The sequence below is a fragment of the Streptomyces sp. NPDC059567 genome (assembly GCF_042735655.1).
Taxonomy (GTDB): domain Bacteria; phylum Actinomycetota; class Actinomycetes; order Streptomycetales; family Streptomycetaceae; genus Streptomyces.
Genome location: NZ_JBHWBS010000003.1, coordinates 62193 through 177535 on the forward strand (window position 1 = coordinate 62193; position 115343 = coordinate 177535).

General features: G+C 69.6%; 97 protein-coding genes and 2 tRNA genes (1 of these 99 only partly in view). 55 read left to right on the forward strand and 44 right to left on the reverse strand.

Annotation, left to right across the window (positions count from 1 at the left end; all coding sequences use genetic code 11):
- Positions 1–611: 611 nt before the first annotated feature.
- From ACFVZW_RS02780 to ACFVZW_RS02805, 6 genes are all read left to right on the forward strand, one after another.
- A complete protein-coding gene (locus ACFVZW_RS02780) occupies positions 612–1778 on the forward strand; it encodes an ATP-binding protein (protein WP_384515742.1) in 1167 nt (388 codons plus the stop codon).
- Positions 1775–2176: a roadblock/LC7 domain-containing protein gene (locus tag ACFVZW_RS02785; protein ID WP_329113631.1), complete on the forward strand. Its 402-nt coding sequence runs from the start codon at positions 1775–1777 to the stop codon at positions 2174–2176. The genes ACFVZW_RS02780 and ACFVZW_RS02785 overlap by 4 nt, the downstream gene beginning before the upstream one ends.
- The gene (locus ACFVZW_RS02790) at positions 2173–2550 is read left to right on the forward strand and encodes a DUF742 domain-containing protein (protein ID WP_383551731.1); all 378 of its coding nucleotides are present in this window, start codon (positions 2173–2175) and stop codon (positions 2548–2550) included. Before ACFVZW_RS02785 ends, ACFVZW_RS02790 begins: the two co-directional genes overlap by 4 nt.
- Positions 2525–3118: an ATP/GTP-binding protein gene (locus ACFVZW_RS02795; RefSeq protein ID WP_329113627.1), complete on the forward strand. Its 594-nt coding sequence runs from the start codon at positions 2525–2527 to the stop codon at positions 3116–3118. The genes ACFVZW_RS02790 and ACFVZW_RS02795 overlap by 26 nt, the downstream gene beginning before the upstream one ends.
- A gap of 9 nt (positions 3119–3127) precedes the next feature.
- Entirely contained in the window at positions 3128–4471 is a 1344-nt protein-coding gene (locus ACFVZW_RS02800) for a cytochrome P450 (RefSeq protein WP_384515746.1), read from the forward strand.
- Between the two features lie 221 nt (positions 4472–4692).
- Positions 4693–5844, forward strand: a complete 1152-nt coding sequence (locus ACFVZW_RS02805) for a tryptophan dimethylallyltransferase family protein (RefSeq protein ID WP_384515749.1) — start codon at positions 4693–4695, stop codon at positions 5842–5844.
- 85 nt (positions 5845–5929) lie between these two features.
- On the opposite strand, the gene ACFVZW_RS02810 is transcribed toward ACFVZW_RS02805, so the two are convergent.
- Positions 5930–7261, reverse strand: coding sequence for a flavin-containing monooxygenase (locus ACFVZW_RS02810; protein ID WP_384515753.1), 1332 nt, complete (start codon positions 7259–7261; stop codon positions 5930–5932).
- Positions 7262–7880: 619 nt separating this feature from the next.
- On the opposite strand from ACFVZW_RS02810, the gene ACFVZW_RS02815 reads away from it, so the two are divergent.
- From ACFVZW_RS02815 to ACFVZW_RS02835, 5 genes are read left to right on the forward strand one after another with little or no spacing between them, the layout of a single operon-like run.
- Positions 7881–9788: an ATP-binding protein gene (locus ACFVZW_RS02815; RefSeq protein ID WP_384515756.1), complete on the forward strand. Its 1908-nt coding sequence runs from the start codon at positions 7881–7883 to the stop codon at positions 9786–9788.
- 7 nt (positions 9789–9795) lie between these two features.
- Positions 9796–10230, forward strand: coding sequence for a roadblock/LC7 domain-containing protein (locus ACFVZW_RS02820; RefSeq protein ID WP_383551742.1), 435 nt, complete (start codon positions 9796–9798; stop codon positions 10228–10230).
- A gap of 2 nt (positions 10231–10232) precedes the next feature.
- Entirely contained in the window at positions 10233–10604 is a 372-nt protein-coding gene (locus ACFVZW_RS02825) for a DUF742 domain-containing protein (protein ID WP_383551839.1), read from the forward strand.
- Positions 10582–11205 (forward strand): ATP/GTP-binding protein, encoded by a 624-nt coding sequence (locus tag ACFVZW_RS02830; RefSeq protein WP_384515760.1) that lies wholly within the window; start codon positions 10582–10584, stop codon positions 11203–11205. The genes ACFVZW_RS02825 and ACFVZW_RS02830 overlap by 23 nt, the downstream gene beginning before the upstream one ends.
- A complete protein-coding gene (locus ACFVZW_RS02835; RefSeq protein WP_383551746.1) occupies positions 11202–11771 on the forward strand; it encodes a GAF domain-containing protein in 570 nt (189 codons plus the stop codon). The genes ACFVZW_RS02830 and ACFVZW_RS02835 overlap by 4 nt, the downstream gene beginning before the upstream one ends.
- 79 nt (positions 11772–11850) lie before the next feature.
- Here ACFVZW_RS02835 and ACFVZW_RS02840 read toward each other — a convergent pair whose 3' ends face one another.
- Positions 11851–13050 carry an acyl-CoA dehydrogenase family protein gene (locus tag ACFVZW_RS02840; protein ID WP_384515763.1) on the reverse strand — a complete coding sequence of 400 codons (1200 nt, stop codon included), beginning with the start codon at positions 13048–13050 and terminating at the stop codon, positions 11851–11853.
- A 538-nt stretch (positions 13051–13588) separates the two neighbouring features.
- On the opposite strand from ACFVZW_RS02840, the gene ACFVZW_RS02845 reads away from it, so the two are divergent.
- Positions 13589–13960 carry an MmcQ/YjbR family DNA-binding protein gene (locus ACFVZW_RS02845; RefSeq protein WP_384515766.1) on the forward strand — a complete coding sequence of 124 codons (372 nt, stop codon included), beginning with the start codon at positions 13589–13591 and terminating at the stop codon, positions 13958–13960.
- 31 nt (positions 13961–13991) lie between these two features.
- On the opposite strand, the gene ACFVZW_RS02850 is transcribed toward ACFVZW_RS02845, so the two are convergent.
- Together ACFVZW_RS02850 and ACFVZW_RS02855 are read right to left on the reverse strand one after the other, a co-directional pair.
- Entirely contained in the window at positions 13992–14885 is an 894-nt protein-coding gene (locus ACFVZW_RS02850; protein ID WP_384515769.1) for a transketolase family protein, read from the reverse strand.
- A gap of 22 nt (positions 14886–14907) precedes the next feature.
- Complete coding sequence (locus tag ACFVZW_RS02855; RefSeq protein ID WP_384515772.1) at positions 14908–15594, reverse strand: transketolase; 687 nt, start codon at positions 15592–15594, stop codon at positions 14908–14910.
- A 127-nt stretch (positions 15595–15721) separates the two neighbouring features.
- Here ACFVZW_RS02855 and ACFVZW_RS02860 point away from each other — a divergent pair.
- Positions 15722–15795 (forward strand) — tRNA-Pro (locus ACFVZW_RS02860).
- Positions 15796–15915: 120 nt separating this feature from the next.
- On the opposite strand, the gene ACFVZW_RS02865 is transcribed toward ACFVZW_RS02860, so the two are convergent.
- The 7 genes from ACFVZW_RS02865 to ACFVZW_RS02895 form a co-directional block, all read right to left on the reverse strand.
- Positions 15916–16176 carry a tyrosine-type recombinase/integrase gene (locus ACFVZW_RS02865; protein WP_384515775.1) on the reverse strand — a complete coding sequence of 87 codons (261 nt, stop codon included), beginning with the start codon at positions 16174–16176 and terminating at the stop codon, positions 15916–15918.
- Between the two features lie 627 nt (positions 16177–16803).
- Positions 16804–17082 carry a ParA family protein gene (locus ACFVZW_RS02870; RefSeq protein ID WP_384515777.1) on the reverse strand — a complete coding sequence of 93 codons (279 nt, stop codon included), beginning with the start codon at positions 17080–17082 and terminating at the stop codon, positions 16804–16806.
- A gap of 216 nt (positions 17083–17298) precedes the next feature.
- The gene (locus ACFVZW_RS02875; protein ID WP_384515780.1) at positions 17299–18201 is read right to left on the reverse strand and encodes a JmjC domain-containing protein; all 903 of its coding nucleotides are present in this window, start codon (positions 18199–18201) and stop codon (positions 17299–17301) included.
- Positions 18202–18216: 15 nt separating this feature from the next.
- Positions 18217–18522 (reverse strand): hypothetical protein, encoded by a 306-nt coding sequence (locus ACFVZW_RS02880; RefSeq protein ID WP_384515783.1) that lies wholly within the window; start codon positions 18520–18522, stop codon positions 18217–18219.
- A 263-nt stretch (positions 18523–18785) separates the two neighbouring features.
- On the reverse strand, positions 18786–19028 hold the full coding sequence (locus ACFVZW_RS02885) for a DUF397 domain-containing protein (protein ID WP_384515786.1): 243 nt from the start codon (positions 19026–19028) through the stop codon (positions 18786–18788).
- 167 nt (positions 19029–19195) lie between these two features.
- Positions 19196–19462: a hypothetical protein gene (locus ACFVZW_RS02890; protein ID WP_384515788.1), complete on the reverse strand. Its 267-nt coding sequence runs from the start codon at positions 19460–19462 to the stop codon at positions 19196–19198.
- Entirely contained in the window at positions 19462–19647 is a 186-nt protein-coding gene (locus tag ACFVZW_RS02895; RefSeq protein ID WP_384515791.1) for a hypothetical protein, read from the reverse strand. Before ACFVZW_RS02895 ends, ACFVZW_RS02890 begins: the two co-directional genes overlap by 1 nt.
- Positions 19648–19899: 252 nt before the next feature.
- On the opposite strand from ACFVZW_RS02895, the gene ACFVZW_RS02900 reads away from it, so the two are divergent.
- Genes ACFVZW_RS02900 through ACFVZW_RS02915 form a run of 4 tightly spaced genes read left to right on the forward strand, consistent with a single transcriptional unit; the run spans position 19900 to position 21855 of the window.
- Positions 19900–20319: a hypothetical protein gene (locus tag ACFVZW_RS02900; protein WP_384515794.1), complete on the forward strand. Its 420-nt coding sequence runs from the start codon at positions 19900–19902 to the stop codon at positions 20317–20319.
- Positions 20279–20800, forward strand: a complete 522-nt coding sequence (locus tag ACFVZW_RS02905) for a DUF6879 family protein (protein WP_384515797.1) — start codon at positions 20279–20281, stop codon at positions 20798–20800. The genes ACFVZW_RS02900 and ACFVZW_RS02905 overlap by 41 nt, the downstream gene beginning before the upstream one ends.
- Before the next feature lie 7 nt (positions 20801–20807).
- On the forward strand, positions 20808–21668 hold the full coding sequence (locus ACFVZW_RS02910; protein ID WP_384515800.1) for a helix-turn-helix domain-containing protein: 861 nt from the start codon (positions 20808–20810) through the stop codon (positions 21666–21668).
- On the forward strand, positions 21661–21855 hold the full coding sequence (locus ACFVZW_RS02915) for a DUF397 domain-containing protein (protein ID WP_384515802.1): 195 nt from the start codon (positions 21661–21663) through the stop codon (positions 21853–21855). The genes ACFVZW_RS02910 and ACFVZW_RS02915 overlap by 8 nt, the downstream gene beginning before the upstream one ends.
- Before the next feature lie 918 nt (positions 21856–22773).
- On the opposite strand, the gene ACFVZW_RS02920 is transcribed toward ACFVZW_RS02915, so the two are convergent.
- The 5 genes from ACFVZW_RS02920 to ACFVZW_RS02940 form a co-directional block, all read right to left on the reverse strand.
- Entirely contained in the window at positions 22774–24276 is a 1503-nt protein-coding gene (locus tag ACFVZW_RS02920) for a type IV secretory system conjugative DNA transfer family protein (protein ID WP_384515804.1), read from the reverse strand.
- Complete coding sequence (locus ACFVZW_RS02925; protein ID WP_384515807.1) at positions 24273–25313, reverse strand: replication-relaxation family protein; 1041 nt, start codon at positions 25311–25313, stop codon at positions 24273–24275. Before ACFVZW_RS02925 ends, ACFVZW_RS02920 begins: the two co-directional genes overlap by 4 nt.
- Before the next feature lie 138 nt (positions 25314–25451).
- On the reverse strand, positions 25452–26393 hold the full coding sequence (locus ACFVZW_RS02930) for a hypothetical protein (protein ID WP_384515810.1): 942 nt from the start codon (positions 26391–26393) through the stop codon (positions 25452–25454).
- Complete coding sequence (locus tag ACFVZW_RS02935) at positions 26371–27306, reverse strand: type IV secretion system DNA-binding domain-containing protein (protein ID WP_384515813.1); 936 nt, start codon at positions 27304–27306, stop codon at positions 26371–26373. Before ACFVZW_RS02935 ends, ACFVZW_RS02930 begins: the two co-directional genes overlap by 23 nt.
- Positions 27296–27541 (reverse strand): hypothetical protein, encoded by a 246-nt coding sequence (locus ACFVZW_RS02940; RefSeq protein WP_384515815.1) that lies wholly within the window; start codon positions 27539–27541, stop codon positions 27296–27298. Before ACFVZW_RS02940 ends, ACFVZW_RS02935 begins: the two co-directional genes overlap by 11 nt.
- A 557-nt stretch (positions 27542–28098) precedes the next feature.
- On the opposite strand from ACFVZW_RS02940, the gene ACFVZW_RS02945 reads away from it, so the two are divergent.
- Complete coding sequence (locus ACFVZW_RS02945) at positions 28099–29658, forward strand: hypothetical protein (RefSeq protein ID WP_384515819.1); 1560 nt, start codon at positions 28099–28101, stop codon at positions 29656–29658.
- Positions 29659–29792: 134 nt separating this feature from the next.
- Here ACFVZW_RS02945 and ACFVZW_RS02950 read toward each other — a convergent pair whose 3' ends face one another.
- Complete coding sequence (locus tag ACFVZW_RS02950; protein WP_384515822.1) at positions 29793–30749, reverse strand: single-stranded DNA-binding protein; 957 nt, start codon at positions 30747–30749, stop codon at positions 29793–29795.
- Between the two features lie 420 nt (positions 30750–31169).
- On the opposite strand from ACFVZW_RS02950, the gene ACFVZW_RS02955 reads away from it, so the two are divergent.
- Entirely contained in the window at positions 31170–31916 is a 747-nt protein-coding gene (locus ACFVZW_RS02955; RefSeq protein WP_384515824.1) for a GAF domain-containing protein, read from the forward strand.
- 368 nt (positions 31917–32284) lie between these two features.
- Here the strand turns inward: ACFVZW_RS02955 and ACFVZW_RS02960 are convergent, their stop codons facing one another.
- Positions 32285–33226: a restriction endonuclease gene (locus ACFVZW_RS02960; RefSeq protein WP_384515827.1), complete on the reverse strand. Its 942-nt coding sequence runs from the start codon at positions 33224–33226 to the stop codon at positions 32285–32287.
- Positions 33227–33745: 519 nt separating this feature from the next.
- On the opposite strand from ACFVZW_RS02960, the gene ACFVZW_RS02965 reads away from it, so the two are divergent.
- On the forward strand, positions 33746–34546 hold the full coding sequence (locus tag ACFVZW_RS02965; protein WP_384515830.1) for a TSUP family transporter: 801 nt from the start codon (positions 33746–33748) through the stop codon (positions 34544–34546).
- Positions 34547–34659: 113 nt separating this feature from the next.
- Here the strand turns inward: ACFVZW_RS02965 and ACFVZW_RS02970 are convergent, their stop codons facing one another.
- Positions 34660–35160: an RrF2 family transcriptional regulator gene (locus tag ACFVZW_RS02970; protein ID WP_384515832.1), complete on the reverse strand. Its 501-nt coding sequence runs from the start codon at positions 35158–35160 to the stop codon at positions 34660–34662.
- 109 nt (positions 35161–35269) lie between these two features.
- Between ACFVZW_RS02970 and ACFVZW_RS02975 the strand changes: the two genes are divergently transcribed.
- From ACFVZW_RS02975 to ACFVZW_RS03015, 9 genes are all read left to right on the forward strand, one after another.
- Positions 35270–36016 carry an SDR family oxidoreductase gene (locus ACFVZW_RS02975; RefSeq protein ID WP_384515835.1) on the forward strand — a complete coding sequence of 249 codons (747 nt, stop codon included), beginning with the start codon at positions 35270–35272 and terminating at the stop codon, positions 36014–36016.
- Between the two features lie 203 nt (positions 36017–36219).
- Positions 36220–37440, forward strand: a complete 1221-nt coding sequence (locus ACFVZW_RS02980; RefSeq protein ID WP_384515837.1) for a saccharopine dehydrogenase family protein — start codon at positions 36220–36222, stop codon at positions 37438–37440.
- Between the two features lie 97 nt (positions 37441–37537).
- Positions 37538–39046: an APC family permease gene (locus tag ACFVZW_RS02985; protein WP_384515840.1), complete on the forward strand. Its 1509-nt coding sequence runs from the start codon at positions 37538–37540 to the stop codon at positions 39044–39046.
- A gap of 1 nt (position 39047) precedes the next feature.
- Positions 39048–39464, forward strand: coding sequence for a universal stress protein (locus tag ACFVZW_RS02990; protein WP_384515842.1), 417 nt, complete (start codon positions 39048–39050; stop codon positions 39462–39464).
- Between the two features lie 257 nt (positions 39465–39721).
- A complete protein-coding gene (locus tag ACFVZW_RS02995) occupies positions 39722–41131 on the forward strand; it encodes a family 2B encapsulin nanocompartment shell protein (RefSeq protein WP_384515845.1) in 1410 nt (469 codons plus the stop codon).
- A 100-nt stretch (positions 41132–41231) separates the two neighbouring features.
- The gene (locus tag ACFVZW_RS03000; RefSeq protein WP_384515848.1) at positions 41232–42515 is read left to right on the forward strand and encodes a family 2 encapsulin nanocompartment cargo protein terpene cyclase; all 1284 of its coding nucleotides are present in this window, start codon (positions 41232–41234) and stop codon (positions 42513–42515) included.
- A gap of 14 nt (positions 42516–42529) precedes the next feature.
- Complete coding sequence (locus ACFVZW_RS03005) at positions 42530–43414, forward strand: geranyl diphosphate 2-C-methyltransferase (RefSeq protein WP_384515851.1); 885 nt, start codon at positions 42530–42532, stop codon at positions 43412–43414.
- A 172-nt stretch (positions 43415–43586) separates the two neighbouring features.
- Positions 43587–44909: a cytochrome P450 gene (locus ACFVZW_RS03010; RefSeq protein WP_384515854.1), complete on the forward strand. Its 1323-nt coding sequence runs from the start codon at positions 43587–43589 to the stop codon at positions 44907–44909.
- Between the two features lie 79 nt (positions 44910–44988).
- A complete protein-coding gene (locus ACFVZW_RS03015; RefSeq protein WP_384515857.1) occupies positions 44989–46809 on the forward strand; it encodes an ABC transporter ATP-binding protein in 1821 nt (606 codons plus the stop codon).
- A 24-nt stretch (positions 46810–46833) separates the two neighbouring features.
- On the opposite strand, the gene ACFVZW_RS03020 is transcribed toward ACFVZW_RS03015, so the two are convergent.
- The 4 genes from ACFVZW_RS03020 to ACFVZW_RS03035 all read right to left on the reverse strand — a co-directional run bounded on the left by ACFVZW_RS03020 (position 46834) and on the right by ACFVZW_RS03035 (position 55439).
- Positions 46834–47640: a hypothetical protein gene (locus ACFVZW_RS03020; protein WP_384515861.1), complete on the reverse strand. Its 807-nt coding sequence runs from the start codon at positions 47638–47640 to the stop codon at positions 46834–46836.
- 199 nt (positions 47641–47839) lie between these two features.
- Complete coding sequence (locus ACFVZW_RS03025; protein ID WP_384515864.1) at positions 47840–48901, reverse strand: trypsin-like serine peptidase; 1062 nt, start codon at positions 48899–48901, stop codon at positions 47840–47842.
- A gap of 53 nt (positions 48902–48954) precedes the next feature.
- Positions 48955–54411: a trypsin-like peptidase domain-containing protein gene (locus ACFVZW_RS03030; RefSeq protein WP_384515867.1), complete on the reverse strand. Its 5457-nt coding sequence runs from the start codon at positions 54409–54411 to the stop codon at positions 48955–48957.
- Positions 54412–54542: 131 nt separating this feature from the next.
- On the reverse strand, positions 54543–55439 hold the full coding sequence (locus tag ACFVZW_RS03035; protein ID WP_384515869.1) for a DNA/RNA non-specific endonuclease: 897 nt from the start codon (positions 55437–55439) through the stop codon (positions 54543–54545).
- A gap of 105 nt (positions 55440–55544) precedes the next feature.
- Between ACFVZW_RS03035 and ACFVZW_RS03040 the strand changes: the two genes are divergently transcribed.
- A complete protein-coding gene (locus ACFVZW_RS03040) occupies positions 55545–56357 on the forward strand; it encodes a caspase domain-containing protein (RefSeq protein WP_384515872.1) in 813 nt (270 codons plus the stop codon).
- Positions 56358–56379: 22 nt separating this feature from the next.
- On the opposite strand, the gene ACFVZW_RS03045 is transcribed toward ACFVZW_RS03040, so the two are convergent.
- Both ACFVZW_RS03045 and ACFVZW_RS03050 read right to left on the reverse strand, forming a co-directional pair.
- Positions 56380–59388 carry a LuxR C-terminal-related transcriptional regulator gene (locus ACFVZW_RS03045; protein WP_384515875.1) on the reverse strand — a complete coding sequence of 1003 codons (3009 nt, stop codon included), beginning with the start codon at positions 59386–59388 and terminating at the stop codon, positions 56380–56382.
- Positions 59389–59592: 204 nt separating this feature from the next.
- On the reverse strand, positions 59593–61290 hold the full coding sequence (locus ACFVZW_RS03050) for a S8 family serine peptidase (RefSeq protein WP_384516033.1): 1698 nt from the start codon (positions 61288–61290) through the stop codon (positions 59593–59595).
- Between the two features lie 740 nt (positions 61291–62030).
- Between ACFVZW_RS03050 and ACFVZW_RS03055 the strand changes: the two genes are divergently transcribed.
- Positions 62031–62633 (forward strand): hypothetical protein, encoded by a 603-nt coding sequence (locus tag ACFVZW_RS03055; protein WP_384515877.1) that lies wholly within the window; start codon positions 62031–62033, stop codon positions 62631–62633.
- Between the two features lie 32 nt (positions 62634–62665).
- On the opposite strand, the gene ACFVZW_RS03060 is transcribed toward ACFVZW_RS03055, so the two are convergent.
- From ACFVZW_RS03060 to ACFVZW_RS03075, 4 genes are all read right to left on the reverse strand, one after another.
- Positions 62666–63532: a GNAT family N-acetyltransferase gene (locus tag ACFVZW_RS03060; protein WP_384515879.1), complete on the reverse strand. Its 867-nt coding sequence runs from the start codon at positions 63530–63532 to the stop codon at positions 62666–62668.
- Positions 63533–64052: 520 nt separating this feature from the next.
- Positions 64053–64946, reverse strand: coding sequence for a hypothetical protein (locus ACFVZW_RS03065; RefSeq protein ID WP_384515882.1), 894 nt, complete (start codon positions 64944–64946; stop codon positions 64053–64055).
- On the reverse strand, positions 64943–65950 hold the full coding sequence (locus tag ACFVZW_RS03070; protein WP_384515884.1) for an SPFH domain-containing protein: 1008 nt from the start codon (positions 65948–65950) through the stop codon (positions 64943–64945). Before ACFVZW_RS03070 ends, ACFVZW_RS03065 begins: the two co-directional genes overlap by 4 nt.
- 52 nt (positions 65951–66002) lie before the next feature.
- Positions 66003–66674, reverse strand: coding sequence for a MerR family transcriptional regulator (locus ACFVZW_RS03075; RefSeq protein WP_384515887.1), 672 nt, complete (start codon positions 66672–66674; stop codon positions 66003–66005).
- 100 nt (positions 66675–66774) lie between these two features.
- Here ACFVZW_RS03075 and ACFVZW_RS03080 point away from each other — a divergent pair, with 100 nt between their 5' ends.
- Positions 66775–67392 (forward strand): DUF4188 domain-containing protein, encoded by a 618-nt coding sequence (locus tag ACFVZW_RS03080; protein WP_384515890.1) that lies wholly within the window; start codon positions 66775–66777, stop codon positions 67390–67392.
- 7 nt (positions 67393–67399) lie between these two features.
- On the opposite strand, the gene ACFVZW_RS03085 is transcribed toward ACFVZW_RS03080, so the two are convergent.
- Both ACFVZW_RS03085 and ACFVZW_RS03090 read right to left on the reverse strand, forming a co-directional pair.
- Positions 67400–68551, reverse strand: a complete 1152-nt coding sequence (locus ACFVZW_RS03085; RefSeq protein ID WP_384515893.1) for a DMT family transporter — start codon at positions 68549–68551, stop codon at positions 67400–67402.
- The gene (locus tag ACFVZW_RS03090) at positions 68548–69453 is read right to left on the reverse strand and encodes a phosphatase PAP2 family protein (RefSeq protein WP_384515895.1); all 906 of its coding nucleotides are present in this window, start codon (positions 69451–69453) and stop codon (positions 68548–68550) included. The genes ACFVZW_RS03085 and ACFVZW_RS03090 overlap by 4 nt, the downstream gene beginning before the upstream one ends.
- Before the next feature lie 148 nt (positions 69454–69601).
- On the opposite strand from ACFVZW_RS03090, the gene ACFVZW_RS03095 reads away from it, so the two are divergent.
- From ACFVZW_RS03095 to ACFVZW_RS03105, 3 genes are all read left to right on the forward strand, one after another.
- The gene (locus tag ACFVZW_RS03095; protein ID WP_384515898.1) at positions 69602–70216 is read left to right on the forward strand and encodes a TetR/AcrR family transcriptional regulator; all 615 of its coding nucleotides are present in this window, start codon (positions 69602–69604) and stop codon (positions 70214–70216) included.
- 29 nt (positions 70217–70245) lie between these two features.
- A complete protein-coding gene (locus tag ACFVZW_RS03100; RefSeq protein WP_384515901.1) occupies positions 70246–70620 on the forward strand; it encodes a DUF488 domain-containing protein in 375 nt (124 codons plus the stop codon).
- Positions 70621–70693: 73 nt separating this feature from the next.
- Entirely contained in the window at positions 70694–71938 is a 1245-nt protein-coding gene (locus ACFVZW_RS03105; RefSeq protein WP_384515904.1) for a cytochrome P450, read from the forward strand.
- Positions 71939–71953: 15 nt separating this feature from the next.
- Here the strand turns inward: ACFVZW_RS03105 and ACFVZW_RS03110 are convergent, their stop codons facing one another.
- Positions 71954–72424, reverse strand: a complete 471-nt coding sequence (locus ACFVZW_RS03110; RefSeq protein ID WP_384515907.1) for a DUF309 domain-containing protein — start codon at positions 72422–72424, stop codon at positions 71954–71956.
- Between the two features lie 141 nt (positions 72425–72565).
- Between ACFVZW_RS03110 and ACFVZW_RS03115 the strand changes: the two genes are divergently transcribed.
- A tRNA-Pro gene (locus ACFVZW_RS03115) sits at positions 72566–72639 on the forward strand.
- 313 nt (positions 72640–72952) lie between these two features.
- On the opposite strand, the gene ACFVZW_RS03120 is transcribed toward ACFVZW_RS03115, so the two are convergent.
- Entirely contained in the window at positions 72953–75529 is a 2577-nt protein-coding gene (locus ACFVZW_RS03120; RefSeq protein WP_384515910.1) for a SpoIIE family protein phosphatase, read from the reverse strand.
- A 1156-nt stretch (positions 75530–76685) separates the two neighbouring features.
- On the opposite strand from ACFVZW_RS03120, the gene ACFVZW_RS03125 reads away from it, so the two are divergent.
- On the forward strand, positions 76686–78404 hold the full coding sequence (locus ACFVZW_RS03125) for a SpoIIE family protein phosphatase (RefSeq protein ID WP_384515913.1): 1719 nt from the start codon (positions 76686–76688) through the stop codon (positions 78402–78404).
- A 25-nt stretch (positions 78405–78429) separates the two neighbouring features.
- Here the strand turns inward: ACFVZW_RS03125 and ACFVZW_RS03130 are convergent, their stop codons facing one another.
- Entirely contained in the window at positions 78430–79929 is a 1500-nt protein-coding gene (locus ACFVZW_RS03130; RefSeq protein ID WP_384515916.1) for a carboxylesterase/lipase family protein, read from the reverse strand.
- Between the two features lie 108 nt (positions 79930–80037).
- Between ACFVZW_RS03130 and ACFVZW_RS03135 the strand changes: the two genes are divergently transcribed.
- The 11 genes from ACFVZW_RS03135 to ACFVZW_RS03185 all read left to right on the forward strand — a co-directional run bounded on the left by ACFVZW_RS03135 (position 80038) and on the right by ACFVZW_RS03185 (position 93318).
- Positions 80038–80886, forward strand: a complete 849-nt coding sequence (locus ACFVZW_RS03135; RefSeq protein WP_384515919.1) for an MBL fold metallo-hydrolase — start codon at positions 80038–80040, stop codon at positions 80884–80886.
- Between the two features lie 3 nt (positions 80887–80889).
- Positions 80890–81783, forward strand: a complete 894-nt coding sequence (locus ACFVZW_RS03140) for a LysR family transcriptional regulator (RefSeq protein ID WP_384515922.1) — start codon at positions 80890–80892, stop codon at positions 81781–81783.
- 57 nt (positions 81784–81840) lie between these two features.
- On the forward strand, positions 81841–82896 hold the full coding sequence (locus ACFVZW_RS03145; protein WP_384515924.1) for a tartrate dehydrogenase: 1056 nt from the start codon (positions 81841–81843) through the stop codon (positions 82894–82896).
- An 808-nt stretch (positions 82897–83704) separates the two neighbouring features.
- Positions 83705–85327, forward strand: coding sequence for an AMP-binding protein (locus ACFVZW_RS03150; protein ID WP_384515927.1), 1623 nt, complete (start codon positions 83705–83707; stop codon positions 85325–85327).
- 22 nt (positions 85328–85349) lie between these two features.
- The gene (locus ACFVZW_RS03155) at positions 85350–85847 is read left to right on the forward strand and encodes an acyl-CoA thioesterase (protein WP_384515930.1); all 498 of its coding nucleotides are present in this window, start codon (positions 85350–85352) and stop codon (positions 85845–85847) included.
- 103 nt (positions 85848–85950) lie between these two features.
- Positions 85951–88353 (forward strand): bifunctional salicylyl-CoA 5-hydroxylase/oxidoreductase, encoded by a 2403-nt coding sequence (locus ACFVZW_RS03160; RefSeq protein ID WP_384515933.1) that lies wholly within the window; start codon positions 85951–85953, stop codon positions 88351–88353.
- Between the two features lie 12 nt (positions 88354–88365).
- The gene (locus ACFVZW_RS03165) at positions 88366–89391 is read left to right on the forward strand and encodes a carbon-nitrogen hydrolase family protein (protein WP_384515936.1); all 1026 of its coding nucleotides are present in this window, start codon (positions 88366–88368) and stop codon (positions 89389–89391) included.
- Positions 89388–90500, forward strand: a complete 1113-nt coding sequence (locus ACFVZW_RS03170) for a cupin domain-containing protein (RefSeq protein ID WP_384515939.1) — start codon at positions 89388–89390, stop codon at positions 90498–90500. The genes ACFVZW_RS03165 and ACFVZW_RS03170 overlap by 4 nt, the downstream gene beginning before the upstream one ends.
- A gap of 186 nt (positions 90501–90686) precedes the next feature.
- Positions 90687–91592 (forward strand): fumarylacetoacetate hydrolase family protein, encoded by a 906-nt coding sequence (locus ACFVZW_RS03175; protein WP_384515942.1) that lies wholly within the window; start codon positions 90687–90689, stop codon positions 91590–91592.
- Positions 91593–91664: 72 nt separating this feature from the next.
- A complete protein-coding gene (locus ACFVZW_RS03180) occupies positions 91665–92372 on the forward strand; it encodes an Asp/Glu racemase (protein ID WP_384516035.1) in 708 nt (235 codons plus the stop codon).
- A gap of 112 nt (positions 92373–92484) precedes the next feature.
- Positions 92485–93318: a PaaX family transcriptional regulator C-terminal domain-containing protein gene (locus tag ACFVZW_RS03185; protein WP_384515945.1), complete on the forward strand. Its 834-nt coding sequence runs from the start codon at positions 92485–92487 to the stop codon at positions 93316–93318.
- Between the two features lie 111 nt (positions 93319–93429).
- Here ACFVZW_RS03185 and ACFVZW_RS03190 read toward each other — a convergent pair whose 3' ends face one another.
- From ACFVZW_RS03190 to ACFVZW_RS03200, 3 genes are all read right to left on the reverse strand, one after another.
- Positions 93430–95010, reverse strand: a complete 1581-nt coding sequence (locus ACFVZW_RS03190) for a carboxylesterase/lipase family protein (RefSeq protein ID WP_384515948.1) — start codon at positions 95008–95010, stop codon at positions 93430–93432.
- 13 nt (positions 95011–95023) lie between these two features.
- Positions 95024–95299, reverse strand: a complete 276-nt coding sequence (locus ACFVZW_RS03195; RefSeq protein ID WP_384515951.1) for a hypothetical protein — start codon at positions 95297–95299, stop codon at positions 95024–95026.
- A 555-nt stretch (positions 95300–95854) separates the two neighbouring features.
- A complete protein-coding gene (locus tag ACFVZW_RS03200; protein ID WP_384515954.1) occupies positions 95855–97477 on the reverse strand; it encodes a carboxylesterase/lipase family protein in 1623 nt (540 codons plus the stop codon).
- A 408-nt stretch (positions 97478–97885) separates the two neighbouring features.
- Between ACFVZW_RS03200 and ACFVZW_RS03205 the strand changes: the two genes are divergently transcribed.
- From ACFVZW_RS03205 to ACFVZW_RS03230, 6 genes are read left to right on the forward strand one after another with little or no spacing between them, the layout of a single operon-like run.
- Positions 97886–98944, forward strand: coding sequence for an ABC transporter substrate-binding protein (locus ACFVZW_RS03205; RefSeq protein WP_384515957.1), 1059 nt, complete (start codon positions 97886–97888; stop codon positions 98942–98944).
- A 1-nt stretch (position 98945) separates the two neighbouring features.
- Positions 98946–99824, forward strand: a complete 879-nt coding sequence (locus ACFVZW_RS03210; RefSeq protein WP_384515960.1) for a branched-chain amino acid ABC transporter permease — start codon at positions 98946–98948, stop codon at positions 99822–99824.
- Complete coding sequence (locus tag ACFVZW_RS03215; RefSeq protein ID WP_384515963.1) at positions 99821–100816, forward strand: branched-chain amino acid ABC transporter permease; 996 nt, start codon at positions 99821–99823, stop codon at positions 100814–100816. The genes ACFVZW_RS03210 and ACFVZW_RS03215 overlap by 4 nt, the downstream gene beginning before the upstream one ends.
- A complete protein-coding gene (locus ACFVZW_RS03220) occupies positions 100813–101574 on the forward strand; it encodes an ABC transporter ATP-binding protein (RefSeq protein ID WP_384515966.1) in 762 nt (253 codons plus the stop codon). Before ACFVZW_RS03215 ends, ACFVZW_RS03220 begins: the two co-directional genes overlap by 4 nt.
- Entirely contained in the window at positions 101571–102278 is a 708-nt protein-coding gene (locus tag ACFVZW_RS03225; RefSeq protein WP_384515969.1) for an ABC transporter ATP-binding protein, read from the forward strand. Before ACFVZW_RS03220 ends, ACFVZW_RS03225 begins: the two co-directional genes overlap by 4 nt.
- Positions 102279–102321: 43 nt before the next feature.
- Positions 102322–102738 (forward strand): VOC family protein, encoded by a 417-nt coding sequence (locus tag ACFVZW_RS03230; protein WP_384515972.1) that lies wholly within the window; start codon positions 102322–102324, stop codon positions 102736–102738.
- Positions 102739–102947: 209 nt separating this feature from the next.
- Here the strand turns inward: ACFVZW_RS03230 and ACFVZW_RS03235 are convergent, their stop codons facing one another.
- From ACFVZW_RS03235 to ACFVZW_RS03250, 4 genes are read right to left on the reverse strand one after another with little or no spacing between them, the layout of a single operon-like run.
- On the reverse strand, positions 102948–103709 hold the full coding sequence (locus ACFVZW_RS03235; RefSeq protein WP_384515975.1) for a hypothetical protein: 762 nt from the start codon (positions 103707–103709) through the stop codon (positions 102948–102950).
- Entirely contained in the window at positions 103702–108330 is a 4629-nt protein-coding gene (locus ACFVZW_RS03240; RefSeq protein ID WP_384515978.1) for a putative T7SS-secreted protein, read from the reverse strand. The genes ACFVZW_RS03235 and ACFVZW_RS03240 overlap by 8 nt, the downstream gene beginning before the upstream one ends.
- Positions 108330–108887: a hypothetical protein gene (locus ACFVZW_RS03245; protein WP_384515981.1), complete on the reverse strand. Its 558-nt coding sequence runs from the start codon at positions 108885–108887 to the stop codon at positions 108330–108332. Before ACFVZW_RS03245 ends, ACFVZW_RS03240 begins: the two co-directional genes overlap by 1 nt.
- A complete protein-coding gene (locus ACFVZW_RS03250; protein ID WP_384515984.1) occupies positions 108887–109282 on the reverse strand; it encodes an SseB family protein in 396 nt (131 codons plus the stop codon). Before ACFVZW_RS03250 ends, ACFVZW_RS03245 begins: the two co-directional genes overlap by 1 nt.
- A 483-nt stretch (positions 109283–109765) precedes the next feature.
- On the opposite strand from ACFVZW_RS03250, the gene ACFVZW_RS03255 reads away from it, so the two are divergent.
- Positions 109766–110314, forward strand: coding sequence for an SMI1/KNR4 family protein (locus tag ACFVZW_RS03255; protein WP_384515987.1), 549 nt, complete (start codon positions 109766–109768; stop codon positions 110312–110314).
- 170 nt (positions 110315–110484) lie between these two features.
- Here ACFVZW_RS03255 and ACFVZW_RS03260 read toward each other — a convergent pair whose 3' ends face one another.
- From ACFVZW_RS03260 to ACFVZW_RS03270, 3 genes are all read right to left on the reverse strand, one after another.
- The gene (locus tag ACFVZW_RS03260) at positions 110485–112917 is read right to left on the reverse strand and encodes a SpoIIE family protein phosphatase (RefSeq protein ID WP_384515990.1); all 2433 of its coding nucleotides are present in this window, start codon (positions 112915–112917) and stop codon (positions 110485–110487) included.
- Positions 112914–115028 carry a SpoIIE family protein phosphatase gene (locus ACFVZW_RS03265; protein ID WP_384515993.1) on the reverse strand — a complete coding sequence of 705 codons (2115 nt, stop codon included), beginning with the start codon at positions 115026–115028 and terminating at the stop codon, positions 112914–112916. Before ACFVZW_RS03265 ends, ACFVZW_RS03260 begins: the two co-directional genes overlap by 4 nt.
- Positions 115029–115217: 189 nt before the next feature.
- Positions 115218–115343, reverse strand: partial view of an aldo/keto reductase gene (locus ACFVZW_RS03270; protein ID WP_384515995.1) — the 3' end only. 783 nt of this gene lie beyond the right edge of the window; only the last 126 of its 909 coding nucleotides appear in the window; its start codon lies beyond the right edge, outside the window — the gene reads right to left on this strand; its stop codon occupies positions 115218–115220.

The following is a 115343-nucleotide window of genomic DNA, read 5'->3' on the forward strand; positions in this document are numbered from 1 at the left end:
CCACCCCCCAACCCCGGCCCGGGGCCGGGGCCCGTCCCACCCCCCCGCGCGGCCCCCCCGCCCCCGCGGCCGGGGCGGCGCGCCCCCCCCCCGGCCCGAACGACATCCGACCAGCCCCATCGGCCCGGAGCACCGTCGACCGGCCCGGGCCGTCTCGACCGGCCTGCCCGGACCGACCGTCGGCCGTCCCGGCCGGTTCCGCGAGCGGCGGTCACCCCCACCTCGCCGACCAGATCCCCACCAAGGGACACGAAGCACCCCGTACGCACCTCGCCGCACGACGGCAGTTCCCAGCCGTCTCGTACGACTTCGTGAACTCTCCGCGAGGCCCGCCCCGCTCGGCCGTGAACTCTCCGAGCCGTCCTGCCTGCGCGTTCCGCTTACGGCTGCCGAAAGCGTTCAATGCCCACCGGGTACCCCCCTGTTGACGATCGGTCACCTGTTCGTTGCCCGGTGATACGATCATCGCGCTTGCGGGGCGGGGGATGGACGAAGACGACATCTCCGACCGCGGTGGCCATCCGCGCAATGACCGGCACGGACGGGTCCCGCCGGTCCACCCGCATTGACGGAATTCAGCAGCTGGCCGTCAGTCGCCTGAAGAGAGTCTTATGACGCATTACGCACAGAACCCAGTGCTCTGGGTCCTTCTCGTCGCCGTCATCGGCGCAGTTGCCGTCATTGTCCGCCAGCGCAGGGGGACAAGGGCTCTGCGGGGTGAGATCGAAGAGATCAAGGCCCATTACACCGAGCTGGAGAGCAGCTTCTCGAAATCCGTCGAGGTCGAGAAGGAGCGAGCCCAGGACGCGACGAAGTCGGTCCTCAAGTCCGCGATGCGGACGCTGCAGGGCCTTGCCGCCGAGCAGCAGTCGGTCATCTCCGGACTGCAGAACAAGTACGGCGAGTCCGTGATTCTCCAGGACCTCCTGGAGATCGACCACACGAACTCGCAGTTCGGCCGGCGCGCCCAGTCCATCGCGGTGCTGTGCGACGGCTGGCTGGGGCGACAGCGTGACGTCGCCTCGGTCTACGACGTGGTCCGCAGCGCCCAGGGCAGGATCCGCCACTTCCGGCGCGTGGAGATCCTGTCGCAGGTCGACTTCGCGATCACCAGTCGCTCCGTCGAACCGGTGGCGCTGGCTCTCGCCGAGCTCCTCGACAACGCCACCAGCTACTCCAGCCCGGACACCGTGGTCGAGATCAACATCCGCACCGTGCCCAAGGGCATCTGCATCGTCGTCGACGACGCCGGTGTCGGTATGAACGACGAGGAGCGGGCCAAGGCCACGAAACTCCTTCTGAGCGAGCGCGTCTCCGGCGTCTCGGGGCTCGGCAGCCCCCCGCAGTTCGGCTTCGCGGTGATCGGCGTGCTCTGCGAGCGCTTCGGCTTCGAGGTGTCCGTGGACTCCAGCTCTCCGTACGGAGGCGTCCGCGCCGTTCTCCTCCTGCCGCACGAGCTGCTCACCAACATGCCGGAGAAGAAGGCCCCGGCGCCGGCCGGCCCCGCGGTCTCCACGGCGGACCCGGGCGGCCCCGAAGCCGCCGTGGCCGGCGTCTCGACCGCCGACGGCCTGCCGAAGCGCCGCCGCAAGCGGCCGATGGCCATCGTACCGGGCAGCACGACCGCACCCGCGGCGACGCGCTCCGGTGCCGAGACCGCAGCGATCATGGGGGCCTTCCAGCGAGGCACGCAATCCGGCCGGGCCACCCGCCCGGACTCCGCGGATCGAACCAGCAGCACACGTGATGCGAGCAGCGAAGGGCATGAGATCTCGTGAACGACGATCTGTCATGGATGCTTGACAGCGCCTTGGAGATACCCGGGGCGTTGCACGCGGTCCTCGTCTCCGCCGACGGTCTGCTGATGGCCCGGACGAAGGACTTCGACAAGGACAACGCGGACACCGTCGCCGCCGCGATGAGCGGGGTGCAGTCCCTCAGCCGCTCGCTCGGGTTCTTCGTCGACGGCGGCCAGTTGCGCTGGCGTCAGACGCTGGTCGAGTTCGACGGGGGCTGGGTCTTCCTGATCTCCGCGGGAGAGGGCGCGTATCTCGGCGTCTCGGCCTCGCCGGACGTCGACATGCAGGACATCACCTTCCGGATGCAGCAGCTCGTCGGCCAGTTGGGCAAAGCCCTGACGACGCCGCCGCGCGAGAACCTCGGCGTCCGGTCATGAGCGGCTTCGGAGAGCTGGAGCCCGAGGCCGCGGAATTAGTGCGTCCGTATGTCATCACCAAGGGACGCGGGCTGCCCGACGAGGAGCAGCTGTCCCTGATCACCCTGGTCACCGCGGCCGGTGACGAGCAGCAGCGTCCGACGCGGCTGTCCCCCGAGGAGCAGGGCCTGTTGGACCTGTGCACCGCCGGCTATCTCTCGGTCGCCGAGATCGCGGGGCACACGCGGCTCCCCATGGGTGTGGTGAAGATCCTTCTCTCCGCGCTCACCGAGGGCGGCTACCTCATCACCCGCCCGCCCGTGCAGCGTGCCGCGCTCGCGGACCGAGACATCCTCGAGGAGGTGCTGAATGGACTACGCACCAAGTTTGGGTGAGCAGGCGTACGTCCGTGGCGGGGCGACGCAGATCGCCGTGAAGATCCTCGTCGTCGGTCACTTCGCCGTCGGCAAGACCACCTTCATCGGTGCGATCTCGGAGATCCCTCCGCTGTCCACCGAGGAGACGATGACGCGCGCGGGCGAGTCGTTCGACGACCTCAAGGGCGTCCGGAGCAAGACCACCACCACGGTGGCCATGGACTTCGGCCGACTGACCATCAGCGACCGTGTCGTGCTGTATCTGTTCGGAACGCCGGGCCAGCAGCGCTTCGTGCAGATGTGGGAGGACATGGCGCGCGGTGCGCTCGGAGCGCTGGTGCTGGTCGACCCCGAGCGGCTGGCGGACTCCTTCGCCGTGATCGACCTGATCGAGCAGTACGGCCTCGACTACGCGATCGCAGTCAACCGTTTCGACGGCACGGCGGATCGAGAGGTGAGGGCGCTGCGCGAGGCGCTCGACCTGCTCGACGACACCCCGGTCGTCACCTGCGACGCGCGCGACGAGCAGTCGTCCGCCGACGCGCTGATCACACTCGTCCGGCATCTGCTGGACCGCGCTCACTAGGAAGCAGACATGGACGCTCAACCCACGGCCGCCCCCGTCCCCCCGCCCGGGTGCCCCGCCCACAGCGTCGGCGGCCGGGTGCCGCTGCACGGGCCGGAGTTCGCGGCCGATCCGCAGGCGTACTACACCTACCTGCGTCACTTCGGCCCGACCGCACCCGTGGAGCTCGCTCCGGGGGTGGAGGCCACGCTCGTCACCGACTACGCGACGGCGTTGCAGCTGCTGCAGGACTCCGGCTCCTTCCGCAAGGACGCGCGCCGCTGGCGGGACCTCGCCGAGGGCCGGATCAGCCCGGACAGCCCGGTCGTCCCGGTGCTCGCGTACCGGCCCAACTGCATGTTCAGCGACGGCGCCGAACACCTGCGGCTGCGGCAGGCCGTCACGGACAGCATGGCCCGCGTCGACTCGCGCCGGCTGAGCCGGAGCACCGAACAGGTCTCCAACTTCCTCATCTCGCAGTTCGGTACGCGGGGATCCGCCGATCTCCTCGGTGACTACGCCAAGCAGCTGCCGCTGTTCGTGTTCAACGAACTCTTCGGCTGCCCCGCCGACATCGGCGACCGGGTACAGTTCGGCATCGCCGGCATGTTCGATGGCGTCAACGCCGACAAGGCGGTCGAGGTGCTCTTCGGCGCCGTCGGCGAACTGGTGGCGCTCAAGCGGGCCAGGCCGGGCGACGACGTCACCTCGTGGATGATGCAGCATCAGGCGGCGCTGACGGACGAGGAGATGGTCCATCAGCTCGCTCTGCTGCTGGTGGCGGGCAACGAACCCCTGCGCAATCTCATCGGCAACACCCTGCACCGGCTCCTCACCCATGACGCGTACGCCCACAAGGGCGGTCTGATCGACGAGGCGATCGACGACACGCTGTGGGAGAACCCGCCCATGCAGAACCTCGCGCCGCACTATCCCGCGCACGACATGGAGTTCGCCGGGCAGAAGCTGAGCGCGGGCGAACTCGTCCTGGTCAGCTTCGCGGCCGCCAACACCGGGCCCGCGCTGCGGGAGGCGCGTCAGGCCGGCAGCAACCGGGCCCATCTGGCCTGGAGCGCGGGCCCGCATGCCTGCCCGTCGAAGGAGCCCGCCCGGCAGATCACGGTGACCGCCATCGAGAACCTGCTGAACCAGCTCCCCGACGTCGAACTCGCCGTCCCGGAGGACAGCCTCGTCTGGCGCCCCGGTCCCTTCAACCGGGGCCTTGCCACCCTGCCCGCCCGATTCACCCCGGCCGAGACCTTCCGCGGTCCCGTCCCCGAGGCGCCCACGCGCCCCGAAGCGCCGGCCGCGGCGGGCGCCAAGCGCGAACGCGGGGGAAAGTGGAGCCAGTTCCTTAACTGGCTCACCAAGTGACTCACGTCATTCCGGTCGCCTCATCCGTCACGGCATGAACCTTCCGCCTCAGGGGTAGTGAGCATCGCGCTATCCGACCTGTTTACGAGGCAAGGAGTGTCGTGGACCACATAGCCGCCGACGCCGATCTGATGCAGTACCCCACCGAGTTGGGCCCCCTCGATACCCGCCACTCCAGGCGGGTATCTTCTTGGGCGCTCCGGCCCGGGGCGGACGGGTCGGTGGCCGCCTCCCCGCCCGGCGGCCCGAACCCGCCCGGCGGGGAGACACTCGGCGACCACGCGGCGAGACAGGTGCTGCGGCTGTGCGAGGCCGCGGGGTTGAACGGGGCCGACTCCGCGGAGTACGCACGGACGCTGCTCACGGTCCTGGGGCCCGTCGCCGAGCGGTCGCTGGCCCTGCCGGCCCCCGACGACTCCTTCCTCTCCGACGACCACACGCCGGTGGAGTACTCGCTCGCCTTCGTGCCCGACGCGGACCCGACCCTGCGGGTGCTGCTCGAACCGGGATGCGGCGCCGACAGCCTCGCGGAGAACGGGCGTACGGGACTGCGGGTCGTCCGCGACATGGCGCGGCGCTGGGGATTCGACACCAAGCGCCTGGACGAGCTGGAGGACCTGTTCTTCCCGCCGAACCCCCAGGGCCCGCTGGCGCTCTGGTGCGCGCTGGAGCTCGTGCCCGGCGGAATCCCCCGGATGAAGATCTATCTGAACCCGGCGGCGTCCGGACAGGAACGTTCCGCCGACACGGTACGGGAGGCCCTGCGCCGGCTCGGTCACCGGAAGGCCTTCAGGGCGCTGCCCGAGGGCGATCGCCATCTGTTCTTCGCCCTGGACCTGGGTGACTGGGAAGAACCCCGGGTGAAGGTCTACCTCGCGCACCACGACCTGTCGGCGCCGGAGGCGGCCGGCCTGTCCCGCGTGGACGGCGGCCCCGGGCGGCCGGAGCTCACGGGCTTCTTCCGCATGGCGGCCGGACAGGACACCGGCATCGAGGGTGCGGACGGCCGGGACGCGCGGCTGGACCGCAGACCCGTCCAGTCCTGCCACGCCTTCACCGAGACGGCGACCGGCCGCCCGAGCGGCTTCACCCTCTACATCCCGGTCCGCGACTACGCCCGGCACGACGGCGAGGCCCTCGACCGGGCGGTGGCCGTGCTCGGCCGCCACGGCATCGACCCCGCCTCGCTCCTGCGCTCACTGTCCGCCGTGACCTCCCGGCGGCTGAGGGACGGTGTGGGGCTCATCGCCTACCTGGGACTCGCCCACCAGCAAGGCCGACCGCCGCGGGTGACCGCCTACATCTCCTCGGAGGCATACGCGGTCAGGCCCCCGGTCGCCGCACCGTCCCGACAGGTCGAGTCCGTCCACTGACGGGCACCGGCACGCGCCGACACGGGGCCGGTGAAGCCTCCCGAGGGTCCGCCACCGGGAGCTTCACCCACCCTGATCGCGGACCTCACGCGTCCTGCAGCTCCCGCAGTTCGCGCAGATAGGGGCCGACGTCCACCTGGATGGAAGCGCCCTCGGTCCGCCCGTAGCGCTCCTCTATACCGCTCAGGTACGCGCTGATCTCCTCGCGCATGACCTCCGCGGACGGCAGGGTGACATCACCGTCGACGATCCGCGCCACCCACCGCGACTGCGCCTCCACGAGGCGGGTGATGGAGCCCACGGGACGGATCAGGCCGACGAAGTACAGGCCGGGCCGGTCGGGGGCGACGACCCGCTTGTACAGCTCGACCGCCCCCTGCTCGGGATCCGCCGGACATCCGGCGGGCAGGAAGGGGAAGGCCATACGGAAGCCGGTGCAGTAGACGATCGCGTCCGCCTCCACCGTGGTTCCGTCGGTGAAGGTCACCGTGTCGCCGTCCAGGGATTCGATGGCGGGCCTCGGGACCACCCCGCCGTGCCGTATTCGGCTGAGAATCTCGTCCGAGATGGTCACGGCCGAGGAGAAGACGGGGTGGTCGGGCTCGGGCAGGCCGTAGTCCGACAGCCTGCCCCGCGCCACGAACAGGGCCTGCTCGACGAAGCGCCGCCGCTCGTCGAACGACATGTCGTTGAACCACGGTGCGTCGGCGATCAGGTCCACGGACATGCCGAAGAGCTGCTTGGGCACGATGTGCAGCCCCCGGCGGACGGAGAGCACGGTCCGCGCGGCATGCCGGGAGAGGTCCGCGGCGATGTCCACGCCGGACGCCCCCATGCCCACGACGACCACGCGCTGCCCGGCGAAGTCGCTGCCGTCGCCGTAGTCCATCGAATGGAGAATCGTTCCGGCGAAGGAGCCGGAGCCGGGAGGAAGCGAATCCGGCAGCGCCGCCTCCGTGTTGTGGCCCGAGGCGACGATCACCTGCTCGAAGCGCCGTTCCTTCATCTCTCCGCGCGCGTCGCGGCTGACGACCGTCCAGACGCCGTCTGCCTCCTGCTCCACGGAGAGCACCTCCGTACGTAGTTCGACCCGGGGCAGCAGGCCCGCCCACTCGGCGAAGGACCGGAGATAGGCGGCGACGTCGCTGTGGCTGGGATAGAGCGGCAGCTCGGACGGCATCGGGAAGTCGGCGTAACCGGTCAGCTGCTTGGCGCTGTTCAGATGGAGAGACCGATAGGCCGGACCCCGCTCGCCGGCCCCCGGCTGGCGCCAGATCCCTCCGACGTCCGGTGACTTCTCCAGACAGACGAAGTCGACTCCCCTGACCGAGAGCGCATGCGCCGTCGCCAGCCCCGACAGACCCGCACCGATGACGCACACGGTCGCGGCAGTGGCATCGGCATGTGACCCGCCCAAGGAACCCTCCACAGAACACCATCCGTCCATGCACCGGGCGTTGACCGCGACGGATGTCGCGGCTGTCTCCGTGCGGGAGCCCGGGGCGACACACGATACCGATCACCCTTCGGCCGGCGGCCGTCCCGTCCCCGCAGATGGGTGAGGTGGTTCCGGTCGTACGGACAGTCACGCCGACGACCACGCCGTCCGCGCGAACGGAACGGACGCGAAAGCGAATTCGAGGGACGCGAAGGTGGCCGAAAAGCGGTCCACGGAATCCTGCCCGGGCATGCCTGGGGCCGCGCGCACTCCCCGCCGCGATGTCCCGTCCGCCGATTCCGGTCAAGGGTCCTTTCCGCCGAGTTCCGCGGCGTGTACGCGCCTGAACCCTCTTCCGTTCCGCCGATTCCGGCGGCTCTGTCGGGTTCCGGCCATACGTTCTCGGCCGGTCGTGCGAAGGGTGATACCAGAGTGCCGTGCTCTACGGGTAAGTTTGCCAACTGCGCACCGCACATGAACGGTTGACGACTACAGTGTGTGCTTGGTGATCATCGGTAGGCTCATCACATCCACGTCGAACACACCCCCGTAGTGACAGAGAAGTACGCCGATTCCTGGGCACGTACCAAGGACACTCATGTCTCAACTTCGCGCACCCGCCGCGCGGTCCGAACGCCGTGAGGGCGGGCGGCACGGCCGGTCTGGCGCCCGTTCCGCTCCCGGCGCGGGGGCTCCCAACCCCGCGCAGAATTCCGTGCCGCCTCCGCCGGAGGCCCGTATACGCTCGCAACTCCTGCGCACCTCCGTGCTCCCGGCCGTCGCCGTGGCACTCGGTGGCGCCGCAGCCGTCATCTTCACCATCCGCTCCACCGGAGCCGCCCCCACCGCCGGCCTCTGGGCCGCTCTGACGGGCGCCGCCGCCCTCACGGTCGCCTCCCTGACCGCGGCCGCGCTCGGCGCCGACCGGGCGGCCAAGTCCGTGCTCGACCGCTGCAACGCCCTGCGCCGCTCCAGCGCCCGCGGCCAGAGCGAGCTGCGCGCGGTCGTCGAGCAGCTGCGCCGCGGTGACGGCCCCCCGGCCCGCCCGGCCACCCCGCCGGCCGTGGGCTCCGGCGACGAGTTCGACCTGCTCGCCCAGGAGCTGACCCGCTCCCACGAGGCCGCCGTGGCCGCCGTGGTGCAGGCGTCCCGGCTCTCCAGCAGCGTCGGCAACGAGCAGAAGGTCGAGGTCTTCGTCAACCTCGCCCGTCGCCTGCAGTCCCTCGTCCACCGCGAGATCCAGCTCCTGGACGAGCTGGAGAACGAGGTCGAGGACCCCGAACTGCTCAAGGGCCTGTTCCACGTCGACCACCTGGCGACCCGCATCCGCCGCCACGCGGAGAACCTCGCCGTGCTCGGTGGCGCCATCTCCCGCCGTCAGTGGTCGAATCCGGTCACCATGACCGAGGTGCTGCGCTCCTCCATCGCCGAGGTCGAGCAGTACCCGCGCGTGAAGCTCGTCCCGCCGATCGACGGTACGCTCCGGGGCCATGCCGTGGCCGACGTCATCCACCTGCTCGCCGAACTGGTCGAGAACGCGACGTTGTTCTCCGCCCCGCACACCACGGTGCTGCTGCGGGCCCAGTACGTCACGGCCGGCCTCGCCATCGAGGTCGAGGACCGCGGCCTGGGCATGCCGGTCACCGAGCAGAACAAGATGAACGCCCTGCTCGCCGACCCGGACCAGGTCAACGTCGCGCATCTGCTCCAGGACGGCCGCATCGGCCTCTTCGTGGTCTCCGCGCTCGCCCGCCGCCACGGCATCGCGGTACGCCTCCAGACCAACATCTACGGTGGGATCCAGGCCGTCCTCGTGCTGCCGCAGGGCCTCCTCGGCGCCGACCCGGAGGGGCTCGCACGGACCGAGAACCAGCCGGGAGCCGTGCCCGCGGGCCGGCCCTCCCACACGCCGCAGATGCCTCAGCCGACCCCGGCCCCGTCGGTCCACGCGGCCCCCGCCGCCCCGGCCCCGACCGGGACGCACGGCAACGGGACGCCCGCACCGGCACCCGTACACCCGCAGACGCCCGCACCCGTATACCCGCAGACGCCCGCTCCCGTCCACGCGTCCGCGCACACCCCCGTACGGCCGCCGGCCCAAACGCCGGAGCCCGCGGCCGAACCCCCGCACCGGCCGCTGACGTACACCACCTCCGCACCGGCGATCCCGCTCCAGCAGCCCAACGCGGGAGCGCCCGCCCCGGTCGCACCCACGCACGACGGAGCTCCCCTCCCCGTACGGGGAGATCACGCCGGGCGTGCCAACCCGGGCACGATCACCCCGGCCCCGCGCGCGGAAGCGCCCGGCCGACCTCTCCTCCCCAAGCGGCGCGCGCAGGAGCACATCGTCCCGCAGCTGCGCGACGAGCCCGCCGCCCGCGCGCCCGAGGAGCACGCCTTGCACGACCCGGGTCTGATGGCCGCCTTCCAGCGCGGCATCGGACTCGCCGAATCCCAGCCCCCAGCCCATGAATCGCTGCGTCCCGGTGACGCGCACAAGGAGTAGATGCACCATGGCGAGCAATGTGCCGAACGGCCATTCCTCGGATCTCGACTGGCTGCTGAGCGGTCTGGTCCAGCGGGTCCCGTACACCCGCAACGCGGTACTGCTCTCCTCCGACGGCCTGGTGAAGTCGGTGCACGGCCTCGACACCGACGCCGCCGACCACATGGCCGCGCTGGCCTCCGGGCTGTACTCGCTCGGCCGCAGTGCCGGCGCCCGGTTCGGCGACGGCGGCGAGGTGCGGCAGGTGGTCGTCGAGCTCGACTCCACCCTGCTGTTCGTCACCACCGCCGGCTCCGGCACGTGTCTGGCGGTCCTCGCCGGGCGTGAGGCGGACGCCGCCGTGCTGGGCTACGAGATGGCGATGCTGGTCAAGAGCGTACGGCCGTATCTGGTCACCCCCGCCAGACAGGCGGCGGGCGCGGCGCGCACCGTGGGGCAGTGAGCGTGACGTCCCCCCAGGAGGGGCCCTGGCTCGATGACGCGGCAGGCAGGCTGATCCGCCCGTACACCGTGATCGGCGGCCGGACCCAGCCCACCACCGCGCTCGACCTCCTCTCCATGGTGATGGCGACGGGCACCACACCACAGGCCCACATGGGGCCCGAGCACAGCCTGGCCCTCGGGCTCTGCGACGGCCCCACCTCGGTGGCGGAGATCGCGGCGCACTTACGGCTCCCCGCGGTCGTCACCAAGGTTCTGCTCTCCGATCTCGTGGACTGCGGGGCGCTGACCGCCCGGGCGCCCCGCTTCCACGCCAACCCAACCGACCGTTCCTTGCTGGAGGCAGTGCTCGATGGCCTACGACAACGGCTCTGAGCGCCACGAGAGTTTCGCGACCGACCCGTTCCCCACCGCGCTCAAGATCCTGGTGGCGGGTGGCTTCGGCGTGGGCAAGACCACCTTCGTGGGCGCGGTCAGCGAGATCGAACCGCTGAGTACCGAAGAGCTGCTGACCCAGGTCAGCGCGGCGACCGACAGCCTGGAGGGCGTGGAGTCCAAGACCACGACCACGGTCGCGATGGACTTCGGGCGCATCACTCTCGACGACCGGAACGTGCTGTACCTGTTCGGCACTCCGGGCCAGGAGCGCTTCTGGTTCATGTGGGACGAGCTCTCCGAGGGCGCGCTCGGAGCGGTCGTCCTCGCCGACACCCGACGCCTGCAGGACTGCTTCTCCGCCGTCGACTTCTTCGAACGGCGCGGCATCGGATTCGTCGTGGCGGTCAACGAGTTCGACGGCGCGTACCGGTACGAGCCGGACGAGGTGCGGGCGGCGCTCGACCTCAAGCCCGAGGTGCCGGTCGTGCTCTGCGACGCCCGGATCTCCAGCGCCGGCATCCGCACCCTCCTCACCCTCGTCCAGCATCTGCTCACCACCATCCCGGCACCCGTGCCGAGCTACGGAGCACCGTCATGACCTACGACCCGACCGGTCATCTGCTGCTGACCCCCGTCGACCGGGAGGCGCCCGCACGTGTGCGGCGCCTGCGCGAACTGGGCCTGGGGGAGCGGCCGGAGCCGGCGTTCGACGAGTTCGCCCACCGGCTCGCGGACGTGACCGGTGCTCCGTACTCGATGGTCAACTTCATCGACGAGAACCGTCAGTTCTTCGCCGGACTGCACACCCCGGCCGGCACCCACTCGGGCAGCGACCTGGGCGCGGCGGCCGCCGGCGGCGACGTCGGCAGGTACATGGCCCGTGACCACGGCTACTGCCCGCACGTGGTGGTGCGCCGCAAGGCGCTCGTCCTGGAGGACGTCTGCGACTACCCGCGGTTCGCGGGGAACCCGGTGGTGGACGAGATCGGCATCCGCTCCTACATGGGCGCGCCGCTGATCGACCGTACGGGCATAGCGCTGGGCACGATCTGCGTCGTCGACACCGACGTCCGACCGTGGGGCCGGGCCGGTCTGGAGACGATCAAGACGCTGGCGGCGGAGCTGGTGGAGCAGATCCACCGCCGCGAGGACGGGCTGATCTGACCCGCTCCTCGGAGGACACCCGCGTGCGCCCCGGGACGGCTTCGCCGCCGTGCCGGGGCGCACTTCCGTACGTACGCGCTCAGGCGTGTACGGGTTCCAGCCTGACCAGGTCCGAGAGCCGCTCGGACCAACTGCCCTTGTCCTGGCCGAGTGCGACCTCGGCCAGCCGCAGGAGCTGGATGTCGGAGGTGCCCGCGGGGGCGAAGATGTGGTGCGCGTCGCGAAGGTAGCGCTCGATCGGACGATCGGTGAAGAGACCGGCGGCCGCGTGGATCTCCATCGCGTCGCGCCCGGAGTCGATCGCCGACTCCACGTTGACCAGCTTCGCGTTCATCAACTCGGCGTCGCAGGACAGCCCCTGGTCGAGGAGATGCACCGCGTGGTACGCGGCGAGCCGGGCCGTCATCAGCCGGGACTGCATCTGACCCAGCTTCAGCTTCACCGTGGGCAGGTGGTGCAGCGGCTTGCCGTAGCGGATGCGCTCCGCGCAGAACCGGGTCGTCTCCTCCAGGATCGCCTGGTGGATGCCGAGGGAGACGGCCGTGAGGTTGGCCCGGCCGTACAGCACGCTCGACGAGTACGCGACGGACAGGCCGTCGCCCTCGTCGCCGAGCCTGCTGGAGGCCGGGACCCGGCAGTCCTCGAAGACGAGCTCGCCGAAGCTGAAGCCGTGCAGCCCCATGGCCGGTTGCTGGGGGCCGAGCCGGAAGCCCGGGCGGTCGGACTCGACGAGGAAGGCCGTGAGCCCCTTCGAACCGGGCCCGGTCCGGACCACCACACCGTGCAGATCGCCGACATGGCTGTTTCCGACGAACACCTTGCTGCCGTTGAGGACGTAGTCGTCGCCGTCGCGGACCGCGCTCGCGGTCATGCCGAGGACATGCCCGCCCGACTCGGGTTCGGTGACCGCGATGGTCGGCAGGCACTCGCCAGCGGCGATGGCGGGGAGCCAGGTCTTCCGCTGCTCGTCGCTGCCGAAGTGGAGGATCTTCGCGGTGCCCAGCTGGGAGGCCTGAACCATGGCGCCCATCGCGCCGCTGATTCGGGAGAGTTCCTCGATGATGATGGTTTTGGCCAGGTGACCGGCGCCCATTCCGCCGTACTCCCGGCCGATTGTGGCGCCGAGCCAGCCCTGCTCGCAGATCAGCCGGGACAATTCGTGGTGCACCGACCGGGACTCTTCCATCTCGGCTATTCGGGGCCGGACCTCACTCTCCGCGAAGTGCCGGACCGTTTCCCTGAGCTGATGATGAAGTCGACTGCTGAAGTAGCTGTCCATACGAGTACCTCCCCTGCGAAACGCCTGCTCGCTCGGTTGTTCGAGCAGGTGGTGCATCGGCGGTGGCCCCGTCCCGAACAGGCCGACACTCCATGGTGTTGATCTTTCTTGGGCGGATCAATATCGCCACGGAATTTGTCTGAAACCGGAGTTGTTGACGGTTGAATCTGTCTGTGTTTCGTGGAGACTTGGCCTGTTCGGGCGGTCCTCCGCGACCTTCGCCGTGGGCATCTTTCTGCCACATGCCAAAGGCAAAGAATCGCAGGGCATATGGCATCGAGAGGTACCGGGCCGCCTCATACGCCACCTCTTCACCACAGTGGCGGAATGCCGGAAGAATCCCCGAGTCCGGACGGAAGCGGAATCGCGGGGCGGGGCGTGATCGACCCCGTGTGGCGGGGCGGTATCCGGTCGTTCGGGTGTGCGTGGAGGCGTGGGAGCGCGTGACGAGGAGTGACCGGCGCGCGCTCCGGCGCGTGTGCCCCACAGCGGCACCGACAAGGAGGTCGGTGTCAGTGGCGGGTCGTACGGTCGACGTATGGCCACTGCCGACGACGTACGCAGAATCGCGCTCGCGCTGCCCGGGGCGGTGGAGAAGCTCGCCTGGGGTATGCCCACCTTCCGCGCGGGACCGGGCGGCAAGATCTTCGCCTCGCTGGACGACGACGACCAGGTGATCGGCGTGAAATGCCCCAAGGAGGAGCGGGAGGAACTCATCGCGTCCGAGCCCGCCAAGTTCTTCATCCGGGAGGGCCATGACGACGGCTACGCCTGGGTGCGTGTCCGGATCGGCGCCCTTGACGACGAGGAGGAGCTGCACGCGATCCTCGCCGACTCCTGGCGCCAGGCGGCCCCGCGCAGACTCCTGCAGCAGTACCCGGAGGTGGGGGTACCGCCCGAGGAGAGCTGAGCCGCCGGCGATGCGTCGCGGGCCTCGGGGCTCACCCGCCGAGGAAGGACGCGACGCGGCCGCGCAGTCCGGCCGGGTCGAGGCCCTGTCCTGCCAGGTGCTCGTCGATGCTGCCGTACTTGCGCAGCTCCCGCCGGGAGACCCCGAGGCCGAGGACGCGGTGGGGGAGCGCGGCGAGGGCGTCGTTGGCGGTCGCCGTCGACGTGCCGGCGAGGTAGGGCTCGACCAGGACGACGTCCGGGCGGGCGCGGTCGGCGGCCCGGCGCAGGGCCTCGGCGTCGAAGGGGCGGATCGTGGAGGCGTAGAGGACGGTCACGTCGAGGCCCTCGGTGGCGGCCAGGACGTTGTCCAGCATGGGTCCGACCGCGACGACGACCCCGTCCCGCCCCTCGCGGACGGTGTCGAAGCCGGAGGAGACGGGGCGGGGTGAGGCGTTGGACTGGAGCGAGAGCCGGACGTAGACGAGATCGTCGGCCGCGACGGCCTGTCGCAGCAGCGTCTCCGCCTCATCGGGGTGACCGGGGACATGGACCGTCCAGCCGTCGAGGGTGTCGAGCAGCGCCACGTCGCCGGGCGACATATGCGTGAATCCGCCGGCGGGCCAGTCGTACGACGCCCCGGCGCTGACCAGGATCCCGCTCACCCCCTGGTGCCCGAAGTCCAGCTTCAGCTGCTCGAAGGGGCGCTCGACCAGGAAGCTCGCGAAGGTGTGCATGATCGGGCGCATCCCGGTGAGGGCGAGCCCGCCGCCCGCGCCGATCAGCAGCTGCTCGCGGATACCGACATTGATCACCCGGTCGGGGTGGCGCCGCTCGTCCTGCTGGAATCCGTCCCGGCTGATCTCGGCGAGGACCAGCGCGAGGCGGGGATCCTCGTCGAGCAGACGGCCGGTGGTCGCGATGAAGCGGTCTCGCATGGTGTCCATGGGGGGGTCTCCTTGAGGGGGATCAGGCGTTCTTGGGCTCGACGCGGGCGACGACGGCCCGCGGCCGGCCCGGGTGCGGAGCGGTGAAGGCGGCGTACAGCGCGTCGTGATCGCGTCCGTCGACGGTCTCGGCGGACCATCCGGCGGCCTCGAAGCGGGAGGCGATCCCACCGCGCCAGCCGTAGGTCGCGGAGCTGTTGTCGATGACGAGCGTGTGCAGCCGCTCGAGACCGGCGGGCCCCGCGTAGGCGATGGCCTCGTGATTGCTGCCCTCGTCGAGCTCGGCGTCCCCGATGAGCACCCACACCCGCGGTTGGGCGAGCCCCTGCGCGCGCAGCCCGAGCGCGGTCCCGACGGCGATCGGCAGCCCGTGCCCCAGGGACCCGCTGCCGATCTCGGCGCCGGGCACGAGCGTCCGGTCGGGGTGGTGCCCGAGCGGTGAGTCGTACGCCCCGAAGCCGGTGAGCAGCTCCTCGGGGAAGAAGCCCTTGGCGGCGAGGACGGCGTAGTACGCCATGGGCCCGTGCCCCTTCGACAGCAGGAACCGGTCGCGCCCCGGCTCCGCGACGGTCTCGGGCGACACCTGGAGCACCCGGTCGTACAGCACCCAGAGGGCGTCGAGGGTGGAGGTGGCGGCGGGGGAGTGCTTCTCGTCGCCGGTCATCAGCGCCATGAGGACGTGGAGCCGGTCGATGTCGGTGATCGTCATGCCACTCACCGTGCAACCTCAAGCGAGGTCGAGGTCAAGCGCACAAAGCGGTTCGTGACCACCCGGGTAAGTGCGGTATTGTTCTCATGCGCGTTCGGCCGGGGGAAACCCCAGGTCAGACGGGCACCGGGACGTGGCGCAGCTTGGTAGCGCACTTGACTGGGGGTCAAGGGGTCGCAGGTTCAAATCCTGTCGTCCCGACGAGAGGTTCGCCTCGTAGTCGCAGATCAGAGCCCTGCCTCACTTCGGTGAGGCAGGGCTCTTGTTCGTTCTCTGGGGCGGTCGTATCACATTTCGTCACAGACGCAGTGGATCTTTTGCTCAGCCGGCGAGCAGCTCCCCGAGCTTGTCCGAACCGGCCTTGAGGCTCTGCGGGTCGGGGTGAACGTAGACCCGCTTGGTGAAGGATAGGTCGCTGTGTCCGGCCCACGCGGAGACGACGGTATCGGGGACGCCGTTGTTGGCCATCCACGAGAGACACGCGTGACGGGCGTCGTAGAGACGCACCTTCCGCACGCCGGCCTGCGCCATCAGCCTGTGGGCCTCGCGACGCAGCTTGTCCGTCTTGAACGGTCGACCCATTGAACGGTCGACCCAGCTCGTCGACGACCACGTAGCCACTGCCTTCATACGCTTCCCCCACGGCAAGCCTCTCCGCAGCCTGGCGGGCGTGGAAGGTCACAAGCGCCGCTTGCAGTGGCTTGGGCAGCGGGAGAACCCTCCTACCGTTTCGAGTCTTGGGGTCCTTCTCAACGACCTTGTTGCGCGACCCTTTCGGCAGGCTCCGGTCGTAGACGATGGTGCGGGTGTTCCCTACCGCGATGGTGCCAGCTCCCGTCAGGTCGACATCCTCCTTCCAGCGGGTGCCACACACCTCGGCAGGACGCTCAGCAATAAGGGTCAGAAGCATCACGCCAAACAGGCGGTCGCTCTTGGTGGCCTCGATAAATGCCTTGACTTCCGTCTCGTCCCAAGGCCTGCGCTTCGCATCCGCCTGCGCCGCTTTTCGCACTGCGTCGTGGGAGACGCGGACATGCTCGGCGACATTGCGGACGACCCAGCCACGACGCACCGCAAGGGTGAGTGCCGAGCGCAGCCGGCCAAGGGTGAGCCGCACTGAGCGAAGGCCAAGACCAGTCCCCGGCTTTCCGCCGCGCTGGCGCCCGCGGGTCAGCATCCAGTCAACAAATTCCTCAACGTCCTCCTCGGTCAGCACCTGAAGCCGTTGCGTTCCAAAATGGTCGCGAATACCGTCTGTTGCTTGGAGATCTGTGGGTAGTTGTGGAGTAGCACCTTGCTGCTGTTGGCCTGGGAGTCGATATCGATAAGGAGAACCCGCTTGCCTTTTCGTGCGAGCCCTGCGGCCAGCGAGATGGTAGATGATGTCTTTCCGACACCTCCTTTCTGGGATGCGATTGAGATAACCATAGTTAAGTTAAATCCATCGAAATCCCAAGCGGGTTGTTTCGATGCATTTCTTAGTTCCATACCAGAATAAACAATCTGGTATGAACATGTCAATATGCAATAAATGGGACGTGCCTATCGGAACTCAGCACTCGGCGAACGCGAGCAATGGCCCGATGAGCGGGTGTGGCCGTAGACGCCGTTGGGTCGCAGCCGGCCAGGGCACGTTCTGACGCACTGAGCCCCCTCGGCGGTGACCGAGGGGGCTCCTCTCAACGCTTCATCCGCTCAGTGAGGTCAGGTCGAGTACTCCAGCTCCGTCAGTGCCGCCTCGTGCACGCCCACCGCCACCTCAGACAAGTCGAGCCCCTGGAGATGCCGGATCAGCGCTACACGCGCCTCGGCGAGCTGCTGGCCCAGCCCGACCCCGCTCAACTGGCCGGGGCGCAGGATGCGACGGAAGTCAGGGTTGTCGATCGCGCTGGCCACCAGCTTCTCGGCCAGCCACAGGGGAGTGCGCTCGCGGATCGCGAATGTCAGGTGAATGCTGTGCTCGTCGGAGTCCAGGACATGAGGGTTGTGGACCCACCCGCGAGGTAGCAGGAGGGACTGCCCGGCCTTGAGGTCCACCTCCACATCCGGTCCCGCTGCTTCCCACGTCGGGATGTAGTCCTCTCTCCAGACCCTCCAGCTCTCGTTGTACTCGCGCATGGGGGCCTCGACCGGAGGGCGCCAGAGCTGCCACCGCTTCGTGCCCGAGATCTGGACGATCACGGCCATCTGCTGATCCCAGTGGTGGCGGAGCCCCTGGTGCCCCGGAGGAGTCAGGAAGGCGTGGATGTAGTTCGAGTAGCCCGTCTCCGTCTGGATGTCCTGGGAGATCTGAGCCAGGGCCGGGATGACTCGCTGAAGGTTCCCGAGGCGAATGGTGTGGCCGCTCTCGTAGAGCCGGGCGAGTTTCGCGCGGTCGGTCCGTCCGTCCGTCGTGTATGCCTTCTGACTCATCGAGGGGTTGGGGGCCTGGACGACCGCGATCTCGTCAGCGGGGACACACCCCCTGTAGACGTACCCCCGGATGGTCTCTGCGGTGACTGTCTCGTCGAGCGCCGCCATGCCGCGCTCGAACACACGCGGCTCGTCGGGCCACGTGAGCATCAGTTCGGTTACACCGTCCTCAGGCAATAACAGGCGCAGCGACATGGCTCGTCCTTCGGCTCAGGAGGGAGGGAGCGGGCAGGGGATGTCCGGGTGAAAGTGGTTCGGGCAGCACACAACGGAGAGCGACACCATGGTCTGCGAGCGGGTGTAGTGCACCCAGCTCACATCGACGCCGCGAGGGAGGACATCCGCGGCGTACTCCAACTTCTGATCCAAGGTGCGGTAGGCAACCTTGTCGTCCTCGCGCTCGAAGGGCGGGCTCTCCTGGTAGCGCTTCGTCAGCCATGCCAGGGCAACGTCCACGTTGGTCCAGGTGCAGTCCACCGCGCTCTGGTTGTGCTTGAGAAGCCAGTGGCCAGTCATCAGAGGCGGCAGGTTGGAGGTCAGGAACTCATTCGCAGCATCCTGGTACCGAGCCTTCTCCTCCTCCTTGGCCTCAGGCGGAGGGGGATCCGGGTATGGAGGCCGGCGGTTGCCCTCCCGCGCGTAGTCGACAGGCTTACCCGCCCATGCGTACCCATGCCAATGGCCGTGCCAGCTCAAGGGGTGCCTTTCCTACAATTTGACGTGGGGCCGCCCCCAATTCGGATGGGGGCGGCCCTCCTTGCGGAGAAGACGAACCGCGTCTAGCTGAGGGAGAGGCCCCTCATCTTGGCGTAGCCGAGGACGAAGTCGTCCACCTCGGCGGTCGTGGCACGCAACTCGTGGCCGGCGCCCTCGGGCTTGGTGTCCCGAAGGACGAAACCGTCCGCGACGCCGGGGATGGCCGCCAGGTCGATGCAGGACTCGTGCTCGCCGCCGAGGTTCCCGCCGCAGAAGTTCTGGAACGTGGCCCCCTCGATCGGGACCGTGTAGAGGTTCTGAGCCATGAAGTGAAACTCCTTCGTGCGTCAGATGTTCGGAGAATCGGTCTCCGGGCCGTATTGCCCTGATGACCCGCCCCCGGACGGTCTTGCCGGACATCACCGGGAACGGGACCTTGCCCGACCCGGCAGGCAGAACGGGGGAGCTGCGTTGCCGGGCCGGTGTCTTTGGGTTACGCGCTGGGGCGGCTGTAGACCATCTCGCCGAGGACAGGGGTGTACTCGATCTTGCGGAACACCAGCAGGGGGCCGCAGACAGTGATGGGCTCCCGATCCCGGAAGTGAAGGGCCTTATGGGCCGTCCCACCCGACATGCTGGTGATCTCGAAGAACACGCCATCGAAGCCGACCATGTCGCCGATCTTGATCTGGCCGGGGCTGACCACATGGCCCTGCGTGCCGAGCGGTCCGCGGGGCGTCCTCTTCTTTTGCTGAGACATCAGCACGCCTGCTTCGTGGCGTTGTAGAGGGCGTGCTCGTCCTCTGTGGCGTGGGTCCGCGCCCAACGGGCGAACTCGTACGCGTCCCCGGACCGCATAGCGACGGAGACCGTGCCGTACCCGTCGATGACCTCGCCGGTGTCGACCTCCGCCGGGATGCGCATAAGGGCCAGGGCCTCGCGCACCTCGGGGCACCGCGTTGCTCGCGACGATCTGCGCCGTCTCGATGGGGGTTCTGCTGGTCGTCGCCGTCATGGGTGACCCCTAGTCATTCGTCGATGCCGTCGCTTGAGTTCGAGAGGAACGTAGAGCGGCGTCGGACCAACCTCCAAGAAGATTGCGCGAGTTTGCAGCAAGTCGTTTGACGGGCCCGAACACCGGGTCGACTATCGGTGTGTCGCGCAAACTGATGCAAGGCAGCAGACAGGAGAACGACCATGAAGCTACGGTTCCTTGGTAAGAACTCCAACATCGGGGACTGCCCCACGCTCTACGCAACCGACCGGGACACGTACCTCGTGCAGGGGTGGAAGATCTTCGCGAACGACCTGCTCATGCAGCTCGACATCCCTGAGGGACAAACGGCTGTGGAGGTGCCGACGGAGCTGTTCGAACACCTGACGGCGGACGGCTTGCCGGCCGGGGAGATCCGGCGCTTGGAGGACCCGATCATGATCCTCACGCCTGGCGGTACGTTCATCGTCCAGGGGACGGAGGTCACTGACGCGGAGGCCCTGTCCCAGATGGAGATTCCGGACTACGAGACCGTGGTCGAGGTACCCAAGGCCGCGATCACCGCCCTACGGGAGGAACCGCATGGAGCTGATCTCCAGCGCCGAACGCAACCGGCTCTTTGAGAGCTTCGAGAGCGATGCCTTCCACCTGGAGCTGAGGGACGACTACTCCGTCCCAGACGAGGATGGCCCGTACGCGAGCTGGCTCCGCGGTGAGCAGGTGGACAACTCCTACATGGAACCGTGGCTCGCCATGGTGAGGCAGGTGACCGGGGCGGGGAAGACCGTACGTCGAGTGCGCGTCGTAACCGAGCCGCACAGTCCCTACATCCAGTGGGAGTACGCCACCACGCCGGTCAACGTGGAGGCCGGCGAGCAGATCCGCTGGATCTCCAGAGCCGCATTGCCTAGCCATACCCTTCCGGTCGGAGGCAACGACTGGTGGCTCTTCGACGACAAGATCCTTGCCGTGGGCCACTTCGACAAGGACGGCCGAGTCCTGGGGTCGGAACTGATCAGCGACCCGTCGACTGTGGCGCAGTGCGCCTCCATCCGGGACGTTCTCTGGGGCGCTGCCACCCCGCACAGCGAGTACAAGCCCTGACAGACCGGTGAGCAATCAAGCACAAGAGGTACGCGAAGCACTTGGTGCCCGGCTGCGTGCGTTCCGGAAGGACGCCGGATTCACGAGCGGCCGGGCACTGGCCTACGCACTCGGCTGGCCGGAGTCGAAGATCTCTCGGCTTGAGCACGGAAAGCAGAACGCCAGCGAGCAGGACATCAAGGACTGGTGCGACAAGACCGGCCAGCAAGAGCACATCCCAGACCTGATCGCCACCGTTCGACACATCGACGAGCTATGGCTGGACTGGCGGCGACAACTCAAGACAGGAGCAGAGGCCCGACAGAAGAAGGCCCTGCCTGTCTATGACAGGACGAGAGTCTTCCGGATCTGGCAGCCCAACATGATCTGGGGCACGTTCCAGACGGCCGACTATGCCGCGGCCGTGTTCGACCAGGCCGTCAGCTTCTATGAGTTCCCCAACGACTCCGAGGCCGCGGTCGCGAGGAGGTTGGAGCGCCAGCGGTACCTCTACGAGGGGAATCGGGTCTACAACGTCCTGCTCGGCGAGCAAGCCCTGTACTCCAACGTCGGGGGAGGAGAGGTGATGCGGTCCCAACTCGACCGTCTGACGGCGTTGATGGGCCTGGCGCGGGTGAGTCTGGGCATCGTTCCCAAGGCCGCATCCACAAGTGTCTGGCTTGGTCACTCGTTCTCGATGTTCGACAACAGGCTCGTTTTGGTGGAGACGTTCTCTGCCGAGATGTCAGTGACCCAACCTCGGGAAATCGATCTCTACACGAAAGCATTCGCCCTGTTGAAGCAATCCGCCGTGTATGGCGAGACAGCCAGGGCGCTCATAAGGTCTGCCCACGCACACTTTGATCACTCAGAGGGAAAACATGGCTGACAAGCCGAATTGGCGCACGAGTTCCTATACTGGTACGGAAAATTGCGTCGAAGTCGCGGATAACGACCCTGCCGTGGTCCAAGTCCGGGATTCAAAGGCCAAAGGCCGAGGAGGATTGGAACTCCGGCCGGCTGCCTGGGCTGTGTTCGTGGAGTACAGCAAGGGAACCAACCTCACCAAACTCTGAATTCCGTCCCGTCCTGGCTAGGATGAACAGGCGGGCAAAGTCGAAAGTAGGCCGGACGCCCACGGGTGAAGAACCTGGCCTCCGCGAGCCAGCATTGCCGCTTGAGAGTTTGGCCGGTGGCCTGCATCGGGTTGGGAGCAGGGAGACCACACACTTGTGAAATCGGGCAGCACCGCAGCTGCCTCAAGAGCCCGATCAGGTCTCCCTGCTTTGGGGCCCCGACGCGGGGGAGGTGGGTAAAAGCTCAAGACCAGCTATGGGACCGACTCTTGCTCGCCACCGAAAACTGCCAAAGTTCCTCTTTCCAATGTTCCGTCAAGGCTGAGTAGATTCACTACGGGACGAGTGGCAAGCAATATCAACTCCCAAAGCCTCAAAACCCCGTCGAGGAACAATTCTTCTACGACATGGTCTGATGGCACAGGTTCCAGCTATGGGTTCCTTTCTTCCTTCTGGCGAATGATGTCCCGGCCCGTCCACCGCCTCAAGGCCAAGCCGACTTCGTCGGTCCTACGGAGCCTTGACCCTCCGGCCACGCCGGAAGAGCCGCCAATTAAGGAAGAGAAAGGGAAAGATTGGTCAGAGGGTGTTACTCCAGGGGAGGCAGGTTGAGCTGCTTCTCGACACGGGCGATGCGCTTGTGTGCGATGTCATTCAGCCCGAGCACTGCGTCAAAGATACCCTTGTGCTGTTCTTCGGACGTCTCGGCAAGTGCGTCGATCTTCGCTGCTAGTAGCCGCTGGCCTTTTTGAAGGTCTGCAACCTTACTTTCGATGCCTCCGACCTGAGTCTCGATACTTACAAGTCGTCGCTCAATAGGGGACAAGAGGCCGCGCAGTTGATTGAGTTGTTCTTCGGTAAACGTATACTCTATTTATAGCAAATTGCCCGAATTGAATCAACGGGCAAAATGGCGGCCTACTTCGAGCTCCTCGGCCTCGTTGGAGAGCGGTAGAGCGTGGTCCCGGTAGTACGTCTTGGGGCCTTGCGCCGTCGGATGAGGGTTGCTGTGTTGGCCTCGGCCGGGGTGGTGGGCGCGAGAGATACCTCGGCACTGGGCGGCTCGAAGTAGTGGTCGAGGTAGTACTGCTCGACCTCGGCCAGGGCCCGCGGCGGCTCCGTGAGGTTGGGGAGAGCAGGCGTTTTGACCTTGCGTACGTCGTCGTTTGGCAGTCTCACGAATGCTTCTCCCACACGGAGCTGCTGGATGGACTGCACCTGGCGCTCCCACTGCTCGGCAAGGGGGTAGTAGGTGGGATGCGTTCGGTCTTCGGCGGCCTCGTCGGTGACGATGTGCTTGACGGCGTCAGGATCAACAGTCCCGAAGAGTCGTGCTGAGTGCTCGGCATCAGGCCTTCCGGCTTTGAGCACGACCTCCATACCGACGTTTTGCAGGGCGCCCTTGAGTCGGTCTGATGCCTGGCTCCAGTTCTGGTGGGCCATGACGCAGAACAGGTTGTACTTGCGGGTCTCCGAGAGCATGCGGGTCAGGCTCTCCTCGCTCTGGGCCATGAACTGGGAGAACTCGTCCAGCATCAGAAAGTGCGGGGCACGGCCTGGCCCTGCGGCCCGGACGTTGGCGCGGCTGAGTGCCGCTGTCTCCATGCCAACGGTGAGCAGGCACCCGAAGAGCCGGCGGGCGTCGGGTGAGGCAACGGCCAGGTTGACGATCAACGAGGTGCCCGAGTCGATAAGGGCTCGAAAGTCCAGGACGTTGCGCTTGTGTCCAAGGGCGTAGCGCAGGATGGGGGAGAGGGTCAGCAGGTCCGCCCTGTTCAGCGTTGACTCCTTCATCCGCGGAGCATCGCGTCCCCATTGGTCCATGCGTAGTTTGAAGAAGCGGATCACCTGAGGGTCGCGTACTCGTCGAGCCAGCAACTCGTCGCGGAAGGACTTGTCTGTCAGCAGGTCTGAGAGCCGGGTGAGGGGGAGTCCTGCTTCCCGGAGCGCAACGACAGAGTGCTTGAGGATGTTCTCGAAGGTCGGTGCACCGTGTGCGAGCTCCGGCCACGCCCGCCTGGCGGCCTCGGCGACGTGCTCGGCCATGGCGTGGTCATCGTAGGGCTGGGCGAGGAAGTTGAAGGGCAAGAAGCGGTTGTCCACTGCCGCGGCCGGTACGTCCAGGTAGATGAGCCGTGATCGCTGCTCGGCGGTGACGAGCGCGCCGGCCTGGACGAGATGCGCCAGAACCAACTGCGCCAGGTCACCATGAGGATCGATGAGAGTGACAGGCTGGCCGGCCAGGTAGAGCGAGAGGAAGAGCGAAGCGAGGAAGTAGCTCTTGCCCGAGCCGGTTTTGCCGAGCACGTGCATGTGGACGCGGGCATCGCTTAGCGGCAAGTAGAGCGTCCGCGGGATGAACCAGCTTCGGTAGGTGCCAAGTGGGATGCGTGGTTGTGGGTGGGCGAGAAAGAAGGTCATTCAGGTTCCCGCTCCGCCTCCTCTTCATCGTCCATGAGCGCCCACGTGAGGGTGGGCGGGCTCGATGGACCCTCCGGTTGCTGTGACACCCCGGCGGCAGACGTCTCTGGTTCAAGTGCTTCAGACAGAGGAAGGTCGATCAGGCTCACAGGGTTGGTCGCGCCAGCCGGGTACCAACGGAGGCCGAAGAACCACTCGAAGAGATCGGTCGCAACGGGGGAGGCGTCGGTGAAGAGGAAGATGTCGGCAAGTTCCGGCCTGTCGATCTCCGTTAGCTCATCAATCGTCCAAGTGCCCAGCTGATTGCGACGACTCGTCGTGGGGGCGGCAACGGCCACCGTGAGGTTGTCGCTGTCAAAAGCCTCGCGGTAGGGCCCCTCTGCCCAGGCCGCGAGGGAGGCGACCTTGCGACGCCATTGCTTCTGCCCCTCGGTACCGCGGTCGAGCTCCAGGGCGATTGAAACCGGGTCTCCTTCGACGGCGGTGAGCTGGAACCACGCATCCGGGATCACTGCCATGAGAGGTGCTTCCGGTCGGCCAGCCGGTTGCACCCGGATGCTGCTTCGCTTGAGCTGGCGCTCGTTGAGCAGCCGGGGCATGGATACAGGGAACTTGCGGCAGAGTCGTTCTGCGGCAACCAAGACATCAACCGCCGCAAGGGTGTGCTCCATGAAGGGGTTGTCCTCAGCCTTTGCCCGCTCTTCTGAGGGGCGGTAGTAGGTGCTGGCAAGCGCGTCACCGCGACCCGAAACGAAGCGGCGTCCCTTGTCAGCGAGCGTGAAGACGTGGGGAGCCGAACCGACACGTGGCGTCGGCAGCTCCCGAAGCCGGAGCAGGTAACCGGCCTCGACCAATCTGCGGAGACGCCGTTGCACGTAGCGATTTTCGTCGCGAGCCTGCGGGTACAGCAGCCGGCCAACCTGGGCGGCGGTCATGTACTGAAACCGGTTGATGGCCCGCAGGATCTCGTCGTCCGCAGCCCCGATGCGAAGCGGGCCACGGGGGGTGGCACTTGGGACAGTGGGGGATTCCTTCATTGCGTCACTTTGCCAAACGGGCGTGAGAACTCGAACTGAAACGCCGTAAGACTCGCGTAAGAGAAGCGGCTTACTTCCTGGGCGACCTACGCCCAATGGGCGGTGATTTGGCCTTACCGCCAGTTTGCGGTGGGGCTTTCACCTCTTCTCGCCGGGGTGGTGGATCACCGGGTGCTCCCGCCGACATGGGCTGTTGCGAATCTGTTCGTCCACGGCAGACCTGGGAGAGCAGTAGTCGTAGTGAGTTTGCCGCAGGAGGCCTTCTTCTCGCTCCTGGGCTTCATCCTGGTCCACTGCTTGCGGAAGGGGATAGGTCTCTATGTGGTAAGCCTGAGAGCCTGACTTAGCAAATGCGCTCCGGGGAGGAAGGGAAGGGAGTTGGGTTGCGACGCTGCGCCCACCGACCGACCGGTACTCAACAAGAGGGTCCGCAATCAGAGCAGTAAGCACAGCAGACAGATCGGAATCGAGTTGAGCTTTGATTCCTTCGGAATCTTCCGGATGGAAGTAGCGAGGTACCTCGAGCACGGCATCGACAACGGCAACACGCTTGCTGTCGCTAGCTCTACCGTCTCGTTGCGCTTCATAGAGAAGTTCGTTGAGCTGTGAGAGTGCTGACCGGGCTTGTTCGGGATTGAATGGGTGATGGCCCCAACCAAAATCCAGGGATGGGCGATAGCCGGAGTCCTGCATACGGCTGGCTTGTATAAGTGGATCAACATGGCGAAGTGCGAACTTCTTGACGGCCTCAACAGGGTGGCGTTCAAGCGCCTCGGCGACATCGGCCACAAGGTTGTCACGTGCCCAGGTCATCTCAAGCTGGGCATAGAGCGGAGCCACCTCGACGGCGTCATACGGCGTTGTGTGGAACGACACCACAGTCCGAGCGGTCAGAACACCGCGCCGGTTTGATTCAAGTCCTGGAAGGTCCAGTTGATTGGTGTACTGATGGGCCAGGGCAAGCTTAGCCCCGTATTTACGCCCGCCGACGAAGAGTTTAACGAAATCACTCGTGACGAAATTCTGGAACTCGTCGACGATGAGCGTATAACTGTCCCTATGATCCCTTCGGGCGGTCATCAAAGGTTGATGCGTAGACCAAAGAGAAAAGTGCGACACCGGCGAGGCTTGCGGCCTCGCCGATCACGTCGGCAGCAACGGGGAGCTTTATAAGCAAGCTTCTGCGCTGCCGGATGAGTCGGCCAAAATCAAGGGGTGGGCCAGGGTTGCACAGCAGACGTCGGAGCAGGTCGTCAGAGAGAAGCCTGGTCACGCGGTTAAGAAACGGTTCGGTCTGAAATGCGTGGTCGCGAGGCGACAGGGAGGGAAGGCCATGCGTCCAGAACGCGCGCGCTTCCGCATCCTGCACGTTGGCTAGTGCCTTGCTTACGGCTTGAGGACTACGGAACCAGTCGGGAACGTCGGCCAGGGTGCAACCTGGGTTGTAGGTGAGAGTGGTTGTAGCGAAGCGAAGCATCTTCTCGACGTATTGGCCGGACTCGATCTCAGGCCAGATCCGGCGGAAAACACGAAGCACGCGGCCGCGGGTTCGCGCGCGTGCAGTTTCGTCACTGGGGTCTGTGCAGTGAAAGATGTTCAGGCGAAACGGAAAGTGTCTCGCATCGCTCAGGTCGAGAAGGTAGGTATCCCTGAGCCGGCTCTCCGGCATCCGGGCAATGATGTTGTCGACCAGCTCGCCATGCGGGTCCAGGACGATGACACTGTCGTGCTGTGCCATGCGCTGGTACACAAGTTGTTCCAGCAGGGACGACTTTCCGGCACCCTGGGTGCCAAGCAGATAGGTGCCCGAGCACAGTTCCTCGGCTGTGACGGTCACGGGCTGCCCGGTTGAGATATCCCGCCCTAGGACGATCGTGGCGGAAGTAGTCTCAGCCAACTCTCGTTCCCAGGCTTCGCGTTGGGCCTGCTCCTGGGCGTACGCCTCGGCGCGGTCTTGCTCGTCCTGCCAGAGCCGCAGCCACTCATTGCTCATCCGAGGATTCCGCCTTGATCTGCTCCACCATCCAGCCGCTGGGGTAGTAGATCTCGTCACACACCCAACAACGCACACGCGCGTACTCGACGCGCTCGCCCGTCTCGTCGTCAAGCCCCATGACACTCCATCGTCCCCACTCGGGGACGGCGCCGTGCTTGGTGATCTTGACGCTACGGTCATCCCTGGCGAAGCTCCGACCGCAGCCAATGGCACAGGGAATCTGATCTGTCATGACCAGCCCCTCTCGTCGGAGGCTCTCGTTCGACCATGACACGAACGTACCGGCGAGGCGAGTTGGGAAGAGACTCGCGTAGACGAAGCGAGTCGTTCTCTTGAGATCACGAGTATCTCATCGGGTTTCGAGCCCTGCTTCGAGCCTTTCGGATCCTTCTATCTCGCTTTTCATCCTTATTCGACCAAAGCTTGTCAGCTTCATGCGATCGCCGGATGAATTCCTTCTGTTTCATGCGCTTTCGCCCATTCCCGCGAGTCACCCTCTCTTTTCTCAGCGCATTGTGCGCCTCTTGGAATGGGGTGAGTTCCTCGGGGAATAGTTTACTCTTTATGAGCTTGAAGTAGTTTTCACTTTTTTCCATACGGCAATCAGAATTAAATATCAAATCGATCAAGAATGTCAAGGGGGGAAATAGGTACCGAGCCTACCGGGACCGTCCGCCAGGTCACACGCAGTTCACCACCCGTGCGGCGCAACCGCAGGTGCGCTTTACGTCCTGGGAGGTAACCATTTTGATGTCCGCACACTCGCCACCCGTACGGAAGGTGCGTTCAATGTATCCGTCAGAGCGGCTTGACCTGGCAGCTGTGACCCTTTTGAGTGACCTTCCAGCGTGGCGACTGCGTGCCGTTGAGCGGATCCGTCTTTCAAGTGCTCTGTGGTCGGAACGGGACAGGGAAATCCACGTCCGGCCGCTTATGTCTGCCTTGGCTGAGCGTAAGGTTCTCAAAGGGCGTACAAAGCAGGTGAGAGCCCTTAAGTCTACGCTCAAGGCCCCTCCTGCATGGAACGTGTCCGGAGAAGGCGATAGCGCCACATTGATCTTGCCCATCACTGACATGCCGAGAATCCCGCTACTTGATCTGCATATCACCGTAGCGGGCCAGGATGTTTATCGAATTCCTCTGGATGAGAGTGCACGCATTCAAGCCAAGTATCTCAGTTATCTGGCACGTTGCGCCAAGCTAACCAACCGCATGCATCAACTGAGCCCCAGCCTTATCGATCTCTTGACCGCTATCTTCTATTTCCCATCCGACCCCTTTGAGGAAATCGCTAAGGACCGCGACCGCGCTGATGCCCAGTACGATTACCTGATGGAAAGGCGAGAGGACTTTCCTTTTGAGGGTATGGATGATGCCTACCCTCAATGGAAACTGATTGCTGACAAGATTAGCGCCCTCGCTACTCGCTACGTGCTACCGGATTACGTCAGTAGCTCAGAGCACCCATTGATCGCTCTTCCCTACTTCTGTCGAGAGCTCAAGATTCGGTCAGAAAAGCGATACGGTGCTCTCAAGCTAGAGGTCGTCACGGGCTTGCTGGATGAGCTCTATTCCCTTCTAGAGAAGGCAAGTGATCCGCCGGCAGGCGCCTCACGTGAGGAGGAAGGTGCGCTTGATAGATTCGCATCAACGTACTTCGGCTATGGCCTTCGATGGATGGCCTTCGCGAGGTGTACCGTTCCTCTGAACGAGCCCTTTACGATTACTGTGAGACAGAAGCGCGCTGTCTACTTCTCCAAAACGCGCGATGTACGTCCCCCTATCAAAAGTTTCCTAGACAAGACCGCCTGGACGACCATTTCTTTCGCGGATGCGGAAACAAATCATGTCAGTATCCGGGTGTCCGATCCGGCTGTTCGTTTGTTGACTAATCCAGAAGTGGAGGACGAGAAAGGTGTCTCTCTTGCAGGGGAGCGTATTGATGAGGAGGCGAAGACCTTTGAGCTCTACTTGAGACAGAGTTCAACCAGGGGTCGGAAAGAGCGGATCCTGATTGGGACACACCTGCGGTTGACCAGGCTGCATTCGAGCATGCTTTGGCTTGCAATCTTGATTACAGGTTTTGGTCTAGGGTTGCTGGCTTGGCGCGGAGTCGTTGAATTTAGAACTCCGAGCACTTCGGGAAGAACTCATGGACTCTCGGCAAAGGATGCTGCCGTTATCCTGGTTCCAGCGACATTCGCGGCATCTCTCCTGCTTTCCCGTGATTCATCGACGCTAAGCGCTAGGATCAAGCAAGCTCGGCAGGCTGTGCTTACTGTGGAACTGTTTCTTCTCCTAGCAATGGCGTTCTTCTTGTTTCTGCTTCACTACATCAGGCCTGAGTGAATCTAGATACCTGACTCCGCAGGGGGACCGGCGGGTTCATTCATGGGTTTCCATAGTGCGCAGAGACCCGGCGTTTCTTGGGAGAAATATCTAGAGGTACTTTACGTACGTCTATTGCCAACCCGAAGGCTTCCTCAATGGCGTTTGACCGCGACTGAGTAGATCTCCTGCGCCGTCTTGGTCGTGCCGTCTCTGCCCTGGTACTCCCGGTCGTGGAGGTAGCCCACGACCTCGATCTCGTTGCCCTTGACCAACTCACCAGCCTCCATGCGCTTCTTGAGCGCGGCTGCGCGATCGTTGAAGGCCAGGACGTCGTGCCACTTGGTCGTGCCGTCGTCGAGGTGGACGGCCAGGGGGAACTTGGCGACGAGCTTGCCTGTGGCGGTTTCGCGAACGGTCGGGGTGCGTCCGAGCCGGCCAACGAGCTTGACTCGCTGGCGGTCAGCCTCCACCGCGGTCTCGGGCTTCGTTGTCTGATCCCCGGCGCTGCTCTCGGCACTCTCCTGCGAGGGCACCGCCGATCCCTGTGGTTGGGCCGGCTGCGTGTGGTCATTGCGTGAGGAGTCCAGTGCAGCACTGACAACCTCGGTCATGGGGCGAACATCCGGGAAGGCGCCGGGCGTGCGGACGGGCTTCTCAGGAGGCTTGGGTGCCTTGGCTTCAGCGTAGGGTTCGGGCTCCGCGGCCGGCGTCTCAACAGCCTCGCGGCTTGTGACAACCTGCTTCGGGCTCTCGACCGGAACGTCGGTGGAGCCGTCCTGGCCTGCTTCCACCTGGTAGCCGAAGGTCATGCCGCCGTCGGGATGCAGGGCTACTACGGAGTGCTCAAGCTCAGAGTCCTTCCGAAGGACGATGTCCTCGTCCTCGACTCTGGGGAGCACGCCACCGAACAGCTCGATTCGAGCGCCCTTGGTAGTGATGCGGGAGACGCCGCTCTCAGGGAAGGCGTCCAGGCTGAGAAAGGTGCTGTCGCTTGTGACCTGGAAGTGCTGGCCATCGCCGTAGGCGGGATCGGTCACCTCTTGAGCCTTGGTGCCGAGCGCTTTCGCGACCGCCGCTTCGTCAAATGCCTGTCGTCCTCGTTCTTTCATATGAGGACGGATTATAAGCGGCAGGGACAACAAGAGATGTAAGCCAGGTTACAAACTGCGGCGGCCCTTGAGATATAGAACTGCCTTGCGTAACAGAGACGCAGTGGGCTTCTTCTCGGGTTTGTGGTCATTGAGAGGCCGGCCTTCACCGCCGACGCTATAGAAGAGAACCAATGATTCCTCGGTATGAGTCGGTGAGGTGAGGTCCTTACCTATTTCGGTCTCCGGGGAGTTGTCGCCGGATGGGTGTTGAGTTTCAGCATTGGGCATACAATTTACATATAGCACTACTGCGCTATTCTTGTCAATCGGCAACCCGTATCGGCGTGGAATGGTGCCTGGTGGCTCATCGTGAGACTCAATTGAGCAATGACTTGGTGGCAACCCTCTACCTGGGAGCGGTGGCAGAAGCTAACAGCCTTGGCGGCTGCATTGGCTGGAGCCGCCTACCTCCTTCAGATCCTGGCTGGCTACCAAGATTGGCCCAAGTGGCTCCTAGTGGTTATCGCGCTGCTTGGAGCTTTGGCGGCGGGCCTTGCGGTGTATATCCCATTGCGCGAGCAGCGATATCAAGAGCGCGAGAATGGGCGGCTACGAGATACCATGGAAGAACGAGTCCGTGAGGGGGTGCATCAGAGCCTTGGTGACGTTGTATTGCCAATGGCTCGCTACGTGCACTTGCTCAGTGGATACTCGCCCGCCGTGCGAACGGCCCGTGAAGAAGTGCTCAAGGTTAAGGCAGTAAACGCGGCAAAGGAGGGGGCTTATGAGATTCGAGACGTGCGGGCTTCCTTCTACGACTTCAAGGCGCTCCTGTTGACGTGCGAAGACAACCACTCGGCGGGTTCGACGCCTCCGGAGGATCTCACCTCCAGGACAGATCACGGAAAGCACATCATTCAGGCGGCCAAGCAGGGACGCGAAGTACTGGAGCAAGACGTAAGCAAGAGCACGGTTTCATGGCCCCAGGTACGCAGCTTCGAGACCATCGCAGTGCATCCAGTTCACGTCGGCAGCGAACTGTTCGGGGTGTTGGCGTTGGACGCTCCAAGCCCTGGCGCGCTCAACGAACGGCACATGCGACTGCTGTCGCTGCTGGGCAAGATGCTGAGTGCAGGCATTGCGCTGTGTCGTGATGGTTCGGCCGCGTCCTCTTCGACCCCATGAACGGATGTACCAGGGGGCCTCGTGGCCCAAATACCCACCGGCCGGTGTACTACACGCGCAGCGCCCACTGGGGTATGCCCGGGATGACCAAGCGAGCCGATTAGTGGCCATGCCGCCACGAACCCTGAGACCTTGATCGACAATCTGGTCTGTCGCAAGACTATGGTTGTTCCCAGCCCGTACCAGAATGGAGTGTGCGGGATAGGCCCTGGTGCCCCCGCTCTGCGGGGACGCAGTACGACCGGGGCCGCCCTGCCCCGGGTGGCCCGTGTGGTCATCCGGGGCGTACCGCCTGAGCGGGCATGTAGATCTGTGAGGCCAGCGCTTCGGGCTCTACCTCGATCAGCGGCCCATCGCCCGGCTAGCACTCACTCTGAACCGGAAAAGATCTCGGACACCGGCAAGTAGCAGTGCCCCGTCTGGCTGGCATGGCCCTTCTTGCGGTCCAGCAGGTCGTCCAGTCTGATGCGCTGGTCGAGGACGGCCATGAAGTCGCTGCCGTCCATCGTGATGAAGGGCGTGCTGTAGCTGTAGACCGCCAGGGCATCCGAGCTGTAGCCGCTCATGCTGACGTAAAGCCCGAGAGTGTTCTTACCCTTGCGCTCGATGTTGGCCTTGAACACGTCGAGCTCTCGGCGTCCGATGGCCTCCTTCCACCACTTCGCTTCGAGTACGTAGTGGTCCGTGTTGAAGGAGAAGGCGCCGTCGACCTGCTCGTGGTCAAGGCTGTAGGACGCCCGCGGCTCTAGGTCGTACAGCGCAAACAGCTCGTTGATGAAGCCCTCGAATGCGGTGCCTCGCTTGTGTGGGTCGCCGGCCGAGTGCATCACGAGGAAGCGCTGCTTCAACTCCTCATGGGCTTGGGCGAACGCCCGCCCGTCCTGAGCTTTCTTGGCGGCTTCGGTGATGACGACGGCATGAGCCTCGTGCTCCTGGATGACCTCCTGATGCTTGGTCGTCCAGCGACACAACTCCGCCACAGCTGCTACGGCCTTCGCGGTCATGTCGTCAGCGTCGACCTGATTCTTCAGGTTCGGGAAGCTCTCCATGGCGGAGATGTCGAGCATCAGGGCGATGGTCAGATCGAGATAGCGAGCCTCGTTGGCTCGCAAGAGGTTGACCACCTGGCCGGACACTTCACGCTTGGTGGCCCCGAAGTCGACTCGTACCAACAGCTCGCTGTGGTCCTGCAACATGCCTCGGAGGTAGAGCTCAAACGGCTTCTTGTTCCAGAAGATCAGCGTCAGGGCCTCAACGAGAGCCAGGTACGCGCTTGGGTTGATCGTCTTCTTACGAGCACCGGTCTGCATCTGTCCCCCTCCTGCTGGCCACCACTTACGGTCACCGACCAGTAACGGTAGCGCGAGGCAGGCTGATGATCTGCACCTAAGACAGATTCGGGCCGCCAGTCCGCGATGCCGCTAGACGGCGTGCAAATCAACTAGGCGGGCGCAACCCGCCGATCGATCAAGTAGCCGACTCGCGGGCACGCCGGGCTTCCTTGAAGCTCAGGTGCCCTCGTGGGGCACACCAGTACCGCGCCGTGGCGTGTCACCGATTTGTCACGCACCCCGGCTCACGCTCCCGGATACAGGGCCCTGACCTGGATGTTTGCCCGACTGTGTGGACTGGACGGACGGACAGGACTGGGCGTCGGCTTCTGGGGGTCAAGGGGTCGCAGGTTCAAATCCTGTCGTCCCGACTTTTTTGAAGTCGCAGATCAAGGGGCCGTTTCAGAGCAATCTGAAACGGCCCCTTGATCGTTTTTGGCATGCTCTCCGGTGAGGCCGCGGCTCCGGGCGGCCGAAGGTGATGGGGGTGGGAGTTCGGTGGAGTGGGAGCTGGGGGCTGCCGGCCTCGTGGTGGGGATGCTGATCGCCGTGGTGACAGCGCCGGTGGGCGTGTCCGGGGCGGTGTTCCTGCTTCCGGTGCAGCTGAGCGTGTTCGCCGTGCCCAATCCGGCCGTCACGCCGACGAATCTGCTCTACAACATCGTGGCCGGGCCCGGCGCCCTTCTGCGCTACCGCCGCGACGGCGCGCTGCGAGGGCCGCTGATACGCCTGTTGGTGCTGGGCACCCTTCCCGGTGTTGTCGTCGGCGCGGTCGTACGCGTCTTCGTCCTGCCCGGTCCGCACGTCTTCCGGCTGCTGGTCGCCGCCCTGATGCTGCCCCTGGGCCTCTGGCTCGTCTTCCGCGCCATCCGCCCCGGGGTTCCCCGAGCGGGGCGACGCAGTCCCACACCGCGGACGATCACCGGTATGGCGCTCGCCGTCGGGGTGGTGGGAGGGGTCTACGGCATCGGGGGAGGCTCGATCCTGGGCCCCGTTCTCGTCGGCCGCGGGCTCCCGGTCGCCAAGGTCGCCCCCGCCGCACTCGCCTCCACCTTCGCCACCTCCCTCGTCGGCGCCTCCACCTTCGCCCTCCTCTCCCTGACCCGGATCGGCAGCATCGCCCCCGACTGGTTCCTCGGCTTGGCCTGCGGCCTCGGCGGCCTCGTCGGCGGATACATCGGTGCCCGCCTCCAGCCCCGCCTTCCCGAGACCTTGCTCCGTCTTCTCCTCGGCGCACTGGCCACCGCGCTCGGTGCGCTGTACGCGATGGAGACCATCGCGGCCCTTGGCGGTCCTTAGCGCGGAGCGCACGCCGTCAGCGGCATCCCGATCGCATCCACCGTCGGTTTCCTGCGGCCTCACCCGCCGGGCGTGCTCGTCTCCCTTGCGTCATTCCGCCAGGTCATCGGGGCTCAACCCGGCCGGCCGGGTGTGTCGGCGGCCGCGGTCAGCCAGGAGCCGATGCCCGGGAGCGCGTCCGGGCCGCTGTCGCCCTCCACCGACGTGACGAGATCGGCGATGGTCGTCCCCGCGAGCGAGGCCCTCCACGCGGCTTCCGCGGCCCCCATCGCCCGGGCGATGGGGCAGGGCTTCGTGCACTTCTCCGGTGGGGTCGCCAGAGGACCCCGTTGGCGGATCTCGGTGCAGACGAAGGCCGGTTCGGGCCCGTCGACGGCCTGCACGACGTCGAGCAGGGTGATCTCGGCGGCCTGCCTGGTCAGCACGTATCCGCCGGTCTTGCCCTGGACCGAGCGCACCAGCCCCGCCCGCGACAGTGCCTGCATCTGCTTCGCGAGGTAACTCGGCGACACGTCGTGCAGCTCCGCCAGTCGGGCTGCCGGCACCGGTCGGCTCGCTGCCGTCAGGGCCACACAGCAGTGGAGCGCCCACTCCACGCCGCCGGACAGTTTCATGTCGCCTCCCCATTTGACTCGGATACAGACTATCCGAGTATCATCTCGGACATCGGGTATCCGAGTTTGCATCCCGGGGCCGTGACCGGCCCACGAAGGAAGGCACACCATGAAGATCACCGTCCTCGGCGGCACCGGCCTCATCGGCTCCCAGGTCGTCGCCCTGCTCCAGAAGGCCGGCCACGACGTGGTCCCCGCATCCCCGTCCTCGGGGGTCGACCTGCTCACCGGCGCAGGCCTGGACGAGGCCCTCGCCGGCGCCCACACGGTCGTCAACGTGACCAACTCCCCGACCTTCGACGACCAGTCCGCCGCCTTCTTCCGCACCACCGTCGGCACCCTGCTCCGTGCGGGCGAGCGGGCAGGAGTGCGCCACCAGGTCGCCCTCTCGATCGTCGGCGTGGACCAGGTCCCCGACCTGGACTACTACCGCGCGAAGGTGCTCCAGGAGGACCTGCTCCGCGACGGTCCCACCCCCTACTCGATCGTCCGCGCCACCCAGTTCTTCGAGTTCATGGACGCCGTGATCTCCTGGACTTCCGCCGACGGCGTCGTCCGCCTCCCCGCCACTCCACTGCAGCCGATCGCGTCCGCGGACGTGGCCGCCGCCCTCGCCGACGTCGCCACGGCGGCGCCGCTCGACGGGACACTCGAGGTCGCCGGCCCCGACGTCCTCACGCTGGACGAGATCGGTCGGATCACCCTGGCCGCACGCGGTGACGACAGCAGCGTCGTCACCGACGACCAGGCGGGCATGTTCGCCGCCGTCCGCGGCGACGTCCTCACCGCCGGATCCGGTGCACGCCTGGCCCCCACCCACTACCGCGACTGGCTGGGCACCACCCTCGCCGGCTGATCGGGACCGGCACGTGGCCCGAGGCGGAACGTCGGCAGGCCGACACCGTCCGCCGTGCCTGCGGCGTCGCCCGCCCGGCCGGCCGCTGGTGGCCGCGGTGCGGACGAGGCGGCATCATCGGGGATGACGCGACCCTCGTCCGTCGATGCCGACCTCTCGCCGCTCGGGCCGAGCCCGGAGGCGGAACGAAGGAGTGCTGCACCATGCGCATCCTCATGGTGGGGGCGGGAGGCGTGGGTACGGCGATCACCAGGATCGCGGCCCGCCGTTCCTTCTTCGAGCACATGGTCGTCGCCGACTACGACCCGGCGCGGGCGGAGTCGGCAGTCGCCGCCCTCGGGGCGGACGAGCGCCGTTTCACACCGGCCCGGCTCGACGCCTCGGACACGGCCGCGGTGCGGGCCGCCCTCGTCGAGCACCGCTGCGACGTCCTGCTCAACGCCACCGACCCACGGTTCGTCATGCCCCTCTTCGAGGGCGCGCTCGCCGAGCGCGCCCACTACCTCGACATGGCCATGTCCCTGTCCCGGCCGCACCCCTCGCGCCCGTACGAGGAGTGCGGTGTGAAGCTGGGGGACGAGCAGTTCGCCCGTACGGACGAATGGGAGGCCGTGGACCGACTCGCTCTCGTGGGCATGGGCGTGGAGCCGGGCCTCTCGGACGTCTTCGCCCGCTACGCCTCCGACACGCTCTTCGACGAGATCGAGGAGATCGGCATCCGCGACGGCGCCGACCTGGTCGTCGACGGATACGACTTCGCCCCCTCCTTCAGCATCTGGACGACGATCGAGGAGTGCCTGAACCCGCCCGTCGTCTACGAGGAGGGGCGCGGCTGGTTCACCACCGCGCCCTTCAGCGAGCCGGAGGTCTTCGACTTCCCGGAGGGCATCGGGCCGGTCGAGTGCGTGAACGTCGAGCACGAAGAGGTGCTGCTGGTCCCACGGTGGCTGAAAGCCCGACGGGTCACCTTCAAGTACGGACTCGGCGACGAGTTCATCGGCGTCCTGCGCACCCTCCACAAACTCGGGCTCGACCGCACGGATCCGGTGAGCGTGGAGGGTGCCACGGGCAGGGTCGCGGTCTCGCCGAGGAACGTCGTCGCCGCCTGTCTGCCCGACCCGGCGACCCTCGGCGACCGGATGCACGGCAAGACGTGCGCGGGCACATGGGTGAAGGGAACCAAGGACGGACGGCCCCGGGAGGTCTACCTCTACCACGTGGTCGACAACCAATGGTCGATGCGCGAGTACGGCTCCCAGGCCGTCGTATGGCAGACCGCGATCAACCCCGTGGCCGCCCTCGAACTCGTCGCGACCGGGGCCTGGCAGGGCCGTGGCGTACTCGGCCCCGAGGCGATGCCGCCGCAGCCCTTCCTCGATCTGCTCACGGAGTACCAGGCGCCATGGGCCATGCGCGAGCAGTGACCCCGACGGCTGCCTGCACATGCACGTCGGGTCGAGCCTCCCTACGATGAAGTCGTAGGTCTCGCTGTTCTGTCTGGCTCGTCGGGAGCGAGGGAACATGACCGCCGAGGATGCCGCGCCCGCCGGGCGACAAGTGGGTCTGAAAGCCAACGCGATCGGCTTCGTCGACGCGCTCGTCATCGGGCTCAACTCCACCTCCCCCGCGTACTCGCTCGCGGCCGTCATCGGCCCGATCGTCGCCCTGGTCGGCATCTACGCGCCGGGCGTGATGTTCGCGTCCTTCGTGCCGATGCTGCTGATCGCATCGGCGTTCTACTACCTGAACAAGGTCGACCAGGACTGCGGTACGACCTTCTCCTGGGTCACGCGCGCCATGGGCCCCTGGGCCGGCTGGCTCGGCGGCTGGGCCATCGCGATGACCGGAGTCCTGGTCGTCGGCTCGCTCGCCGACGTGGCCGTGAGCTTCGCCCTGCTCGCCTTCGGCCTCGACAGCTGGGTGGACAACACCTTCGTACGCCAACTCCTCACCGTACTGCTCATCCTGGTGATGACGGCCGTGTGCGTCATCGGCACCGAGCTGTCGGCCAAGGTGCAGAACGTCCTCATCCTGGCGCAGGTCGCCTGTCTGCTGATCTTCGTGGGCGTGGCGTTCTATGCCGTCTACGCCGGCACCAGCAAGTACCCGTCGGTCGAACCCGCCTTCAGCTGGCTCAACCCGTTCGGGGCCGGTGGCGCGGCGCTGACCGGTGGGCTGCTCCTGGGCGTCTTCATCTACTGGGGCTGGGAATCGGCGGTCAACCTCACCGAAGAGGTCGAGGACTCCGCGACCGCCCCCGGCAAGGCGGGGCTCTGGTCGACCGTCATCCTGCTCGTGACCTACGTGTCCGTGGGATTCGCTGTCGTGGCCTATGCCGGTCCGGTGTTCCTGGCCGAGAACGCCGGGGAAGAGGAGTTCATCTTCGCCCAGCTCGCCGGTGACGTCCTGGGCGGCTGGGACTGGATTCTGCTGCTCGCCGTCTCCACCTCCGCGATCGCCTCCACCCAGACCACCATCATCCCGGCGTCGCGCACCGCGCTGTCGATGGCACGCCGCCGGGCGCTGCCCGCGCACTACAGCCACATCAGCCCGCGCTTCCGCACCCCCGACGTGAGTACGTGGTGGGTCGCCGGCATCGCCATCGCCTGGTACCTCGTGGCGAACCAGATCAGCGAGAACGCCCTCTTCGACTCGCTCACCGCGCTCTCGCTGCTGATCGCCTTCTACTACGCGCTCACGGGCCTGGCCTGCGCGGTCTACTACCGCCGCCATCTCTTCGAGAGCGTCCACAACTTCCTGCTGATCGGGCTGGGCCCCCTGGTCGGTGCCGGGCTGCTGGCCTGGCTCCTGGTGAGGTCCGTGGCCGACATGTCGGATCCGGCGAACTCCTACAGCGGCACCTCGTGGTTCGGACTCGGCCCGCCGCTCGTCATCGGCATCGGCATCGCCGTCACCGGTGTGGTCATCATGCTCGTATGGCGCCTGCGTGCCCCCGCGTACTGGCGGGAGCGCCCGAGCGTGGCCGACCCCGACCTCGTCCACGGTCGCGGTCGCGGCAAGGAGTCCTGAGATGTCGGTCGTTCTCGGCTACGACGAATCCCCCGGCGCCGCCCGCGCGTTGCGCATCGCGGTCGAGGTGGCCGCCGCCTTCGACGAGCGTCTCGTCCTGGTCTACGGTGCCGCGGCCCCCGGCCCCACGGGCGAGGAGTACGCGTCGCACCACGAGGCCATCCGCCAGGCCGGCCGCACCGGACTGGAGCACGCGGTCACCGAGGCCGACCGGGCCGGAGTCCCGACCGTCGTCGAGGTGATCGACGACAAGCCCGCCCAGGCCCTGATCGACGCGGCCCGCCGCCACGCGGCCCGCGTCATCGTGGTCGGCAGCTGGGGCGAGAGCCCGATGCGCGGCGCACTCCTCGGCTCGACCCCCCACAAGCTCCTCCACATGTCCACGGTCCCGGTCCTCTGCGTCCCTCCCGAGGAGTGAGCGCTCCGGATCGCAAGGGGGGCACGTGTGCTCTCGGCCAAGCGGTCCGGATGTCGTCCTTCGGCCCCGTAAACACCCCGCCGAGCAAGATCACTGCTTTGAGGTAATACCCAAGGCCTCATGGGGCGAGCCGGGCGTACCGGGCGTTACTGTTCCCCGGGATCTGGACGGATTCCCAGAGGTTCGTCCCCCTTTCTTCCTCGTCGTGGTCGGCGCGTGTCCGCCGATCGCCACCCTTGCCAAGGAGAGCTCGCCCGATGACCGTTGAGACCAGGGCGGATGCGCGACCGGAGCCGACTCGGCAGTCCCTCAGCACCACGGCTGCCCGTAACCTCGCCACCACCACCAAGTCCGCCCCGCAGATGCAGGAGATCACCTCCCGCTGGCTGCTGCGGATGCTCCCCTGGGTCGAGACCAAGGGCGGCGCCTATCGAGTGAACCGGCGGCTGAGCTACACGGTCGGCGACGGGCGCATCGACTTCGTCCAGGACGGTGCCGACGTCCGGGTGATCCCCCGGGAGCTCGGCGAACTGGCCATGCTGCGCGGGTTCGACGACCTGGCGGTCCTCACCGCGCTCGCCGACCGGTGTGCCCAGCGCGACTTCCGCGCCGGCGAGGTGCTGGTCGAGCGCGGTACCCCCGCCGAACAGATCCATCTGATCGCCCACGGACGCATCAATCAGGTCTCCGCCGGCAAGTACGGCGACGAGGTCGCCGTCGCCGTCCTCGCCGACGGCGACCGGTTCGGTGACCACACCCTCCTGGACGGCCAGGGCACGTGGGACTTCACCGCCACCGCCGAGACCGCCGGCACCTTGCTCACCCTGACCCGCGCCGACTTCGACGCCGTGATGTCCACGGCGCCGAGCCTGCACGCCCACATCCAGCAGTTCAGCTCGCTGCCCCACCAGCGGCAGAACCGCCACGGCGAGGCCGAGATCGCGATGTCCGCCGGCCACGTCGGCGAGGTCGCGCTGCCCGGTGCCTTCGTCGACTACGAACTCAAGCCGCGGGAGTACGAACTCTCCGTCGCCCAGACGGTCCTGAAGGTCCACACGCGGGTCGCCGACCTCTACAACGGGCCGATGAACCAGACCGAGGAGCAGCTCAGGCTCACCATCGAGGCGCTCCGCGAGCGCCAGGAGCACGAGCTGATCAACAACCGGGAGTTCGGTCTGCTCCACAACGCCGACTTCAAGCAGCGGATCCAGCCCCACTCCGGCCCACCCACCCCGGACGACCTCGACGAGTTGCTCTGCCGCCGCCGCGGCACCAAGCTCTTCCTCGCCCACCCCCGGACCATCGCGGCGATCGGGCGCGAGCTCAACGCCCGCGGGATCTACCCGGACAACGTCGACCTCGGCGGGCAGCAGGTCCTGGCCTGGCGCGGGGTACCGATCCTGCCCTGCAACAAGATCCCCATCAGCCGCGAGAACACCAGCTCGATCCTCGCCATGCGAACCGGTGAGGACAACCAGGGCGTCATCGGCCTGCGCCAGACCGGGCTTCCGGAGGAGTACGAGCCGGGCCTGTCGGTGCGCTTCATGGGCATCGACGAGCGGTCGATCATCTCCTACCTGGTCACCACCTACTACTCCGCCGCCATCCTCGTGCCCAACGCGCTCGGCGTGCTGGAGAACGTGCAGATCGCCCGCAGGCACGACTAGAGCACCCGTCCGAGGGCCGCGACGGCCCGGACCGGGAACCGGGGCAGGGCGAGCAGCCCGTGCTCCGGGCACCCCCACCCACCTCACCAAGGAGCTACGGATGCCCGATCCGGGGCTTTCCCCTCTGCAGTCGAGCCTGCCTGCCGCCGCGACCGGCTTCGGGGCCCACGTCATCGAACACGCCCACACCCTGGCCACCGGTCTCGGACCCGTCGTCGAGGCCGCGGCCGTCATCGAAGCCGCCGTGGAAGCCGAGACCGCCGCGGACGCCGTCACCCCACTCGCATCGCCCACCCCCGAGCTGGACCGGATCCTGCGCGGCCCCACCGGTCTGGGCACCTCGAGCCTGTACCTGGGGCGGCGCGAGGAGCCTTCGGCCCCGCCGGCGCCCGAGGCTCCGGTGGCAGGCATGCCGATCCCCGGCCTGTACCACCACCCCATCCCGGAGCCCGACGCGGTGCGCGTGGAGGAGGTCAGCCGCAGGATCAAGGCCTGGGCGCTGGACGAGGTCGACCTGTACCCCGAGGACTGGGAAGGCGAGTTCGACGGCTTCTCCGTCGGCCGCTACATGGTCGCCTGCCATCCCGACGCCCCGACCGTCGAGCACCTGATGATCGCCACCCGGCTGATGGTCGCCGAGAACGCGGTCGACGACTGCTACTGCGAGGACCACGGCGGCTCGCCCATCGGCCTCGGCGGGCGCCTGCTGCTCGCGCACACGGCCCTCGACCCCTTGCACACGACGAAGGAGTACCAGCCGCAGTGGGAGGAGTCGCTCCACGCGGACGCCCCTCGGCGCGCCTACCGCTCCGCCATGGAGTACTTCGTCCAGCACTCCACCCCCTCCCAGGCGGACCGGTTCCGGCACGACATGGCCCGGCTGCACATGGGATATCTCGCCGAAGGCGCCTGGGCCCAGACGGACCACGTGCCCGAGGTGTGGGAGTACCTGGCGATGCGGCAGTTCAACAACTTCCGTCCCTGCCCCACCATCACGGACACCGTCGGCGGCTACGAACTGCCCGCGGACCTCCACGCGCAGCCGGCCATGCAGCGCGTCCTCGCGCTCGCCGGCAACGCCACCACCATCGTCAACGACCTGTACTCGTACACCAAGGAACTCGCCAGCCCCGGCCGGCATCTGAACCTGCCCGTGGTGCTCGCCGAACGCGAGGAGCTCTCCGAGCGGGAGGCGTACCTGAAGGCGGTCGAGGTCCACAACGACCTCATGCACGACTTCGAAGCCGAAGCCGCCGCCCTGGCCGCCGCCTGCCCCGTCCCTAGCGTGCTGCGCTTCCTGCGCGGAGTCGCCGTGTGGGTCGACGGCAACCACTACTGGCACCAGACCAATACCTATCGATACAGCCTGCCCGATTTCTGGTAAGAACGGAATCATCTGTGACCAGCACCGACTTCACCACCGTCAACGGCACCTCCGCCTTCGTCCCGGGACCGGCGACGCCCTATCAGGGCGACATCGCCCGTTACTGGAACAACGAGGCGAGGCCGGTGAACCTGCGCCTCGGCGATGTGGACGGTCTTTACCACCACCACTACGGCATCGGCGACGTCGACCACACCGCCCTCGGGGACGTCGAGGACAGCGAGTACGAGAAGAAGCTGATCGCCGAGCTCCACCGCCTGGAGTCGGCGCAGGCCGAGGTCCTCCTGGACCACCTCGGCGCCATCGGGAGCGACGACACGCTCGTCGACGCCGGCTGTGGCCGGGGCGGCTCGATGGTCATGGCGCATCAGCGATTCGGGTGCAAGGTCGAGGGCGTCACGCTGTCGGCCAAGCAGGCCGAGTTCGCCAACCGGCGCGCCGAGGAGCTGGGCATCAAGGACCATGTGAACGCCCGCGTGTGCAACATGCTCGACACGCCCTTCGAGACCGGCCAGGCCGCCGCGTCGTGGAACAACGAGTCGAGCATGTACGTCGACCTGGAGGACCTCTTCGCCGAGCACTCCCGCGTCCTCGAGGTCGGCGGACGCTATGTGACCATCACCGGTTGCTGGAACCCGCGTTACGGCCAGCCCTCGAAGTGGGTCTCCCAGATCAACGCGCACTTCGAGTGCAACATCCACTCCCGTCGTGAGTACCTGCGCGCCATGGCCGACAACCGTCTCGTCCCGCAGGCCGTCGTCGACCTGACCCCCGCGACGCTTCCGTACTGGGAGCTGCGCGCCACCTCTTCCCTGGTCACCGGTATCGAGGAGGCGTTCATCAACTCCTACAAGGACGGCTCGTTCCAGTACGTCCTGATCGCGGCCGACCGCGTCTGACCGACCACCGCACCGCTGACCGAAGGGGTCGGGCCCGCCAGGAACCCGGCCCCTTCCGCACAGCCGGAGCCCGGAGCCGGGATCCCGTGGGCCGGCGCGAGGCGGTCTGTCGCCCCCCGCGCCCGCCCCCTACAGTGCGTGACGACGCGCCGTCGCCGAACAGGAGCAGACCGTGGCCACCCCCGCCCGCCCGTCCTCCCTTCCGAGCCCGTCTCCCTCGACTCGCCAGGTTCCCGAACTGGATCCCGCCCTCGTCGCGACGTGGCAGGCCGGGGGAGGGGAACTCGTCGACCTCTTCGTCGAGGCGCGCGAACGCCTCGGCGGCGTCGCCGCGTTCCGGCTCGGCCCCCGCCCCACCGTCCTGATCACCGCCCCCGAGGCCGTGCGGCACGTGCTCGCGCTCCATCCCGACCGGTACGTGAAACGCTCGCACCGCGCCAGGCTGCTCCTCGGCGACGGCGTCGTGGCCGCGACAGGCGATGCCTGGCAGCGCCAACGGCGGCTGCTGCAGTCCCAGTTCACCGGCCGGGGAATGCGCCGCTACGAGCAGCGGATCAACGAGGCCGCCCGGACCACCGCGGCGCGCTGGGACGCGTACGCCCGTACCGGGCAGGTCTTCGACCTCGGCGAAGAGATGCGCCGATTCGCCCTGGACACCATCTGGCGGTCCCTGACCGGCCACCCCATCGACCCCGGTACAGAGCGCGAACTGAGCGCCGTACCCGCCGTGGTGGCCGCGCTGCCCACTCTGCCCGCCGACACCGCCGCGGCTCAGAACACCGTCGCCGACGAGCTCGCGAGGATCGACGCCGTCGCGGGCCCCGCCATCGCCGCCGCCCGCGTCGGCGAGGCCGGACCCGACGGCCCCGGCCTGCTGCACGTCCTCATCGATGCGGCCGGAACCCGCCCCGAGTACACCGACCGGTTGATCCGCGACGAGTTGGTCACCCTCCTCGTCGCCGGTCACGAGACCACCGCCACCACGCTGACCTGGCTCTACCTCCTGCTGGATCGAAACCCGCGCGCGCGGGAGCAGGCGCTCGCCGCGGGCGCCGACGGTTCACCCGAACGGCGGCAGGCCGTCCAGGCACTCGTCAGCGAAACGCTGCGCCTCTACCCGTCCGCATGGATGCTTCCGCGCTGCGCGGCGGAGGACGACCTCCTCGCCGGATACGAGATCGAGGCCGGAACCGACCTCCTCGTCTGCCCCTACCTCACGCACCGGGACCCCGGACTCTGGGAAGACCCCGAGCTGTTCGACCCGGCGCGCTTCACCACCCCCGGCCGTCGCCCCAACGACCCAGGAAGCTACCTCCCGTTCGGCATCGGGCCCCGGGCCTGTCTCGGCCTGCAATTCGCCCTCCGGGAGTCCACCGTCCTCCTCGAACGCCTGCTGCCCGCCCACACCCCGCGCTTCCGCTCCACCCCGGCCAGGACGGCGTACGGGATCACGGTCCGCCCCGACGGCCCCACTCCCGCGACGGTGGGTGGCTAGAAAAAACGCTTGGACCGTGCGGGTGCCCTCACGGAACACTGCGGATCCTGTCCTACAGGTCCGACAAAGCAGGGTTGGGATGGTATTGCCTGAATCGCGCAAAGGTTCGCCGGGCAAAGGTCCGGTGCTCCTCGCACTTCGTTACTACGGGCGGGAGTTGGCCCGCCTCCGATGGCTGACACTGCCCGCCATGCTGCTTCCGGCACTGGGCAACATCGGAATCTTCTACATCGCGCCGCTGGTCGTCGCGAAGCTCGTCGGCCGGATCGTCGGCGGCGGCCGTACCGACGTCGGTTCGATGCTGCCGTACGTCCTCGGCTTCGCCGGCGTACTGCTCTTCGCCGAGCTGCTCTGGCGCATCGGACTGCACTGTCTGAACCGGCTCGACGCCCGTGGCATCGAGCAGCTGTACGTCCTCGGCATGGACGAACTCTTCGCCAAGGACGCCGCGTTCTTCCACGACAACTTCGCCGGATCGCTGACCAAGCGGGTGCTGAGCTTCGCCTCCCGCTTCGAGGATTTCGTCGACACGCTGACGTTCTCGGTCGTGGGCAGCTTCGTGCCGCTGGTCTTCGCCTCGGTGGTGCTGTGGCAGTACGAGCCGCTGCTCGTGGTCGGCCTCCTGGTGATGATCACACTGGCGGCGCTGTGCGTGACGCCCCTGATCCGCCGCCGTCAGGCGCTCGTCGCCCAGCGCGAGGCGGCGATCGCCCGGGTGTCGGGTCACGTCGCGGACAGCCTCATGAACATGGACACGGTCCGGGCGTTCGCCGCCGAGGAGCGTGAGGCCGCCGAACACCGGTCCCGCGTCGCGGAGTCGCGGCGCCTCACGCTGCGTTCGTGGGACTACGGCAACCTGCGCATCGACACCTTGGTCGCGCCGTTGTCCGTACTGACGAACACGCTCGGTCTGCTGCTCGCCATCGCTCTCGGTGCGGGGAACCACGGCGTGGAGGCGATCATCGTCACCTTCACCTACTACGCGAACGCGACGCGGATCATGTTCGAGTTCAACCAGATCTACCGCCGCATCGAGAGCTCCATGACGGAGGCCGCGCAGTTCACCGAACTGCTGCTGACCCCGTCGACCGTGCTGGACCCGGTGCATCCGGAGCCGCTGCAGTCGGAGAAGTCCGTCGACGTGCGGTTCGAGCGGGTGACCTTCGCGCATGCGGGGGCGCAGCCGCTCTTCGAGGGGCTCGACCTCGCCGTCCCCAGCGGGGCCAAGGTCGGTCTCGTCGGCCGCTCCGGCGGGGGCAAGACCACGCTCACCCGGCTGCTGCTGCGGATGACGGACGTCGACGCCGGCCGCATCCTGATCGGCGGACAGGACATCAGCAGGCTGTGCCAGGCCGACCTGCGCAGTCTGATCGCCTATGTGCCGCAGGATCCGGCGATGTTCCACCGCACCCTGCGGGACAACATCGCCTTCGCCCGACCGGACGCCACCGACGCCGAGATCCGCCGCGCGGCAGAGGCGGCGCACGTCACGGAGTTCGCCGACGTCCTTCCGGAGGGCTTCGACACCATGGTCGGCGAGCGGGGCGTGAAGCTGTCCGGCGGGCAGCGCCAGCGCGTCGCCCTCGCCAGGGCGATCCTTCGCGACGCGCCGCTCCTGCTCCTGGACGAGGCGACCAGCGCGCTGGACTCGGAGAGCGAGATCCTCGTCCAGGACGCGCTGTGGCGGCTCATGGAGGGTCGCACGGCGTTCGTGGTGGCACACCGTCTGAGCACGGTCGCCACCATGGACCAGCTGGTCGTCCTCGACCGGGGCCGGATCGTCGAAAAGGGCACGCACCAGGAACTGCTCGCGACGGACGGCGCCTACGCGAAGCTGTGGCAGCACCAGTCGGGCGGCTTCCTCGACGACACCGCCGCCCGGGCGGCCGACCTGCTCTGAAACCGCGCCCGGGGCGCACCGAGGCTAGAGGTTCAGGCACACCACGAGCAGGCAGAGCTCCGACGGCCTCGTCGCGGTCGGAGCCTCCGGTGCGGTCGGCGCGGCGCTCGGCTGCGACGCTTCCGAGTCCGCCGAGCCGTCGCCGGAGCCGGCGGTCCCGTGCGGGGCGGCCGGCGCTTGCGTCTGCGCGGGGCTCGTGTCCGCCGTGCCGGAGGATGCGGGGCCGGTGTCCGGGGAGCCGCTCTGCCGCTGCTGGGCCTGCTTCGCCGTCGTGGGAGGTGCGGGGGCCGTCTCCGGCCGGGTGCTGGGCGGAGTGGTGCGGAGGGAGGCCGTGCTGTGCTGTTGCCGCGGGAGGTCGGGTGCGGCCGGCTGCGTGGAAGGCGTGGGCGCGGTGTCCTGCGGGGCGGGCGGTATCGACGTGGGGCGCGGGTTCTGCGCCGCCTCCTCGCCGAAGCCCGTGCCCGGCTCCTCCGGCGCCGTGGCCGCCTGAGCCCGCTCGCCGCCCTGCCGGTCCATCGCGGACACGGTCAGACCGCCGCCCACCAGGGCGAACGCGGTCGCCACCACGGCCCGGCGCCTGCTCTTCCTCCAGCGGGCGCGCTGGCGACGACGCGCCGCCCGCCCTTCGGACGAGGGCAGTTCACCCATGGGATCCACGGACGGGCCCTGCCACGAGCCCTCGTCGAGGCCGGCCTCGACGGCCGTCGCGGGCGAGGCCGGGACGAAGCGGCCGTGGTCGGTGATCGGGGCGATGTCCGGGGCGTAGGCGCCGCACCCGGGGCACACCAGGGCGCCGTTGAGATGCCGGCGACACGAGGAGCAGTAGTCCATCTCGGGTCTTCCTGAGTTGACATGCCGCCGACCCACCGGGCCGCGGTTCGGTCGCGTTCGCGAACGGGATCGAGCGCCACGCAACGCTAACGAAGCCCTCGAAAGGCTGTGCGCAGCCTGTGTGAGGCTCCTGTGGGGATTCGCCGGGGAGCTGCGACGGGCGTGTGTCGAGCCGCGGCGGATCGTGCGGGGGCGCGTTTCAGACCCAGTTGACGTCCGCCCGCGCCAGCAGGGGGTCGTCGACCAGCTCCCAGAGCGGTACGGCGAAGTTTCCGAGGCGGTAGCGGCCGCCGAAGTGCAGGCCGAGGACGCGGTGGTCCGTCAGGTCGAAGACCGGGGAGCCGCTGTTGCCGCCCAGGGTCGAGCAGTCGTGTTTCATCACCTGACCGCCGGGGGTGAACTCCGTCGCCGTACCCGGCTGGAGTCGCTTCACGTTGTAGACGTCCATGAAGATCCGTCGCATCGACTCGGGCTCGTTGCGGCGGCCGTCCCAGGCCGGGTAGCCGATCACGTACACCGGTCGGCCGGGCACGTTCGCGGGTGCGTCGGCGGCGACCGCGAGGGGGGTGGGGAGTGCGCCTCCGTCGGGCGGAGCGACCCGGAGCAGTGCCATGTCGACATCCGGGTGGATGCCGATCACCTCGGTGATCTCGTACGGGGGCGGGCCGCCGACCGGCTCCGGGGCCGCGGACAGCTCCTCGCCCGGGTCGACGCGCGCGGACATGCCCTGCTGGAAGGACCAGCCTGCGTTCTCGGCGCGGCTGAACTCCACCGCCACGTGCCGGTTGGTCATCACCGTCCGCGGACCCACCAGGAAGGCCGTCCCGACCCAGTCCAGGCTCGGGTGGCCGGTCACCTCGACGCGGCCCACGCGCGCGATCGACTCGCGGATCGCCGCCCGGCCCGCGTCGAGCACGGACCAGTCGCCGTCCTGCGCCGCGAAGTCCTGCCCCTGCACCAGGATCGCGGGCCGGCCCTCCAGGAGGACGATCGCCTCCACCCCGAAGTACTCGTCCTCGTCGATCTCGTCCGCGCGGCCCCCGGCCAGCTTCTCCAGACCGGTGACGCCGGCCTCCAGGACCCGGGCCCGTTCCTCCTGCGCGAAGCGGGAGATCTGGCCCGCCGGAGCCTCGTCCGGCGGCAGCTCCTCCACCGACTCGGAGATCTCCGCCTCCAGGTGCCCGCGCACCCGTGCGGCGACGCCCCGCAGATCGTCGAAGACCCGCTCGGGATCGGTCGCGACCGGTGATCCGTACCGCATCTCCCGTCACCTCCTCCTCAGTTCCTCACGAGGCACGCCTCATAGGTCAGTTCTCACGCGGCCCACTCGTGGTCCTGTGGGGCCGTGGCCGTCTGTGCTCGGGTGATCTCCTCGTACAACTCCACGCTGCTCTCCCGAAGATGGGCCAGGATCCGGCTCATCTGCGTGCCGACGTTCACGAACGCCGTCTTCCTGCCCTGGAAGTCGACCTCCTCCATCCGGCGGGTGCCGCGGTGGAGCGCCACCACCGTCCAGTCGTCGGTGAAGACCGGTGAACCGGAGGAACCGCTGCGGGTGTCGGTGAAGTAGCGGACGTCGCGCTCGTCCGCCTGGAAGACGAGGTTGTTGCGCAGCGCCACTCGCTTGGGCTGTCCGCCGGGGTGCTGGATGATGTTCACCGCGACCGGTTCCGTACCGGTCAGCAGCAGCGGGGCGGTCGCGATCCGCAGCATCGGCCGGGGCGGCAGCCCGTCCGAGAGCCGCAGGACCGCGTAGTCGAGCGCCTCGTCCCACGCGAGCAGGGCGCCCGCCGTGACCTCCTCGGTCTCCATCTCGTCGGCGCCGTAGTCGAAGCGCGAACGGGAGTTGGCCACCTGGAGCCGGAGGTCCTCCTCGGCCACCTGCGGCCGTGAACCGGGCGAGCGGGTACGTGCGTTCACCACATGGTGGTTGGTGATCAGCAGCCCCGGCGCGATGATCCAGCCGGTACCCGCATGCGGGTAGGCGGGCTGCTGGGGACGGCCGGACTCGTACGGCGGGACCTTCATGCGCGCGACCGAGGCACCGGCCAGGACGCCGCCGTGCAGGAACTCGAACGGCACGGTGTCGTCCCGGAAGATGATCTCCTCCTTCGTCTCGCCGGGCATCATCTCCGGCGGCATGTCGGGCTCCCCGGCGGAGTCGCGTGCCACGTCGTCCATGGCGCGCTGCAGGACGGTGAACGGGCCCGCCTCGACGGTCTGGGCGAGGGCGTTGCGCAGCCAGACCTCCAGCGGCACCGTCCCGTCGATCAGCCGCTCCACCTGGTTCATCGTGTTCAGGTCGGAGTGGAGCTGCCGCAGCGGGGTGTCCATCGTGGGCAGGCTCGCCCGGAAGTGCGCCGTGATGCCCGCGAACAGCAGGGGCCGTACGGCGTTCTCGGCGAGCCCGGCCTCCAGCGCGGCGTTGCGGACCCGTACGACTTCCTCGACGGACAGGTACGGATCGCTGCGCACCGCCGCTTCGGCCGAGTCGGGCGGCGGCTGCGACCACAGCCCCGGACCGCTCCCGCCGCCCGCGCCGGGCTCAGTGAGCGGGCCGCGCGCCGGGGAACCCGCGTCCATGGCGGCCGCCACCCCCTCGACCAGATCGCCGCTCCGGTCGCGCAGCATGAGCGCCCGCCACGCGAGGCTGTCCAGTGTGCCGCGCCTGTGCGCCTCCCACAGGGCCTGCTCCACCGTCGCGTACGGCATGCCGGGCGCGCCCACGGCACCGGGCACCGCTGCTCCGACCGGAGGCTCCTGGGGCGAGGCTCCCGCCGCCGATTCGAGGATTCGTGTCAGGGGTTCGCGCAGCTGGGGCTCGTCGACCATGGCGGTCTCGATCCAGCGGGCGAGGGCGTCGACCACCGCGTCGTCGTCGGCCGGGAGACCCACGAGCCGCAGGGTGTGCTCCAGGAGCTGAGGATCGACCCTGGACGCCGTGGCCGCCGCGGCCCTGGCCAGGTGAGGCTGCCGGGCCAGCTCCGCGTCCGGCATACCGCGCAGGGCGCCGGCGAGGCGGGCGTCCGTCTCGGCGGAACCCTCGTCGGAGAGCACCGCCAGTCGCGACCTGGCCACCAAGACGCCCATCGACTCATGGGCCAGGCCGAGGCCGGCCGCCAGGTCCTCCGCCTCCTGCAGATCGCGGTCGGCGTCCGCGAAGTCGCCCTGGTCCTGGGCGAGACGGGCAGAGATCTGGAGCAGCTCCAGCTGCATCTCCGAGCACCCGGCCTCCTCCGCCCGGTCCACGGCCGTCTCGGCCGTCTGCCGGGCCTCGGCCAGCCGTCCGGACCTGGCCAGCGTCTCCACCAGGAGCCCGTGCAGCCTGCTGCACGGCGTCCAGGGCTGCCGCTCGGCCAGCCGCTCCGACGCCGCCTCCACGTAGCCCTGGGTGAGCAGGTCCTCCACCTCGCGGGCGGCGATCCGCTCCCAGTCCTCCTGGTCGGCCTCGGCCATGATCCGGTCCGGTACGTGCCCGCCGATCTTCCCGAGCAGGAAGGCGGCCGAACGGGCGGGCATGTCCCGGTCCGCCCCGACCAGGTGCCCGGAGACGCCCGACTGCCAACGCCGTTCCACCGCACGGGGGTTCTGGCCGAGGCGGAGCCGGTGGTAGATCTCCTCGGCGCGCGCGGCGGAGCCTTCGCGGGCGGAGTAGAACTCCACCGCGCGGTGGTCGACGGCCCGCATCAGATCCGTACGCGCGCTGTCGGAGAGCCGCAGCATGATCGAGCGCAGATCCATCCGGTGCCGTACGGCCTGCGGCCCCGCCGACTCCATCAGGTCGGCCCGCGAGACCAGCCGTCCGAAGAGGGAGCGGGCCTCCTGCGGCGAGGTGACGTGAAGTCCTGCGGGCTCGGCGAGGACGTCCTGGATCAGCTCCGGGGTGATGACCCGCAGGGCCAGACCCGCCTGCACCAGGGTGCGGACCGCGTCGTCCGCGATGTGCTTCAGGATGCGGTCGTAGAGCGTGCCCTGGATGAGCATCCGGTCGACCTGGTGGTGGAACCAGCGCTTGCGCGACGGCAGGCTCGACAGGAGGTCGCCGAGCGACTCGGACCGCGCTCCCAGGATCACGGCCGTGCGTGCCGCCAGTTTCAGACTGAGCGGATGGCCGCCGACCCGGTCGGCGAGGTCCTGGGCGACCGCCTCGTCCTCCACCCCGGAGGCCATCAGCAGGTCCACGGAGGCCTGCTGGTCCAGTTCGCCGAGTTCCATGGTGCGGGGGGTGAGGACCCTCGCGGGGTGGTCGATGGGAGCCCGCCCGGAGACGATGTACCGCAGCCGTGGATAGGCGGCGCGCAGGGCGGTCCAGATCGCCCACATGCGGCCGATCACGGGCGAACCCCGGTACTGCGCCTCCTCGAAGGAGTCGAGGGCGATCACCAGCGGAGGGTCCATGGCGCCCGCCGGGCCGCGCACGGCCTCGGCGACGAGCTCGGCGACCTGCCGTGCGAGCTCCTGCTCGCGGGCGCTGGCCCGGGAGTGGAACCCGGCGGAGTAGTCGCGGCCGAGGGTCGCGCGGGTGGTGGACAGCTGGAACAGCTCGTCCAGCTGGTTCCGTTCGCCCCGCTGGGAGGCGGCGGTCTCCTCGCACTCGTCCGCGAGCGCGTCGAACGCGGCACGGTGGTGCGGGTACTGGATGCCGAGCTGGCGGGCGAACTCGGCGATCATGGTGGCGGGTTCGTGGATGGAGAGCGTCGGCCGCTCGAAGTCGACGAAGACGAAGGGGAATCCGGCGGGCGCTTCGTGGAGGCTCTCGACGAGGAACTTGGCGAGCAGCGTGCTCTTGCCGACGCCGCCCACGCCGTGGATGAGGACGGGCGGCTCGGCCGGCTCGGCGGGCAGGGCGATGTAGGCCCGCAGGGAGTCGAGTTCACGCTGCCGTCCGTGGACGGTCTCCTGGATCAGCCGCTCCAGCGGCTGAAGCAGACGCGCGCGCTCCAGGCGGTGCTGTACGTCGTCGACGTCGGGCAGCCCGGTCGTGCCGGGGACCCGGCTCAGCCACAGCACGGCCTGAAGCGTGTCCGCGAGCGCTTCGACATCGCGGGTCCGGCCGGGATCGGGAGGGGCGCCGGACGGGTCGGGTGCCACCGCGGGCGCGTCGGGAGGGGCGCCACGCACGCCGGGTGCCGCGCCGGACAGGTCCGGAGGTACCCCGGTCAGGTCACGAGCGGCCGCGGCCACGCCGGGACGGACACCGATCGCCCCGCCGGACGGGTCGGGTGCCACCCCTGGCGGGTCGGTTGCCACCCCCGGCGGGTCCGGAGTGGCCGGGGGCAGGCCTGGTGTGACCCCGGACAGCAGGGCGAGCGCCGCGCGCTCGGGGCCCGGACCTTCCGGGACGAGTCCGATGTTGGCCTCCAGGGCGCGCCGGGCTGCCTCCGGGCCCGCGAGTCCGCTCAGCGTCAGCTCCCGGACCTCCGGCTTCAGGGTCCAGGACGGGGACGGGTGCGAGGGCAGCGCGGTGCAGTCGTCGACGAGGGCCAGGGCGGCGCGCCCGGTGGGCCGGCTCTCGTCCGGCAGTCGCAGCCGGGTGGGGTCGAACGCGTCGAGCAGGCAGGCCGCCTCCCGGTAGGCGGTGCGCAGTTCGGGGGGTGCGGGCGGCGGCGACCCGGTCGTGTCCCGCATGGCCCGGTGGAGCACTCCGGTGAGGTCGCCGCCGGGGGTGAGGGAGCGGGAGAGCCGTACCGTCTCCTCCACCGCCGTGCACACCCGGCGCATGTAACTGTCGCCGGAACCGGGCGTGTCGACCGCCCGGAGGACCTCGGTCACCGCCACGTCCACCAGGGCCGGTATCGCGGCGGCGTCGGACGCCGGGCGCTCCTGGGTGAAGAACTCCCGGAAGAACTCCCGCAGATCGTCCTCGCCGACGACACGGGCCGTGTCCCGGCACTCGTTCTTGCGTATGTCGTAGGGGAGTTGGCGCATGGTGGGTGAGTAGCCGAGCAGGACGAGGCGGGGCACGGCCGCCTTCCGTGCCGGTGTGTGCTCATAGACGGCGAGCGCCAGCTTGCCGATGCAGTCCCAGACGTCCGCGTTCGGGTCGAGTTTGTCGCACTCGTCGAGGACCAGCCAGAACTGCTCCTCCGCCGCGGTCGCCCGGCTGACGATCCGGTGCACGGCGTCGTCGATCGCGGGCAGTGGATCGTTCAACTGTGTGGGATTCAACGGCATTCGGTCCGTACCGGGAGGCGCCACGAAGTCGTCGAGCCGCTCCACCAGGCGCGCGGCCGTGGAGGTGCGCGAGAGGGTCACCCGTACCGGACGGAAGCCGCAGTGCTGCCCCAGGTGCCGGATGAGGTGGTACGAGTACGAGCGCCCGCTGTCGGGCTCGCCGTCCACGACCAGGACCGTCTGCTCCGGGTCGGCGACGAAGGCGCGGAGCTTCTCGCGCAGCTCGTGCCGGTCGATGAACACCTCGGTCCCGTTGGCGAGGACGAGGGTGCGGAAGGGGTCCCGGGCGGAGTGCAGTACCGCCTCGTCCTCCCGCAGGCGCGTCAGCAGGATCCTGGCCTCGGCGTTGCCCGCGCCGGTGAGGCCGTCGAGTCCGGCCAGCACGTCGAGCAGCCGGCGCTGGTGGGCGACGTCCCGGCGCGCGGCCCTGACGACCAGCCGCGCGTTCTCGTCGCGGTCCGGAGCGAGCTCCAGATCCGCGACGAAGTCCTGCGAGAGGCCGCTGTGCCGCAGTCGGGTGAGGGGATCGGGGGTGTCGAGAAGGTACTCCCGCACCCAGCTCGTGACGAGTCCCCATTCCGTTTCGCTGAGCGGCATACGGCACCTGCCCGGCCGTCACTCCGGAAGGCCGGGGACGGACTGACTGACTGACTGAAACCTGCCAGCCCAATCGTTTCACCGGGCAGGGACCGTGGCAAACGGGCGATCCTTCGGCGGCCCGGCGGCGGTCAGCCCTGCATGGCGATGTCGTCGAACGATTCGAGACGCCGCCAGCGGTCCTCCGGCGCCCGTGTCGCCGGCATCAGATCGACATCGGGCAGCGGCCCGAACTCCAGCTCGGTGATCTCCGCGACGTCCGAGACCGGCACCTGGTACGTCCGGAACGGGCCGAGCGGCGGCGGCGCGCCCGCCTTCGCCCCGGCGAGCGCCCGCTCGGCGTCCCGGCTCAGATCGGGGCTCTGGTCGAGGACGTACGCGGTCGAGGCCAGCGCCCCGTCCTGCATGAACGCGGCCACCTTCCAGAAGCGCAGCGGCACCTGCACACCCCGGTAGGGCGGGTCCGAGTCGTGCAGCACCGGGCCGGTGAGCACCGTCAGCTTCCGGTCGAACTCGGCCGCATGGTCGAGCAGATAGTTCTCCAGGCCCTGCCAGAGCTGCTTTCCCTGGTTGAAGACGTCTGACTGCGGGGCGGCGTTCGTGTAGTGGAACGTGTCGGTGTTGGCCCGGCCCGCCACCGCCGGCGTGCCCCACACCGGATCGAGCCGGCGCACCAGATGCCCGCGGTCCAGACTGTTGTTCCGGTAGACGTCGTTGCCGGCCTGGTGCTCCTCGGGCAGCCGCGGATCGAACTCCCACACGTCGTCCCGGGGTACGTCCTCGGCCAGTTGCGCCCCCTCGATGCAGACCGCGGTCGAGGCGGCGAGCCGCCGGTCCGGCCGGAAGACCACGGTGAAGTGGGTGTACGGCAGCGTCACCGTCTCCACCGAGGAGCGGACGGGCAGGGGGAGCGGCACGACGGGACCGAGGAAGTTCTCGTCGTATCCGGTCCGGTCGGCGAGCGAGTCTCGGCGCGGTCCACCCGCACGCGGGGGCGGTGGAGAGGACGGGGGATCGGTCTGTTTCATACGATGTAAGTACCGCGCATGAAGGGTCGCGCTCGGCACCGGGCCGCAGGCCACTCGATCAGCCGCCCCCGGAGCCTCCCTCCCTCACCCCCAAGGAGGCACCCCATGCCAGCCGGACTGTCCATCCACGTAGGACTCAACAAGGTCGACCCCGACGCCTACGACGGCTGGGACGGCGCCCTCGTGGCCTGCGAGAACGATGCCCACGACATGGCCAGGATCGCCCGCGCCGCGGGCTTCTCCGACACCGTCCTGCTCACCGCCGACTGCACGGTCGACAATGTCACCGCCGCGCTGCGCCAGGCGGCGGCCAAGCTCGCCCCCGACGACATCCTGCTCTTCACCTACTCGGGTCACGGCGGACAGATGCCCGACGTCACCGGGCCGGACGACGAACCGGACCAACTCGACGAGACCCTCGTCCTGTACGACCGGCAGTTCCTCGACGACGAGCTGCACCAGGAGTTCCGGGGCTTCGCCGACGGCGTCCGGATCTTCGCCCTGCTCGACTGCTGTCACAGCGGCAGCGCCATCGAGCTGCCCGGCGCACCCCTGCCCGAGACGGGCGTCCGGCTGATGCCCGTACCGAAGCAGCAGGAGATCTTCGAGCGGGACCGGGCGTTCTTCGAGGAGCTGCAGCACTCCCTCCGGAAGGCGTCCCCCGACGGCGAGGCGGCGGGACCGCCCGCGATCCTGATCTCGGCCTGCCAGGACAACCAGGTCGCCTCCGACGGCCCGGTCAACGGGGCCTTCACCGAGGCGCTGCTCGGCGTCTGGGACGAGGGCGCCTTCCGCGGCGGATACCGGCCCTTCCACCGCGCGATCCAGGGCAAGCTGCCCGCCACGCAGAGCCCGAACCTCTACATGACGGGAAGCCCCACGTCCGCGTTCCTGGGCCAGAAGCCCTTCACCGTGTGACGGTCGGACACTCCCGCCCGCGTCAGCCGCGGAGCGCGGTCGCCAGCTGCGCCCGCGAGCGGACGTCCAGCTTCTGGTAGATCCGGGTGAGGCGTGCCTCGACCGTCTTCACGCTCAGATACAGCTTGGCCGCCGCCTCCTGGTTGCTCGCCCCCTGCCCGACCAGATGGGCGAGCCGCAGCTCCGCGTCCGTCAGCGACGAGAGCGCCGACGGGGCGTCCTCGCCCGCGGGCGTCTCGCTCGTCAGGGCCAGCCAGGGAGCCGCGCCGGCGCGTTCGAACACCACCGCCGCCGACTGGAGTGCGCCGTGCGCCGCCGACCGGCGCCGGCGCCGCCGCTCCACCCGGGCCAGCGCGATCAGCGCCCGCCCGTGCTCCAGCGGCAGCCCGGCCTCGGAGAACCGCTCGGCGGTGCGGGCGAGCAGCTCCGCCGCCTCGTCCGTCTTCCCGCACGCCGCCAGATACTGCGCGTACGCCCGGTCGCAGCCGAGGAGTACGGTCGTACGGCCGAGCCGCTCGGCGACCGGACGCACCTCGGCCAGCAGCTCCGCCGCCTCCCGCGCCGCGTCGTTGGCGAGCAGCGCCTCGGCCAGCTCCTCGTGCCAGCGCAGCATCGACGGGTCGACGGTCGACTGGGCCCGCTCGTTCGCCTGCACCCGCCGCAGGGTCTCCAGGGCCGAGGCGACGTCCCCGTTGACCAACTGGACGCGGCCCAGTGCGTAGAGGCTGCGGGAGAGGAAGACCCGGTCCCCCTCCTCCTCCGACGCCTGGACGCTGCGCCGGGCATAGCTCGCCGCCCGCCCGAAGCTGCCGCCGGCCGTCTCCGCGAGCGCCAGCGTGTACCAGGCGGGGCCGGGGGAGAGACCCGCCTCCAGGGTCAGTGCCAGGGACTGACCGGCATGGACGAGCGCCGCCGGGCACGCCCCGATCCGGGCCTCGATCGCGGCGAGCGTCGAGAACAGCTCGATGGTGTCCTCCACCGAACCGCGCCGCTGCACCAGCGGGAGAAGGGCGTTCAGCTGATCGCGGGCGTCGATCAGCCGGTCGTCGAAGAGCGCGTGACGGATCGTCAGAATCTGTGCGGCGTTGCGGATACCCAGCGGACGCTCGGCCATCTCCAGGCCGCGGGCCTGCGCGAGCACGGACTCCGCGTCCGAGGCCCCGAGCGCCCGGTCCATCCGCGCCTGTACGGTCAGGGCCTGGGCGGCCGTCCGGGGATCGCCCATCGAGGCGGCCAGCGCGGCCGATTCGACGGCCGCGACCCGTGAGCGCAGCGGATCCCCGTCCGCCAGCACGTACTTGACGGCCAGTCGGAGCAGTACGCCCGCCCGCAGCGCGGTGTCGCCCTCGGAGTCCTCCATCGCGTGTACGTACATCTCGTCGAGCCCGGTGAGGCCCTGGCCGGCGGTGTCGAGGACGGCGAGCCTGGCGCGCACCCGGTCGGACGGGGCCGCGTCCCGGGCCAGCAGATCGGTCGCCGCCCGCATCGCGAGGTCGGCCCGGGCGGCCCGCGCGGCCTCCTCCGCGGCGTCGACGAGTCGCGTGATCCGCTGCGCCCCGTGCTGGACGGGGGTCGACTCGGCGGCGAGCAGGGCCAGTTCGGCGGCGAGCGCGCTGTTGCCCCGGCGCCGGGCGAGATCGGCGGCCGCGGCGACCTCGGCGGCGAGGGCCTCGTCGGGGATGTCGGTGGCCAGCGCCCGGTGCCGTACCGCTTCGACGGAGTCGTCGACGACCTCGGCGAGCGCGGCATGCCCGGCGCTGCGCTCGGCCCAGCAGGCGTCGTGGACCAGGGTGGAGGGCAGCAGCCCGGCCGTGAAGGCGACCGTGCCGTCCTCGGCGAGGGAGACCAGGTCGGCACGCTCGGCGGCCGCGAGGTCGGCCTCCGCGTTCGGCCGCCCGGCCCGGCGTATCAGCGCCGCCGTCGGGCGCAGCGCGAGCGCGGCGAAGAGCAGCGTCTCGCGGACGTTCGGCGGCGCCGTGCCGAGGAGCTGCCGGGCCAGGTCGCGGGCCCGGCCGGAGAGCGTGAGCGCCTCGGCGTGGTGCACGGGGGTACGGGCGTCGGCCAGCGAACGGCCCACCGCGAGCGCGAGACGGGGGTTGCCGCCGCTCGCCTTGTGGATGCGGCCCGCCATCCGGGACGGCAGCCGGTGGTGGATGAGCAACGCGGCGATCTCGTCGGCATGCAGAGCGGGAACGAGCAGGATGTCGGCCTCCGACGGCACCCACAGATGGGTGTCGTGGACGTCCTCGGAGCCGTACGCCTCCGGGGTCTCGACCGCGACGACCCGCAGCGCGGGCGGGGCGAGATGGAGGGCGAAGCGCAGCAGGTCGGCGCTGTCCGCGTCGATGTGCTGCACACCGTCGACGACGAGCAGGGCGGGGCCGCGGGCGGTGAGGGCGCGCAGGATCTGCGCGATGCCGAGGCGCAGGGCGATCGGGTCCCATCCGCCGTCGTGCAGCGGCGCCTCGCGGCAGAGCATGGCGACGGCGGTCCGCTGTGGTCCGGGCAGTCCGGCGAAGACCCCGGAGGTGGTGACCGGGCCGACGGCCGTGCGGAAGGCGCCGGGATCGTGAGTGAGGCTGTCGCCGCCCGTGGGGCCGCCGTCGGAGGTGGGCTCGGCGCGCGGCGCGGGGATCTCGCGGGGGCTCGCGGGGCCGGTCTGGCCGGTCGGGGCGGAGAGTCCGGTCGGGCCCGTCGGGCCGACGGGCGGCATCGTTCCGGACGTCGTCATCCCCGGCCAGGTCACCGTAGAGGCCACCGAGGCCACGAGCGCGGCGGCCACCGCGCCCGGGATGTCACGGTCGGCCGGAAGTGTCGGGAGCCACAGGACCGTTTCGCCGCGGGACTCGGCGCGGGCCGCCTCCGCCAGGGCCACCTCGGTCTTGCCGACGCCCGCGGGGCCGGTGAGCAGGGCGCGTCCGCGTGTGTGCAGCACGCGTTCGAGGCGGGAGAGCAGTTCCTCCCGGCCGACCGGTGCCGGAGGACCTCCCACGCCCGCGGGGCGCAGGGGGAGGTGCGGCGCTGTCGTCACGTGTCCACCACCCTCCGGCGCTCGGGCCCTGCCCGTGAGCCCCGTGGGGCAGAGAATACGGAGCGTACGCGCGCAGTCCAGGCCCCTTGTCCGGCATTCGGACAGCCGGCCTCGGAGACCACGCCAGGACGCGCCCGTGGTGTAGACCACGAGCGCGTCGCTGACCAGCAATGATGCTGATGTGGGGGGTGGTTCGGGTGGGAACTAGAAGGTGAGGTTCCACGAGTCGATGTAGCCGGTGTCACCCGATGCCACGTCGCGGACCTGCAGCTTCCAGGTTCCGTTGGCGACCTCGCTCGACGCGTCGACCGTGTACGTGGTCACGACGTTGTCGGCGCTGTCGGAGCCGCTGGACGCCTTCAGGTTGCGCACCGTGCCGTCGGGGGCGATCAGGTCGATGACCAGGTCCCCGCGCCAGGTGTGCTTGATGTCCACGCCGACCTTGAGGGCGGCGGGGGCGTTGCCGGTGCGGCCGGTGACGGCGATCGAGGACGACACGGTGGTGTTGTCGGAGATCGTCACGTCGGTCGCGTTGGTGAAGACGTTGCCGGCCGGCGGCGTCGTGGTGGTGACGGCGTCCACGGTCTTCGCGGAGTCGGCGATGCCGGTGCCGCAGCCGCCGGTGCAGGTGCCGGGCAGCGGACGGGCGTTGGTCTTGATCGCGGACTCGATCTCGGCCGGGGTGAGGCCGGTCTTCGCCGACTTCAGCAGGGCGGCCAGGCCGGCGATGTGCGGCGCGGCCATCGAGGTGCCCTGGTAGGGCTTGTAGTTCTCGGCCGACTGGGTCGTCGCGCCCGAGTTCAGCGTGGAGTAGATGCCGTTCTCGGGGGTGGTGACGGTGCCGGGGGTGTCGGTCGCGCGGCGGGTCTCGCCGCCCGGGGCCGCCACATCCACGATGGAGCCGAAGTTCGAGTAGAACGAACGGTTGCCCTCACGGCTGGTCGACGCCACGGTGATGACGTTCGAGCAGTTCGCGGGCGTGAAGCCGGACGCGTTGGCGTTGCTGTTGCCCGCGGCGACGACGACGGTGGTACCGCGCGAGACGGCGCCGTTGATCGCGTTCTGGTAGACGCTCGGGCAGGTGGAGCTGGCGCCGCCCAGGCTCAGGTTGATGACCTTCGCCGGGGTCGCGTTGGCGGCGACGCCCGGCACGGTGCCGCCGGACGCCCAGGTGATGGCGTCGGCGATGTCCGCGGAGGAACCGCCGCACTTGCCGAGGACGCGCACGGGCTGGATCTTCGCGTTGTACGCGATGCCGGCGATGCCCTTGGTGTTGTTGGTGACCGCGCCGATGGTGCCGGCCACGTGGGTGCCGTGCCAGGAGGAGTTGGAGGCCTTGGAGCCGAGACCGCACTCGTTGTCGGTCGCGTTCCAGTCGCCCTCGTCCTTGGCGTCCGCGTCACGGCCGTTGCCGTCGCGGGCGTCGGCGGAGGTGGAGATGAAGTCGTAGCCGGCGACGACGTTGGTCGCCAGGTCCGAGTGGGCCGCGTAGCCGGTGTCGATCACGGCGACGGTGACACCGGAGCCGGTCGTCTTGTCCCAGGCCGGCGGAACGTTCATGCCGCCGGTGGCCTCGAAGAGGTCCCACTGCTTGCCGTAGTCCGTGTCGTTCGGGGTGACCGCCATCGCGTACGCGCGGATGTCGGGCTCCACCGAGGCGACCGAGGGGTCGGCGCGGAAGGCGTCCATGACCTCGGTGACGTCCTGCTTCGTGGCGCTGTCGCCCAGGTCGACCAGCGCGGCACCGCCGGCGAGGCGGCGCTCGAAGGAGAGGCTCTCGCCCGTCTCGGCGCCCTTGGCGGCCGCGTCGCTCTTGGCGGCGGCGTTCGAACCGGCCTCGGCGGTCTTGGACTTGTAGGTGACGATGACCTTCTCGACGGGGGCGCTGGGAAGCGCGGTCATCGTCTGCGAAGCCGGAGCCGGCTTCGGGGTCGCAGCGGCCGGGGCGGCGGCGAACGCCCCGGTGGAGGTGGCAGCGGCGCCGACGATCGCGGCGCTCGCGACCACGACGGATATGACTCTCCGCCTGGAACTGTTCAAGGTGTTCCCTTTCAAGCACGACGTAGGTGCGGAGCAGTGGCGGCGGCGCGGGAACGGGGTGCGACGTGGGGTTGCGGTCCGCCGGTCCCTGGGCTTGGGGGGCCCGTGCGCCGCCACCGGCGCGACGGCCCGGGTCAAGGCCGTCACCGGCGGACACCACCCTCGTCCCCTCATGCACCTGACAGGCGACCTGATCACCTGCGGGGTGCGTGGTTCGGGGGATGGGATCTGCCGGTGCGGCAGACAGTAGGGAAAGCCGAGATGAACCCGATACGGGGAAAACCCTTGTCACCCCCCGAGGGGGGTGGGGGGAGGGTGAGGGGCGCGTACGGGGACGGCAGGGAGGAGCCCTCGCGGCAGGGCATCACCGCAGGGTGAACGCGGTCGGGCGCGGGCGGCGTTGGTGGAGGTGATCAGCGGCCCCGCGAGGCGCCACCGGTTTACTGGCGGAGATCGCCGGTCCCGTAATGTCGCACTGTTCGGCGGGTGAGGACGGAACGGGTCGCCCCTTCCCGGCAGGGGAAACGGAAGGATTCTGAACAATGGCGCTCATGACGCGGCGTACGCATCGCACTCGGACTCTTGCGCGGTCCGCGGCCGCTGTGGCGCTCGTGCTGGCTGCTTCCGCCTGCTCGTCGGGGGGCTCCGACACCCGCGTCGAAGGAATGTGTGGTCAGCCCGCCGACTCCGATGCGGGCACGTCGTTGCGCCACGTGCTCGGTACGGACGATTTCAAAACAAACGTCATCATGTCGGATCGACGCTTTGTGGCGGAGCTCAAAGAGGACGTGCAGGAACGGCGGGAGAAGTCCGGTACAGCCCCTGCCTACTTGTGTACCTTCCTTCCGGAGGACAGCGACGAACGCGTGGTTCTCGGCTTCGCGTGGGCCCCTGCCGAGGAGCCGGGTGAAGACCCCGCGCAGGCCGGTTCGCTCTACGACGTGAGTGGTGTCAGGGGAGAAAGCCAGGACCTTGCCTCGGAGCTCCGGGTTCCGTGCGATCTGGGTGGTGAGCTGAGCGAACCTTCGCGCAAGGCCGTGCTCCGCGCCGACGCCACGCTCACGGTCAATCGGGGCAAGGACGTGGACCAGGAGATGAAGGCCCGCCAGCTCACCTTCCTGTATCTGATGACGCGCGAGGTCACGGAAGCCCTGGGGTGCGAGAACAAGCCACTGGCGAAGGACCCGGTGGTGAAGGCGTCCTAGGGGGTGTCTTGTCGATGAGGGCCGGACACGTCCTAGCCCAGTTCGAGGGTCGTCATGCCGAAGACGCGTTCCCGCGCCACCGGGCGGACCGCGCCCGTGTACATGCGTGCCGTCTCGAAGGTGGGCTCGAGACCCCGTTCCTCGGCGAGCCGGGCGGCGATGGGGTTGGCCTCGGGGATGTCGATCGCGACGCGTGGTGAGCCGAAGGCCCGCGCCTCCTGCGACAGGGCGTCCAGCAGGGCGGCCGCGTCGGCGGGGGTGTCCGCGAACAGGGGCCCGATGCGCGCCTCGTCCTCGGCAGGCCGCACCACGCCGTATCCGGTGAGGCGGCCGTCGGTGACCCGGGCGAGCGCGCGATGGCCCGGAGTGGTCAGCCACGTCGTGAGGAAGCGCGGGCGGTCGGCGGGGTGGCAGGCGCTGTCGTACGCGGCGAGGGCGGCCGGGTCGACCTGCGCGGCCGGGACCACGTCCGGGGTGCGGCCACCTGCCGTGACGGGTTCACCGACGTACCGGGCCGTGCGGTACGCCAGGGAGAAGCCGGAGCGGCGGTAGTTGTCCTGCTGGTCCGGAACCCCGTCGAGGCCGACCGTCCGCTCGCCCGCATGCGCGAGCGCGGCGCGCCAGGTCGCCAGACCGTGGCCGAAACCGCGCAGGTCGGGACGGACGAGGTAGAAGCCCAGGAAGGCGTACCGGTCGCTGTAGTTGACGACCGAGATGGCGGAGACGGGCTCCCCGTCGATCCGGCCGAGAAAGAACCCCTCCGGGTCCTGCGCGAAGAACGCCGGGGCGTCGGAGGCTCCCGGGTTCCATCCCTCCTCCGCCGCCCAGGTACGTACGAGCTCCCAGTCCTGGAGGGTGGCCGGGGCGATGAGGAGGGTGTCGGGGGCGGGGGAGGGCATGGGTGTTCCTTCGACTGCCGGTGAAGCACGGGGCGGCGGGGGGCGAACCGGACGAAGCGGCCCGATCCTAGCGAGCACGGCGGCGCCGGAGATCATGCGCCGACCATTTCCCGCCACGAGGCGGGGCGGGACGCCGTGCTGACGGCGCGCCGGGCCGACGGCGCGCGCGGACAGGCAGTCCGTGCGCCGTCTGGCGGACGGTGCGCGAGGCCGGGTCGTCCGCGTACTGCCAGGCAGCATGCGTACTGCCAGGCAGCACGCGCGCCGCGCTGCCTGGTCGTCCGCACGCTGCCACGCGACGCCGCGCGCTCACGCGCTGCCAGGCCTTGCGCACGCTGCCACGCGACGCCGGCGACGCCGCGCTCTCATGCGCTGCCAGGCCGTCCCGCCCTGTCACGTCTCGCTGTGCCGCGCGCTGTCACGTCGACGGCGCGTGCCGTCGACGCACGCCGGGCAGCCGCTGCGCGCTGCCGCGCGAGGCCGTTCCGCTCCACTCCCCGCCGCGCTGGTCGCCCCCGCCTCACCCCACCAACCGCAACGCCGTGCGCGCCACCCCCACCCGTACCGTCTGGCCCCACGTCAGTTCCAGCGCGTCCGACTCCATCCCGTCGCCGAACGCGACCAGGCGGTCCGACTCCACCGTCAGGTGGAGGGACTGTCCGGCGCTCAGCACGCCCTCCACCCGCGTCGTGCCGGTCGTCGGGGACGGCCAGGCCTCGCGGACGAACCAGGCGAGGCGCGGGTCCGTCGGGACCGGCAGCGGCAGGGGGCTGGAGCCCTGCTGCCAGAGCGAGCGGAGCCAGCCCGTCGCGCCCGTGCCCGTACCGACCAGGACACCCGAGGACGCCTGGGGCTCGGTCGCCGGTTCAGGGTCCTCCACGGTGAGCGTGTAGCGGGCCGTCTGATGGCCGGGCGGGCCGAGATAGATCTCGTTGAGGGCGAGCAGCCGCTGCGTGTCGTCTGTGACCGCCTCCACCATCGTCAGCTCGTCCGCCCCCGTCCGCTCGACCCCCGCCAGCAACGCCCGCGCGTCCGACGCCCGGTGCCGTACCAGGACGCCCGCGTTCCGCCCCGGGTCGGTGTCGATCCCGATGACGGGCTGCCCGTCCAGGTACTTCGCGACGTTGGCCACCAGACCGTCCTGCCCCACCACGACGACCACGTCCTCGGGGCCGAACAGGAAACGGTCCAGATCCGCCCGCTCCACCCGGGCCTGCCGCCACTGCAGCGGCACCGCCGCCGCCACCTCCGCCAGCGCCCGCCGGTTCCGCTCGTGCCGCTCCCGCACGTCCTCGATGCCCCGGCCCCGGCTGGAGAGGAAGAACGCGGCCTGTCCGTGCGTACCGTGGCGGGCGAGCAGCGCTTCGTACTCCGTCGTGCGGTGCACGAGCACCGCCCGCGGCGCCAGGCTCACGACGAAGTCCCGCCGCCGCCGAGCTTCGCAAGCAGCCCGGTCAGCACGTCGGGCGAGAGCGTCAGCTGCTCGATCCGGGGCAGGTTCTCCGCCGCCCGGGTGACCGCCAGTGCATGCAGCGTCGCCGCGTCGACCTCCCCGTGCACCCGGAGCCAGGCCGCCTGAGCCGCCGCCCGCGCCTCGCCGACCTCCCGTGCCGCCTCCGCCTCGGCCCGCGCGAGCCGGACCTTCCGCAGCGCCTCCGCCTCCGCCCGTACGGAGTCGGCGGCGGCGCTCTCCTCCGCCTCGCGGCGTGCGTTGGTGCCGCGCTGGTCGACGAGCCGCTCCTCCTGCCGGGCCAGTTCGATCTTGCTGGCGAGCTCGTTCTCGGCGATGGTCCGCTCGCGTTCGACCGCCACGGCCCGCCGCTCGTAGGTGGCCCGGTCGGCCTCCTGCTGGATCTGTTCACGCGCGGGCGTGCGCAGCGCCCGCTCGACCTCCGGTTCCGGACGGATCGCCACCACCCGTACCGCCACCACCTCGATACCGGTGGCCGGCAGCCGCGGCTCGGCCGCGAGCCCGTCCGCGATCCGGTCCCGCACCGCTGCCACACCGTCGACGAGGGCCGCGGCGAGCGGGGTGCGGGCCAGGACGTCGAGAGCGTGCTGCTGCGCCGTCTCGGTCAGGAGCGTCGCGATCTGCTCCAGCGGGGCGCCGCGCCACGCGCCCGTGTCCGGATCGATCGAGAAGTCGAGCCGGGTGGCGGCGGCTTCCGGTTCGCCGATCCGGTACGTGACGGTGGACTGCACGCTCACGTCCTGGAAGTCGGCGGTCCGCGCGTGGAACGCCATCGCCAACTCCCGGTCGTTCACCGGCACTTCGGAGAGCGCGGCGGACAGGGAGCGGTACCAGAAGCTGAGCCCCGTCCCGTCGTGGACGAGGCGTCCGCGCCGGTGGTGGCGGATGTGCGCGGTGGGTGCGGACCGCAGATGGCGCCAGCCGGCGCGGCGGGTGATGTCTGCCATGGAGAACTCCCCCTTGTCGTCATGGTGACGATAGGGGTTCGGGGTCTTTTCGTCAAGGTGACGAAAGTGGAGGGTTCGGCGGCGAAATCCCGTACAGATGCGCCGAGACGTCCTCGTGCGCCAGTCGGCGCAGGGCCAGCAGGATCGGTTCGTAGAGCATCGTGTACGCGACGGCCGCCTCGATCGCCTCTTCCAGGACCGGGTACTCCTCCATCACCGCGTACTCCTCGGCGGCGATCGGGTGCATCACCTCGGCGTACCGCCGGATGTCGTCGACGCCGCCCCGGTACCCCAGCGAGCGGAGCGTCACGACCGCCCGGGTCAGCGCGGCGAGCGCCGGCGCCTCCTCGTTCACGTACCAGCCCATCGCGGTGAGCAGGTCGCGCATCTCGGCGAAGGCCTCGTCCCAGAGTGCGCGCTCGGGGTCGGAGGCGTCGGGCGGTGCGATCTGGGGGCCGAGCATGTACGCGGCGATGCCGACGCGCTCATGGCGGCCGAAGGCGGGGTCGTCCGCCACCGCGAGGACGTCCCTGGCCTGCTGGATCGTCATCCCGCCCACCGTGAGGAGCGCCCGCACCAGCCGCAGTCTGCGCAGATGCTCCTCGCCGTACTCCGACTGCCGGGCCGTGACCGGCGTACCGGGCGGCAGGAGTCCCTCGCGGAGGTAGTACTTCACGGTGGCCACGGACACACCGCCGCGGTCGCTCAGCTCGGAGAGGCGCAAAGACTTTCACCGTTCCCATCATCTCGACACGGTTACCCGGGAGTTCTACTCCGCCCTCCAAGGATAGTTCAGCTATCCAATAACGGGAGGTGGGTGAACCATGGCAATGGGGTCCGACTTCACACACGGACTACGGCTCGTCGCCGCGCCGGAGTGGAACCGTGGCGGCGCCGAGATCCGTGCCGAGCGGCGCCGGGTGCGCCGGGGCCGCTTCATGGCCGCGAACGGCGAACCGGTGGCCGTCTTCCTCATCGGCGCCCGGGTCAACCGCTGGCGCTCGGTCCGTGGCTGGCTGCCCGTGTTCCTGGCCATGCCCGGCATGATCAAGGAGCTCCGCGCCGATCCGGAGAGCGGGTTCCTCGGCTACCGGATGCTCCTCGGGCCCTCGTTCGGCGAGGTCACCATCGTCCAGTACTGGCGGAAGGCGGGTGACATCCGCGCGTACGCCGCCGAGTCCGCACGCCGGCACCGCCCCGCTCAGAGCGCGTACTGGCGGCGGTACTTCGCGAGCAACGGGGCCGTGGGCATCTGGCACGAGATGTACTCGGTCCGGCCCGGCGCGTATCACGGGCTCTACGGGGACATGCCGCCGATGGGGGTCGGCGCGCTCTTCGGGCTGGAACCGGCCGTGCCGGGGGAGAAGGGCGGGTACCAGCCGTCCACCGAACCGATCTCCGCGGCCCAGGTGACGGAGGACCGCCCGCTGTCGAAGGAGTGAGGCGTCGTCAGCCCGCGAGGGGCACGGTCGCGGGGGTCGCGGTGGGTGCGGGCACGGTCGCGGGCTCGTCGGTACGGGGCGGGGGCAGCGGCTGCCCGGGGGCGGTGATCGAGGGCAGGGGTGACGTGACGGTTGGGGTGACGGGGGCGGTGGCCGGGGTAGGGGCGGGTGCCGCGGTGGTGCGCGCGGGAGCCGGCATGCGGGTGGGCACCTGGGTCGCGGGGGCCGTCACGGGCTCCGTCCCGGGGGTCTGCGGGGGAGCCGTCGTCGTGAGGGCCGCTCCCGCGCCCTTCGTCAGCAGCACCACGCCGCGTGCCGCCACCACCGACGCGGCGGCCGCGATCAGCCAGCCCCACACGCCCGCGCGGAACGTCTCGCCGAGCAGCGCGACGCCGATGACCGCGGCGGCGGCCGGGTTGGAGAGGTTCACCACGGCCAGCGGCGCGGCGAGCCCGCCGCGGTAGGCGGTCTGCGAGAGCAGCAGACCGCCGACGGCGAACGCGGAGATCAGCACCGCGATCAGAGCCGTCTGCCACCAGGCCGTCGCCCCGCCCGGCAGCTCCAGCGCGAGCGCGGCGGTCAATGTCTGCGTCAGGGCGGAGGCCACCCCCGAGGCGATCCCGGAGGCCGTCGCATGCCCGAGTCCCCGCCCCCGGCGTGACGTTTCGGCACGAGAGCCCGCGCCGTTCCGTCCTCCCCTGGCGAGCACCACGATCAGCAGTGCCGTCGACGCCGCCACGATCAGGGCCTCGTTCAGGGTCAGGGCGTCGCCCGGTGTCGCGGGGCCCGTGACCGAGATCAGGCCGACCAGGCCCGCCAGCGTCCAGAACGCACCGCGCCACTCCGCCCGCGTCACGCGCCGCCGGGCGCAGTACGCCCCGAGCGGCAGCGCCGCCACCAGGGTGAGCGCGCCCAGCGGCTGAACGAGCGTCAGCGGGCCGTAGTGCAGGGCGGCCACGTGGGCCAGCGCGCCGGCGGCGTTCAGGCCGACCGCCCACCACCACTGGCCGCGGGCGAGGAGGGCGCGCAGCGCGCCGCTTCCCCCGTCGGACGAGGCCGAGGCGGCGAGCCGGGACTGGGCGACCGCGGCGAGGGCGTACCCGGCGGCGGAGACCAGGGACAGGAGCACGGCGAGGACGATGCCGTCGGGGGCGGTCATCGCAGCGCCTCCACAGGACGGGGCGTGGCGGGTGTGGTGCGGGTGGCGGAACCGGCGGGTGCGCTGGGCGTGGTGCGGGTGGCGGCCGCAGACGCCGTGGCGGGCGCGGCGAGTAGGGCGGGTGCGGCGGTGCGCCGGAGCGGGTCCGGGCCGGCCGGGCCGGTGCCCGGCGCCCGTACCACCGCGAGCGCGATTCCGAGCAGCGCCGCGGCGGCGAGGGCGTCGAACCAGTAGTGGTTGGCCGTGCCGACGATGACCAGGAGCGTCAGCAGGGGGTGGAGCAGCCACAGCCATCGCCACCGGCCGCGGGTGGCGACGATCAGGCCGATCGCGACCATCACCGCCCAGCCGAAGTGCAGCGACGGCATCGCGGCGAACTGGTTGGCCATCGAGTCGGTCTCGGGGCTCGCGCCGTACACCGACGGGCCGTAGACCCGTGCGGTGTCGACGAGGCCGGTCGCGGCGAGCATCCGGGGCGGCGCCAGCGGCATCAGCAGATGCAGGGCGAGCGCGGCGGCGGTCAGGAGCGCCAGGACGCGGCGGGACCAGAGGTAGTGCGCGGGGCGGCGCCAGTAGAGCCAGCCGAGGAAGGCGATCGTGGCCGGGAAGTGCACGGCCGCGTAGTAGGTGTTCGCGGCCCGGACGAGCGGCTCGCCGTGCATGAGCAGCGCCTGTACGGAACCCTCGCCGGGCAGATGGACGGCCCGCTCCGCGCTCCATATCCGGTCGGCGTTGTGGAAGGCCCGCAGTTCGTGGCCGTTCGCGAACAGCCGGCCGGACTTGTAGACGAGGAACAGCGCCGTGACGAGCAGCAGCTCGCGCACCAGCGGTGGTCTCGGGGTGTTCGGGGTAGCGGTCCGCCCCGGTCCTGTGGGACGTGTCCCGCGTATCCCGGCAGCCATGGCCCGGCCCCTTTTTCCCGTCATTTCGGCAGCAAACGGAGGAAGCCTAGATCCGAATTCATCGAGACGCAAGCGTCTCGATACGTTTGCGTCTCGATTGTGCACCCCCTACTCTCGTATGTGCAGAGAGCTGTCCGGGAGGAATGGGATGTCCACACAGGCCGCGACCGCCGCCGCCCGCCGCGGGAAGATCACTCCGGAGCGGGAGCGCGAGCTCTACGAGGCCGTTCTCCGCCTGCTCCGGGAGGGCGGCTACGACGCGGTGACCATGGAGGGCGTCGCCGCCCGCACCAAGTGCGGCAAGGCGACCCTCTACCGCCAGTGGGGGAGCAAGCCGCAGCTCGTCACGGCCGCTCTCGCCAAACAGCGCTGCGTCTTCTTCAGCGGCATCGACACCGGATCGCTCGCCGGCGACCTCCGGGAAGCGGCGCATCTGGCCGCGACCCGCCGCGACCACGACGCCGAGCTGATGGAGGCCGTCAGCCAGGCGTACGTCCAGTACCCCGATCTGCGCGAGGCGCTCCGCGAAACCGTCATCAGCCCGGAGGTCGCGGCGCTCGACACGATCCTGAAGCGGGCCGTGGAGCGCGGCGAGATCGACGCGGACAACCCGGCCATCGGCTTCGTCGCCCCCTGCTTCCTCGGGATGCTCCGCATCGAGCGGCTCTTCGAGGAGCGCTTCGCCGACGCCTCGACGATGCGGGTCTTCGTCGACTCCGTCCTGTTGCCGGCGCTGCGGCGGACGGGGCGCGTCGAGGTGTGACCGTCGGAGGTCTCCGGCACCCTGGACCCATGCCTGCCGCCGCCCCCGACATCCGCGTCCGCCGGATCTACGAGACCCCCTCACCCGACGACGGTGTACGGGTCCTCGTCGACCGCCTCTGGCCGCGCGGCCTCGCCAAGACCGACGCCCGCATCGACGAGTGGCCCAAGGCGCTCACCCCCTCCACCGAACTGCGGCGCTGGTACCACGGCCCGGACGGCGAGTACGGGGAGTTCTGCCGGCGGTACGAGGACGAACTGGCCGAACCCGCCGCCGCCGAGGCCCTCGACCGGCTGCGCGCCCTCGCCGCCGAGGGCACCGTCACCCTCCTCACCGCAGCCAAGGACCCGTCCGTCAGCCACACTTCCGTACTCCTGCGCGCGCTGAACGCCTCCGGGGCATAGCCAGAACCCGCGGCGCCGGTCACCATGTGCAGACCGCACCGAGTTCCGCACCTTCCCGTCCCGGAGGCGCCGCGTGGACCCCACGACGTACGCACGTCATGAGCTGCTCGACGCGCTGCAGCGCGACCCGTACCCCCTCTACGCACGTGCGCGACAGACCGCGGGTCTGACCTTCGTCCCCGAACTCGACGCCTGGCTGGTCGCCAGGGACGCCGACGTCCGTGAGGTGCTGCTGCGCCCGGAGGACTTCTCCTCCGCCCAGGCGCTGCGACCCGACGTCATCCCCCCGGCCGCCGTCTTCGGCGTCCTCGCCCGCGGCTACGGCAACCGCCCCACCGTCGTCTCCACCGACGGCGCCGCCCACCGCCGCCACCGCGCCCCGATCAACAGTGGTCTCTCCGCGGCGCGGGTGTCGGCCCTCGCGCCGTACGCCGCCGAGGTCGCCACCGCCCTCGTCGACGGCTTCGCCGCCGACGGACACACCGAGCTGATGTCCTCCTACGCCCGCAAGCTGCCCGGCGCCGTCATCGGCCGGCTCATCGGCTTCGAGCCGGAGGACGTGCCCGTTGCGGTGCACGGAGGACACCGCGCCGAGCAGCTCCTCTTCCGGCCGATGGCCGAGGACGAACAGATCGCGGCGGCCGAGGACGTGGTCGCCCTCCAGCACCTCCTCGACCGCTATGCCCGCGAGCGGCGCGCCCAGCCGCGCGACGACCTCTGCTCGGCGATGGTCGCCGCACTGGCCCCGGACACCGGCCTCGGCCCCCGCGAACTCACGGACGACCAGCGCAACGAACTCGTCGCCAACCTGCAGAACCTCCTCATCGCCGGACACCTCACCACCACGGCCCTGATCGGCACCGCGCTCTTCCACCTGCTGCGCCGGCGCGACCAGTGGGAGCTGCTCCGCGCCCGGCCCGAACTCATACCCGGGGCGGTGGAGGAAGCCGCCCGCTTCGACACCGCCGTCCAGGGGTTCCGCCGCACCACGACCCGGCCCGTCATCCTGGCCGGCACCGAACTCCCCGCGGGTGCCACCGTCTTCGTCGCCTACGGCTCCGCCAACCGCGACGGCGCGCGCCACGAGGACGCAGACGTCTTCGACATCACCCGCCCGGCGACACCCACGCGCCACGTCGGCTTCGGCCACGGGGCCCACGGCTGCCCGGGCTCCCAGCTCGCCCGCACCCAACTCCGTCTCACCCTGGAGCTGTTCGTCCGCCGCTTCCCAGGACTACGGCTGGCGAAGGACCAGGACGTGGAGATGCGGCCGACCCTGATCCACCGCTCGCCCCTGGAGCTGCACCTCACCTGGTGACGACCGGGCGCCGCGCTACTCCGCGAGAAGGCGCGGCGCCTCGGCCGCCGCATCGGTCACCTCGTCCGTCCGCTCCGCCAACTCCCGGGCCCACCGCACGAGTCCACCGATGCCGATGCCGTACGGATCGGGCTGCCCGGAGATCCGGTCGGCGCCGCGCAGCAACAGCCGCGCCCCGCCGGACCCGTTGCCCCGCGCGGAATGGGTCAGCCCCACGGCCAGCTGGGCGAGCCCCTGCCACAGGTCCCGCTCCTCGGCGGGGCCGGTCTTCCAGGCGTCCTCGAAGACCTCGTGCGCGTGGAAGGGCATCCCCGCGTCCAGCAGCCGCTGCGCCTCACGGAGCGTCTGCGCGGGCGTCCGCACCACCCCTTCGGGCTGCCGCGGCACCCCCTCGACCCCGTACGGCAACGGCCGCCCCAGCCCGTCCCGCGGCCGCGCACTGCGCGCCCGCCCCTCCTCGTCCCGGTCCCTCGGCGTCCTGTCCACCCGCCCATTCTCCCCTCCGGCGGCCCCGCCTGCGGGTATGCCACCCACCACCGGGCGCGGCCGCGTCCACCGGCCCCGCGAAGTGAGGTAGTGTTCTCTTGCACGCCGCCACCGGGGAGGAACCGGGGGCCGGACGGGCACCGGGACGTGGCGCAGCTTGGTAGCGCACTTGACTGGGGGTCAAGGGGTCGCAGGTTCAAATCCTGTCGTCCCGACTTTTCGAAGTCGCAGATCGAGGGGCCGTTTCAGAGCAATCTGAAACGGCCCCTTGATCATTCCCGGGGACCATTCGGGGACCAGTGCACTTCACCGGTCTGAGCGCGCCTTGACCCGGTCAAGGTGCGCTGCCTGAGACTTCGGGCAGCACGCCGACCCGATCGTCCTCCTGTCCGACGGGCGCGACACACCGCCGGCGGCCACCAGGACCTCCTCGCCGCCAGTCCGGTCCATCGCACGCCCTGGCCGCCGCCCGGACGCTCGCGCGGCCGCCCCCCTGAGGGCGACGGCGGTCAGCAGAACAACTGCGGTCTAGGAGAGGGCACTGCCAGCGGAGGGCAGGACCTGTTCGGCCCAGATGACCTTGCCTTCCGGTGTGTACCTGGTGCCCCAGTGCTCGCTGAGCTGGGCCACCAGGAACAGTCCGCGGCCTCCCTCGTCCGTGGTGGCGGCGTACCGCAGATGCGGGGCGGTACTGCTGCCGTCCCACACCTCGCAGGTCAGAGTGCGATCGCGCAACAGACGAACGCGAACTGGCGCGGTGGCGTACCGTATGGCGTTGGTGATGAGCTCGCTGAGGATCAGTTCTGTGGTGAAGGCGAGTTCCTGCAGGCCCCACTCCTCGAGTTGCTCGGCCGCGAGGCCGCGCATGGCGCCGACCTCGCTCGGGTCGAACGGTACGTCCCACTCTGCGACCCGGCCGGGGCCCAGAGTCCGTGTCCGGGCGATGAGCAGCGCGATGTCGTCGGCCGGCCGACCGGGGAGCAGGGCGTCGAGTACGGCGCGGCGGGTGGCTTGCGGGTCTCGGTCGGGGTGGCTCAGCGCCGTGCGCAGCCTTTCCACGCCCTCCGAAATGTCCCGGCTCCGCTCCTCGACCAGCCCGTCGGTGTACAGGACGAGCTGACTGCCTTCCGCCAGGTGCAGTTCCATGGTCTCGAACGGCATGCCTCCCAGCCCCAGCGGGGGGCCGGCCGGCAGTTCCGAGATCGTCGTCGTGCCGTCCGGGGCGACCACAAGCGGTGGCATGTGTCCTGCCCGCGCCATGGTGCAGTTCTGGGAGACCGGGTCGTAGACGGCGTACAGGCAGGTCGCGCCCAGGACACCGCCGTCCGAGGGCGCGCTGTCGCCTTCCTGGTCCATGCGCTGGACGAGGTTGTCGAGACGGGCGAGGAGTTCGTCGGGCGGCAGATCCAAGGAGGAGAAGTTGTGCACGGCCGTGCGCAGCCGCCCCATGGTGGCCGCGGCATGCAGGCCGTGCCCGACGACGTCTCCGACGACGAGCCCGACGCGGCTGCCCGGCAGCGGGATCACGTCGAACCAGTCCCCGCCTACTCCGGACTGGGCGGGCTGGTAGAAGTGCGCGACGTCCACCGCACTCTGCTCGGGCAGATCCTGCGGCAGCAGGCTGCGCTGGAGCGTCACGGCGAGATTGTGTTCGCGGGTGTAGCGGCGGGCGTTGTCCATGGTGACCGCGGCGCGGCCGACAAGCTCCTCGGCCAGGGACAGGTCGTCCTCGTCGAACGGTTCCGGCTTCTGCGACCGCCAGAAGTTGACCACCCCGAGCACGACGCCCCTGGCCTTCAGCGGAGCCGCGATGAGCGAGTGGATCCCGTAGCCGACGATCGCCGATGCCCGCGGCGCGTCCTGGGCGTGCCAGCCCGGCGCGTCATGGAGATCGGGCACGAGTTCGGTTGTGCCCGTGCCGTATCCGCGGGCCTGCGGCGTGGACGGCAGGAATTCGATCAGGCTACCGAGCGGATACAGCGGGTGATCGGAGCGGATGCCGCTGACCGCCGTGCGCCGCATGTCGGCCCCTGGGCCGGGCTCGTCGCCCTTCAGTACCGGGTCGGCCAGGTCGACCGTGACGAAGTCCGCGAACTGGGGAACGGCGACGTCGGCCAGTTCCTTCGCGGTGCGGACCACGTCGAGGGTGGTGCCGATGTCACCCCCGGCGTCGTACAGCAGCTTGAGCCGCTTGCGGGCCGTCTCCGCCCGGCTGCTCAGGAGCTGCATCTCGGTGGAGTCGCGGATGGTGACGGCCGAGCCCTGCGGGCGCGTGGGCCGCTGATTGACCACGAGCAGCCGGTCCCCGGCCTCCAGCACCTCGTCGGTGGCCACCCGGCCGGACAGCAGCAGTTCCGCCATTCGGCGATCCATGCCGACCTTGTCGACGGGGCGTCCTTCGGCGTCGTCCGGCAGGCCGAGCAGCCGTCCGGCCTCGTCGTTCGCCAGGAGTAGTCGTCCTTCGCCGTCGGTGATCAGCACCCCTTCGCGGACGGAGTGGAGCACCGCGTCGTGGTGCTCGTACATGCGGGTCATCTCCTGCGTGCCGAGCCCGTGGGTCTGGCGGCGCAGTCTTCGGCTGATCAGCGCCGTGCCGACGGTGGCCAGAGCCAGACCGATGGCGATGGCCAGGAGGATGACCGGAAGCTGACGGTCGGCGATGCCGGTCACGCTCTCCACCGTCAGACCTGCCGAGACCAGGGCGACAACCTCACCCTGGGGCGAGGTGACCGGGACGATCGCCTGGATCTCCTTGCCGAGCGGCCCCTCCACGCTCTCGGTGTGCACCTGGCCGGCGAGTGAGGGCTCGATCGTGCCGACGAACCGCTCGCCGATGCGGTCGGGCTGGGGGTGGCTGTAACGGATGCCGTTCGTGTCCATCACCACGATGAAGTCCACGCCTGCGTCCTTGCGTGTCTCCTCGGCGAGGGGCTGCAGGATCGCGGACGGGTCCGGCGACCTCAGCGCTTCCTGCAGGCCCAGGGAGTTCGCGAAGGTCTGAGCCACGGAAACCGACCGGTTGCGCGCTTCACGGTCGATGTCGTACCGCGACTGCAGCACCAGGGCCAGCAGCGCCCCGGCGGCGAGCAGCACCACGATCGCCACCTGAAGGACGAAGACCTGTCCGGCGACGCTTCCGAATCTTCTGCCTAGGTTCGACCACACCGGTACGCCGGGCACGAGAGACGAGACGGGCTCACAACCCCAGTTGTAGCACCTCCCCGCGGCCAGGGCTCCCGGCGTTCACGGTACGCATCAGGGCCACGACACAAGGTTCCCACCGCTGCGGGTCAGGGGGATGGGCGTGATCCATGACCTGGGAGACAAGGGCGTCCAGGTCGAGGTGCTCGCTCTCCCGGCCGCGGGACAATGCGTTCGGTCCAGCGCAGGAAGGCGGTGACGTCCGGCCTCCGGGCGCGGAGCAGGGCGGTGCATCCTCTTCCGCGGCCAGCGAGCGAGAGGTGGACACGGCCCGAGTCGTCGCCGCGGCCGGGGGAGACCGATAGGTCGCCCGCGTGGTTCGTTCCTCGACTCGGCCGTGAGTACGCATGCCGGTTCCGATGAGGACCTCGAAAAGCTCGGCTATCTCGGGATCGGCCCCGTGGCAGTAGGCGAGGAAGCGGGCGGCCTCCTCCCTGCTCCAGATCCGCCGTTCCGGCGACGGCGGCCGGAGCAGGCTGGTGGAGAGGCAGGCTTGTGGGGGAGTCGGTGCCGGCGGGCGGCGTCGCCGAGCGCGCTGGAGAGGGTGGCCAGGCACCGGTAGAGGGTGGCCAGGCCGTGGCCGGCGATGAGCCACTGAGCGCCGAGGGCGCGATGACCGGCCCGTGGCCCGAGGCGCCGCTTGGCGAGGGCGCGCTGCGGGTCGCCGGGTCTTCCCTCGGGGACGATACTGAAGGCCACGGTGCGTGGAGGCGACATGCGTGAACCGGAGCATCGTGGCCCGGGGCCGGCCTCGGTGCCCGTAGGTGAAACGGCAGCGGTCGTACTGGACGACGCAGGAGTCGTCGTCGCCCTGTCGGAGCGGGCTGCGGCGCTGCTGGAATGCTCGCCGGGTCAGACTTGTGCGCCCTTGCTGGGGCTGCTGTCGCGAGCCGGAACGGATGCGGGACCGGCCGGGCACCTGGTGACCATTCCGGGTGGCGGTCATGCGGGTCAAGAGATCCCTCTGCTCTGCACGGTTGTCCGGCTGACGGCACCCACCCCCGGCGATTCCGGCATTGACGCGCAGTGGCTCGTCCTCGTCACCCCGGCGGAAACCGCGGTGGAGGCAGACGAGCGAGATGCGTGGCGACGCCGGAGCGGGCTGTCCCACGCCGCCGCCGCGGGCATCGGCGCCTCCCTGGACGTGACCGAGGTGGCCGAGACCCTCGTGGATCTGCTCGTCCCTGATTTCGCCGACCTGGCGACCGTGGACATCGCCGAGCAGGTGCTGGTGGGCGACGAGCCCGCGCACCTCGACACCAGCGGCGACGTACGCCTGCGCCGGACCGCCGCCGCGCAGAGCCCGGAGATATCCGCCGAGGACCTCCTGGCGGTGGGAGAGGCGCTTCCTCCCGTACCGGACAGTTCGTTGATGCGCCCCCTCATGAAGGGGCTGCCCGTGCTGGTGCCGGACGTCGCCACCCTGCATGCGAAACTCGGCGTGGATCCGGAGACCCTGACGTTGTTCGTCCCGAGCGGGGCGCACTCCTCCGTAGCGGTGCCGCTCTACGCGCGAGGTCTGATCCTCGGCTGCGTCACGGTCTGGCGCAGTCAGTTGCCTTCCGCGTTCGGCGAGGAGGACGCCGCCCTGCTGCTGGACGTCGTCTCCCGGGCGGCACTCGGCGTGGACAACGCGCGCCGCTACACCAAGGAGCACCGTTCGGTGGTGGCCCTGCAGCGGAGCCTGCTGCCGCGCGCGGCCCTGGACTCGGCCGCCGCGGAGACGGTGGGCGTCTACCAGCCGGCGAGCGGCGGCTTGGGAGTCGGCGGGGACTGGTTCGACGTGATCCCCCTGCCGTCGTTGCGCGTCGCGTTCGTCGTCGGGGATGTCGTCGGCCATGGCCTCGATGCCACCGCGGCCATGGCGCGACTGCGGACCGCGGTGCAGGCCCTCGCCGACCTCGATCTGGATCCGGGTGAGCTCCTCACGCACGTGGACGACCTGGTGCTCGGTCTCGCCGGCGAGGAGGCGACCGGCGATTCCCGCTCCGAGGCGGCGGTGCTCGGAGCGACGTGCCTGTACGCCGTCTACGACCCGGTGACAAGGGAGTGCGCCGCCGCCGCAGCGGGACATCCGCCGCCGGCCGTGCTGTCACCCGGAGAGGAGCCGATCTTCGTCGGCACGGTGCCGGGACCACCCCTGGGCGTCGGCGGAATGCCTTTCGAGGTGACGGAGTTCGCGGCACAGCCCGGCAGCTTGCTCGCGTTCTTCACGGACGGACTCGTCGAGAGCCGCGGCGGCGACATCGACGAAGGAATGGAGAGGCTGAGGAGCGCGCTCGCCGGCGCGAACCCGGACGGGAGCCTGGGCGAGATCAGCCAGGGCATCTTCGACAGCGTGCTGCCTCGAGAACCCTCCGACGACGCGGCCCTGTTGCTCGCCCGCACCCACGCCCTCTCGTCCGATCAGGTCGCCGAGTGGGAACTCGAAGCCGACCTGTCCCTCGTGGCGCATGCCCGTGAGCTGGTGACGGGCCGGCTGTCCGACTGGCAGTTGGACGATCTGAGCTTCGTCACGGAGCTCGTCGTCAGCGAGCTCGTCACGAACGCGATCCGCTACGCAGGGGGACCTGTCGGGCTCCGGCTGATCCGCGACAGGGTACTCGTATGCGAGGTGTCCGACCCCAGCAGTACTCAGCCGCGCCTGCGTCGTGCACGGGAGACGGACGAGGGCGGGCGTGGCCTGTTCCTCGTCGCCCAGCTCACCGACCGTTGGGGGTGCCGGTTCACCAGGACCGGGAAGACGATCTGGACGGAGCAGCCGATAGACACCCCCTAGGTCCTCCCGGTGCTGTGGCCTTCCGTCAGTGCGGCGTGAGATGTGAAACGGCCGTGGTGACGGTGTCGAAGCGCATGGTGGTGCGGGACCGCCGGTCGTACCGGCCCCAGTGGGGCATGGCCGGGTGGTTGGGGTCGCCGGTGCGGATGAACGAGATCCATGCCCGGTGCACGGTCCTGGCAAGGCCGTCCCTGATCCTGGTGTCCATCCCCGCCAGGAACGGCGCATGCGACCACTTGTCGAAATTGTCGAAGACGAACGGCAGGTCCAGGCAGTGCGGGGCGCCCAGGCGGCCGTCGTACGCGGGTGTGGGGAAAGTGAACTCGTATGCCCAGACCGGGCGGCCTAGCGCCGCCCGCGCTTCCGCGAACGCGAGGGTCGGCTTCCTGAAGAGCTCGTCGGTGGTCAGGGCGATGAGGACATCGATCGGCTGGGAGCCCGGGCGGGCGGCCTCGTACGCCGCGTACGCTTCGGCCGCGCCGTCACCGAAGCTGTCCCGTGCCCGGCGGAGCACCTGCTTCCTGGTCGCCGACGCGTAGACCTCACCCAGCGCGAAGGTGAAAGCGGACTCTTCCCCGGTCCAGCCGATGAGGACGTCGATGTCCGCGCCCGGACCGTCGAGCAGGTTCTCGACCGGTTGCCGCGCCGCCGTCCCGCCGTCGAGCACCGGCAGGAACGGCGCGGTCCAGTGTCCCCATTCCGTGGTGGCCGTGAGGAGTCCGGCGGTGGCCTCGACCAGTCGCGGCCACGGAACCGTGCGCAGTTCGTCCACGTCCTTCGCGCCGACGATTTCCAGGTAGGCGGCGGTGCGGGCCAGGGACTCGGCAGGCGTGGCGAGGGGCATGGCGAGGGGGACGCTCTGGAGGATGGCTCGGCGGAACAGGCGGCCGTCACCTCCATGGCCCGCGAGTGCCGCGGTGGAAAGGGCGCCGGCGGACTGGCCGGCGACGGTGACGTTGTCGGGATCCCCGCCGAAGGCGGCGATGTTGTCCTGGACCCAGCGCAGCGCAGCCAGTTGGTCGGTCAGCCAGACGTTGTGCTGCACCGAGCCGTCGTCCGTCGCGCAGGACAGCAGGCCGAGCGGTCCGAGCCGGTAGTTGAGGTTCACCACCACCAGGTCGCCGTCGCGCGCGAAGGTCTCGCCGGAGTAGTGGGGCATCGCCCCGGACCCGGAGATGAAGGCGCCGCCATGGATCCAGACGAGGACGGGACGGCGGGCGTCGTCGGTGCCGGGAGTCCACACGTTGAGTGTCAGACAGTCCTCGTCGAACGGTGGGGATCCGTGGCCGCCGAGTATCGGATCGCCCTCGCGGACGGCCTGCGGGGAACTGGGGCCGTGCGTCGTCGCGTCGAGGACGAGGCTCCACCCCTGGTGTGGCTGCGCGGGGCGCCACCGGAGGGGCCCGACGGGCGGCGCCGCGTACGGCACGCCCTTGAACACGGCCAGGCCGTCTTCGACGACGCCGCGGATCGGGCCCGAGCGAGTGTTCACGACGGGCGCGGTGCGGTCCTGAGCGAATCCCATCCAGTGCGTCCTTCCAGACCGGGATCGAGAGTCTTGGGCAACCGCAAGTTATTGCGAATTTATGGCGGACGTCAATATTATTCGATCCATCATCACATGGAGGCTCGCATGGCGACGTGGCGCATCGGTACGACGACGATCCGCAAGGTGCTGGAGGCGGAGGTGCCCGTTCCTGTCATAGGGGCCTTGCGGACGGATGACACCGCTCTACTGAAGAGGTACCCGTGGCCCGCTCCTGACTTCAGCAGGGCGGACGGCACCTTCGTGCTCTCGGTCCACGGGCTCGTTGTGGACACCGGCACACGCAGGATCCTCGTGGACACATGCGTGGGCAACGACCGGGAATCGGTGCCCTTCCTGCGCATGCTGGACACCTCGTGGCTCGAAGACCTCACCGCCCTCGGCTACCCTCCCGAGTCGATCGACACCGTGGTCTGCACCCACCTGCACTTCGACCACATCGGTTGGAACACGCGCCTGGTGGAAGGGAAGTGGGTGCCGACCTTTCCCCGTGCACGTCACCTGGTCACACGCGTGGAATGGGACCACTGGGCGGACGAAGAGGATACGAACCTCCCCGACACGATGCAGCCGCTGATCGACCAGGGTCTCGTCGACTTCGTCGGAACCGACCACCAGGTGTGCGACGGTGTGCGCCTGGAGGCCGCTCCCGGACACACACCTGGCCAGGTCGCCGTCGTGGTCGAGTCCGGCGGGGAACGTGCCGTGATCACCGGTGACCTTGTGCACCACCCCGTGCAGTTCATCGAACCGGACGTGGCCGGTGTCTCCGACGCGGACGCGGCGCAGGCCGCTGACACCCGGCGGGCATTCGTCGACCGGTACGCCGACACGGGAACGCTCGTGATCGGCACGCACTTCCCCGCCCCCACGGCCGGCCTGCTCCGGCGCGGTGGTGACGGGAGCGTGCGGTTCGTCGCGGACGGCCTAGGCTGAACCGTGGACTTCCGGCAGCTGACGTACTTCCTCGCGATCGTGGACCACGGCGGTTTCAACCGCGCGGCCGCGGCACTCTACGTGTCGCAGCCGTCCCTCTCCCAGGCCATCCAGGCGCTGGAACGAGACGTGGACGGCCGCCTGTTCCACCGGATCGGCAGAAGGGTGGTCCTGACCGAGGCCGGTACCGCGCTGGTTCCCCGTGCGCGGGAGGCACTCCACGCCCTGGAGCTGGCGAGGGCCAGCGTCGGATCCGTCCGTGAACTGCGCGGTGGGCGGCTGGAGATCGCCGCGATGGCCTCACCCACGATCGAACCCCTCAGCACGATGGTCCGGCGCTTCACCGAGCGCCATCCCGCGGTGTCGCTCAGCCTGCGCGTAGCCCTCACCCGCGAGGACGTGGTCGAGATGGTGCGTACGGGAGGCTGCGAACTCGGACTGCTGACCACCTCGTCGCCGCTGCCGAGCGGGGACGTCGTCCCGCACCATGTCGGAGATGACCGGCTCGTCCTTGTCACCCCGGTGGACGGCCCCTTTCCGGCCGGACAGGCTGTTCAACGCGAACATCTCGAAGGGCATCGGCTGATCGTCGGGCAACGGGGGACCGGGATCCGGGCCTACGTCGACGATTTGAAAGCACAGGGCATCGACGTCCGCATCGCGGTGGAGACCGAACACCGCATGGCCTTCCTGCCCCTGGTGCTCGGAGGTGTCGGACTCGCGGTGGTGACGGCATCCTGGGCCGACCTGTCCGAGCGGGCCGGAGCCCTCGTCCTCGACCTGGAACCGGCCTCCCTCCAGCACACCATCCTCGTCAGCCGCAAGGCGCGGCTGACGCCGGCTGCCCGCGCCTTCCTGGACATCGCCGTCCCGCCGGCTCATAGGAGCAGCCTATGAGGGACATCGGGGATACGTGTTGGACCCGGACGGCGCCCGGTTGCTGGAATTCGAGCCATGACGAACCACAGCATCGCCCTCATACCCGGTGACGGCATCGGCACCGAAGTCCTCCCGGCGGCACGCGAGGTCCTCGACACGGTCGGGAAGCGCCACGGCATCACGTTCACCTACGAGCCATTCGACTGGTCCTGCGAGCGCTACCTCAGCCACGGATCGATGATGCCCGAGGACGGCCTGGAGCAGCTCCGCCGCCATGACGCGATCCTCCTCGGCGCCGTCGGCTACCCGGGCGTGCCGGACCACGTCTCCCTGTGGGGGCTGCTCATCCCGATCCGCCGGGCCTTCAGCCAGTACGTCAACCTCCGCCCCATCCGCGTCTTCGACGGTCTTCCCAGCCCCGTACGCGCGGCCATGCCCGGCGAGGTGGACTTCGTGGTCGTCCGGGAGAACACCGAAGGCGAGTACAGCGAGATCGGCGGCCGGATGAACCGCGGGTGTCCCGATGAAATGGCCGTACAGCAAGCGGTGTTCACGCGGGCGGGAGTGACCAGGGTCCTCGACTTCGCCTTCCGCCTCGCCGAACGGCGCGGCGGCCCCGTCACGTCGGCGACGAAGTCCAACGGCATCGTGCACACCATGCCGTTCTGGGACGAGCTGGTGGCCGAGCGCGCCGCCGAGTACCCCACGGTCGAGTGGAACCAGGAGCACATCGACGCACTGGCCGCCAAGTTCGTCCTCGACCCCGAACGCTTCGACGTCGTCGTCGCGTCCAACCTCTTCGGGGACATCCTCAGCGACCTGGCGGCGGCGGTGGCCGGCGGCATCGGCATCGCACCGTCCGCGAACCTCAACCCGGAGGGCGAGTACCCCTCCATGTTCGAGCCGGTCCACGGATCGGCACCCGACATCGCCGGGCAGGGCATCGCCAATCCGATCGGAGCGATCTGGTCCGCCGCCATGATGCTCGATCACCTCGGCCACCCCGGGGCCGCGGCCGACATCACCGGCGCCATCGCCGGCGTCCTTGCCACCACCTCGGTGCGCACGCGTGACCTCGGCGGCCGTGCCTCCACCGCCGAATTCACCGCCGCGGTCCTTCGGCACCTCTGACGGGGCGTCGGGGTCAGGCCCTGTAACACCGGGATGAGGGCGGAGCGCACCTGCGCTCCGCCCTCATCGGTGGTTCGTGTCAGGGGGCGCAGCCCGGTGAGCAGGGCGCTCGTCGCGGCGAAGTGGGCCGGCCCGGTGTTCCAGCCGGCGGACATGGGGCTGATCGCGACCTTGCCGGCGATCACGGCCTCCACGTCGCCGCCCTTGGCGGGGGGCCGCGGCGCGAACTTCACCGCCACCGTCCAGGTGCCGTCGCCGGAATCTCAGGACCGCACCGTGCGGCAGGTCGACGGGAATGGTCGGCGGGGGACAGTGCCGGTCGCCGTCCAGCCAGGCGCCGCCGTGTATCCAGGTGACGGCCGGGACCGGTCCGTCGCTCGCGGGCACGTGGACGTCGAGCAGTCGGGGCCGGTAGCCAGGGGTGATCGCGTAGGTGACCCCGTCGAAGTGGTCTACGCCGTTCTCGGCCACCACGGGCGCCGCCGGAGCCTGGTATCGGGGCGGAGGCCACCCCAGGTCGAGCCCGGCCGGAAGCATCTGCGGCATCGAAGCCTTCTCCCATCGACATCGATCCAGAACTTCACGCTTCGCGCTGTTTGTCCGAAATGCTTGAACTTCTCCAGGGGGGTACCTAGCATGTTACACGTGTAACCGCATTCGGGTCAGGATGTCGACGCCCTTCGGTGTCCGCGAGTGGCTGCGCAACGCGCTGTTAACAAAATCGAGTATTGCGCATCATTGACGGTCGCAAGTTTATCGAGATACTTGCATCACTCTCCCCGCTGCCCCGAGATTGAGGTGCCGCCCCATGGAGCTCTCCCCGTCTGCTCATGTCGATACGTTCTGTCGTGATCGACTCCCGCCCTTCGGCCTCTGGCCCGAACTGCACTTCGATCTACCGGAGTTGCGCTACCCGAACAGGCTCAACTGCGCCCAGCGACTGCTGGACGACGCCGTGGCACGCTGGGGGGCCGACCGGCCCTGTCTGCTGACTCCCACGGAGCGGTGGACCTACGGCGACCTGCTGGAGCGTGCCAATCAGGTGGCCCAGGTGCTGACCGAGGACTTCGGCCTCGTTCCAGGCAACCGGGTACTGTTGCGCGGTCCCAACAACCCCTGGCTCGTGGCCACATGGCTCGGGGTGCTGAAGGCCGGCGGCGTCGCCGTCACCACCATGCCGTTGCTGAGGGCCGGTGAGCTCGCGGAGCTGAACGGGATCAGCCGGCCGGTCGTCGCCGTGTGCGACCACCGCTACCTCGACGAACTCACCGCCGTCGGCGCTGCCGGCCCCGCCGTGCTGGCCTACGGCGGCGCCGGCGAGGAAGACCTGGTCGCGCGCTGCGCCGCGAAGGACGGGCGGTTCTCCAGTGTCGCCACTGCGGCGGACGATGTCGCACTGATCGCCTTCACTTCGGGAACGACCGGACGGCCGAAGGCGACCCTGCACTTCCACCGGGACGTACTGGCCAACGCCGACACCTTCTCCCGTCATGTCCTGCGGCCTCACCAGGACGACGTCTTCACTGGAACCCCGCCCCTGGCCTTCACCTTCGGGCTCGGCGGACTGGTGGTCTTCCCCCTGTCCGTGGGTGCGGCCACCCTGCTGATCGAGCAGGCCGCTCCGCGGCAGCTGGCCGACCTCGTGGAGGAACACGGAGTCACCGTGCTCTTCACGGCGCCCACCGCATACCGGGCGATCATGGCGGCGGGCGCGGTGCGTCAGCTGGCGGGCCTGCGCCGCTGCGTGTCCGCCGGAGAGGCGCTGCCGACGGCCGTGTGGGAGGCGTTCCACGCCGCCACCGGACTGAGCATCATCGACGGCATCGGCGCCACCGAGATGCTCCACGTGTTCATCTCGGCCTCCGACGACGAGATACGTCCCGGTTCGACGGGCAGGCCGGTCCCCGGATATCGCGCCCGCGTGGTCGACGAAGCGGGCGAGCCCGTTCCCGACGGGCAGCCCGGTCTCCTCGCTGTCACCGGCCCCACGGGCTGCCGGTACATGGAGGACCCGCGCCAGACCGTCTACGTCCGGAACGGTTGGAACATCACGGGCGACACCTACATCCGGGACGCCGAAGGCTACTTCTGGTACGTGGCCCGGAGCGACGACATGATCGTCTCCTCCGGGTACAACATCGCCGGCCCCGAGGTCGAGAAGGCGCTCGTCGCCCATCCCTACGTCGAGGAATGCGGCGTCGTCGGAGCCCCGGACGCCGAGCGCGGAATGCTCGTCAAGGCGTACGTGGTCCTGCGCCCCGGTGTCGTGCCCGACGCGGCGACGGTCAAGGAACTCCAGGACCACGTGAAGCAGACCGTCGCGCCCTACAAGTACCCGCGCGCCGTCGAGTTCGTCACCGACCTCCCGCGCACGAGCAACGGAAAGCTCCAGCGCGCCGAGCTGCGCAAGCGCGCGCAGCACACCCCTTAGCGGCCGAACGAAAGGCACGACCATGGACACCTCCAGCCCGCGGACCGCAGCCCCCGCACCGACGGACAGCTGCGCCGCAGGATGTCCCGAAGCCCTCGCGCAGAACCTGCCCAGCGTCGTCATCGAGCGACGCGTCGAATGGCCCGACACGGACGCGGCCGGCCACTACCACCACTCCACCGTGGTGCGCTGGGTCGAGGCGGCGGAGGCGGTCCTGCTGCGGCGACTGGGACTGGCCCATCTCTTCGGCAGCACGCCCCGCGTCCACTTCGAGGCCGACTACCGGGCCCGGCTCTGGTTCGGCGAGACCGTCCGTACCGAACTGAAGATCACCAAGGTCGGAACCAGCTCCCTGCACTACGCCTTCACCGTCCGCGGTGAGGGGGAGGGGACGGCCGCCACCGGGCGCATGGTCATCGCCCACTCGGCTTCACGGGCCACCGGGTCCGCGGCTTGGCCCGATGACGTGCGGGAGGTCCTCACGAAGGCCGGTCCGCAAGCCCCCGAGCTCTTCGCGTGATCCGGGGCGACGAGTCGAACGCACTACGCAGGATGTGTTGGATTCTTGACGATCGCCAAATCCTCGACATATTCTGTTGTCTGGAACCACTAGGAGGAACACCGTGCGTGTAGCAGTCATCGGAGGAGGGCCCGGCGGGTTGTACTTCGCGGCGCTGGCCCAGCAGCTCTCACCGGAGTGGGAGATCACGGTCTGGGAGCGCAACGCCCGCGACGACGCGTTCGGCTTCGGCGTCGTCTTCTCCGACGAGACGCTGGACGGCATCGCGCAGGCTGATCCCGCCGTGTTCGCCGCGATGTCCGCGGAGTTCGCCCGGTGGAGCGACATCGACGTCCGCTACGGCGGCGAGGTCCACATCTCCGGTGGCCACGGCTTCGCCGCCCTGGACCGCAACCGGCTGCGTGAGATCCTGCAGAAGCGCTGCGCCGAGCTCGGCGTGGAGGTGCGCTACGGCACCGAGGCGCCGCCCGTCGAGGAGCTCTCCGCCGGCTACGACCTGGTGGTCGCCGCGGACGGAATCCGCTCCACGGCCCGCGAGACGTACGCCGACAGCTTCCGCCCGGATCTGGACGAGCGTCACTGCCGATACATGTGGCTGTCCACCGACCGCGTCTTCGAGGCGTTCACCTTCATCGTCGAGAAGGGGGACTTCGGCAGCATCCAGGTCCATGCCTATCCCTACGACGACAAGCGAAGCACGTTCATCGTGGAGATCGCGGAGGACGACTGGCGGCGGGCGGGCTTCGAGGCGTTCGCCGACCGGGAGTTCGCGCGCGGCGAGAGCGACGAGGCGAGCGTACGACTGTGCGAGGAGATCCTGGCCGACCACCTCGGTGGCCACCGCTTGATACCCAACGCCTCGAAGTGGATTCGCTTCACGACCGTACGCAACGCCTCCTGGCGCCACGGCAACGTGGTCCTGCTCGGTGACGCGGCCCACACCGCCCACTTCTCCATCGGCTCCGGCACCAAGCTCGCCATGGAGGACGCCCTCGCCCTGGCCGCCTGCCTGCACGAACACCCGGACGTGGCCTCGGCGCTCGCCGCCTACGAGGCCGAGCGCCGGCCGGTGGTCGAATCCACCCAGCGAGCCGCCCAGGCCAGCCTCGAATGGTTCGAGAACGTCGGCCGTTACACGGCCCAGGAGCCCCCGCAGTTCGCCTTCAACCTCCTCACCCGCAGCCGCCGCGTCACCTACGACAACCTGCGCGTACGCGACGAGGAGTTCACCACCGCGGTCGACTCCTGGCACGCCGACGGGAGCGCCCTGACGGTCACCCGGCCCGGCACCCCCGCCACCGTGCCACCCATGTTCCGCCCCTTCCGGCTCGGCGGACTGCTCCTGCGCAACCGGGTCGTCGTACCGCCCACCGCGCTCTACACCGCATGCGACGGAGTCCCCGGCGACTTCGATCTCGTCCACCTGAGCACCCAGGCGCTGGGCGGCTCCGGCCTGGTCTTCGCCGGAATGACCGCGGTCAGCGCTGACGGCCGGGCCTCCGTGGGCTGCCCCGGCCTGTACACGGACGAGCATGAGGCCGCCTGGCGGCGCATCACCGAATTCGTGCACGGCCAGTCGGACACCTGCCTGGGCATCCAGCTCACCCATGCCGGCCGCCGAGCCGCGACGAGCGTGCCCCGCCCGGACGGCAGGTCCGTCCCGCTCGGAGCCGAAGGGTGGCCGCTCGTCGCCGCCTCCCCGCTGGCCTGGACCGACGGCGCCGTCGTCCCACGGGAAGCGACCCGGCAGGACATGGACGACATCGCACGCGACTTCGTCGCCGCGGCCGAACGCGCCCGCCGCGCCGGTTTCGACGTGCTGGAACTCCAGTACGGACACGGCCACTTGATGTCCGGGTTCCTCTCGCCGCTCACCAACGTGCGGGCGGACGAATACGGCGGGAATCTCACCGGCCGGCTGCGCTTCCCCCTGGAGGTGCTGCGCGCGGTGCGCGCCGTCTGGCCCGAGGGCAAGGCCCTCGTGGTCCGCATGTCCGCCGCGGACTGGGCCGACGGGGGCACCAGCGAGGCCGATGCCGTGGTGATCGCCCGCGCACTCGGCGAGGCGGGCGCCGACGCGATCGACGTGTCCACCGGCGAGGTCGTCGCCCACGAGCGGCCCCGGTTCGGCCGCAGCTACCAGACCCCGTACGCCGACCTGATCCGCAATGCCACGGACATCCCCACCATCGCCGTCGGCGCGATCTCCACCTACGACGACGTGAACTCGATCATCCTGGCCGGACGGGCCGACCTGTGCGCCGTCGGACGAGCCCAGCTCCACGACCCCCTGTGGACCCTGCACGCCGCGGCCGCACAGGGCTACCACGGCCCGGCGGCACCATGGCCCGCCTCCTGGCGGGCGGGCAGCGGACGCCCCCCGGGTGCGCGCACCGACCGCGTTCCGCCCCGCCTTCAGCTGCTCCGCGTCGCCTCCGCCCCGGTGCACCAGCGCTGGGTTCCGCACCTCCCCGCCGCCGCGACCGCTGCCGCATCCGCCTGCTGACCTGGAGAACCGATGGACAATCTGCCACGCTTCACCGCCGCGGCCGTGCAAGCGGCTCCCGTGTACCTGGACGCCGCGGCGACCGTCGACAAGGCGATCGCCCTCATCGCCGAGGCGGCGGCCGCCGGCGCCGAACTGGTCGTCTTCCCCGAGGTGTTCGTCCCCGGCTATCCGTACTGGAACTGGACGATGAACCCGGTCCAGGGCTCTCCCTGGTTCGAGCGCCTCTACCGCTCGGCCATCGACGTCCCCGGGCCGTACGTCGATCAACTGCGCGCCGCCGCACGCCAGTACGGGATCGTCCTCGTCATGGGCGTCAACGAACGCGGCCCGCACAGCCTCGGCGTCCTCTACAACTCCCTGCTCACCATCGGCCCGGACGGCGAACTCCTCGGAGTACACCGCAAGTTGGTGCCCACCTGGGCCGAGAAGCTCACCTGGACCGGCGCGGACGGCAGTTCCCTCAAGGTGCACCAGACGCCCGTCGGCCCGCTCGGCGCCCTCGCCTGTGGCGAGAACACCAACACCCTCGCCCGCTTCACGCTTCTCGCGCAGGGTGAACTGGTCCACGCCTCCTGCTACATCGCCCTGCCGGTGGCACCCGCCGACTACGACATGGCCGAAGCCATCGCCGTCCGTACCGCCGCCCACAGCTTCGAGGGCAAGGTCTTCTCCGTCGTCGCCTGTTCGACGATCTCCCCGGAGATCGTCGACGCCATCGCCGGCGACGACGAGGAGCTGCGCAAGCAGTTCACCCGCCCGCGCAGCGCCCTGTCCGGGGTCTTCGGCCCCGACGGCCGCCCGGTCACCGAGCCGCTCGTCGACGACGAGGGAATCGTCTACGCCGAGATCGACCTGGCCCGGTGCATCCAGCCCAAGCAGATGCACGACATCGTCGGCCACTACAACCGGTTCGACGTCTTCCAGCTCCACGTCGACAACCGCCCCCGCACCCCGGTGACCTTCGCGACGGATCCGGCGCACACCGCGGCACCCCAATCCACAGACATCACCGGCATCATGAAGGAGGACGCATGACCACCGAGTACGACGACAGCCGGCTGGGCCGAGCACGGGTATCCGACTCCCCTGAACTCGCCGCGTTCTACGGCGAACTCGCCCAGCTCGAAGCCGGCGCGCTCTGGACCGTGGCCAACGACATCGAGCCCTGGTACCCCCAGCCCAAGTCCGTGCCCGTGCTGTGGCGCTACAGCGAACTGCGGCCCCTGGTCCGCAAGGCCCTCGACCTGGTCAAGGCCGACGACGCAGGCCGCCGCGTCGTGATGCTCGTCAACCCGGGCCGCAAGGACGTCAGCGCCGCCGTCGGTCTCCTCTACACCGGGCTCCAGATCATGGGCCCCGGCGAGGCCATGACCGCCCACCGTCACCAGGCCGCCGCCCTGCGCTTCGTCCACGAGGGCACCGGCGCCTGGACCATCGTCGACGGCCAGAAGCTGAAGGTCGGACCCGGCGACTTCGCGATCACCCCGAACGGCACCTGGCACGAACACGGCAACGAGGCCGACGACGCCCCCGTCATCTGGCAGGACGGACTCGACATCCCGCTGGTCAACGCCCTGGACGCCGGGTTCTACGAGGTCCACCCCGAGCTGTACCAGACCCCCGGAAAGGTCATCAACTCCTCGGTACTGACCTACGGAGCGAACCTCCTGCCGTACGGCGTGGAGAAGTGGACCAGGCCCTACTCGCCGCTCCTCGCCTTCCCCTGGGAGCCCACCTACGAGGCACTGCTCAACCTCGCCGAGGCCACCGAGGGATCCCCGTACGACGGTGTCATCGCCGAGTACACCAACCCGGTCACCGGCGGCTCCGTCATGCCCACCATGGGCGCCCACATGCAGCTCCTGCGCCCCGGTCAGGCCACGCGGGCGCACCGCCACACCGGGTCGGTGATCTACACCGCCGCCAAGGGACGCGGTGTCTCGGTGATCGCCGGACAGCGCTTCGAGTGGCAGCAGGGCGACATGTTCTGCGTCCCCTCCTGGGCCTGGCACGAGCACGCGAACCTCGACCAGTCCGAGGACGCCTGCCTCTTCTCCTTCAACGACTTCCCCGTCATGCGCTCCCTCGGCTTCCACCGCGAAGAGGCGTTCACCGACAACGGCGGGCACCAGCCCACCGCCTGAACCGCTCCGCCGTACCGGACGCCGCCGGCCCTGACACCGGCGCCGGTACGGCGGAGCACCGAGCCGGGCGCGGATTCCTTTCCCGCACCGCCCCGGATCGGGGCGGTGGTGGAGCGAACCGAGCTCTGCCACCGCCCTACCCCTCGGCGTCAACCCCTTTCCCCCATCACACGCAAGGAGCACCCCATGCGACTGGTCACCTACACCTTCAACGACTCGCCCGAGCGCCTGGGAGCCCAGGTCGACGACCTCGTCGTGGACCTCGCCACTCTGGCCACCCTGGCCGACGTACAACTGCCCGTGGATCTGCTGTCGTTCATCCGGGCGGGCGGGACCGCCCAGGACACCGCGTGTGGCCTGCTGGCCGGCGGTCCCGCGGCCTGGCCGGCCGAGGCCGTGCACCGGCTCGACGACGTGTCGCTGTGTGCACCGCTGCGCCCCGGCAAGATCATCGGGGTCGGACTGAACTACGTCGAGCACGTCGAGGAGTCCAGCCGAAGCCTGGACACCGACAAGGACCTGCCGCCGCGCCCCGTCCTCTTCAGCAAGCCCGCCACCGCGGTCACGGGCCCCGGGCAGCCGATCCTGCACAACGGAGACCTCACCCAGCAGCTCGACTGGGAGTGCGAACTGGCCGTCGTGATCGGCCGTACCGCCTTCAAGGTGAGCGAGGAGGAGGCGTACGACCACATCTTCGGCTTCAGCATCGTCAACGACATCAGCGCCCGCGACCAGCGCCGCTCCGGCCAGTGGTTCTTCTCCAAGGGCCAGGACTCCTACGCCCCCTTCGGCCCCGCCGTCGTCACGGCCGATCAGATCCCGGACCCCATGGCCCTGGACCTCTCCCTGCGCGTCAACGGCGTCACCAAGCAGAAGTCCAACACCCGCCACATGCTCTTCCCCATCGCCCGCCTGATCGCCGACATCTCCTCCGGCGTCACCCTCGAACCCGGTGACGTCATCGCCACGGGATCGCCCGCCGGTGTCGGAGCGGGCATGGTCCCGCCGGAGTTCCTGCACCCCGGCGACACCGTCGAGGCCACGGTCGAAGGCATCGGCACCCTGACCAACCCCGTCGTCGACGCCCGCTGAGGAGCGACAGTGCCCGACCGTAACCCCCGCACCTACCGCATCGGCCAGATCGTGCCGAGCTCCAACGTCACCATGGAAACCGAGGTCCCCGCGATCCTGCGCGCCCGGGAAACCATCGCGCCGGAACGCTTCACCTTCCACTCCAGCCGGATGCGGATGACCCACGTCACCCCGGAACAGCTCAAGGCCATGGACGCCGACTCGGACCGCTGCGCCGTCGAGCTCTCCGACGCACACGTCGACGTACTGGGCTACGCCTGCCTGGTGGCCATCATGAGCATGGGGCTCGGCTACCACCGCACCTCCGAGGAACGCCTGCACGTCCGCACCGTGGAGAACGGCGCCCCCGCCCCCGTCGTCACCAGCGCCGGAGCCCTCGTGCACGGGCTGCACACCCTCAAGGCGAAGAAGATCGCCCTGATCGCCCCGTACATGCGCCCGCTGACGAAGACCGTCGTCGACTACCTCACCCACGAGGGCATCGAGGTGCTCGACTACACAGCCCTGGAGATCCCCAACAACCTCGACGTCGCCGCGCACGACCCCGCACGTCTTCCCGGACTCGCCAAGGCCCTGGACCACAGCGACGCCGACGCCGTCGTGCTCTCCGCCTGCGTCCAGATGCCCTCCCTGGGCGCCATCGAGGAAGCCGAACAGCTCCTCGGCAAGCCCGTCGTCTCGGCGGCCGTGTGCACGGCCCACCAGATGCTGCGCGCCCTGAATCTTCCGGCGGTAGCCCCTGGAGCAGGCCACCTCCTGTCCGGCGCCTACGCGGAATGAAGACGGCGCGCCGCCCCGTCGTCGCACACCCGGCCGGCGATGCACCGGACCTGGACGGTGCTCCGTCCGCCCGGCTCGGTAGGATCGCGACCGTTCACGACGGAAGGCGATCATGGCGGACAGTCCCCTCAGGCCCAGCTCGTTGATCAACACGGTCTACGGGGCGTTCCTGCGCCGTCTCGGCGGCTGGATCTCCGTCGCCGACCTGATCACCCTGATGTCGGAGCTGGACATCGACGGTCCGGCGGCGCGCTCGGCGATCTCCCGGCTCAAGAAGAAGGGCGTACTGGAACCGGAGCGCCGCGGTGCCACCGGCTACCAGTTGAGCCCCGCCGCGCACCCCGTCTTCGACGAAGGCGACCGGCGCATCTTCGGCAGCCTGGAACCGGCGAAACTGAGCGACGGCTGGGCCATGGCCGTCTTCTCCGTACCCGAGTCCGAGCGGTCCTACCGCTACCAGCTGCGCACCCGGCTGACCTGGCTCGGCTTCGGGAACATCGCCCCGGGCGTATGGCTGGCGCCCGGCCGGCTCCTCGACGGCGCCCGCGAGATGCTCATCCGGCGCGGGCTCAGCGACTACGTCCACCTGTTCGCCGCGGACTACGCCGCCTTCAGCGACCTGCCCGAGACGGTGAGCTCGTGGTGGGACTTCCCGGCGATCCAGGCGCAGTACGCCACCTTCACCGACGCGTACGGTCCCGTCGCCGCGGGACTCGCGCAGCAGGGCGACATCGACGGCGGCGAGGCATTCCGTCACTACGTCCCGATGCTCACCCAATGGCGCCGCCTGCCTTACCTCGATCCCGGCCTGCCCAGCGAGCTGCTCCCCGCCGACTGGAACGCGGTTGCCGCGCGCCGGATCTTCCAGCAGCTGCACGACGTCCTCGCCCCGCCGAGCCTGCTGCACGTCCAGCAGGTCACCGGCCTGGCAGAGGCCACCCCCTAGCAGCCGTCGGGGTCCGTGCGTCCGGGCGGGTGCGTCTCCGGCAGGCGCCGGCAGAACAGGGCCACCGTGTTCTGCCGGCGTGGTCCGCTACGGGAACCGCTCCCCGCGTCGTCAGAGACCGGACTCCTTTCGCCAGATTCGGCGGGATGCCGAGAGCGGGTCCTCGACGACCGACGGTTCGACGTTCCAGAGGCGAGTCGTCGGCTGCTGCGCCGTGAAGGGGGCCCAGCCGGGATCGCCGGACGCGGCGAAGGAGATCCAGGAGGCACGGAGCCGTTCCGACAGGTGCGTGAAGTCCTGGGACGGGGCCTTGCCGCCGAACAGGAAGCCCGACAGGGGCCCCCGTGTGTGGCCGAACGTCGCGGGGATGTCCACGGTGTGACAGGCGCCGAGGGCCCCGCCGAACGCCGGACTGCTCCACGTGAAGTCGTACAGCCACGCTCGTCCGCCCGCCGCGGCGTGCGCCTCGGCCAGCCACGTCGCGGGCATCCGGAACAAGGCGTCCGAGAACATGGTGACGTACAGCTGGGAGTCGGTGAGGTCCGGGTGGGCGGCGCGGTATTCGGCCGCGGCCTGACGGCCGAGCTTCAACCCCTCGGTGACGGCACCGAGGTCGAGGTCGCGCATCTTCGCCGAGGGCTGCGCCGGCTTTCGCGATGCCCGCTCACGGAATCCCGCGCGTGCCGCCGCGAGCATCATGGGCATGGCCTGGACCATCGCGCCCAGTCTCATCTTGACGAGGCCGCGTTGCATGGCGAACAGAGTGAACTCGTCATGCGTGTATCCGGAGATGAGGTCGACGTCCCGTGCGCAGCCCGAACGGATGGCCAGCCACGGCTTGTCGACCACGGTGATGCCGTCGATGACGGGCGAGAACGCGGTGATCGCCTCGGGAGTCGTCCAGTTCGCCGGCTCCGCTCGCATCGCGGGCAGGGCCACGTCCTGTACCGCCAGCAACGCCTCAGGTGACACGGAAGCCAGACCGTCGAGGCCCACGCCGACCGCTTCCCCCATCATCACGGCGATCCGCCGGGCTTCCTCCTCGGGCAGGAAGCGCCCGGCCATGCTCTGGACGATGGCGCGGCGGAACAGACCGCGCGCGGCGGGCGCGGACAGGAGGGCGGCGACGGACGCACCTCCGCCGGACTCGCCGAAGATCGTCACGTTGTCCGGGTCGCCGCCGAAGGCCGCTATGTTCTCGCGGACCCACGTGAGTGCCGCGGCCTGGTCGAGGAAGCCCCGGTTGGCGGGCGCCCCCGGTACGAATCCGAAACCTTCGAAGCCGACGCGGTAGTTGAACGTCACCATGACCACGCCGCCCTGGGCGAGCACCTCGCCGTCGTAGCCGGGATCCGCGGAGTGGCCGGTCTTCCACCCCCCGCCGTAGATCCACACCATGACCGGCAGCCGGTCACCCGTACCCCCTGGGGTCCATACGTTCACGCTGAGGCAGTCCAGGCCGTCTTCCGGTCGCCAGGCGGGAGGCATTCCGGGTACCAGCGGCAACTGCGGGGGTGCGGCGCTGAAGGACGTCGCCGGGCGGACACCGTCCCATGCGGGGACCGGGGCCGGCGCCTCGAACCTCAGAGGGCCGGCCGGCGGGAGGGCGTACGGAATGCCCTTGAAGACCGACAGCCCGTTCTCCGTTGTGCCTTCGATCTTGCCGGTCAGGGTCTTGACGACAACGCCCATGGGGTGGCTCCTTTCATGTCGAGAGTCTGAGGACCGCGTCGAGCAGGCACTTCCCGCCGAACATCAGGTCGGTGATCCGGGCGTGCTCGTCGGGCGCGTGGATGAGCCGCATGATGTTCGCGTCGCTCGCGGAGGGAAAGAATCCGACGACCTTCGTGTCGGGGAAGGCGCGGGCGTCCGTGGACGCCGGATTGATGTACGGCAGGACCCGCGCACCCGGTTCGTGGGCCGCGACCGTATCGCCCAGAACCCGCAGGAACTCCGGGTCTTCGTGGACGGCGTGGCTCACTCTGCCGTGCAGCAGTGAGACTTCGACACGGTCTCCAACAGCCCGTTGAACCTCCTCGACCCACCGATCGGGCAGCTCACCGGGCAGGAGGCGGCCGTCGGATCAGCGCCGAAAGGTGGCTGACGAGGTCTTGTTCCTGGTCGGCCCAGGAGAAGGGCAGCGGCATCGGCTCGGGTGAGGGGGACATCTACGCTCCGGAGTTCCTGGAACGGCGCAGGCAAGCGCGTTACACGTGTAACCATTCCTGGTTCTGTCTACCATCTGCCTGTGCTCTGCGCCAGTCCCTGCTTCTCGCCGCGCGGTGAATCGTGACGATCGCCTACTTCTCGTACGGCACGTCTCGTCAACCGGACCCTCTTTGACAGGTCCCGTCCGCGTGCCGGTGTGCGCGCACGATCGCGGGGGTTCCCCGGGTCGGCGAATTTCCGTTGCCGGGCCCGGGCGGGTGTCCCTGGCCTTCGGGCATGACCGCTGCCGGGTGTGACGAGTTGGTTGCCGCCGCGATGGCGGCTCGGGGCCCTCCGGCGTGGCCGAGTGCCCTCCGCCGCATGTCCATCACCGACGGTGGTGCAGGCGCCGCCAGTAGCCCGCGAGGTCGCCGACGGCGGTGGTGACCGAGTCGAGGGCCATCGTGGTGCGGGATTCCCGGTCGTACCGATCCCACTGGGGCATGGGGTGGTGGTTGGGGTCGCCGGTGCGGATGAAGGAGATCCAGGACGCGTGCATGGTCTCGGCGAGACCGTCACGGATCCTGGGAGCCAGCCCCGCCAGGAAGGGCGCCTGCGACCACTTGTCGAAGTTGTTGAAAACGAACGGCAGCTCCAGGCAGTGCGCCGCTGCGAGCTGACCGCCGTGCGCGGGAGTCGGGAGGTTGAACTGGTACGCCCAGACCGGACGCCCGCGGGCCGCCCGCTGTTCGGCCAGCGCCAGCGCGGGCATGCGGAACAAGTCGTCGGTGACCAGGTCCATGAGCACGTCCACCGGGCGGGCACCTGGCCGGGCCTCTGCGTACGCGATGTACGCCTGCTCCGCCCGGCTCCCGAAGGTGTCCCGCGCCCTGGCGATCACCTGCTCCCTGGTCGCGGCGGCGTACGGCCCGCTCAGCGCGAAGGCGAAGTTGGCCTCCTCGCGGGTCCAGCCGATCAGGACGTCGATATCCGTCCCGGCGCCGCTGAGCAGCAGATCGGCCGGGTCGCGGTCCAGTGTGACCCCGTCGAGCACCGGCAGGAACGGGGTCGACCAGTAACCCCACCGCCCCGTGCGCCCGAACATCTCGAAGGTCGCGGCGATCAGGCGGGGCCAGGGTGCGGCGCGTAGTTCCGCCACGTTCTCGGCTCCGAGGATGTCCAGGTAGGCGGCGGTGCGTTGGAGGGACTCGGCGCGGGTGGGGATCTTCAGCCCGAGCGGAGGGCTCTGCAGGATGGCGCGCCGGAACAGCGGGCGGCCCTTGGGTCGAGCCCCGGCCAGCGCCGCGACCGACAGCGCGCCCCCGGACTGGCCGGCGACGGTGATGTCGTCCGGGTCGCCGCCGAACGCGGCGATGTTGTCCCGTACCCAGTGCAGCGCGGCGAGCTGGTCGCTGAGCCAGAAGTTCCCCCCGGCTCCGTCCTCCCCGAAGTAGAGGTAACCAAGCGGCCCAAGGCGGTAGTTGACGGTCACGACGACGAGGTCGCCGTCGCGCGAGAAGGTCTCGCCGGAGTAGTTCGGCATCGAACCGGATCCGGAGATGAAGCCGCCACCGTGAATCCACACCATCACCGGCCGCTTGGCGCCATCGGCTCCGGGGGTCCAGACGTTGAGCGTGAGGCAGTCCTCGTCGAAGGGGGGAGAGCCGTGGGTGCCGAGCACCTGGTCGCCCCCTTCCCGGTAGGGCTGCGGTGCACTCGGGCCGAAGGCGGTCGCGTCGCGCGTTCCCTGCCATCCGGGATGGGGCTGAGCCGGCCGCCATCGGAGGGCGCCGACCGGCGGAGCCGCGTACGGCACCCCCTTGAACACGGCGAGACCTCCTTCGGTGCCTCCGCGAAGTCGGCCCGCGGGCAGCTCCACGACGGGCGAGGACTCGCCCGTCCGCGGGGCGGCCTGCGCAGCGCGCCCGCCCGGCAGGCCGGAGAGCAGTGCGGCGCCGGCCAACACCCCGCTGTTCTTGAGGACTTTGCGCCGCGATGGATCGTCGGTCATGGTGCTCACTCCCTGACTGGTCAAGAGCCCGGTCACTCACGCGGCATTGCGTGAATCTGACGGTGGACAGTGTTCCGCTATGCGCGCGGGTGAGGTCAAGAGGTTGTGCCCACTATCTTGCGATCCCTTGACGGTCGTCCTGATTGCGCGATAGACACGTGTCACCTTCGATGCTCCTCAACCGGCGGCCAGGTCACTCCCGAGAGCTGGACCTCCCTCGCCTGGGACCCCTCAAGGCAGCCCCATCAGCAACATCCGGCCCTCCAGGGCTGGTTGACAACGTACGGAGTTTCCATGACAGGTCGGTTTCGTCCCGTTGGTCTGATCGCCGTGACGGTGGCCCTCTCGCTGGTTACCGCATGTGGGGGTTCCAGCCTCGGATCCGGCGACGACAAGCAAGGCGGGCCCGTGAAGATCGGGCTCCTCGTCCCGCAGTCCGGGATCTACAAGGCGCTCGGCGACGACATGAAGCAGGGCTTCGAGCTCTACGTCGAACAGCACGGCGGCAGGCTCGGCGGGCGTGAGGTGGAGATCGTCGTCGCGGACGAGGGAGAGACCGCCGACTCGGGCAAGGCGGCGGCGGAGAAACTGGTCAAGCAGGACCGGGTGTTGGCGGTGAGCGGGGTGGTGAGCTCGGCCACCATCAACGGGGTCAAGGACCTGTTCGAGACCAGCAAGGTCCCGCTCGTCGGCTCGAACGCCTCACCCACGACGCTGACCGGGACCACGTACATCTGGCGCACCTCGTACGTCAACGACGAACCCGGCAAGGCGCTGGGCAAGCACGTGGCGGAGAAGACCGACGGCCCGGTCTTCCTGATCGCCGCGGGCTACCAGGCGGGCAAGGACGAGGTGGAGGGCTTCAAGTCCACCTTCCTCCCGGCGGGCGGCAAGATCGCGGGGGAGGAGGTCTACACGCCGTTCCCCGGGACCAAGAACTTCCAGCCGTACCTCGCACAGATCGAGAGATCCGGTGCGAAGGCCGTCTTCTGCTTCTACGCCGGCGGTGCGGCCGTCGACTTCGTCAAGCAGTACCGGGACTTCGGACTGGCCGGCAAGATCCCGCTCTACGCGCCCGGCTTCCTGACCGAGGGCGGCGTACTGAAGGGGCAGGGAGACGCGGCCACCGGCATTCTCACCGCGCTCAACTACAGCGCGGACCTGGACAACGCCGCCAACAAGCAGTTCGCACCGGCCTACCAGTCCGCCTACGGCGCGGCCCCGACCACGTACGCGATGGCGTCATGGGACGCGGCGCAGGTGCTCGACAAGGCGATCAAGACGGCCGGTTCCACGGTGACCTCGGAAACGGTCAACGCCGCCATCGCCAAGGTGGGGGACATCGACAGCCCCCGAGGAACCTGGCGCTTCAACAGCGGCGGCACGCCGATCCAGCCCTGGTACCTGCGCGAGGTCAAGCAGGGCGCCAATACCGTCAGCTCCGAGCTCGGCCGGCTGGGCGGCTGACATGGCCGGATGGTTGGACGGCAACGTCGTCAGCGTCATCGACGGGGTCGCCTTCGGTCTGCTGCTGTTCACGATCGCGGTCGGCCTTTCCCTGGTCTTCGGCATGATGGACGTCCTCAACCTGGCGCACGGCACCCTGTACCTCGGCGGGGCCTACATCGCCTACTCCCTGTCCGACGGCAGCGTGGCGGGTCTGCTCCTCGCCCTGACGGCCGCCGCCCTGACGGGCGCCCTGGGGGGAGCGGCCCTGACGCTGCTCACCCAGCCGCTGGCCCGGCGTGGGCACCTGGACCAGGCGGTGCTCACGCTGGGCATCGCGTTCATCGTCGCCGACCTCCTCGCCGCGGCCTTCGGCGGCGAGGTGCTGCCCACGGACCCGCCGGCGCCGCTGCGCGGGACGGTGGACCTCCTCGGCCACACGTATCCCGTGTACCGGCTGGTGTTCATCGCCGTCGCGGCAGGTCTGGCGATCGTCGTGTACCTCGTCTTCGAACGCAGCTCGCTCGGCGCACTGGTACGGGCCACCGTCGCGGACCGGGACATGGTCCGCGCACAGGGCGTCGACATCCGCAAAGTGCTCTACGGAGTCTTCGCGTTCGGCGCCGCCCTGGCGGCGGTCGGTGGTGTCCTCGGCGCACCGATCCTGGGTCCCGGGCCGGGCGTCGACGAGAGCGTCCTCGTCCTCTCGCTCGTCGTCGTGGTCGTCGGCGGCCTCGGATCCGTGCGCGGTGCGCTCGTCGGGGCGCTGCTCATCGGCCAGGTGCAGACACTCGGTGTGGCCCTGCTCCCGGAGTACGCTCCCTTCCTCCTCTTCGGCACCATGCTGGTGGTGCTCGTGGTACGCCCGCACGGCCTGGTCTCGTCGGCGGTGCGCACATGAGCACTCCCCGAACCGCCGGCACGACCGGCACCACCGGCGCTGTCGTACGGCGCCTGCCGGTGGTCGCCGTCCTGCTGGGGCTCACGCTGGCCCCCTTCCTCCTCGGCTCGTACGCCATCGGCACCCTGTCGCGGATCCTGGTGTTCGCTCTGCTCGCCATGAGCGTGAACCTCCTCACCGGCATGACCGGACTGCCGACCCTCGGCCAGTCGGCCTACTTCGGCGTCGGCGCCTACACCGGGGCGATCGTCGCCACGAGACTCACCGACGTCGGGACACTCCAACTCCTCATCGCCGCGGGTGTCTCCGCGCTGGTGGCCGTGCCGACCGGATGGCTCGCAGTCCGGGCCCGCGGGGTGGTGTTCCTGATGCTGACCCTGGCCATCGGCGAGATCGCCTACAGCGCCGCGGTCAACTGGAAGTCGCTGACCAACGGCACCGACGGACTGTCGGGCATCCCGCCCGTCGTACCGTTGCCCGGCATGCCCGCGCTGGAACTCGACGGGCTGGTCTACTTCTATGTGCTGGCCGTGTTCCTGCTGCTCTTCGCGGCCGTCACCCGCCTGGGCACGACACCGTTCGCCCTCGCCCTGCGCGGAATCCGCGACAACGAGGCCCGCATGAAGGCGATCGGCTACCCCACCCAGCGGTACGCCCTCACCGTCTACTGCGGCGCCGCGGCGCTCGCCGGCGCCGCCGGGTCGCTGTGGGTTTCGGTGCAGCGCTTCGTCTCGCCGGGCGACGCGGGATTCGAGATCGCCGCCCTGGCCCTGCTGGCCGTCGTCATCGGCGGATCGGGCTCGATGCGGGGGGCATGCGCCGCGGCCGCCCTCATCTGGCTCACCCGCGACTACCTGGGGAACCTCGAAGCCGTCGCCGGACGCGGGCCGCTGCTGCTCGGGCTGCTCTTCGTCATCGCCGTCTACACACTGCCCCGCGGACTGGCCGGCGTACGGCTTCCGCACAGGCCGACCCGGAAGAGGACGGCGTGACCGATCGCGATCTACTGGAACTACGGGCGCTGTCAAAGCACTTCGGGTCCTTCAGGGCCGTTGACGAGGTCTGCCTCACCGTGCGGGCCGGCGCGCGACACGCCGTCATCGGCCCGAACGGCGCCGGCAAGTCGACACTGTTCGGCCTCATCTCCGGCACCCTGCCCGCCAGCGCCGGATCCATCCTCCTCGACGGACAGGACGTGACCCGGCTGCCCGTGCACCGCAGGGTCGGGCTCGGCGCCGCCGCGACCTTCCAGCACTCCAGTCTCTTCATGCGGGAGACCGTGCTGGAGAACGTCCTGCTCGCCGCGTTGCGCCGTACCGGTACGGGACTCGGCGGCCGGCGCAAGGTCAGTGCCCGCGCGGCGACGATCGCGCAGGCCCGCACGCTGCTCGAGCGCGTGGGTCTGCCCACCCGGCACGACCTCGCGGCGGCCGCGCTCTCGCACGGTGAACGGCGGCAGCTGGAAGTCGCCGTCGCGCTTGCCACCGAACCCCGGCTGCTGCTCCTGGACGAACCGGCCGCCGGCATGTCGCCGGCGGAGACGGAGCGGCTCACGGAGCTGATCGCCGGCCTGCCCCGGGAGGTGACGGTACTCCTCATCGAACACGACCTCGACATGGTCTTCGAACTCGCCGACACCGTGAGCGTCATGCACCTCGGCAGACACCTCAAGACCGGCTCCCCGGACCAGGTGCGGGCCTCCGCCGAGGTCCAGAGCGCCTACCTGGGCACCGTGGAGGTCTCCTCGTGAAACCGTTCTTCAGCGTGCGCGACCTGCGCTCCGGCTACGCCGGGGGCGTCGTCCTCGACGGTGTCGACCTCGACCTCGAACCGGGCGGGATCCTCGCCGTACTCGGGCGCAACGGGGTCGGGAAGACCACCCTCATCTCGACCGTCATGGGATTCGTCCGGCCGTACGGAGGCAGCGTCGCCGTCGACGGCAGGGAGATCGCCGGGGCACGCGTCGATGTGATCGCCCGGGCCGGCGTGGGTGTCGTTCCGCAGGGACGCCGGGTGTTCGCGCCGCTGACCGTGGCGGAGCACCTCGCGATCGCCGCGCGGCGCCCCGCGCGGGGGCCGTGGACCCGTGCGCGGATCCTCGACCTGCTGCCGAGACTGGGGGAGCGGCTCGGGCATCGCGGTGACCAACTCTCCGGAGGAGAACAACAGATGCTCGCGATCGCCCGGGCCCTGCTGGGAAATCCGCGGCTGCTGCTCCTCGACGAGCCGTCCGACGGGCTCGCTCCCGCGATCGTCGCCCAAGTGGGCGAGGTGATCCGCGAGGTGAGTGCGGAGGGCATGACGGTCGTCCTCGTCGAGCAGAACCTGGGCCTCGCCCTCTCGGTCGCCGAGAACGTGGCCGTCATGCAGAAGGGGCGCATCGTCCACCGGGCGCCCTGTGCGGAATTCGCATCCCGCCCCGACGACCGGCGGCGCCTGCTGGGCGTCGAATGACCGGTCGGCCCAAGGCACCGCCCCCACCCGGAGGTTTCACCCCATGGCTCCCTCTCCCGATCAGAACCCGCTCTTCTCCGCGCTCGGCCGCATGGTGGTGCTCGTCGCGGATACCGAAGCCGCCCTGGCCTTCTACCGGGACGTCCTGGGCTTCGAGGTCCTGCACGACCAGACGGCCGACGGCTACCGCTACCTGCACATCGGCCTGCCCGGCCGGGCGCCGGCGGGCCTCTGGCTGATGCCCGCGACCACGGACCAGCAGCGAGAGCTGATCGGCCGTCAGTGCGGCGGCCAGCCCCTGCTCGTCCTGTATACGGCCGACCTGCAACAGACCGCCGATCACCTGCGCGCACACGGCGTGCGGGTGTGGGACGAGCGGGAGGAGGCCGACAGCCGTTCTCTGCACTTCGAGGACCTGTACGGGAACGTCATCGTGGCGGCGCAACTGCCCGTCCGATAGCGGTCGCGGATCAGGTGGTCAGCGGGGCCCTCGGCCACGTCGACGAGGACGGCTCCCTCCACGTCACCAATCCGCGGCGGCCACAAGGCGCCCAGGCCGTCGGCCGGCTCGACCGGCGAGCGGGCGACGTGCCGGTGGCGTACGTGACCCTCTCCGGCGCCACGGTCGGCGATGAAGGCCACCTCACCGGCGCGCCCTCGATGTCCAGGTCACGGAGTCGATCCGGTCTCCCCCTGCGCGATGCGATCCAGCAGAGGGGACGCCCAGTCCGGGAGGGCGGAGGCCGTGGGGCGCGGCGGGCGGGGGTCGGCGGCGATTCCGATGCCGCCCGCCGGGTCGCCGTACACGAACCGCTGCGACCACCCGAGCCACGAGCGGACGAACTGGTTCGCGCTCCACGCGAGGGCCAGCGCCCCGCGTAGTTCGGGAACCTCGTACCAGTAGCTGGTGAGCACCACCGCGCGGGACACCGCCTCGTCCTGGTCTCCGGGCCGGGAGTCGGCGGTGAGCCCGGCGGCCAGCACCGATGCCGCGAACCGGTTGTCCGCGAGCAGGCCGCCGCTGTCGCAGACGACCACGTCCAGCAGGTCCGCGGGGAGGTCCACCGCGGCCCGCTCCAGCCGCGCCGACAGCTCGGGCAGCCCCGGATCGTCGGCCGGCTCGGGGCCGGGTACCACCGTCAGGTCGGCCGGCAGCCACTCGTCCGCCGTGCGGGCGGCCAGCAGATGGACGTAAGCCAGCGCGCGGAACGTCTGCCGGCGGCAGAGGGTGTCGAGCAGCGCGATCCGCGAGCCACGGAAGGCCAGCCGCACCGGCCAGTAGACCGCCCGGACCTCGTCCCCGAGTGCCCGCAGCTCCGGCGGCACCGGGGCCGGGAAGACCCGGCTCTGACCGGGGTCGTAGGACGGCTCGGCACGGTAACCCGGCCAGCCCGGTACGGGATTCTGGGGTGTACCGCTACGGCTACTCATTCACTTCGTCGTCCTTCGGGGTCCGCCACTTCGCCGTGTCCTTGCCGTCTCGCGGAGTGATGTAGTTGGAGAGGTCCTCCGGGTCGATGTGGTACGCGTGGATCATATGGTCCTGGCGGATGATGGCCACCGGCCTGGACGGGTCGAGGCTGCGGTCGATGATGATCCGGGCCCCTGTCGCGTCGTCGACGTAGTTGGCCGGCGATTGCAGATGGCCCCGGAGGTACTTCTCCAGTTTCACCTCGTCCCCGCCGATGCCCTCCAGATAGTGGTTCGACTTGCCGCTCTCCGCCTCGTTGAGCTGGTGGTCGACGCCCTGCGCCGCCCGGGTGCTGTCCGAGTAGGGGGCCAGCCCGAAGGGGTCGCACCACCCGTGGGGATTGGCGACGTACGACACCGGATTGGGTGCCGCCGCCAGGCCCAGCGGATCCGGGCTCAGATAGCGGCCGGTCTCGGGGTCGTACGTGCGGAAGTAGTTGTGGTGCAGGCCCGATTCGGCGTCGTAGTACTGGCCGGGGAAGCGCAGCGGCGTGTACGCCGTGGCGTCCCGGTTCCAGGCGGTGGAGCCCCACAGCGTGGACCGGCTGCGCCAGGCCGGTGCGCCGTCCTCGTCGACGAGTTCGGTGGGAGCGCCCACCAGGTCGGTGACGATGGCGTAGAACCGTTCGTCCACCACCTCCTGGCCGGCCGTCAGGATCCGCTCCGTCTGCGCGAGCGGCTGCAGACCGCGGTGGTCCCAGGTCACGGCGACGGCCCGGTCGTCCTGCGCCGAGGCGCTGGTCTGCTCGCACAGCACGCCGCCGTCCCAGGTGAAGACCGTGCGCTCGGCGACCTCCACCCCGTCGGCGGCCATCCGCTCCTTGGCCGTCCGCCGTCCCAGCGGGTCGTACGTGTACCGCCAGCGCGTTCCGTCCGGGGTGGTGACGGCCGTGATGCGGTCCTCGGCGTCCCACTCGTAGCGCCAGGTGTCGGGCTTGCGCGAGAGCCGGGCCTTCTGACGGAGCACGACCCGGCCGAGAGCGTCGTACTCGTGACGGACCCGGCCGGCGCCGATGAGCCGGGTGCCCTCGTAGGTGCGCGGTCCGGTGGCGTCCTGGCCTCCGGGGTGGGAGCCGGGCCAGGACGCGGAGGTCTGGTTGCCCGCCTCGTCGTACGCGTAGCGCTCGGTCCAGTTCTCGGCGTGCACCGCCGTCACCCGGCCCCGCGGGTCGAGATCGAAGCTGCGCGGTCCGGCCAGCAGATCGTCGACCCCGGTCAGGACCCCGTCGGACCGGTAGGTGTACCCGCGACGCTGCACCACGTCCTGCCCGGGGCCCGTGAGCCGCTGCTCCACCAGCCGGCCGGCCTCGTCCCACGCGTGGTCGAGGGTGACGGCGTCTCCGTAGGTGCGACTGAGCTCCTGGCCCGCCGCGTCGTGCGTGAAGCCGATCCGTCGGCCGGACGTCGTCAGGGCGTCGTGGCGGCCCCCGGCGTCGTAGCCCCACACGGCGACCGCCCCCGTCGGGGTGGTCCGGCCGGTGCGGCGGCCCACGGCGTCGTAACTGTAGGTGAGGGTGCGGCCGTCGACCGTCTCCTGGACGAGCCGGCCCGCCCGGTCGCGCAATCGGGTCAGCACACTGTCCCCACGCACCGCGGCGGCGAGCCGGTCGAACACGTCGTACTCGTACGTCGTCACCGTGCCGCCCGCGTCCTTGCGGACGGTGTGCCCCAGGGCGTCGCGGTCGAAGGTGATCCGCTGCCCGAGCGCGTCGGTGCGGGTGACGAGCCGGCCCGCCGGGTCGTAGGCGTAGTCGAGCGCACGGCCGTCGAAGTCGGTCTCCTGGACGAGCCGGCCCGCCGGGTCGTAGGCGTACTCCCAGGTCATGCCCTGCGGGTTGCGGACCTGGGTCAGCCGCAACTCGGCGTCGTACGCGTATGCATGCCGCGTGCCGTCCGCGTCGGTCCGGGCGGCGAGCAGGTCGAAGTGGGTGTACTCGAAGTGGACGGTGGCGCCGTCGGGACCGTCCGTACGGGTCAGGCAGTTGCCCTCGCCGTCGTACGTCCACGAGCGCCGGCCGCCGTCCGGACCGGTCCGGTGCAGCGGCTTGCCCTCGACCGTCCACTCCACGCGCGTGACCGCGCCCAAGGGGTCGGTGACCGCCGTGGCCCGGCCGAAGGCGTCCCGCTCGTACGTCGTGGTGGCGCCGAGGCGGTCGGTGACCGCGAGCGGCAGCCCCGCCGGGTCGGTGCGGACCCGCGTGACCCCTCCCAGGGGGTCGGTCACGGTGCCGAGGTGGCCGCGTTCGTCGTAGCCGAACCGGGTGACCGTCCCGTCGGGGCGGCTGACCGACGTGCGGTTTCCGCGCTCGTCGTAGGTCTGGCGGACGACCGAGCCGTCCACGGCGACGACCTTGACCGGCAGGCCGAGCTCGTTGTACTCGGCTCGCGCCTCCCGGCCGTCGGGCCGGACGTAGGACACCAGGCGGCCGGCGTCGTCGTAGGCGGTGCGCGTGGTGTGGCCGAGCGGATCGGTGTGCGCGATTCGCCGGCCCCGGTGGTCGTACTCGTACCGGGTGACCGCGCCGAGCGGGTCGGTCTCGGCCACCACCCGGTACCGGTCGTCGATCAGGTAGTGGCGGGTGTGCCCGGCGGCCGTGGTCACCCGCGTCACCCGGAGGCCGGTCTGCGGGTCCGCGTCCTCGTAGCGGAAGGTGAGGGCGATGTGGCCCGCCTCGCCGCCCTCCGCGACGCACCGGTCGAGATCGTCGTAGGCGTACTCGTAGCGGCGGTCGTTCGTATCGGTCCACGAGGTGATGCGGGTGCGGTCGTCATAGGTGAACCGCAGAGGCAGCCCGGAGGAGTTGGTGACCTCCGTCAGGTTCCCGTCGGTGTAGCCGTACGCGAGGACGCGGCCGCCGCCGGTCAGGCTCAGGGCGGTGATCCGCCCGTCGGAGGTCTCGAAGCGCAGGTGGTAGCCGCCGGAGTGGAGCATGCCGAGCGGAGAGCCGTGTTCGTCGTACTCGAAGGTGACGTGGTGGCCGCCCAGACCGTCGAGCTGGACGATCGGCGCGATGCCGTTCTCGGCGCCGTCCGCCGGCGGGGCGAAGCGGCGGACGTCGCCCGTCAGGGGGTCGGTCAGTGTCCAGTCGCCGCCGGCGGTGCGCTCCAGCGCGTGACGGGGGCCCGAGGCCGACACCGGCAGCGCGGGTACACCGGGCGCGGGATGCGGATAGCCGACGAGGAGACCGTCCTCGGACACCAGGACGACTCCCTTGGCGTCGATCTCCAGGTGCTGGTCGATCGTGGACGACCAGGTCGGGCCGAACCAGCGGCCCGCCCGGTAGCCCGACTCCGCACGCCGCTTGAACGCGAAGGGGAAGACGCCGGGGAGGACGACGTCCGTCTGCGGGAGGTACATCCGGCCGGTGGCGAGGTCGACAGGGTCCGTGCCCTCACTGGCCTTGTCCGGGTCCGGCCGCTCGCCGTGGTGCGGGCCGTTCTTGTCCGTCTCCTTGCGGCCCGGGCCGTCCACGTCGTCCAGATGCCGGGCGGCCGATCCACCCTTCCCCACCGCGCCCAGACCCTTCGAACCGAGGAGTTCGGGGAGGAGCTTGCCCACGCCCTCGTTCGGGTCCTTCATGAACTCGTCGAGCATCTGCTTGCCCGCGCCCCACGGGTCGTTGGCCGTGGTGACCAGCCCGGCGGCCAGCGAGTTGAGGTTCGTCTGGTACTCGGCGGGGTGGGTCAGGTTGTACGGGTCCGTCGGGTTGACGGAGCGGGCGAAGTTGACGAGGCCGGCCGCGCCCTTGAGAACTCCGCCGGTCAGATGCGTCTTGGCGAGCTCCAGGTAGTCCAGGCCGTCTGCGAGCTGCTCGGCGTACGAGGGCTTGGGCGGGGCCGCGTCCCGGGCAGCGCGGACCGCCGTACGCGCCGTCTCGGCAAGCTCGTTGCGCTGCTTACGGGCGTCGTCGAGCTTGTCCTGAGCGGCCTTGGCCAGCGGGACGCCGGGGTCGGTGAAGTTCTCGGACGGCCTCGGCGGCAGGGTGTCCTTCTTCGTCTCGACCGCGTCGTTGTAGTCGTCGATCGACTTGTTGTAGGCGTTCCGCGCGTCCTGGGAGACCTTCTTGGCCTTGTTGTACTCGTCCAGGGCCTCCTTGGCCCTGCCCTGCGCCCACTCCACGGTGTCCGCGAACCGGTTCATCGCGTCGGCGGCCTTGCCGAAGGACTCGGCCGCCTTGAACCACAGCGGCGGCTCCTTCGCTATGGACTCCCGGAAGGCGTCCGCCGACTCACCCTTCAGACCGTCGCCCTGCAGGGCCTTGATGCCATTGCCGACGAGCGTGAACGAAAGCTCGAAGTCGCTCAGGTGCGAGACCTGGGCGCGGATCTTGGACGCGCTGCCGTAGACCAGTCTCTTCGGGTCCTCGGTCTGACCCAGCTCCAGCTCCGCGACGTCGGCGCCGAGCCGGTTCGCGGCGGAGCGGCTCTTGTCGCGGATCCAGTCGCCCGCCTCGTCGAGACCGACGTCCTCCGCCAGGTCGGCGACCTTGTCCCCGGTCCACTCGACGGCGTCGCCGAGGTCCTCGGCGCGGTCCTCGGCCCAGTCCTCCACCGAGTCCGGTACGAAGTCCCTCCAGCCCATCAGTCGTCACCCCCCTCGGCCTGGTCCAGCAGGTCCTTCAACGAACCGACCTTTCCCGTGGAGGTCAGCTTGTCCCCGGTGTCCGACCAGGTCTGTTCGATGTCCTCGCGGCTCTTCTCGAAGGACTCGGCGCTGTAGTCGGGCTTGTAGACGTCGGCCCGGAAGATGTCGCCCCAGGCCTTCTGCTCGATCTCGTCCTCGCTCGCATGCGGATTGCCGTACGCGGCGTTGGCCACGACCTTGAACGCGCCCTGGATGTACTGGTCCTCCTCCCACACCGAGCCGGCGGCGATGCCGAGGGAGCGCGCGAGGACGCTCGCGTTCTGCACGAGGCTGCGCATGCCCCACTCCCAGCGCTCGCAGAAGTCCTCGTAGTCGGTGGCCAGACCCATGTGCCCGGTCTCCATGCCGGTCATGGACAGGTCGCTGAAACCGGCGCCCTGGGAGGCGCCCGCCGCGTCCGACGATTCGCGCAGCTCCGCGATCGCCGCGCGCAGGCCCTTCTGGATGCCCGCGACGGCCGCGGGCGAGATCTCCAGGTCCGGATCGCCCGCCATCAGGCGGCGTCCGTACGGTCGACGGCGCAGGCGTCGGGAACGATGCCCAGGACCGGCGGGAACACCATCGAACCGTCCTCGTCGGCCACGTTCACCGCGACCCCCGCGGGGCCGTCGACCATCGGGACGATCGCGTCGACCAGGCGCGCGCCGAGGATCGAGAGGTACTCCCACTCCCGGTCCCCGGCCCCACGCGCCTGCGCGAAGCGGGCGAGCGCCGCCTCGTCCGTGAACGCGTACAGCCAGCGGACACCGCCCTGGACCGCGGACATCAGACCTCCGTCGACCCCGGCCTCCAGCGGAGCGAGCAGTACCGCGCGCCGGAACTCGCCCACCAGGCGCCCCGGTTCACCCCTGCCATCCCGGTAGGCAGCGATTTCTTCGGTCAGTTCCATGGCGCGCATCCCTCCGTGAGACAGGGCCCCCAAGGGGGACGGTCCTCAGGCCCTCGGCGGTTCCTCCGGGAGGAGGCGGATCTCGGTGACCGCGTCACCGGCGCGGTTGACGGCGGCGGCGACCGGCCGGCCGGATCGGACGTGCGCACGGCAGCGAGCGAGCCGGGTGCTCACGGACAACTCGCGCCCAGGACATGGCGGTTCGGGTGCGGTTCAGAGCGCGAGCCGCCGGCGAAGCTGAAGCCGATCGCGGCCCGCAGGGTCGGTCGCCTGGGTGCCCTCCGGTACCCGCTCGCGGTGGCGGCCCGCGACCTCGCGGGCCGTGCCACCCCTGCCCGGCATGAACGACCTGTTCCACGGCTTCCGCCTCCCGGACCGGCCGGCGAGGTGATGCTCTCCGGCCGGCCCGCATGAGGTGTGCTCCCTCAGGAGAACTACCCTGATGGTTCGTTGGGGGCCGACTCGTCCGGGGGAGGAACGCCGATGCATCCCGATGTGGAACGGCTGACTTGGATCGTCCCGCCGCCGGCCGAGCGCGGTCCGCGGGGCTGGTCCACGGTCGAGGCACGACTGGGCAGCGCCCTGCCCCAGGACTTCAAGGACCTCGTCGACACCTACGGCGGCGGAGCCTTCGACGAGACGGTCTGGGTGCTGGAGCCCGACTGCGCGGACCGCGACTACGACCTCCTGGCCATGAAGGAGGAACGCGCCGAGGTACTGGCCCGTCTGTGGGAGATCGGCCCTGAGCCCCGCCCCGAACAGCTCGCGGTCGAGGGAGCCGGCCTGCTTCCCTTCGCCTCCATCGAGGGAACCGGTGCCTACCTCTACTGGCTCACCACCGAGGACGGGCGGCCCGAGGACTGGACCGTGCTGGTGAACGCCGGCCGGGGACCGGAATGGGAGCACCATCCGGTGCAGAGCGCCCGCTTCATCCTGTCCGTCCTGACCGGCGAACTCCGCTCCGGCATCCTGGGCGACCTGCCAGTCGACGGCCACACCTTCGACGCCAACGACGACATCCTGGAAGCCTGACCCGACCGTTGACCCGTCGGGCGTCGGCGGCCGACGGGGGCGGTTGACCCCGGCGTACGGCGGAGGTCGCCCGTCGGCGGGACCAGTGTATGGGCCGCGTCGACCAGCAGCTCGCGCGTCCTCGGATGGTCCTTCCGGGGTCCGCCTGATGCGCCGGGGACGGGCTTGCCTCAGCCGGTGGCCGGCGCCGGCGGGAACTCCTGTTCCGCCCAGATCGTCTTGCCGTGGCGGCTGTAGCGGCTGCCCCAGCGGGTGGTGAGCTGGGCCACCAGATAGAGGCCGCGGCCGCCCTCGTCGGTCAGCCGGGCGCGGCGCATCCGTGGGTGGGTGGCGCTGGGGTCGGAGACCTCGCAGATCAGGCGGCCCGCGCGGATCAGTCGCACGTCGATCGGACCACCGGCGTACCGGATGGCGTTGGTGACCAGTTCGCTCAGCACCAACTCGGTGGTGAAGACGAGCTCTTCGAGCCCCCATTCGCGCAGCCGCGTCGTCGCGGCCTCCCGTACCGCGCCGACCGCCGCCGGATCGGCGTCGATCCGCCACGAAGACGCGTCCTCGGCCGGTACGGCCCGGGTGCGGGCGAGCAGCAAGGTGACGTCGTCCCCGAGTCCGTCGGCGGGCCGGCCCGCGACGATCGCGCGGCCGAGTTCGCGCAGGGGACCCGCGAGGGAGCCGGGCCGGGTCAGATGAGCGGCGAGTTCGGCCATGCCCGCGTCCATGTCGCCGTCCCGCCCCTCGATCAGGCCGTCGCTGTACAGGGCGAGGACGCTTCCGGGGGCCACGTCGACCTCCGTCGCCTCGAACGGGAGCCCGCCGACGCCCAGCGGGGGGCCAGGGTCGACCGGGAGGTACGACACATGGCCTTCCGGGTCCGCCACGGCAGGCGGTGGATGGCCGGCGGACGCCACCGTGCACCGCAGCGAGACCGGGTCGTAGACCGCGTACACGCAGGTGGCGCCCGTGGGGGAGGAAGGATTGCCGATGTGCCAGCCGTCGTCGAGGTCGTCGTCGGGATCCCCGCCGTCCGTCCTGTCCTCGCCCTCCTCGTCGAGGGCCGTCTCCTCGGGTTCGGCGAGCAGTTGGGCGACCAGGTCGTCGAGGTGGGTGAGCAGTTCGTCCGGTTCGAGGTCGAGATCCGCGAGGGTGCGCACGGCCGTGCGCAGCCTGCCCATGGTGGCCGTGGCCGCGAGGCCGTGGCCGACGACGTCCCCGACGACCAGGGCGACCCGGGCGGAGGACAGCGGGATCACGTCGAACCAGTCTCCGCCGACACCCCTCGTGGTGTCCGCGGGCAGATACGCGCCCGACGTCGTCGCCGCGACCGTCTCCATCTGGGTGGGCGGCAACATGCTGCGCTGGAGGCCGACGGCCGCGCGGCGCTCGCGGGTGAAGCGGCGGGCGTTGTCGAGAGCGAGGGCCGCACGGTCGGCGATCTCGCGCAGCAGGTCCCGGTCGGCCGCTTCGTACGCGCCACGCTCGGCATTCCGCCCCAAGGACACGCGGCCGAGCACCATCCCCCGGGCACGCAGCGCAGCCGTCATGGTCATCGGGTAGCCACCGACACCGGGGTCGTCACCGTCGTCGACGGCGACGAGGGCGGCGGCTGCGGCGTCCGGGCCGTCGCCGGCCGTGGAAAGCCCCGCCATGGCGGTACGGCGGAGCAGCAGCCGCCCCTCCCGGTCCGGCACCGGCTCCTCGCCCAGGGACACCGCTTCCGCGATCTCCACGACGGCGAGGTCGCCCAGGCCGGGCACCAGCGCGGCGGCCAGCTCTCTGCCCGTGTCCCTGACCGACAGCGAACCGCCGACGCAGGCCGTGGCGCGGTGCAACAGCGCCAGACGCTCGCTCGAACGGTGCATCTCGGTCACATCGGTGAAGAGGGCCGTGACCCCCAGGGCCCGCCCGTCGGGTGCCTGCAGCCGGAACGCCGAGATCGCGATGACCACCCCTCCGCCGGGATCCTCGATGGTCCGCAGGAACTCCTCGGCACGGATCAGCGGCCGGCCCGTGGCCAGGACCTGGCGCAGCTTCTCCTCGACCGCCTTCGCGTCTCCGGGCCAGAGGAAGTCGCCCAGGCGTCGGCCGCGCAGATCGGACGGCACGCCGGTGTACGGCAGGAGGTGGGTGTTGGTCCGCAGGAGCCGTAGCTCCGTGTCGAGGACGGCGAGCCCCACCCGGTCCTGGAGGAACAGCTCCCTGATGAACGCCTGGTCCTGGTGCCAGCTGAGGGCCTCTGCCGCCGGGGCGACCAGGATCAGACATCCCGCTCCCGCCCCCACGCCCGCCGTACCGTCCCGCACGCCCACGTCGGTGAGATCGAACGCCTGGAAGACGACGGGCACCCGGTCGCCCCCGCCCGTGCGCAGCACCGCCTCGCCTCCCCGGGCCCCCCGCGCGTAGGCCGCCACGAGCGGTGGCCACGCCGCGGGGTCGGCGAGGAGGGCGCGCGCCGAAAGCCCGACGACGTCGACGGCGGACCGGCCGAGCAGTGCCCCGGCCTCCGGGGTCCAGCCGCTGATCCGGCCCCGGCCGTCGAGCAGGGCGCCGGCGGTGCCCTCGGGGAAGGGCAGGAAGCCGGCACGCGGGAAGGGCGTGTCGTTCACGGTGCCTCCTCCTCTCGACCGCTCTCGGTGCCGGACAGGGAGTGGGCCCGGGCGATCAGAAGAGCGACGTCGTCATGGTCGTCGGGGCCTCGCAGCGCACCCAGGAGCAGATCACAGGTCTCCTCCAGGGGCAGGGAGGACTGGCCGAGCAGGTCGGTGAGGGCCGCGAGCCGGACATCGATGTCCTGGTCACGGGTCTCCACCAGACCGTCGGTGTACAGCACCAGTTCGTCACCCGCGCCGAACGCGATCTCCTTGGTCTCGAACGGGACCCCGCCGACGCCCAGGGGCGCACCCGTGGGAAGGTCGAGAAGGAGGGGCGCCCGACCGACGGGGACGTGCACGGGCGGGGGATGGCCGGCGTTGGAGATGCGGCAGCTCCCCTGACGGGGGTCGTACACCGCGTACACACACGTGGCCATCGCGTCGTCCAGATCGGCGACGATGCGGTCCAGATGGGTCAGGATCACGGCAGGGGGCAGACCGAGCCCGGCGAGCGTGCGCGCCGCTGTGCGCACCTGCCCCATCGTCGCCGCGGCGGTGATGCCGCTGCCCATCACGTCGCCCACGACCAGGGCCGTCCTGCCGTCCGGCAGCGGGATCGCGTCGAACCAGTCCCCGCCCACCTCGACCGCCGCGGAGGCGGGCTGATAGCGATAGGCCACGTCGAGCCCGTTCAACCGCGCCGGACCGTGGGGCAGCAGATGGCTCTGCAGGGCGAGGGCGGCCTGGCTCTGCTGCCGGTACCAGCGGGCGTTGTCGATGGCCACCGCCGCACGGGCCGCCAACTCCCCGGCGAGCAGGACGTCGTCCCGGTCGAACGGCTGCGAGTTGCGCGCGCGCTTGAGGTCGAGCACACCGAGGACCACGCCACGGGCGCGCAGGGGGACGGCGAGATAGGAATGGAGGCCGGCCTGTCGCAGGAGTTCGGCGGCGGGGCCGGCGCGGGCGATGCGGGGGAGGTCGCTGTCCGTGACGTGCTGGACGAGAACCGGGCGGCCGGTGCGGGCGCACTGGGTGACCAGCCGCTCGGTGCCGTAGCGGGCCGGTTTGCCGACCGGGTCGGCTGCCTCCTCCGCCGGGGTGGGGTACGCGGCCTTCACGGCGAGGGCACGGAACACGGCCGGCCCCGAGGCCCTCGTTCCTCCGGGGTGCGGACCGGCCAGGATGTCCTCCAGGACGTCGACCGCCGCGATGTCGGCGAACTCCGGCACCACCAGATCCGCCAGTTCATGAGCGGTCAGGTCCAGGTCGAGCGTCGTGCCCACGCGCTCGGAGGCGTCCGCGATCACCGCCAGGCGGCGTCTGGCCCGTGCGGCCGCCCTCGCGGCATGGTGCTGGTCGGTGATGTCCACGACCGAGGCCGCGACCCCGACGACGCGCTTCCCGGACGTCTCCAGGCGGTACAGCGACATCGACCAGACCTGCTCCTTCCCGTCGGAGCGGACGGAACCCCGCACGTTCCTGGAGAGGGTGGGAATCCCCGTCTCCAGTACCTCTCGGAGCGCCTGCTCCAGTTCGTCGGCGTCCGGCGACGTCACGGCATCGCGGAACGTGCGGCCCAGATAGCTGGCGGCGGTGCGTCCGTCGATGCGTTCCAGTGCGGGATTCACCAGGACGAACCGGAGGTCGGGGTCCAGCACGGCGAGGCCGATCGGGGAGTGGGCGACCAGCCGGGAGGACAGGGCGAGGTCCTGTTCCACGCGCCTCGCGGTGGCCGCGTCCGTGGCGAGACCGAGCGCGTAGAGACCCCCTTCGTCGTCCTGGAGCCGGGTGTTGCGGAACTCGACCTGGATCGTGCGGCCGTCCTTGTGGCGTACCGAGATGACACCGGCCCAGGGCCCGCCGCCCGACATGACGCGCTCGAACAGGGACAGCACCTGGTCCCGCTGGTGCTCGGAGACCAGAAGCGGGGCAGCCGGCCGGCCCAGCGCCTCGGCCGCCGGGTATCCGAAGATCGCTTCCGCCTGCGGGCTCCAGAGGACGATCCGCCCGGTCGCGTCCACGACGACGGCGGCCACCCCGAGTACGTCGAGGAGCCCGCCGGGCTCCACGGCGAGCTCGCCGCTCGCCGGGTCCGGGCCGGCAGGGGGAAACGCCGCCGCGCTCATCCAGACCGCATCCCTCCTCCACCCCGCAGCCACTGCTGCCTCTACGGAGCGGACGCACGGGTCCCCTCCATCATCCCGCCGCAGGAACGGACCGCCAGTCGTCGGCCGCCGACGTGCACCCGTCCGGTGACGCGGCGTGCGCCTTCGGTGACGTGCAGGCTTCCGGTCGAGGCCGGGCGGCCGGACGTGTCACGCGTCTCGCCGGTGGAGTGCGTTCAGGACGTCCAGCTCGTCGTCGGTCAGCCGAAGCGCGCCGGCGGCCACGTTCGCGGCCAGGTGTTCCGGGCTGCCGGTTCCGGGGATGGCAAGGACGTG

Coding starts and splice junctions, on each gene's coding strand:
- ACFVZW_RS03180 (WP_384516035.1), top strand. CDS start 91,665: ATGGAAACCGAGGTCCCCGCGATCCTGCGCGCCCGGGAAACCATCGCG.
- ACFVZW_RS02990 (WP_384515842.1), top strand. CDS start 39,048: ATGTCGGTCGTTCTCGGCTACGACGAATCCCCCGGCGCCGCCCGCGCG.
- ACFVZW_RS02995 (WP_384515845.1), top strand. CDS start 39,722: ATGACCGTTGAGACCAGGGCGGATGCGCGACCGGAGCCGACTCGGCAG.
- ACFVZW_RS02935 (WP_384515813.1), bottom strand. CDS start 27,306: ATGAGCAATGAGTGGCTGCGGCTCTGGCAGGACGAGCAAGACCGCGCC.
- ACFVZW_RS02855 (WP_384515772.1), bottom strand. CDS start 15,594: ATGACGATCACCGACATCGACCGGCTCCACGTCCTCATGGCGCTGATG.
- ACFVZW_RS03040 (WP_384515872.1), top strand. CDS start 55,545: ATGCCAGCCGGACTGTCCATCCACGTAGGACTCAACAAGGTCGACCCC.
- ACFVZW_RS02950 (WP_384515822.1), bottom strand. CDS start 30,749: ATGAAAGAACGAGGACGACAGGCATTTGACGAAGCGGCGGTCGCGAAA.
- ACFVZW_RS02925 (WP_384515807.1), bottom strand. CDS start 25,313: ATGAAGGAATCCCCCACTGTCCCAAGTGCCACCCCCCGTGGCCCGCTT.
- ACFVZW_RS02790 (WP_383551731.1), top strand. CDS start 2,173: ATGAGCGGCTTCGGAGAGCTGGAGCCCGAGGCCGCGGAATTAGTGCGT.
- ACFVZW_RS03235 (WP_384515975.1), bottom strand. CDS start 103,709: ATGAGTAGCCGTAGCGGTACACCCCAGAATCCCGTACCGGGCTGGCCG.
- ACFVZW_RS02865 (WP_384515775.1), bottom strand. CDS start 16,176: ATGGGTCGACCGTTCAAGACGGACAAGCTGCGTCGCGAGGCCCACAGG.
- ACFVZW_RS03215 (WP_384515963.1), top strand. CDS start 99,821: ATGAGCACTCCCCGAACCGCCGGCACGACCGGCACCACCGGCGCTGTC.
- ACFVZW_RS03050 (WP_384516033.1), bottom strand. CDS start 61,290: ATGACCGCGCTTCCCAGCGCCCCCGTCGAGAAGGTCATCGTCACCTAC.
- ACFVZW_RS02850 (WP_384515769.1), bottom strand. CDS start 14,885: ATGGACACCATGCGAGACCGCTTCATCGCGACCACCGGCCGTCTGCTC.
- ACFVZW_RS03130 (WP_384515916.1), bottom strand. CDS start 79,929: ATGGGATTCGCTCAGGACCGCACCGCGCCCGTCGTGAACACTCGCTCG.
- ACFVZW_RS02780 (WP_384515742.1), top strand. CDS start 612: ATGACGCATTACGCACAGAACCCAGTGCTCTGGGTCCTTCTCGTCGCC.
- ACFVZW_RS03200 (WP_384515954.1), bottom strand. CDS start 97,477: ATGACCGACGATCCATCGCGGCGCAAAGTCCTCAAGAACAGCGGGGTG.
- ACFVZW_RS02960 (WP_384515827.1), bottom strand. CDS start 33,226: ATGCAGACCGGTGCTCGTAAGAAGACGATCAACCCAAGCGCGTACCTG.
- ACFVZW_RS03170 (WP_384515939.1), top strand. CDS start 89,388: ATGACCACCGAGTACGACGACAGCCGGCTGGGCCGAGCACGGGTATCC.
- ACFVZW_RS02875 (WP_384515780.1), bottom strand. CDS start 18,201: ATGTCGCTGCGCCTGTTATTGCCTGAGGACGGTGTAACCGAACTGATG.
- ACFVZW_RS03145 (WP_384515924.1), top strand. CDS start 81,841: ATGACGAACCACAGCATCGCCCTCATACCCGGTGACGGCATCGGCACC.
- ACFVZW_RS02985 (WP_384515840.1), top strand. CDS start 37,538: ATGACCGCCGAGGATGCCGCGCCCGCCGGGCGACAAGTGGGTCTGAAA.
- ACFVZW_RS03035 (WP_384515869.1), bottom strand. CDS start 55,439: ATGAAACAGACCGATCCCCCGTCCTCTCCACCGCCCCCGCGTGCGGGT.
- ACFVZW_RS02940 (WP_384515815.1), bottom strand. CDS start 27,541: ATGACAGATCAGATTCCCTGTGCCATTGGCTGCGGTCGGAGCTTCGCC.
- ACFVZW_RS02845 (WP_384515766.1), top strand. CDS start 13,589: ATGGCCACTGCCGACGACGTACGCAGAATCGCGCTCGCGCTGCCCGGG.
- ACFVZW_RS02945 (WP_384515819.1), top strand. CDS start 28,099: ATGTATCCGTCAGAGCGGCTTGACCTGGCAGCTGTGACCCTTTTGAGT.
- ACFVZW_RS03240 (WP_384515978.1), bottom strand. CDS start 108,330: ATGGGCTGGAGGGACTTCGTACCGGACTCGGTGGAGGACTGGGCCGAG.
- ACFVZW_RS02905 (WP_384515797.1), top strand. CDS start 20,279: ATGGAGCTGATCTCCAGCGCCGAACGCAACCGGCTCTTTGAGAGCTTC.
- ACFVZW_RS03015 (WP_384515857.1), top strand. CDS start 44,989: ATGGTATTGCCTGAATCGCGCAAAGGTTCGCCGGGCAAAGGTCCGGTG.
- ACFVZW_RS02920 (WP_384515804.1), bottom strand. CDS start 24,276: ATGACCTTCTTTCTCGCCCACCCACAACCACGCATCCCACTTGGCACC.
- ACFVZW_RS02820 (WP_383551742.1), top strand. CDS start 9,796: ATGGCGAGCAATGTGCCGAACGGCCATTCCTCGGATCTCGACTGGCTG.
- ACFVZW_RS03100 (WP_384515901.1), top strand. CDS start 70,246: ATGCCTGCCGCCGCCCCCGACATCCGCGTCCGCCGGATCTACGAGACC.
- ACFVZW_RS02840 (WP_384515763.1), bottom strand. CDS start 13,050: ATGGACAGCTACTTCAGCAGTCGACTTCATCATCAGCTCAGGGAAACG.
- ACFVZW_RS02815 (WP_384515756.1), top strand. CDS start 7,881: ATGTCTCAACTTCGCGCACCCGCCGCGCGGTCCGAACGCCGTGAGGGC.
- ACFVZW_RS02915 (WP_384515802.1), top strand. CDS start 21,661: ATGGCTGACAAGCCGAATTGGCGCACGAGTTCCTATACTGGTACGGAA.
- ACFVZW_RS03070 (WP_384515884.1), bottom strand. CDS start 65,950: ATGGCAGACATCACCCGCCGCGCCGGCTGGCGCCATCTGCGGTCCGCA.
- ACFVZW_RS03090 (WP_384515895.1), bottom strand. CDS start 69,453: ATGGCTGCCGGGATACGCGGGACACGTCCCACAGGACCGGGGCGGACC.
- ACFVZW_RS03060 (WP_384515879.1), bottom strand. CDS start 63,532: ATGCCCTCCCCCGCCCCCGACACCCTCCTCATCGCCCCGGCCACCCTC.
- ACFVZW_RS03255 (WP_384515987.1), top strand. CDS start 109,766: ATGCATCCCGATGTGGAACGGCTGACTTGGATCGTCCCGCCGCCGGCC.
- ACFVZW_RS02975 (WP_384515835.1), top strand. CDS start 35,270: ATGAAGATCACCGTCCTCGGCGGCACCGGCCTCATCGGCTCCCAGGTC.
- ACFVZW_RS02980 (WP_384515837.1), top strand. CDS start 36,220: ATGCGCATCCTCATGGTGGGGGCGGGAGGCGTGGGTACGGCGATCACC.
- ACFVZW_RS02870 (WP_384515777.1), bottom strand. CDS start 17,082: ATGGAACTAAGAAATGCATCGAAACAACCCGCTTGGGATTTCGATGGA.
- ACFVZW_RS02835 (WP_383551746.1), top strand. CDS start 11,202: ATGACCTACGACCCGACCGGTCATCTGCTGCTGACCCCCGTCGACCGG.
- ACFVZW_RS03085 (WP_384515893.1), bottom strand. CDS start 68,551: ATGACCGCCCCCGACGGCATCGTCCTCGCCGTGCTCCTGTCCCTGGTC.
- ACFVZW_RS03135 (WP_384515919.1), top strand. CDS start 80,038: ATGGCGACGTGGCGCATCGGTACGACGACGATCCGCAAGGTGCTGGAG.
- ACFVZW_RS02800 (WP_384515746.1), top strand. CDS start 3,128: ATGGACGCTCAACCCACGGCCGCCCCCGTCCCCCCGCCCGGGTGCCCC.
- ACFVZW_RS02890 (WP_384515788.1), bottom strand. CDS start 19,462: ATGTCTCAGCAAAAGAAGAGGACGCCCCGCGGACCGCTCGGCACGCAG.
- ACFVZW_RS03025 (WP_384515864.1), bottom strand. CDS start 48,901: ATGCGGTACGGATCACCGGTCGCGACCGATCCCGAGCGGGTCTTCGAC.
- ACFVZW_RS03175 (WP_384515942.1), top strand. CDS start 90,687: ATGCGACTGGTCACCTACACCTTCAACGACTCGCCCGAGCGCCTGGGA.
- ACFVZW_RS03210 (WP_384515960.1), top strand. CDS start 98,946: ATGGCCGGATGGTTGGACGGCAACGTCGTCAGCGTCATCGACGGGGTC.
- ACFVZW_RS03185 (WP_384515945.1), top strand. CDS start 92,485: ATGGCGGACAGTCCCCTCAGGCCCAGCTCGTTGATCAACACGGTCTAC.
- ACFVZW_RS03230 (WP_384515972.1), top strand. CDS start 102,322: ATGGCTCCCTCTCCCGATCAGAACCCGCTCTTCTCCGCGCTCGGCCGC.
- ACFVZW_RS03250 (WP_384515984.1), bottom strand. CDS start 109,282: ATGGAACTGACCGAAGAAATCGCTGCCTACCGGGATGGCAGGGGTGAA.
- ACFVZW_RS02930 (WP_384515810.1), bottom strand. CDS start 26,393: ATGACCGCCCGAAGGGATCATAGGGACAGTTATACGCTCATCGTCGAC.
- ACFVZW_RS02900 (WP_384515794.1), top strand. CDS start 19,900: ATGAAGCTACGGTTCCTTGGTAAGAACTCCAACATCGGGGACTGCCCC.
- ACFVZW_RS02880 (WP_384515783.1), bottom strand. CDS start 18,522: ATGACTGGCCACTGGCTTCTCAAGCACAACCAGAGCGCGGTGGACTGC.
- ACFVZW_RS03020 (WP_384515861.1), bottom strand. CDS start 47,640: ATGGACTACTGCTCCTCGTGTCGCCGGCATCTCAACGGCGCCCTGGTG.
- ACFVZW_RS02885 (WP_384515786.1), bottom strand. CDS start 19,028: ATGGCTCAGAACCTCTACACGGTCCCGATCGAGGGGGCCACGTTCCAG.
- ACFVZW_RS03245 (WP_384515981.1), bottom strand. CDS start 108,887: ATGGCGGGCGATCCGGACCTGGAGATCTCGCCCGCGGCCGTCGCGGGC.
- ACFVZW_RS03080 (WP_384515890.1), top strand. CDS start 66,775: ATGGCAATGGGGTCCGACTTCACACACGGACTACGGCTCGTCGCCGCG.
- ACFVZW_RS03150 (WP_384515927.1), top strand. CDS start 83,705: ATGGAGCTCTCCCCGTCTGCTCATGTCGATACGTTCTGTCGTGATCGA.
- ACFVZW_RS03190 (WP_384515948.1), bottom strand. CDS start 95,010: ATGGGCGTTGTCGTCAAGACCCTGACCGGCAAGATCGAAGGCACAACG.
- ACFVZW_RS03030 (WP_384515867.1), bottom strand. CDS start 54,411: ATGCCGCTCAGCGAAACGGAATGGGGACTCGTCACGAGCTGGGTGCGG.
- ACFVZW_RS03000 (WP_384515848.1), top strand. CDS start 41,232: ATGCCCGATCCGGGGCTTTCCCCTCTGCAGTCGAGCCTGCCTGCCGCC.
- ACFVZW_RS02795 (WP_329113627.1), top strand. CDS start 2,525: ATGGACTACGCACCAAGTTTGGGTGAGCAGGCGTACGTCCGTGGCGGG.
- ACFVZW_RS03095 (WP_384515898.1), top strand. CDS start 69,602: ATGTCCACACAGGCCGCGACCGCCGCCGCCCGCCGCGGGAAGATCACT.
- ACFVZW_RS03165 (WP_384515936.1), top strand. CDS start 88,366: ATGGACAATCTGCCACGCTTCACCGCCGCGGCCGTGCAAGCGGCTCCC.
- ACFVZW_RS03155 (WP_384515930.1), top strand. CDS start 85,350: ATGGACACCTCCAGCCCGCGGACCGCAGCCCCCGCACCGACGGACAGC.
- ACFVZW_RS02970 (WP_384515832.1), bottom strand. CDS start 35,160: ATGAAACTGTCCGGCGGCGTGGAGTGGGCGCTCCACTGCTGTGTGGCC.
- ACFVZW_RS02830 (WP_384515760.1), top strand. CDS start 10,582: ATGGCCTACGACAACGGCTCTGAGCGCCACGAGAGTTTCGCGACCGAC.
- ACFVZW_RS03265 (WP_384515993.1), bottom strand. CDS start 115,028: ATGAGCGCGGCGGCGTTTCCCCCTGCCGGCCCGGACCCGGCGAGCGGC.